Source organism: Neptunicella marina, assembly GCF_014270035.1.
In the GTDB taxonomy this organism is placed as follows: Bacteria; Pseudomonadota; Gammaproteobacteria; order Enterobacterales; family Alteromonadaceae; genus Neptunicella; species Neptunicella marina.
The window spans coordinates 1-115,343 of sequence record NZ_JACNEP010000005.1 but is presented as its reverse complement, the minus strand read 5'-3'; the positions used below and the strand labels follow the sequence as shown (position 1 = coordinate 115,343).

95 protein-coding genes and 1 riboswitch (1 of these 96 running past the window's edge) are annotated in these 115,343 nt (G+C 43.1%); of the genes, 45 read left to right on the top strand and 50 right to left on the bottom strand.

Annotated elements, in window-relative coordinates:
* The 5 genes from prsT to H8B19_RS07820 all read right to left on the bottom strand — a co-directional run.
* Window positions 1–1,972: the 5' portion of an XrtA/PEP-CTERM system TPR-repeat protein PrsT gene (prsT, locus tag H8B19_RS07840; protein WP_186506255.1), read on the bottom strand. Its footprint begins 764 nt before the window's first position; 1,972 of the gene's 2,736 nt are visible here — the first part of the coding sequence; the start codon lies at window positions 1,970–1,972; the stop codon falls past the left edge of the window.
* Window positions 1,973–2,010: 38 nt separating this feature from the next.
* The gene (locus H8B19_RS07835; protein WP_277816391.1) at window positions 2,011–3,423 is read right to left on the bottom strand and encodes a mannose-1-phosphate guanylyltransferase/mannose-6-phosphate isomerase; all 1,413 of its coding nucleotides are present in this window, start codon (window positions 3,421–3,423) and stop codon (window positions 2,011–2,013) included.
* Window positions 3,424–4,668, bottom strand: coding sequence for a UDP-N-acetyl-D-mannosamine dehydrogenase (wecC, locus tag H8B19_RS07830; RefSeq protein ID WP_186506254.1), 1,245 nt, complete (start codon window positions 4,666–4,668; stop codon window positions 3,424–3,426). It lies immediately after the preceding gene.
* A 65-nt stretch (window positions 4,669–4,733) separates the two neighbouring features.
* On the bottom strand, window positions 4,734–5,861 hold the full coding sequence (gene wecB, locus H8B19_RS07825; protein WP_186506253.1) for a non-hydrolyzing UDP-N-acetylglucosamine 2-epimerase: 1,128 nt from the start codon (window positions 5,859–5,861) through the stop codon (window positions 4,734–4,736).
* Window positions 5,862–5,885: 24 nt separating this feature from the next.
* The gene (locus H8B19_RS07820; protein WP_186506252.1) at window positions 5,886–6,131 is read right to left on the bottom strand and encodes an acyl carrier protein; all 246 of its coding nucleotides are present in this window, start codon (window positions 6,129–6,131) and stop codon (window positions 5,886–5,888) included.
* A gap of 140 nt (window positions 6,132–6,271) precedes the next feature.
* Here H8B19_RS07820 and H8B19_RS07815 point away from each other — a divergent pair, with 140 nt between their 5' ends.
* A complete protein-coding gene (locus H8B19_RS07815) occupies window positions 6,272–7,846 on the top strand; it encodes an acyl-CoA ligase (AMP-forming), exosortase A system-associated (RefSeq protein ID WP_186506251.1) in 1,575 nt (524 codons plus the stop codon).
* 20 nt (window positions 7,847–7,866) lie between these two features.
* Window positions 7,867–9,102: a pyridoxal-dependent decarboxylase, exosortase A system-associated gene (locus H8B19_RS07810; RefSeq protein WP_186506250.1), complete on the top strand. Its 1,236-nt coding sequence runs from the start codon at window positions 7,867–7,869 to the stop codon at window positions 9,100–9,102.
* Here H8B19_RS07810 and H8B19_RS07805 read toward each other — a convergent pair.
* Genes H8B19_RS07805 through H8B19_RS07795 form a run of 3 tightly spaced genes read right to left on the bottom strand, consistent with a single transcriptional unit; the run spans window position 9,094 to window position 11,567 of the window.
* The gene (locus tag H8B19_RS07805; RefSeq protein ID WP_186506249.1) at window positions 9,094–10,062 is read right to left on the bottom strand and encodes a hypothetical protein; all 969 of its coding nucleotides are present in this window, start codon (window positions 10,060–10,062) and stop codon (window positions 9,094–9,096) included. The two genes, H8B19_RS07810 and H8B19_RS07805, sit on opposite strands and share 9 nt — an antisense overlap.
* 4 nt (window positions 10,063–10,066) lie before the next feature.
* Window positions 10,067–10,900: a hydrolase 1, exosortase A system-associated gene (locus H8B19_RS07800; RefSeq protein WP_186506248.1), complete on the bottom strand. Its 834-nt coding sequence runs from the start codon at window positions 10,898–10,900 to the stop codon at window positions 10,067–10,069.
* Window positions 10,890–11,567 carry an alpha/beta hydrolase family protein gene (locus H8B19_RS07795; RefSeq protein ID WP_186506247.1) on the bottom strand — a complete coding sequence of 226 codons (678 nt, stop codon included), beginning with the start codon at window positions 11,565–11,567 and terminating at the stop codon, window positions 10,890–10,892. Before H8B19_RS07795 ends, H8B19_RS07800 begins: the two co-directional genes overlap by 11 nt.
* Window positions 11,568–11,820: 253 nt before the next feature.
* Here H8B19_RS07795 and H8B19_RS07790 point away from each other — a divergent pair, with 253 nt between their 5' ends.
* Both H8B19_RS07790 and H8B19_RS07785 read left to right on the top strand, forming a co-directional pair.
* Entirely contained in the window at window positions 11,821–12,948 is a 1,128-nt protein-coding gene (locus H8B19_RS07790) for a DegT/DnrJ/EryC1/StrS family aminotransferase (RefSeq protein ID WP_186506246.1), read from the top strand.
* Between the two features lie 2 nt (window positions 12,949–12,950).
* Complete coding sequence (locus tag H8B19_RS07785; RefSeq protein WP_186506245.1) at window positions 12,951–13,970, top strand: GNAT family N-acetyltransferase; 1,020 nt, start codon at window positions 12,951–12,953, stop codon at window positions 13,968–13,970.
* A 6-nt stretch (window positions 13,971–13,976) separates the two neighbouring features.
* Here H8B19_RS07785 and H8B19_RS07780 read toward each other — a convergent pair whose 3' ends face one another.
* Genes H8B19_RS07780 through H8B19_RS07765 form a run of 4 tightly spaced genes read right to left on the bottom strand, consistent with a single transcriptional unit; the run spans window position 13,977 to window position 18,509 of the window.
* Window positions 13,977–15,110: an acyltransferase family protein gene (locus H8B19_RS07780; RefSeq protein WP_186506244.1), complete on the bottom strand. Its 1,134-nt coding sequence runs from the start codon at window positions 15,108–15,110 to the stop codon at window positions 13,977–13,979.
* A complete protein-coding gene (locus tag H8B19_RS07775; protein WP_186506243.1) occupies window positions 15,100–15,825 on the bottom strand; it encodes a GDSL-type esterase/lipase family protein in 726 nt (241 codons plus the stop codon). The genes H8B19_RS07780 and H8B19_RS07775 overlap by 11 nt, the downstream gene beginning before the upstream one ends.
* A 3-nt stretch (window positions 15,826–15,828) precedes the next feature.
* Window positions 15,829–16,773 (bottom strand): polysaccharide deacetylase family protein, encoded by a 945-nt coding sequence (locus H8B19_RS07770; protein ID WP_186506242.1) that lies wholly within the window; start codon window positions 16,771–16,773, stop codon window positions 15,829–15,831.
* A 2-nt stretch (window positions 16,774–16,775) separates the two neighbouring features.
* Window positions 16,776–18,509 (bottom strand): asparagine synthetase B family protein, encoded by a 1,734-nt coding sequence (locus H8B19_RS07765; protein ID WP_186506410.1) that lies wholly within the window; start codon window positions 18,507–18,509, stop codon window positions 16,776–16,778.
* Window positions 18,510–18,730: 221 nt separating this feature from the next.
* Here H8B19_RS07765 and H8B19_RS07760 point away from each other — a divergent pair, with 221 nt between their 5' ends.
* Window positions 18,731–19,342 (top strand): tetratricopeptide repeat protein, encoded by a 612-nt coding sequence (locus tag H8B19_RS07760; RefSeq protein WP_186506241.1) that lies wholly within the window; start codon window positions 18,731–18,733, stop codon window positions 19,340–19,342.
* A gap of 5 nt (window positions 19,343–19,347) precedes the next feature.
* Here the strand turns inward: H8B19_RS07760 and H8B19_RS07755 are convergent, their stop codons facing one another.
* From H8B19_RS07755 to H8B19_RS07745, 3 genes are read right to left on the bottom strand one after another with little or no spacing between them, the layout of a single operon-like run.
* Window positions 19,348–20,349 carry a glycosyltransferase family 2 protein gene (locus tag H8B19_RS07755; protein WP_186506240.1) on the bottom strand — a complete coding sequence of 334 codons (1,002 nt, stop codon included), beginning with the start codon at window positions 20,347–20,349 and terminating at the stop codon, window positions 19,348–19,350.
* A gap of 8 nt (window positions 20,350–20,357) precedes the next feature.
* A complete protein-coding gene (locus tag H8B19_RS07750) occupies window positions 20,358–21,824 on the bottom strand; it encodes a lipopolysaccharide biosynthesis protein (RefSeq protein ID WP_186506239.1) in 1,467 nt (488 codons plus the stop codon).
* A gap of 17 nt (window positions 21,825–21,841) precedes the next feature.
* Window positions 21,842–23,035 carry a glycosyltransferase family 4 protein gene (locus H8B19_RS07745; RefSeq protein ID WP_186506238.1) on the bottom strand — a complete coding sequence of 398 codons (1,194 nt, stop codon included), beginning with the start codon at window positions 23,033–23,035 and terminating at the stop codon, window positions 21,842–21,844.
* Window positions 23,036–23,226: 191 nt separating this feature from the next.
* Here H8B19_RS07745 and H8B19_RS07740 point away from each other — a divergent pair, with 191 nt between their 5' ends.
* Window positions 23,227–24,384 (top strand): glycosyltransferase family protein, encoded by a 1,158-nt coding sequence (locus tag H8B19_RS07740; RefSeq protein WP_186506237.1) that lies wholly within the window; start codon window positions 23,227–23,229, stop codon window positions 24,382–24,384.
* Here the strand turns inward: H8B19_RS07740 and H8B19_RS07735 are convergent.
* The 10 genes from H8B19_RS07735 to H8B19_RS07690 all read right to left on the bottom strand — a co-directional run bounded on the left by H8B19_RS07735 (window position 24,376) and on the right by H8B19_RS07690 (window position 37,181).
* Window positions 24,376–25,728: a putative O-glycosylation ligase, exosortase A system-associated gene (locus H8B19_RS07735; protein WP_186506236.1), complete on the bottom strand. Its 1,353-nt coding sequence runs from the start codon at window positions 25,726–25,728 to the stop codon at window positions 24,376–24,378. The two genes, H8B19_RS07740 and H8B19_RS07735, sit on opposite strands and share 9 nt — an antisense overlap.
* Before the next feature lie 79 nt (window positions 25,729–25,807).
* Window positions 25,808–26,998, bottom strand: coding sequence for a glycosyltransferase family 4 protein (locus tag H8B19_RS07730; RefSeq protein ID WP_186506235.1), 1,191 nt, complete (start codon window positions 26,996–26,998; stop codon window positions 25,808–25,810).
* Window positions 26,995–28,212 carry a TIGR04063 family PEP-CTERM/XrtA system glycosyltransferase gene (locus H8B19_RS07725; protein ID WP_186506234.1) on the bottom strand — a complete coding sequence of 406 codons (1,218 nt, stop codon included), beginning with the start codon at window positions 28,210–28,212 and terminating at the stop codon, window positions 26,995–26,997. Before H8B19_RS07725 ends, H8B19_RS07730 begins: the two co-directional genes overlap by 4 nt.
* The gene (locus H8B19_RS07720; RefSeq protein ID WP_186506233.1) at window positions 28,209–30,107 is read right to left on the bottom strand and encodes an XrtA/PEP-CTERM system amidotransferase; all 1,899 of its coding nucleotides are present in this window, start codon (window positions 30,105–30,107) and stop codon (window positions 28,209–28,211) included. The genes H8B19_RS07725 and H8B19_RS07720 overlap by 4 nt, the downstream gene beginning before the upstream one ends.
* A gap of 13 nt (window positions 30,108–30,120) precedes the next feature.
* Complete coding sequence (locus H8B19_RS07715; protein WP_186506232.1) at window positions 30,121–31,254, bottom strand: TIGR03088 family PEP-CTERM/XrtA system glycosyltransferase; 1,134 nt, start codon at window positions 31,252–31,254, stop codon at window positions 30,121–30,123.
* On the bottom strand, window positions 31,247–32,689 hold the full coding sequence (xrtA, locus tag H8B19_RS07710) for an exosortase A (RefSeq protein ID WP_186506231.1): 1,443 nt from the start codon (window positions 32,687–32,689) through the stop codon (window positions 31,247–31,249). The genes H8B19_RS07715 and xrtA overlap by 8 nt, the downstream gene beginning before the upstream one ends.
* The gene (locus H8B19_RS07705; protein WP_186506230.1) at window positions 32,680–33,885 is read right to left on the bottom strand and encodes a TIGR03087 family PEP-CTERM/XrtA system glycosyltransferase; all 1,206 of its coding nucleotides are present in this window, start codon (window positions 33,883–33,885) and stop codon (window positions 32,680–32,682) included. Before H8B19_RS07705 ends, xrtA begins: the two co-directional genes overlap by 10 nt.
* A 3-nt stretch (window positions 33,886–33,888) precedes the next feature.
* Window positions 33,889–34,929 carry a FemAB family XrtA/PEP-CTERM system-associated protein gene (locus H8B19_RS07700; RefSeq protein ID WP_338401511.1) on the bottom strand — a complete coding sequence of 347 codons (1,041 nt, stop codon included), beginning with the start codon at window positions 34,927–34,929 and terminating at the stop codon, window positions 33,889–33,891.
* The gene (locus H8B19_RS07695; RefSeq protein ID WP_186506229.1) at window positions 34,929–35,771 is read right to left on the bottom strand and encodes an XrtA system polysaccharide deacetylase; all 843 of its coding nucleotides are present in this window, start codon (window positions 35,769–35,771) and stop codon (window positions 34,929–34,931) included. Before H8B19_RS07695 ends, H8B19_RS07700 begins: the two co-directional genes overlap by 1 nt.
* A complete protein-coding gene (locus H8B19_RS07690; protein ID WP_186506228.1) occupies window positions 35,772–37,181 on the bottom strand; it encodes a TIGR03013 family XrtA/PEP-CTERM system glycosyltransferase in 1,410 nt (469 codons plus the stop codon).
* Window positions 37,182–37,359: 178 nt separating this feature from the next.
* Here H8B19_RS07690 and H8B19_RS07685 point away from each other — a divergent pair, with 178 nt between their 5' ends.
* The 4 genes from H8B19_RS07685 to H8B19_RS07670 all read left to right on the top strand — a co-directional run bounded on the left by H8B19_RS07685 (window position 37,360) and on the right by H8B19_RS07670 (window position 42,171).
* Window positions 37,360–37,989, top strand: a complete 630-nt coding sequence (locus H8B19_RS07685) for an XrtA/PEP-CTERM system exopolysaccharide export protein (protein WP_422121150.1) — start codon at window positions 37,360–37,362, stop codon at window positions 37,987–37,989.
* 72 nt (window positions 37,990–38,061) lie between these two features.
* Window positions 38,062–39,672, top strand: coding sequence for an XrtA system polysaccharide chain length determinant (locus tag H8B19_RS07680; protein WP_186506227.1), 1,611 nt, complete (start codon window positions 38,062–38,064; stop codon window positions 39,670–39,672).
* Window positions 39,669–40,574: an XrtA-associated tyrosine autokinase gene (locus H8B19_RS07675; RefSeq protein WP_186506226.1), complete on the top strand. Its 906-nt coding sequence runs from the start codon at window positions 39,669–39,671 to the stop codon at window positions 40,572–40,574. The genes H8B19_RS07680 and H8B19_RS07675 overlap by 4 nt, the downstream gene beginning before the upstream one ends.
* Window positions 40,540–42,171 (top strand): TIGR03016 family PEP-CTERM system-associated outer membrane protein, encoded by a 1,632-nt coding sequence (locus H8B19_RS07670; protein ID WP_186506225.1) that lies wholly within the window; start codon window positions 40,540–40,542, stop codon window positions 42,169–42,171. Before H8B19_RS07675 ends, H8B19_RS07670 begins: the two co-directional genes overlap by 35 nt.
* A 249-nt stretch (window positions 42,172–42,420) precedes the next feature.
* Here the strand turns inward: H8B19_RS07670 and H8B19_RS07665 are convergent, their stop codons facing one another.
* Window positions 42,421–43,434, bottom strand: a complete 1,014-nt coding sequence (locus H8B19_RS07665; RefSeq protein WP_186506224.1) for an XrtA/PEP-CTERM system-associated ATPase — start codon at window positions 43,432–43,434, stop codon at window positions 42,421–42,423.
* Between the two features lie 95 nt (window positions 43,435–43,529).
* Window positions 43,530–43,886 (bottom strand): hypothetical protein, encoded by a 357-nt coding sequence (locus tag H8B19_RS07660; RefSeq protein WP_186506223.1) that lies wholly within the window; start codon window positions 43,884–43,886, stop codon window positions 43,530–43,532.
* Between the two features lie 178 nt (window positions 43,887–44,064).
* On the opposite strand from H8B19_RS07660, the gene ccoG reads away from it, so the two are divergent.
* The 4 genes from ccoG (at window position 44,065) to H8B19_RS07640 (ending at window position 49,454) form a co-directional block, all read left to right on the top strand.
* Complete coding sequence (gene ccoG, locus H8B19_RS07655; RefSeq protein WP_186506222.1) at window positions 44,065–45,504, top strand: cytochrome c oxidase accessory protein CcoG; 1,440 nt, start codon at window positions 44,065–44,067, stop codon at window positions 45,502–45,504.
* Between the two features lie 9 nt (window positions 45,505–45,513).
* On the top strand, window positions 45,514–46,503 hold the full coding sequence (locus tag H8B19_RS07650; RefSeq protein ID WP_186506221.1) for a serine/threonine protein kinase: 990 nt from the start codon (window positions 45,514–45,516) through the stop codon (window positions 46,501–46,503).
* 39 nt (window positions 46,504–46,542) lie between these two features.
* Window positions 46,543–46,743, top strand: a riboswitch (cobalamin riboswitch).
* A gap of 69 nt (window positions 46,744–46,812) precedes the next feature.
* Entirely contained in the window at window positions 46,813–48,726 is a 1,914-nt protein-coding gene (locus H8B19_RS07645; RefSeq protein WP_186506220.1) for a TonB-dependent receptor plug domain-containing protein, read from the top strand.
* A 104-nt stretch (window positions 48,727–48,830) separates the two neighbouring features.
* Complete coding sequence (locus H8B19_RS07640; RefSeq protein ID WP_186506219.1) at window positions 48,831–49,454, top strand: thiol:disulfide interchange protein DsbA/DsbL; 624 nt, start codon at window positions 48,831–48,833, stop codon at window positions 49,452–49,454.
* Window positions 49,455–49,540: 86 nt separating this feature from the next.
* Here the strand turns inward: H8B19_RS07640 and fre are convergent, their stop codons facing one another.
* Both fre and ubiD read right to left on the bottom strand, forming a co-directional pair.
* Window positions 49,541–50,239 carry an NAD(P)H-flavin reductase gene (gene fre, locus H8B19_RS07635; RefSeq protein WP_186506218.1) on the bottom strand — a complete coding sequence of 233 codons (699 nt, stop codon included), beginning with the start codon at window positions 50,237–50,239 and terminating at the stop codon, window positions 49,541–49,543.
* On the bottom strand, window positions 50,240–51,727 hold the full coding sequence (gene ubiD / locus H8B19_RS07630; protein ID WP_186506217.1) for a 4-hydroxy-3-polyprenylbenzoate decarboxylase: 1,488 nt from the start codon (window positions 51,725–51,727) through the stop codon (window positions 50,240–50,242). It abuts the gene before it with no gap.
* A 192-nt stretch (window positions 51,728–51,919) separates the two neighbouring features.
* Here ubiD and H8B19_RS07625 point away from each other — a divergent pair, with 192 nt between their 5' ends.
* From H8B19_RS07625 to H8B19_RS07615, 3 genes are all read left to right on the top strand, one after another.
* A complete protein-coding gene (locus H8B19_RS07625) occupies window positions 51,920–52,156 on the top strand; it encodes a TIGR02647 family protein (protein ID WP_186506216.1) in 237 nt (78 codons plus the stop codon).
* Entirely contained in the window at window positions 52,153–52,494 is a 342-nt protein-coding gene (locus H8B19_RS07620) for a DUF2750 domain-containing protein (protein WP_186506215.1), read from the top strand. The genes H8B19_RS07625 and H8B19_RS07620 overlap by 4 nt, the downstream gene beginning before the upstream one ends.
* 184 nt (window positions 52,495–52,678) lie before the next feature.
* Window positions 52,679–52,999: a PadR family transcriptional regulator gene (locus H8B19_RS07615; protein ID WP_186506214.1), complete on the top strand. Its 321-nt coding sequence runs from the start codon at window positions 52,679–52,681 to the stop codon at window positions 52,997–52,999.
* A 128-nt stretch (window positions 53,000–53,127) separates the two neighbouring features.
* On the opposite strand, the gene H8B19_RS07610 is transcribed toward H8B19_RS07615, so the two are convergent.
* Both H8B19_RS07610 and H8B19_RS07605 read right to left on the bottom strand, forming a co-directional pair.
* Window positions 53,128–54,702 carry a SulP family inorganic anion transporter gene (locus tag H8B19_RS07610; protein ID WP_186506213.1) on the bottom strand — a complete coding sequence of 525 codons (1,575 nt, stop codon included), beginning with the start codon at window positions 54,700–54,702 and terminating at the stop codon, window positions 53,128–53,130.
* A 142-nt stretch (window positions 54,703–54,844) separates the two neighbouring features.
* Window positions 54,845–55,462, bottom strand: coding sequence for a BamJ family beta-barrel-assembly machinery protein (locus H8B19_RS07605; protein ID WP_186506212.1), 618 nt, complete (start codon window positions 55,460–55,462; stop codon window positions 54,845–54,847).
* A 184-nt stretch (window positions 55,463–55,646) separates the two neighbouring features.
* Here H8B19_RS07605 and ppc point away from each other — a divergent pair, with 184 nt between their 5' ends.
* Window positions 55,647–58,265, top strand: a complete 2,619-nt coding sequence (gene ppc / locus H8B19_RS07600) for a phosphoenolpyruvate carboxylase (protein WP_186506211.1) — start codon at window positions 55,647–55,649, stop codon at window positions 58,263–58,265.
* Window positions 58,266–58,342: 77 nt separating this feature from the next.
* Here the strand turns inward: ppc and pepQ are convergent, their stop codons facing one another.
* Both pepQ and H8B19_RS07590 read right to left on the bottom strand, forming a co-directional pair.
* Window positions 58,343–59,659, bottom strand: coding sequence for a Xaa-Pro dipeptidase (gene pepQ, locus H8B19_RS07595; protein WP_186506210.1), 1,317 nt, complete (start codon window positions 59,657–59,659; stop codon window positions 58,343–58,345).
* Window positions 59,660–59,721: 62 nt separating this feature from the next.
* A complete protein-coding gene (locus tag H8B19_RS07590) occupies window positions 59,722–61,644 on the bottom strand; it encodes a lytic transglycosylase domain-containing protein (protein WP_186506209.1) in 1,923 nt (640 codons plus the stop codon).
* A gap of 249 nt (window positions 61,645–61,893) precedes the next feature.
* On the opposite strand from H8B19_RS07590, the gene fadB reads away from it, so the two are divergent.
* Window positions 61,894–64,038, top strand: coding sequence for a fatty acid oxidation complex subunit alpha FadB (fadB, locus tag H8B19_RS07585; RefSeq protein ID WP_186506208.1), 2,145 nt, complete (start codon window positions 61,894–61,896; stop codon window positions 64,036–64,038).
* 24 nt (window positions 64,039–64,062) lie between these two features.
* The gene (fadA, locus tag H8B19_RS07580; protein WP_186506407.1) at window positions 64,063–65,223 is read left to right on the top strand and encodes an acetyl-CoA C-acyltransferase FadA; all 1,161 of its coding nucleotides are present in this window, start codon (window positions 64,063–64,065) and stop codon (window positions 65,221–65,223) included.
* Window positions 65,224–65,312: 89 nt separating this feature from the next.
* On the opposite strand, the gene H8B19_RS07575 is transcribed toward fadA, so the two are convergent.
* On the bottom strand, window positions 65,313–65,729 hold the full coding sequence (locus tag H8B19_RS07575) for a hypothetical protein (RefSeq protein WP_186506207.1): 417 nt from the start codon (window positions 65,727–65,729) through the stop codon (window positions 65,313–65,315).
* A 314-nt stretch (window positions 65,730–66,043) separates the two neighbouring features.
* A complete protein-coding gene (locus tag H8B19_RS07570) occupies window positions 66,044–67,870 on the bottom strand; it encodes a DUF885 domain-containing protein (protein ID WP_338401510.1) in 1,827 nt (608 codons plus the stop codon).
* A 119-nt stretch (window positions 67,871–67,989) separates the two neighbouring features.
* Between H8B19_RS07570 and H8B19_RS07565 the strand changes: the two genes are divergently transcribed.
* Window positions 67,990–68,595, top strand: a complete 606-nt coding sequence (locus tag H8B19_RS07565) for a thioredoxin family protein (protein ID WP_186506206.1) — start codon at window positions 67,990–67,992, stop codon at window positions 68,593–68,595.
* 277 nt (window positions 68,596–68,872) lie between these two features.
* Here the strand turns inward: H8B19_RS07565 and yrfG are convergent, their stop codons facing one another.
* The gene (gene yrfG, locus H8B19_RS07560; protein ID WP_186506205.1) at window positions 68,873–69,550 is read right to left on the bottom strand and encodes a GMP/IMP nucleotidase; all 678 of its coding nucleotides are present in this window, start codon (window positions 69,548–69,550) and stop codon (window positions 68,873–68,875) included.
* A gap of 61 nt (window positions 69,551–69,611) precedes the next feature.
* Here yrfG and nudE point away from each other — a divergent pair, with 61 nt between their 5' ends.
* The 9 genes from nudE (at window position 69,612) to H8B19_RS07515 (ending at window position 81,308) form a co-directional block, all read left to right on the top strand.
* Window positions 69,612–70,175 carry an ADP compounds hydrolase NudE gene (gene nudE / locus H8B19_RS07555; RefSeq protein WP_186506204.1) on the top strand — a complete coding sequence of 188 codons (564 nt, stop codon included), beginning with the start codon at window positions 69,612–69,614 and terminating at the stop codon, window positions 70,173–70,175.
* Window positions 70,175–70,999 carry a 3'(2'),5'-bisphosphate nucleotidase CysQ gene (cysQ, locus tag H8B19_RS07550; RefSeq protein ID WP_186506203.1) on the top strand — a complete coding sequence of 275 codons (825 nt, stop codon included), beginning with the start codon at window positions 70,175–70,177 and terminating at the stop codon, window positions 70,997–70,999. Before nudE ends, cysQ begins: the two co-directional genes overlap by 1 nt.
* A 6-nt stretch (window positions 71,000–71,005) precedes the next feature.
* Window positions 71,006–71,572, top strand: a complete 567-nt coding sequence (locus tag H8B19_RS07545) for a YceI family protein (RefSeq protein WP_186506202.1) — start codon at window positions 71,006–71,008, stop codon at window positions 71,570–71,572.
* Between the two features lie 150 nt (window positions 71,573–71,722).
* The gene (locus H8B19_RS07540; protein ID WP_186506201.1) at window positions 71,723–73,090 is read left to right on the top strand and encodes a sigma-54-dependent transcriptional regulator; all 1,368 of its coding nucleotides are present in this window, start codon (window positions 71,723–71,725) and stop codon (window positions 73,088–73,090) included.
* Window positions 73,068–74,339, top strand: a complete 1,272-nt coding sequence (locus H8B19_RS07535; protein WP_186506200.1) for a sensor histidine kinase — start codon at window positions 73,068–73,070, stop codon at window positions 74,337–74,339. Before H8B19_RS07540 ends, H8B19_RS07535 begins: the two co-directional genes overlap by 23 nt.
* 165 nt (window positions 74,340–74,504) lie before the next feature.
* The gene (locus H8B19_RS07530) at window positions 74,505–75,758 is read left to right on the top strand and encodes an HlyD family secretion protein (RefSeq protein WP_186506199.1); all 1,254 of its coding nucleotides are present in this window, start codon (window positions 74,505–74,507) and stop codon (window positions 75,756–75,758) included.
* A 15-nt stretch (window positions 75,759–75,773) separates the two neighbouring features.
* Entirely contained in the window at window positions 75,774–76,481 is a 708-nt protein-coding gene (locus tag H8B19_RS07525) for an ABC transporter ATP-binding protein (protein ID WP_186506198.1), read from the top strand.
* A 4-nt stretch (window positions 76,482–76,485) separates the two neighbouring features.
* Window positions 76,486–78,873 carry an ABC transporter permease gene (locus H8B19_RS07520; protein WP_186506197.1) on the top strand — a complete coding sequence of 796 codons (2,388 nt, stop codon included), beginning with the start codon at window positions 76,486–76,488 and terminating at the stop codon, window positions 78,871–78,873.
* A 2-nt stretch (window positions 78,874–78,875) separates the two neighbouring features.
* Window positions 78,876–81,308 carry an ABC transporter permease gene (locus H8B19_RS07515; RefSeq protein WP_186506196.1) on the top strand — a complete coding sequence of 811 codons (2,433 nt, stop codon included), beginning with the start codon at window positions 78,876–78,878 and terminating at the stop codon, window positions 81,306–81,308.
* Between the two features lie 107 nt (window positions 81,309–81,415).
* Here the strand turns inward: H8B19_RS07515 and H8B19_RS07510 are convergent, their stop codons facing one another.
* Window positions 81,416–82,327: a DMT family transporter gene (locus tag H8B19_RS07510; protein WP_186506195.1), complete on the bottom strand. Its 912-nt coding sequence runs from the start codon at window positions 82,325–82,327 to the stop codon at window positions 81,416–81,418.
* Between the two features lie 93 nt (window positions 82,328–82,420).
* Here H8B19_RS07510 and H8B19_RS07505 point away from each other — a divergent pair, with 93 nt between their 5' ends.
* Window positions 82,421–82,912 carry a hypothetical protein gene (locus tag H8B19_RS07505; RefSeq protein WP_186506194.1) on the top strand — a complete coding sequence of 164 codons (492 nt, stop codon included), beginning with the start codon at window positions 82,421–82,423 and terminating at the stop codon, window positions 82,910–82,912.
* 57 nt (window positions 82,913–82,969) lie between these two features.
* Here H8B19_RS07505 and H8B19_RS07500 read toward each other — a convergent pair whose 3' ends face one another.
* The 6 genes from H8B19_RS07500 to H8B19_RS07475 form a co-directional block, all read right to left on the bottom strand.
* Window positions 82,970–84,301: a sugar MFS transporter gene (locus H8B19_RS07500; protein WP_186506193.1), complete on the bottom strand. Its 1,332-nt coding sequence runs from the start codon at window positions 84,299–84,301 to the stop codon at window positions 82,970–82,972.
* A 34-nt stretch (window positions 84,302–84,335) separates the two neighbouring features.
* A complete protein-coding gene (gene nagA / locus H8B19_RS07495) occupies window positions 84,336–85,472 on the bottom strand; it encodes an N-acetylglucosamine-6-phosphate deacetylase (protein WP_186506192.1) in 1,137 nt (378 codons plus the stop codon).
* Between the two features lie 8 nt (window positions 85,473–85,480).
* Window positions 85,481–86,479, bottom strand: coding sequence for a glucosamine-6-phosphate deaminase NagB-II (gene nagB-II, locus H8B19_RS07490; RefSeq protein ID WP_186506191.1), 999 nt, complete (start codon window positions 86,477–86,479; stop codon window positions 85,481–85,483).
* Window positions 86,480–86,499: 20 nt separating this feature from the next.
* Window positions 86,500–87,378: an N-acetylglucosamine kinase gene (nagK, locus tag H8B19_RS07485; RefSeq protein WP_186506190.1), complete on the bottom strand. Its 879-nt coding sequence runs from the start codon at window positions 87,376–87,378 to the stop codon at window positions 86,500–86,502.
* 128 nt (window positions 87,379–87,506) lie between these two features.
* Window positions 87,507–90,044, bottom strand: a complete 2,538-nt coding sequence (locus tag H8B19_RS07480; protein ID WP_186506189.1) for a family 20 glycosylhydrolase — start codon at window positions 90,042–90,044, stop codon at window positions 87,507–87,509.
* A 221-nt stretch (window positions 90,045–90,265) separates the two neighbouring features.
* Window positions 90,266–91,168 carry an SMP-30/gluconolactonase/LRE family protein gene (locus H8B19_RS07475; protein WP_186506188.1) on the bottom strand — a complete coding sequence of 301 codons (903 nt, stop codon included), beginning with the start codon at window positions 91,166–91,168 and terminating at the stop codon, window positions 90,266–90,268.
* A gap of 218 nt (window positions 91,169–91,386) precedes the next feature.
* Between H8B19_RS07475 and H8B19_RS07470 the strand changes: the two genes are divergently transcribed.
* Window positions 91,387–92,892, top strand: a complete 1,506-nt coding sequence (locus H8B19_RS07470) for a tryptophan halogenase family protein (protein WP_186506187.1) — start codon at window positions 91,387–91,389, stop codon at window positions 92,890–92,892.
* Window positions 92,893–92,912: 20 nt separating this feature from the next.
* Here the strand turns inward: H8B19_RS07470 and H8B19_RS07465 are convergent, their stop codons facing one another.
* From H8B19_RS07465 to H8B19_RS07455, 3 genes are all read right to left on the bottom strand, one after another.
* Window positions 92,913–94,430 carry a tryptophan halogenase family protein gene (locus H8B19_RS07465; protein ID WP_186506186.1) on the bottom strand — a complete coding sequence of 506 codons (1,518 nt, stop codon included), beginning with the start codon at window positions 94,428–94,430 and terminating at the stop codon, window positions 92,913–92,915.
* On the bottom strand, window positions 94,430–95,965 hold the full coding sequence (locus tag H8B19_RS07460) for a tryptophan halogenase family protein (RefSeq protein WP_186506185.1): 1,536 nt from the start codon (window positions 95,963–95,965) through the stop codon (window positions 94,430–94,432). The genes H8B19_RS07465 and H8B19_RS07460 overlap by 1 nt, the downstream gene beginning before the upstream one ends.
* A gap of 181 nt (window positions 95,966–96,146) precedes the next feature.
* Complete coding sequence (locus H8B19_RS07455) at window positions 96,147–99,206, bottom strand: TonB-dependent receptor (protein ID WP_338401509.1); 3,060 nt, start codon at window positions 99,204–99,206, stop codon at window positions 96,147–96,149.
* Between the two features lie 263 nt (window positions 99,207–99,469).
* Between H8B19_RS07455 and H8B19_RS07450 the strand changes: the two genes are divergently transcribed.
* The gene (locus H8B19_RS07450; protein WP_186506184.1) at window positions 99,470–100,507 is read left to right on the top strand and encodes a LacI family DNA-binding transcriptional regulator; all 1,038 of its coding nucleotides are present in this window, start codon (window positions 99,470–99,472) and stop codon (window positions 100,505–100,507) included.
* Between the two features lie 4 nt (window positions 100,508–100,511).
* On the opposite strand, the gene H8B19_RS07445 is transcribed toward H8B19_RS07450, so the two are convergent.
* The 3 genes from H8B19_RS07445 to H8B19_RS07435 all read right to left on the bottom strand — a co-directional run bounded on the left by H8B19_RS07445 (window position 100,512) and on the right by H8B19_RS07435 (window position 103,777).
* The gene (locus H8B19_RS07445; RefSeq protein WP_194362669.1) at window positions 100,512–102,389 is read right to left on the bottom strand and encodes a protein-disulfide reductase DsbD; all 1,878 of its coding nucleotides are present in this window, start codon (window positions 102,387–102,389) and stop codon (window positions 100,512–100,514) included.
* 27 nt (window positions 102,390–102,416) lie between these two features.
* Window positions 102,417–102,737 (bottom strand): divalent cation tolerance protein CutA, encoded by a 321-nt coding sequence (cutA, locus tag H8B19_RS07440; protein ID WP_186506183.1) that lies wholly within the window; start codon window positions 102,735–102,737, stop codon window positions 102,417–102,419.
* 134 nt (window positions 102,738–102,871) lie between these two features.
* Window positions 102,872–103,777: a TlpA family protein disulfide reductase gene (locus H8B19_RS07435; protein ID WP_186506182.1), complete on the bottom strand. Its 906-nt coding sequence runs from the start codon at window positions 103,775–103,777 to the stop codon at window positions 102,872–102,874.
* An 81-nt stretch (window positions 103,778–103,858) separates the two neighbouring features.
* On the opposite strand from H8B19_RS07435, the gene pdxR reads away from it, so the two are divergent.
* The 3 genes from pdxR (at window position 103,859) to H8B19_RS07420 (ending at window position 108,164) form a co-directional block, all read left to right on the top strand.
* Window positions 103,859–105,292, top strand: coding sequence for a MocR-like pyridoxine biosynthesis transcription factor PdxR (gene pdxR, locus H8B19_RS07430; RefSeq protein ID WP_186506181.1), 1,434 nt, complete (start codon window positions 103,859–103,861; stop codon window positions 105,290–105,292).
* A gap of 71 nt (window positions 105,293–105,363) precedes the next feature.
* Window positions 105,364–105,861: an FxsA family protein gene (locus tag H8B19_RS07425; protein ID WP_186506403.1), complete on the top strand. Its 498-nt coding sequence runs from the start codon at window positions 105,364–105,366 to the stop codon at window positions 105,859–105,861.
* A gap of 206 nt (window positions 105,862–106,067) precedes the next feature.
* Complete coding sequence (locus tag H8B19_RS07420; RefSeq protein ID WP_186506180.1) at window positions 106,068–108,164, top strand: TonB-dependent siderophore receptor; 2,097 nt, start codon at window positions 106,068–106,070, stop codon at window positions 108,162–108,164.
* A gap of 62 nt (window positions 108,165–108,226) precedes the next feature.
* On the opposite strand, the gene H8B19_RS07415 is transcribed toward H8B19_RS07420, so the two are convergent.
* Window positions 108,227–109,234, bottom strand: a complete 1,008-nt coding sequence (locus H8B19_RS07415; RefSeq protein WP_186506179.1) for a hypothetical protein — start codon at window positions 109,232–109,234, stop codon at window positions 108,227–108,229.
* Between the two features lie 70 nt (window positions 109,235–109,304).
* Between H8B19_RS07415 and ppiC the strand changes: the two genes are divergently transcribed.
* The 9 genes from ppiC (at window position 109,305) to H8B19_RS07370 (ending at window position 115,203) form a co-directional block, all read left to right on the top strand.
* On the top strand, window positions 109,305–109,580 hold the full coding sequence (ppiC, locus tag H8B19_RS07410) for a peptidylprolyl isomerase PpiC (protein ID WP_186506178.1): 276 nt from the start codon (window positions 109,305–109,307) through the stop codon (window positions 109,578–109,580).
* 85 nt (window positions 109,581–109,665) lie between these two features.
* Window positions 109,666–110,241 carry a DUF502 domain-containing protein gene (locus H8B19_RS07405; protein ID WP_186506177.1) on the top strand — a complete coding sequence of 192 codons (576 nt, stop codon included), beginning with the start codon at window positions 109,666–109,668 and terminating at the stop codon, window positions 110,239–110,241.
* Between the two features lie 248 nt (window positions 110,242–110,489).
* Window positions 110,490–110,780, top strand: coding sequence for a co-chaperone GroES (locus tag H8B19_RS07400; RefSeq protein ID WP_186506176.1), 291 nt, complete (start codon window positions 110,490–110,492; stop codon window positions 110,778–110,780).
* Between the two features lie 37 nt (window positions 110,781–110,817).
* Window positions 110,818–112,464: a chaperonin GroEL gene (gene groL, locus H8B19_RS07395; protein ID WP_186506175.1), complete on the top strand. Its 1,647-nt coding sequence runs from the start codon at window positions 110,818–110,820 to the stop codon at window positions 112,462–112,464.
* Between the two features lie 385 nt (window positions 112,465–112,849).
* Window positions 112,850–113,155, top strand: a complete 306-nt coding sequence (locus tag H8B19_RS07390) for a hypothetical protein (RefSeq protein WP_186506174.1) — start codon at window positions 112,850–112,852, stop codon at window positions 113,153–113,155.
* A 94-nt stretch (window positions 113,156–113,249) separates the two neighbouring features.
* Complete coding sequence (locus H8B19_RS07385; protein WP_186506173.1) at window positions 113,250–114,032, top strand: hypothetical protein; 783 nt, start codon at window positions 113,250–113,252, stop codon at window positions 114,030–114,032.
* A 118-nt stretch (window positions 114,033–114,150) separates the two neighbouring features.
* Window positions 114,151–114,360, top strand: coding sequence for a hypothetical protein (locus H8B19_RS07380; RefSeq protein WP_186506172.1), 210 nt, complete (start codon window positions 114,151–114,153; stop codon window positions 114,358–114,360).
* A 116-nt stretch (window positions 114,361–114,476) separates the two neighbouring features.
* The gene (locus H8B19_RS07375; protein WP_186506171.1) at window positions 114,477–114,758 is read left to right on the top strand and encodes a hypothetical protein; all 282 of its coding nucleotides are present in this window, start codon (window positions 114,477–114,479) and stop codon (window positions 114,756–114,758) included.
* Window positions 114,759–114,915: 157 nt separating this feature from the next.
* Window positions 114,916–115,203 carry a VOC family protein gene (locus tag H8B19_RS07370; RefSeq protein WP_241737533.1) on the top strand — a complete coding sequence of 96 codons (288 nt, stop codon included), beginning with the start codon at window positions 114,916–114,918 and terminating at the stop codon, window positions 115,201–115,203.
* Window positions 115,204–115,343: the final 140 nt, after the last annotated feature.

Genomic DNA, 115,343 nt, shown 5'->3' with positions numbered 1-115,343 from the left:
ATTTTTTTAGAGCCTTTTCTGTCAGCTCTAACGCTTGTTGTGTATTACCTTGTAGTTCTAGTACGCCAATTCCTCTCAACCATCCGCGTGAGTCATTTGGAAATTTATCCCGTAATCTATTATAAGCCGCTGATGCCTTAACTAGATCTTTCGCTTGTAAATTTGAGTCACCAAGGATAATGAGTCCTAGACTGTTTAGTTCCGTTATCGGTTCAAGGATAGATATGGCTTCTTGCGGTTTGCTTGAACTTCTGTAATAGAGGGCCAATGCAACCTTAGGGCTAAGTAGGTCTGGTTCTTCTGTTATTTTTTGTTCAAGTATCGGTTTAATTTCTTTTAGCTTATGAGACTGTTCAAATAATTGTAGTAGTAATACATAGGCACGCATCTCATCAGGTGAGATAGTTATAATATCCCTACCTACTTCGATCGCACGATCAAGTTCGTTTAGTTGCTGGTAGGCCCTCAAAAGTAAAAAGTAGGCCCCTACATGTGTAGGTTCAATTTCTAGAGCTTGTTTAAATGCCTCTGCTGCTTTTTGTGGTTGGTTTAACTCCTGATAAATAACCCCTTTTAGGGTTAAGCCATCTGCGGGGGATTTTTGCTGCCAATCGTTTGCAACTTTGAATGCCTCTGCATTTTTACCTTGCTTTAGATAAGCCCGAGCTAATACCATCCAGGCTTGCTTTAATTCATCATCCTGCTGAATAGCTTTCTCAACCGTTGTTATCGCTGATGCATCATCGGTTGCGAGTTTAAGCATTCCCTCTTTGAGTAGATTTGCTGCATTGGAAGAATCGGCCTGGTTTGCTTTTTCAAAAAACGTTTTTGCTTCGTCAACGTCACCTTTTAGGGCCAGCTTTATACCTGTTGAGGAAAAAAGGTCGGCGTCAATTTTACTCAGTCCTTCCAGTTGACTGAGTGTATTTTGTGCTTCTTCTGTGTAACCAAGCAAAAGCTGCGTTTGGGCCAATAGGCGATAGACTAGATTATCTTTACTCATGCCTTGAGCAGCCTGAGTTAGATATTTATATGCTAGCTCCAACTTTTTCTCTTTTAAGGCACTACTGCCTGCAATCAGTTGCGCCATTTTAGAGTTCAGACCATTTTGAACTGCTTTTTCTGCATGTGGTAATGCTTTTGCGTAATCCTGTTGTTCAAAATAAATCCGAGCCTTGAGTAAATTGGCATAAGGATTTTCTTTATTAAGTGTAAGCAGACGATCAATTACGCTGGATGCAGCGTTATAGTCTTTATCTCTGATTTGCGCATCCGCCAGCTGAAAAGATACTTGGTGCCAGCTGGGATAGATTTTTAAGGCTTTCTGATAATATTGACTGGCTTCACTAAACTTTTGTTGTTGTGAAGCAATTAAACCTTTTACATAATTTTTTTGAGCCAATTCATAGTTATTTTCTTCAAGTGAATGGCTCAGTTGCTCAGCTGATTCTAATTCGTTGTTAGTTAACGCCTGATATATCTTCCCTAATATTTGGTCATCACCAATTAGATCCTGAGGAAATGAATAGTCTGTGGAAGGTAAAGGCGAACGTAGATTAGAAATATAGCTATAGAAACTTACTCGACTTTGAGCCTGTTCATCGCTTAATTGAATACTTTGAGCAAGTGAAACTGCTCTTTCATAATCAGCTAAATAATATTGTGTTTTAACTAGGAAGGGCAGTACGTCGTCTGCGGTTGCGTTCAAATCTAATGCTTTATTGAGTTCTTTATCTGCTGCAGTGAAATTGCTTTGTTCTAAGTATATTTGCCCAAGTTTCAATCGCATCTCACTATTAGACGGATTGGCGCTAATCGCATTTTTTAGTTCGATTATTGCTGACTTAAAGTCTCCTTGTTGTTGAAACTGTTGCGCACTCTCTAAATATTGTTCTGCTGATTTCTGTCCACAGCCTGTTAGACTAATTATCGCTGCTGCAACTAAGGTGATGGTTAATTTTTTTGTAGTCATTATGTTCCCTTCTCTGACTGATATTTAATGATAGTGATTTAATCATTAAATCTGATTATGTCTTGGTCCCCAAAGAGCTGTCCAGATTGTACTTCAATTACCTCAAGTGGGAGCTGACCAGGGTTTTCCAGTGAATGTTTCACACCTATTGGTATATATGTAGATTGGTTTTCAGTAAGTAGTTCTTCTACGTCATTTTTGACTACTCGAGCGGTACCCGATACAACAATCCAGTGTTCAGCTCGGTGGTGATGCATTTGTGTTGTCATCTTTTTCCCGGGCTTTAAAGTAATACGTTTTACCTGAAAACGAGTTCCTTCATCGATGGAGTCATAACTACCCCATGGACGATAAATTTTCCTGTGATTAATACTTTCTGGTCGGTTAGCTTTGTTTAATTCAGCGACAATTTTTTTTATATCCTGGACTTTATCTTTATTGGCGATAAGTAGTGCATCATCTGTATCAACAATAATAAAGTTCTCCAAACCAAGAGTAGCAATTAATCTGTTTTTGCCATTTATGTAACAGTCATAAGTTTGTTCACTTATGATGTCACCACGCAGGTAATTGTTATTTTTATCTTTGGGGAGCAGTTCCCACAAGGCACTCCAGGAGCCAACATCACACCAGCCAGCATCTAAAGGTACGGTCACTCCCAAATTTGTTTTTTCCATAACCGCGTAATCAATCGATTCGCTGGGACAGGCACAAAATGCATCATGATCAAGTCGAGTAAAATCCAGATCATTTTGATTATTCTGGCTGGCTTCAAGGCAGGCTTGATAAATATCTGGTCTGTACTTCTCTAGTTCAGCCAAATAAAGTGAGGCTTTAAACATAAACATACCGCTATTCCACAAATAATCACCGCTGGATACGTATTGTTGTGCGGTGACTAAGTCCGGCTTTTCAACAAATTGTTCAATATTAAAGGCGTTGATACCTGTTGATATCCCTTTTTTAATGTATCCATAACCTGTTTCCGGTGAACTTGGGACTATGCCGAATGTAACCAGTTTATTTTGATTCGCGAGTTTGAAGCCATTTTCAATGCATTGATGAAAAGCGATGTTATTTTCAATAAAGTGATCTGAGGCCATTATCAGCAGCGTCGCATCCTGGCCTTTTTCCAGCGCCATAAATGCTGCGATGGCAACAGCTGGGGCTGTATTCCGCCCCTCTGGTTCGAGCACAATTGACTGAGGGTGATAATCTATTTCGCGGAGCTGTTCAGCCACTAAAAAACGGTGTTGCTCGTTAGTAATTGCTATTGCTGGTGAACAATTGCTTGGTAATCTCTGAACTGTCGATTGTAATAAACTTAAGTCCGCCTCAACTAAATTCAGAAATTGTTTGGGATAATGTTCACGAGACTGCGGCCACATTCTTGTACCGCTGCCACCACACATTATTACCGGCATGATCATTAGTTCTGTTTCCATCATCATTTAAAAACGGCTGAATACACCACGAGTGTCAACCACAACTTTGGTGTTGATGTCGTTGCTACTAAGCGCTTTAAATGGTTTATGATCAACCAGAATAACCAGAACATTGGCTTGTTCCAAGGCTTGCTGCAAATTTACCAGTTCAACATCTGCATCTGTTAACTTTTGTGGGAGAGTTTTGATATTAGGCTCCACGGCAAGAATTTTTCCAACATTGGAGCATGAGAGCTTCTGAGTGATGTCAAGCGCGGGGCTTTCCCGTAAATCGTCTATATCGGCTTTAAAGGCTAAGCCAAGGCAAGCAATCACTGGATGTTTAAACTGGTCTGCTGCTTGTTTTACCTGTTCAAGTACGTATTCGGGTTTCCCATCATTAATTTCGCGGGCAGAGCGGATCATACGTGCTTCTTCAGGTGCTGAATCCACAATAAACCAGGGATCTACCGCGATACAATGACCACCTACACCTGGCCCCGGACTTAGAATATTTACGCGGGGGTGACGATTAGCAAGTGCAATTAATTCCCATACATTTACTTTTAGCTTATCGCAGATAATAGACAGCTCGTTTGCAAAGGCGATATTAACATCTCTAAAAGAGTTTTCAGTTAGTTTGGCCATTTCAGCAGTGCGGCTATTTGTGGTGATACATTCTCCACGTACAAAGGTTTTATATAATTCAGTTGCTTTAGCGCTGCATTTGGCTGTCATACCACCAATAATTCGGTCATTAGACACTAACTCTTCAAGCACTCGTCCGGGTAACACCCGCTCAGGACAATGTGCTATTTGAATATCAGCATCTTCGCCTGCTGTTTGAGGGAAGGTTAAATCCGGACGAAGTTCCTCAAGCCAACTGGCGAGTTGCTCTGTCGCACCCACTGGTGACGTGGACTCAAGAATTACCAGATTGCCTTTTTCTAAAACGGGCGCAATTGCTTTAGCTGAACTGTGGATATAACTTAAATCGGGCTTCTTGCCTTCTTTAAATGGTGTCGGTACTGCGATTAAGAATGCCTGAGCAGCTTCGGGAGTGAGTGTAGCGCGTAATTTGCCGAGAGTGACCGCCGCCTGAACAACCATATCCAGATCCGGTTCAACTATATGTACTTTACCCTGATTGATAGTATTAACAGCATTTTCAGAGACATCAACGCCTACAACTTCAATACCACGAGATGCAATCACCGCTGCCGTAGGCAGGCCAATGTAACCTAAGCCAATAACTGAAACTTTTTCAAACACCTTCGAATCTCCATGTATCGTTTTTATATCTGGTTGGATAAAACTAATTGTCGGAAAAGACCGCGTTAGTTTTTACCACTTATTATTTCGCAAATTCTTTCACAGGCTTTGCCATCTCCATATGGATTATGAGCAAAACTCATGACTTCATATTGAGACTTATCATCCAGCAAATGACTTGCTTCCTGAAGAATTTTATTTGTGTCCGTGCCCACAAGTTTTACTGTTCCCGCTTTTACTGCCTCAGGTCTTTCAGTGGTATCCCGCATAACTAGTACTGGTTTACCTAATGATGGTGCCTCTTCCTGTACTCCGCCCGAATCAGTCAGAATTAAATAAGAGCGAGTCATAAGATACACAAATGGCAGGTAATCCTGAGGCGGAATCAGGTGAACATTGTTGGACTTTCCTAAAATCCGATCAACGGGTTCCTGAACATTGGGGTTTAAGTGAACTGGGTAAATAACCTGGACATCATCGCGATCAGCCAGTTCTTTTATCGCAGAGCAAATGCGCTCAAAGCCACCACCAAAACTTTCACGTCGGTGCCCGGTGACCAGTATCATTTTCTTATTAAGATCTAAAAAAGGAAATTTATCAGACAATGATTTTTCTAATTCGTTGTCCTGATTAATTTTCTCTTCAACTTTAAGCAGTGCGTCAATGACGGTATTACCGGTGACAAAAATTGTATCTTCAGCAATATTCTCAACCAGCAAATTTTGTTTAGCTTGCTCTGTAGGCGCAAAATGGAGCTGTGTAATACGGCCGGTAAGACTGCGATTGGCTTCTTCCGGCCAAGGGCTTAACAGATTTCCTGTTCTCAGACCTGCTTCAACATGACCAACTGCAATTTTTTGATAAAAGGCCGCTAATGAAGCAGCAAATGTGGTGGTAGTGTCTCCATGTACTAACACTAAATCGGGATTGGATTGAGTGAGCACATCCCGTAAACCTAGTAATACCTTAGTGGTAATGTCATATAAGTCCTGTCCGGGTTTCATTAAGTTCAAGTCATAATCTGGGGTGAGCTCGAACAAGGACAATACCTGATCCAACATTTCCCTATGTTGTGCCGTTACACATACTTCAACATTTAGCTCTTTTTGTTGTTTGAGAACTAACGCCAAAGGCGCCATTTTTATTGCTTCAGGGCGTGTTCCAAAAACTAATAAAACTTTTTTAAATGTCACATAATATCCTTATCGAGTTGTGCATTATTCGACGTGTTGTTTAACGAACTCAACCAATGAACCAAAATCTTCAAATACATCGGCACTGATTTCATCATCATCAATTTCAACGCCAAATGTTTCTTCTATGGTTGTAATAACATTTACGATAGCCATTGAGTCAAATTCGGCAATAGCACCCAGTAGCGGGGTATCATCATCAAATTCCGTTTCATCAGATATCTGTATAACATTTATTAAAATATCTTTTACGTGTGCTGCTACATTCATTTACCAACTACCTGTATTATTTGATTTTCATAACGTGAGCCATAGACAGCAGGTTTAATAGCCTGCAATATGTTTATTGTTCCATTAAATAGCGCCTTAGGGAACAGGAAGTAATAACTTAAAGAGGGAATGAGGGTTCGATGATCAGGTTTTTCCACCATCTGTTAACAAACAATAGCAATATCAAGCCACAAAAAAAGGCCATCTCTTTTAAAAAGCAGCAATTCAGTTATGAAGAGACGATTCAGCAGGTAGAGAATCTGGCTGGTAGTTTGAGCTCTTTAGGTGTGAATGCGGCTGAACGGGTCGCCGTGTTTTTGCCTAAAACACCACAAAACGTTGTAAGTTTGTTTGCTGTAAGTCGAAGTGGTGGTGCATTTGTACCTGTAAACTCGGTGCTTAAACCCATGCAGGTTCAGCATATTTTGACAGATTGCGATGTTAAAATACTGATTACCAGTTCAGATAGATTAACTGCACTATTACCCGTGCTGGCGAACTGCCCGGCCCTGAAGCATATTATTCTTACCGATAAACTCCCAAAAGCCGTTCCTGCAGACATTATCTGCCATGTCTGGAACGAACTCCCGACTGGTAAAGCCGCAACTGAGCCCTCTACGGACAAAGATATGGCAGCCATTCTTTATACTTCCGGCAGCACGGGCAAACCAAAGGGGGTGGTGTTGTCACATCGCAATTTAATCTGCGGTGCCGAGAGTGTTGCTGAATATTTAGAAAATGATGATCAAGATGTCATCTTAGCACTTCTTCCTCTTAGTTTTGATTATGGATTAAGCCAGATTACAACTGCATTTTTGGTCGGAGCGGAAGTGGTCCTGATGGATTATTTCCTGGCCGGTGATGTTGTCAAAGCTATTGATAATCATAAGGTGACTGGGTTAGCTGCTGTGCCGCCATTGTGGCAACAATTGATGAAAGCGACATGGCCTGATACTGCAACAGCTAGTTTGCGTTATTTCACTAATTCCGGTGGCGCCATGCCAATTCCAACGCTTGCACAAATTAGACAAACCTTTCCTAACGCTAAGCCATATTTGATGTATGGATTAACAGAAGCCTTCCGCAGTACCTATTTGCCACCAGAATTGGTTGATGAACGTATTGGTTCTATGGGTAAAGCCATTCCTAATGCGCAAATTATGGTGGTTCGAGAAGATGGCCGTGAATGTGATCCAGATGAACCCGGTGAGCTGGTTCACCGTGGTCCACATGTGAGCTTGGGTTATTGGAATGCGCCGGAAAAAACCGCTGAGCGCTTTAAGCCTGCCCCATCTCAGGATCAGGGGCTTGTACTCACTGAAATGGCAGTGTGGTCGGGTGATACCGTGAAAAAAGATAAAGACGGATTTTTGTATTTTGTTGGCCGTAAAGACGAAATGATCAAAACATCGGGGTATCGTGTGAGTCCGATGGAAATAGAAGAAGCCTGTTATCAATCAAGTGATTTTATTGCCGAAGCAATTGCCACTGGTGTTAAAGATGGTGAATTGGGTCAGGCAATTGTGGTGTTCCTTGTGATTAAAGAAGGCTGTGAAATAGAACAGCAAACACTTATCGCCAGCATAAAAAAAGCCTTACCCAATTTTATGCACCCCAAATACATCGAATTTCACACATCACTTCCACGTAATCCAAATGGCAAGGTTGATCGCGCAATGTTGTCGCAACAGGCTACTCTGCAGTATGCAAGTTAAGGGATAGGACATAGATAATCATGACAAAGCCACAAGTTGTTCACGAAAACATGGATCAGTTCGCCACGCAAAACGGTCAATTACTGATTGGGGGAAAAAACCTTGATTCAATTGCCGCTATGACGGGAAAAGACGTATTTTATGCCTATGATGCTGCCATTGTACAACAGCAAGTCGATTTATTTAGGCAACATATTCCTTCCGCTATCCAGTTACATTATGCGGTAAAAGCCAATCCTTACGTTCCGCTAGTGCATCGTATGGTCGATTGGGTTGATGGGTTTGATGTGGCATCACAAAAAGAAATGTTGGTTGCATTGCAAAGTGGTATGCATGCAAAAGACATTAGTTTTGCTGGTCCATCCAAGCAACTGGCTGAAATTCGGGCTGCAATTACTGCCGGTGTAACTTTACATATTGAGTCCGAATTAGAGCTAAGCAGAGCGATTGAGCAAGGTGTGCAACTGGGCATAAAACCTATTGTGGCTTTTCGTGTTAATCCCGCATTTGAACTCAAAGCCTCAGGCATGAAAATGGGTGGCGGCCCCAAGCAATTTGGTATTGATGAAGAGCGTTTATTTGAAATTTTGCCTGACCTTGATTACGGTCAGTTTCATTTCAGAGGCTTTCATATTTTCTGGGGATCACAAAACTTAAAACAGGACGCCATCATCGAAGCCCACGCTAATACCTTTGAATTGGCACAAAAACTTATCAATGTTACTCCCGTTCCTACATTAACAGTTAATTTGGGTGGCGGTTTTGGTATCCCCTATTTCCCGGGAGAAAGGCGGCTGGATATCTCGCCAATTGGACAACATTTATCGGAATTGTTAGGCCAATATCCGGCCCTGGCGGAAATCGAGTTAGTGATTGAATTGGGGCGGTTTTTGGTGGGCGAAGCCGGGATTTACGCCAGTAAAATAACCGACATCAAACAGTCACGAGGACATACCTATTTGATGACCAATGGTGGTTTGCACCACCACCTCTCTAATTCAGGCAACTTTGGTCAGGTGATTCGTAAAAACTACCCTGTTGCGATTGCCAATAAAATGGACCATGAGCCTTCTGAGCACAAGGTGACGGCAGTTGGGCCACTGTGCACGCCACTAGATACACTAGCCGACAAAATGGGCTTACCTGAAGCTGAAATTGGCGATTGGCTGGTGGTATTTCAATCAGGCGCTTACGGACCAACTGCAAGTCCGCAGGACTTTCTGGGTCATCCACATGTAAGTGAGATCTTACTTTAGTGATGGCAAGGCTGGATAGGGAGGCAGGTTGGCTGCTTCTCTGTCATTAAAATAAAAGTTTTCGCTGATTTGACTGGCATTTACTTTACCTACAAAAATATTCTGTTCGATGATGGTTGGTACATCATTGGCGGCTATGTGCAAAGGAACACTTCCATGTTCTCTGTCGAGTAAAAAGATATTTCCTATCAGACTAATTTTGTTTTTTGTCGCAGATAATCCTTCAAGACCAAATCCAATAACATCACTATTAGATGTGGCATTACTTTGTTGAAGAACTGAATCCTTTATCTCCAGCACGCCACCATTGGAAACATCTATTAGTCTGCTGTCTTTACCCGTCAGATTGGCAATTGTGCTGTTTAAAATGGTTGTAGTCTGTGCACGTGATTTAATTTCGTGCCCCTCATCTTTTGAGCTTAAAAACTGACTATTGTTAATTAATAATTCACCACCACCGACATATATTCCATGTGCTTGGCCAGCTTTACCCAGACGCTCAAATTTGCTGTTATTGATACTGACAAAACCAGGCGCCTGTCCGGTTAATAGTCCTTGTTCTGCATCGTGGAAATAAACATTGTTCAATTCCAGATTTTTGCCATCAAGTCTGACACAGGCGCCATTTTTGCTTGCTACGCTGATACCAAAACATTCAATATTATTGATACTGGTATTATTGCCAACTATGACTAACGCGCCTTTGCCCCACGATGTTTTGTTAGCTATTGCAGTTTTATTGGGTTCACCAGTAATTAAAACATTATTCGCTTTTAAAACACCTGTCTGCTCGAATAAACCTTCACTTAGCCTGATTACACTAAAGTCTTTTGCTGATTTCATGGCAGCAGCAAGGTCTTTTACTTTTTTACCATTCAGATAAACATCTTGAGCCATACACCAGGTTGGTATTACTAAAGTAATACCGATCATGTATAACAAGTGACGAAAACCTACCATTGAGTTAATTTTCCCGTGTTAAAGATTGAACAAATTTAACAGTATTAGACTCAATCATCTTTTTCCATTCCGAGGTCGAAAAGGTATGATCGGCCTCGTTAATACGGAAAACTTGAGCTTTTGTTTTTAGCCATTTTTTCCATTGTTTATTGGCTTGCGCGGCCTGTTCAAATTCTTTTGCAGTTAAATCATTACCACTTAACGTAATGGCTATTTTACCATCAAATGCTCGTGCGCCTTCCAACATAAGTTGCTGATAACCTGTTTTGTCTGAGTGTTGAGACGCTACCGAGCTTTTAGCGAACTGACCCGCCTCAGAAACACTGTTTTTTAAGTTAACATGTCCTCGTAGTAACTTTTTCCAGAATTCCGGATTAAAAAGGCGCTGTAAATAATAATATCTAAGCATTGCTTTGCCCTTTGCGGCAGAATTCTCTAACCAGGGATTTAATAAATATAAACCAACAACCCGTTTATCTTTGTGCGCATACATCAAAGCAGCGGAAGCTGCATCACATAGCCCCCAAATAATTACATTGGTGATGTTTGACGCGTTAAAAAAGGAGTTTATAGCGGCATGAATATCATCATCCAGATTATCAAAGGTTTGTTTATCGCCTTCACTATCCCCCATACCTCTTACATCAAAACGAATAGAGGGGATACCTTGATGTGCTAGAGCCCGGGACAATTGTACAAACTGCCGATGACTTCCTATTCGATATTGTGGGCCTCCAACCACTATTACAACACCCGTTTTACCATCAGCATCGTGTAATATGCCAAGGCTGTTTTTCCCTGCTATTTCAAATGTAAACGGTGTTTCATTAAATGACATGTTTCAGAATTTCCTGATGCACAGAATTGAGTCGGGGCTCATCAAATATCTCGGGGGTTTGCCAGAATGCTGAGCTTGCCAGAGGATAAACATGGCAATGAGACCAAGTCGATGCAAGTTTTGATAATACTGGCGTGAGTGATTTTGAGCCCAATTCCAGCCAATGTAATTCACTCAGGGGAGCGGAGGTTTGATCAAAATCCAGTGATTCAATACTTTCAAGCAATGGGGCAGTAATCGGATAACCTGCAATTTCAATAGTGTTGCCTGCTTTAATCAGTTGTCGCCAGTCTGTTTTTTCGCCCCCTGCCAGAGTATGGCTGGTGTGCTTTAACCTCATCATCTGATTTACAAAAGCTGAGCCTTTGATTATTGGTTTCCATACAAGTTGTAACTTTATCGGCAGGGCATCGTGTAAGGCTTTTTGCATACTCAATTGCAATAACGCACCAAAGCGCACACCAAGAAGGATGATATGCTGAACTCCTTGCTGTACAAGCCAATTACCAGTCGCAATAATATTTTCCACACATATATCACAGTCTGTTTGGTCAATGTTTCCTTCGCTGTCGCCAGTTCCTGCATAATCAAATACACAACTCGCAATATTTAATTGTGAATATATACGTTGTAACTGCTTGGAAATTACCGCACGGGAAAGATTCATCTCCTCCATTATAGGGGGGATACAAAGAATGACAGTGTCAGTCAGACTCCCATATTGAGTGACAAAAATATGATGTTTAGCTGACGTAATAAAACGTCCCGTTATCGGTACGGAGTTATTTGTTTCGGCCATTTGTACTGCAATAATCCTTTATTTTGAGTGCACAGGTGCAAGTGCTGCTATTTACCGGTGTTACTTGCTCAACTATGTTGGTAGCATAGAGTACAACATACTAATAAAAACCTATTGATACATGGAAGTATATTTTCCCCCGGTTATTGCTAACGCAACTGATTTTCCCGCAGTAACAATAAAAGCATCACCAAAAGTGGATTTTAGGATGCTACGTTTTTTTCGGAAAAATCACTACTCAGAATTTATCCGTCTTACCAAAAATGGTCGAGGTGCATTGGGTATAGTGGGTCAGCAACTAAAATATAATGATCGTAAAAATGTCATTTTGATCCCTGCGTACCACTGCCCAGCGCTAGTTGAACCGTTTATTTGGTTAAATTACGAAATAAGGTTTTATCCATTAAATCCTGATTTGAGTGTTGATATAGAGCAGTTTAATGCGCTGGCACAAGATGATGTTACACACTGTATCGTTGTTCGTTTTTTTGGCTTTTCACAGAATATAGAAGCGCTTAAAAGTAGCGCAAAAACACACAACCTCTTAGTCATCGAAGACTGTGCACATGCCTTATTCGACATTTTACTTCCACAATCTGAGACCCCTGCGGATTCTGATGCGCAGATAGCCAGTATCAACAAACTGTTGCCCAGTATTGATGGTGGAGTGATTCATTTTCCTAAGGTGAGGTTGCCTAAATTACCTTGTTATTCCCTGGGGGAAGAATGTAAAGGGTTAATGCATAGTATTGGTTTGATGCCCTTTATCAATAAAATCAGACAGCTTTTCAGAAGAAAAACATCAGAACCTGCAGAGCTATTCGCCACTCATGTAAAGGCAAATAAGTTAAAATATTTTTCTCCTGACGACATGACCTCCGGTGGATACCGTCATACTCAATGGTTATTAGATTATTGTGATATCAATAGGATTAAAGTTAAAAGAAGTGAAAACTTTAACTATCTGGTTGGACAATTGAAAAACTCAACCATTGGTCACCCATTGTTTGAGCAATTATCTGACAACACCCCTTATGTTGTTCCTTTTTTGCTAAATGACAAAAAATATTTTACAGCATTGAGAAAACAGGGAATTCAGGTGCTGCGTTGGGAGGAAGTCGCTAAATCTGATTGTCGTATTAGTCAGGACTACAGAGAGCGACTTGTACAACTACCTTGCCACCAAAGTTTACGTCAAAATGATCTCGATGAAATCGTTTTGCAAATTCGAGCGTTGGAGACACACTAACTATGAAATGGAACATTCTCCCCATTGATTCTTTCTCTGACTATCAACCCGCCTGGGATGAGCTTAATAAAGCTGCCCACGATGTTGCTGTTTTAAATAGTCACTTTATTAAAAGCCTGATTGAGCATTTTGCTTCAGAGCAAGTCGTATTGGCTGTTGGTTATCGTCAATCCCGCATTGAATATATGTTACTTATGCACAAGGTCAGCTGGGCGCGTTGGGCTACTTTTATGCCATCTCAAGCACCAATTTGTTTGATGGTTCATGGGAAAAATACGTTAAACGACGAGGTAATGAGTAGTTTATGTAAGGCATTACCAGGTCATGTCATGCAAGTGGATTTATTGCAAATTGACACTCGCCAGACTCATTTGCCAGAAAGCGGGCGATGTATCGTATCGGATTATATTGTTACGGGAACCAGACCCGTTCCTGACAACTTCGATGAATATTTTAAATCGTTAGGTAAAAATTTACGTCAAAACTATAACAAAGTGATAAATCGGGCTGAAAAGGCCGGCCAGAAGCTTGAATGCAAGCATGTTTCGGCATTAGATGATGTTATTGAAGGTGTAAAAAAATACGGTGAAATAGAAGCGAAAAGCTGGAAGGCTGATTTAGGAACGGCAATTGAACCTGATAATGATCAGGGACGTTTTTACACGAATATGATGGCCCGATTAGCCGAAAAAAATCAGGCGTGCGTTTGGTATTACACAATTGATGACAACATCGTTGCCTGTGATCTTTGTATTATTCAGCATCATGAATTAATCATCCTTAAAACCACGTTTGACAATGACTACGCCAAGTCATCTCCTGCATTACAAATGAAAGTCGATATGTTGCGCTACTATAGTGAAAATCCGGAATTCGGGATTAAAAATATCGAATTCTTTGGAAAGGCAATGGAATGGCACAAAAGACTGGATTCAATATTACGGCCCATTGTGCACGCAACCTGGTACAACAATATTCTTTATCAGAAGTTGGTTGCTGTGGTTAAGTCTATAAAAAAATAGCAAGGATCATTTTGCTAATTTTTTACTCAGTTTGCGTCCTATTCCAATACTGGGTACTTCAACAAATTTATATGAAAAAATGGCAACCCAGTAAGTGCCAATAATTCCGAGAAAGGCGGTCAGTAACGTTCTGAGTAGTGCATCATGTATCTGAAAGTGCACAGATAGTATTACGGCTAACCCAATCAGAAGATTGTGGTAAAGATAGGTGCTATAGGATATTTCTCCGTATTTGAGCAAAAAGCGTTTGATGGCACTGTGTAATTTGAAAGGAGAAAACAAACAAATAAAGACGCTGGCCATACCAATTAATCCATACCAGTTCCAATGATTTGAAATAAAAGGAATATCGGGTAGCTCAATGATGTGATTAGTAATTAAAGACGCAAGCGTGAACAGCGCAATCAGGCTTAACAAGCCTATAGTTGGAGAAATCCGTATTGATGTTCTTTCATACATATAGCCAATTAATACCCCGCCCCCAAAGGTAAAAGCCAGACTAAATACTGCATTTGTCGCTGTTGTTGTTATATTCAAATAAGGCACAAAGTAGAGCAGACCACAAAAAATGACCACTGCTAAGCTGCCTGATTTATTTAGAAAAACAATCATGAGAGGGAATAGCAGGTAGAACTGAAATTCCACCGGTAGACTCCAGTAGGCATTGTTAAACAAACCGGCAGGCCCGGTTAAATTAAAGCTGAGAAATACGTAATTAATTAAATCAATTAAACTGAAATCGGCCAGAAATTGCCGTTCTATCCAGAATCCATGAGGATCTGTATAGGCGTGTTGGAACCAGCTGCGAAATGCAATGTAGCAAATCAGCGAAACAACAAAGGCGGGCCAAATACGGAAGAAACGCTTAGTGTAAAAGCTAAAAACAGGACTGTTCTCTGTCTTTCGGGTATTACTGATGTACAAAGTACAACCGCTCAATACAAAAAATAATATAACGCCAAAACTGCCTAGATTAAGCGCTTTCAATATTATGTAGTGAGCCGTCTCATCCTGTTCAACATAAGAGACAGATATTGAATTAAGTATATGGGAAATTATCACAACAAAAGCTGCTATTCCTCGTAGCCAGGTGAGCTGTTCAATATGGCTTGAAGCTGGGATAGTATTTTTAACGTCCATTGTTAATATCACTGATTTGTTGTTGAAGTGTTGATATCCAGATTTGATTGCCTGCCTGATTCAAATGTGTGCCATCAGGCAAATAAAGATCATTAATCTTGTCTGCATTATTCTCGAGCGCTTTATTTAAATCAAAAAAATATACGTTTTGATAGATATTACAAAGCGATGATAACTCTTGATTAATATGCTCGATTCTTGACTGATAAGCCTTTTTATCTGACACCTTGTGCGGCATTAAAATGCTAGTTATAACAACTGGTACATGAGAAGGCAGTACGGAAACAAGTTGTGTATAGCCGTTTAACATTGATATATCCGTTTGTAACGGTAAATCATTGAGGCCAATGTGAATAACGATTGTGTCAGCCTTATCAAGATTCGAGTAAGTCGGTATTCGTCTGATTAAACCCGATAAGGTATCCAGACCGATGCCAAAATTGACACTGTTATTAACAACGGCACTAACACTCAGTCCTTCAATCAAGCTGTCACCAATAAAAACAGTGCTGTGTGAAGGTAAGTTTTTACTCACTCTTTGATGAAATACGATTCTGTTGTGGTACCAAGGTGTATCAGGATAAAGTGGGTTTTCCTTAAACCAACCGGAAATGGCAATCTGGACTGATTGAGACTGGCTCAGTAATAGTATCAGTAACAAATGCACGCCAAAAAAATACGAGTAAGTCAGGCGTTTTTTTAAGTTACTGTTCACGAATCATTTGCCCAGAATTTTCAGAATTAAACGCAAGTGAAATTTAAAAGGGGTTTTATCCCAAGGGGTAAAACGTCTGAGTTGATGCGGGTCGGTTGTTGGAGTTGAAACCCCCCATTCTGTAGACACAGCGTACTCAAATCCTGCGTTTTTTGCCAGGGCAACTGCTGCATCATCATAATCCGTTGAGCGTTTACCGTTTGGATAAGCAAATCCAATAATCTGCTTACCTAGCAAGCTCTCCAACGCCTTTTTACTTTGCGTAATTTGACTCTTTTGTGTGCCTTCATCTTCAACCGCCAGAATCGGATGATCAACTGTATGCGCACCTATATCCACCCCGAGTTTTGAGAGGTTGTAAATCTGCTCAGGAGACATCATTTTTCTGGGTAATTCTTCAGCATTGTTGTCTTTGTATAACTGGTCAATTGTTGTAATACGCTGTGAGTAAGGTAAATACTTTATATGAGGAATCAACTGATAGGCGAGTTGTGCCCGACTGACAGAATCGTCAACAGCTTGTGGGGGCAGGTCAATTGCTGATAAGTTGAATTCGGTAATATTCTGTTGACCAATCAAGTCAATTAATCTGTCATTCCACATATTTCGACCATCGCTAAAGCCTGTCGCTATGTAAACTGTTGCGGGGATTTTATAACGTTGCAGGATAGGTTGGGCGACTGTCAGGTTATTGATATATCCATCATCAAACGTTACACAGACCGAGTTCGCAGGCAGTCTTTTTTGTTTTAACAATTTAACTGCTTCGGGTAACGATATCGGATTGAAATTCCGGGCAATTAGCTTCATTTGCCAGTCAAATTCGCTGGTATCCGGCTCGGGCATTCGCATAGGATCTTTTTGATCAACAACCTGATGGTAAATTAAAATCGTCAATTTGTTGCGGCTGGTTAGTTTACCCAGCTGTTTTAGTAGCCAATGCAACATCGTTATTCATTACCCTGTAGCCAAAGTTCTAGAATAACCATTATCCAGATTAACTCTCCATAATAGCCGGAATGAATATTTTGATGCGCTTTTAATGCCTCATCTATAAAGGATGCTTTGACAATATTACGTGTTTTAAACTGATTTAAGGTTGTTAAGGTTAGTTCTTTCAGTGTTTTATCTTCCTTCATCCAAACACCAAAAGGCAGGCCAAAACCATGTTTACTTTTGCTTAGGGTTGCGTCAGCCAAAAACCCTTTGCAGGCTTTTTTGTAGAAATCGCGCAACTTGTTGCCGGGAAGCTTGATATCTGCGGGTATACGACAGCTAAAATCAATTAGTGATTTACTTAAAAAAGGAAAATCCACGTCAACATCAGCCAGCTCGCACATTTTAGTTACTTTAACTAAATCATTATCTGCTAAGGTAAACTTCCAATCCAGATACAGCATCTGATCAACCGGGTGATGACTCGTACATTGGCTGAATCTTTCGCGCTTTTGCTGTAGTGGCTGTTCTTGATCAACCTGGGCTAAAAACGCCGCTGGGAACATATTTTCTGCCCCCAGTTGCTGAATAAAATTATAGTTTTCCAATCTGTCTGGCAAAGATACATCAGCTTGTTTGATGTAGCTGGCTACTTTTTTCACTACAGGAATTTTTTCTGCCACTGAATTAACAAAAGCGGTGCGTGGCAATATTTTTTGCCAGTCTGGAGCTTGATGAAAATGTTCAAAAATTTTCTGTTTTGCATAACGTTCATTGCCTGCGAACAACTCATCACCGCCGTCACCTGCAAGCAAATGGTTAACGCCATGTTGTTTGGCAAACTTTGCACAAAAATATGCAGCCATGGCAGAAGAGTTACCAAATGGTTCATCAAAATACTGGGCAACGTCAATAAATTCGGCGGATGCCATCTCTGGCGTCAGATACAGCGTTTTATGGTCAGTCTGGAAATGCTCAGCGGTAATATTGGCATAAGCGGTTTCGTCATATTCAGCGACTTTAAAACCAATAGAAAAGGTTTTTGCATTATCCTGAATTTTGGATAGTAGTCCGGATACCGTTGAGCTATCAAGACCGCCGCTTAAAAAGGCGCCACTGTCAGGTTTGGTCTGTTGTTCTACAATATGCTGTAGATTTTCCAGACACTGTTTTTCAGCAGCCTGATTATTTTCCAGACTTGTTGCGAATTCAGGGCTATAAAAATTCTCTGTATCGATCACACCGTTACTATCAATCGATAACGCATTACCCGGCGACAGTTTGAAACATTCCTCGTAAATAGTGTTGGGGGCAGGAATACAATGGCAATAGAAATAATTAAAGATAGCCTGCTTAGATAGGGTGCATTGAACAGCATCTTGCTGCTTAATTAATTTTAACGAATCGCTAATATAAAAGGTGTTGTGTTGAACAGTGTAAAAACAGCTTTGAATACCCATAACGTCATTAACCAGCAACGCTGTTTGCTTTGCATGGTCAATAATGAGCAGCCAGAACTTACCATCCAGATTGTTATACAGATCGGCAACCCGTTGCTGAAATCGAGTCAGCAATTCTTCTGCAAAACAATCTTTTCCATTTAATTTGGGACTACCACCACAGACTATTGTTACTTGATCACCAGTACTGTAAGTAAAGGGCTGGTGAGTCACTATCCGGCACTTGAGAGTTGGAGATACAACTAATTCAATATTGTTTAATTTGGTTACAGAGGAAGTTGAATTCATTTTGCTCACTAAACACATCCATGATTAGCGCTATTGTTGCGAAATCAAACAGTACTAGCAATGATTAAATGAAAAGCCTGCATCGCTATTTTTATGCAGGTGTAATATATTGCTGGATTCAGGGATGTCGAAATAGAGTTAGCACTATGTATTTTAGATTGTTTTCTTTGTACCTCATATTTTGTGTTTTTTCTCCCGCTATCATGGCTCAGCAGGCAGGTGTGTGTCGCAAAATTAGCTACGGTGCAAACCAGTATGGTCCAATTGATTATTTTGATTCAGCCAATTACGCGTTAGGTGCAGGGGGAAGGGAAAAAGAAAATAATGTCACCATAGTGACTAATTATCACTTTACCCCGGACATTAAAAACCTCATCAAAGGAAGAACCAGTCACCATCTTTCTAAAGATTTAGATTATACCCTGCGTGCCATTCCCAATAATGTTGTTGCATTGGATACAGCCTCACGCTTCCAGAAAAAAAGACAAGATTCGGTAACATACGCAAAAGATCAAAAACCATTACCCTATTTTGTTGATTGCTATTTTAAACGGGCGATCGATATTTTTGGCCCCAAACAACCACAACTATGGATGGTCTGGGCAATTCATAAACATAGAAACGGACTGTACCAGGATGCATTAAAGTACTATCAGTTAGCTGTAACCAACGGTTTAAAAAGCGCCGAGCTGGATTACAACATGGGACTAACTTATTTTAAATTAGGAAGCTATGAAGAGGCGCGTGTCAAAGCAAAATCTGCTTACCAGCAAGGTTACCAGTTGCCAGGGTTGAAGATTTTGCTTGAAGATGCAGGGTACCCAATCGAATAAAAGACTTATTTGCCCGTTAAACTTTGGAACACGACTTTAAATGGGGTAAACAGCAGATAGAAAATACTGCTGGGAGTCATTTTCAGAATATCGATAAAATAACCGCGGTTGATGGGTTTTCTTCTCAGTATCCTGTGCAGAATATCCCGGGCGAAAGCTTCCTGCAGACTACCAATTTTCCTGCGATTCTTTTTATGTAACTCTTTGCTTATGGAATAAAACTTTTCCGTTGAAACCCAAACAAACAATTCATTACGAATACGTCTTAGGGAATGTTCGGTACCCCAGCCTGACCCCTGATAAATATTGATGCCTTCTCCATTTTCACATCCAACATCGGTTGAAAATGCGTACTGGGCACCCAACTCTCCCATGTCCATCCAAAAGAAAAAATCCTGACCATTAAAAAACTCTTCTCTAAAGCGAAGATTTGCATATTTTTTAAAGTCATATACCACAGTTGAGGTCTGTATAACGCCACCTCCATCACTCAAAATATGTTCAATTGGTGTCATTCCCAATTCGTAAACATTGTCGAGATTAGGGACTTTTACATGCTCAGAAGGTGTTAGTGTTTTAATTCTTTCAAAATTGGTCGAATCGGGGAAATTATATGACCACCAATCTGAAAAATAGGCATCGTAACCCTGCTGCAGCGTTCTAACCGCATTTTCTAAGTGGTGAGGTTTCCACGAGTCATCGGAATCGATAAAAGCGACAAAGTCGGTTCCTTCTGGCACTGAGTCTAGCGCTTTGTTTCTTGCCGCTCCGGCACCACCATTAGGCTGTTTGATCAGTGTTATTTTATCTGTCGGAAATTCATCTGTGCTTTCCAGTTCGCTGGCGGCAGATCGCGGTGAACTGTCATCCACAATTACTACATGAATATTGTCGGCGTATGTTTGGGCAAATACCGAACGCAGGCAAGTTACCAGCAGTCCTTCCTTCTTTTGAAAATAAGGGATAACGACGGCGATCAAAAGTTGGTCTGCTGAGCTGTTATTCATAATGTCCTTCAATTAGTTGATCCATGTCTGGATTTTTTCCATTTTGCTGATTGTATTACAGCTTTAATATCCTGTGACAGAGGATGTTTAGTTAAGTTAATCATAATAAGCCAGGCGATACTAAATACTATGCATTTTAAACCGAAAAATATAACAGGATTAAACTCGAGCCCACTACTAAAAAAATTAATAGCCGCTACTAAAGTAAAAGGGATAAGAGTTATATAAAAACTTGGCATAAATGACTTTACTAAATTATCAAAGCTTAGATTTATAATTTTACTCAAATGATAGTTATATAGTAATAAAGCTATGGACCATGTCACAGCCCAAGTAGCTGCAATCCAATAAATATTAAAAAATGATGCAATCACAATTCCAATAACATGTATTGGTGCAATAGTTAAAGTAATAATCAAACGTTGTTTTATATGGCCTGTTGCAACCAATATATTGGGTGCAAGAGTCGAAATGCTGCATATCAATTGACAAGCAGCTAAAATAGAAGCAATTGGTCCAGCCGCTATCCATTGCTCACCAAATAAAATAAAAATGATATTTTTTGCTTCCAAAGTAACAAAGGCGAAAAATGGCCATGCTAAAACTGTAAAATAGGATATTGCCTTACAGTAATCGTTTAGTAATTGATTGGGTGATTGATGAAACGATTTGGCGAAAGAGGGAGCTAAAACTCTGATTACAGCTGAAGTGATGTTTGTCCAAAACATATTCACTAATCCAAGTGCGCGGCTAAATAATCCTAATTGATGGAATCCAAATTGGTAACTAATAATTAATTCGTGAACATTGTTCATTGCCACTTCTATCGTTCTGGATAAGCTGAATGTGGCTCCAAACTTCCATACTAAATGAATGTTTTTAAAGTTTGGGAATAAAAAAAACTCCTTTGATCTAAAGACTGTAACCATAATTGTCTGCACAACTATGCTTGCCAAGGAGGCCCAGGCTAAACTTAAATAAGAGAAATCTAAAAGCGCCAATGTAACTGATGTAATTGCATAAATAAGGGTTGTAAGCAGTTGCACAATGAAAATGTTTTTGAATTGCATATTACGATTGAGCAAAGCATAACTTGGAGAAGCGAATGGAAGAACGATAAAAGTCAAAGCTTGAATTGATATGATTTCTGAAACTCCGGGTTGATTGTAAAATGAGGCTATATTTTCCTTTAGAGTGTAAATTAACAAGGCTATTGGCCAAGCCATTAAAAATGTTAGTGCATAAGCTCCAGTTACCTTATCTTTAGTTAATTCTTTTTCACGAATTAAGTACTCACTTACTCCAAAATCTCGAAATATCGTTAACATAGCCGTTAATGCAGCGCACAAGGAAAAAATTCCGATTTCTTCGGGCGATAACAATCTAGCTAATACCATTGAGCTTATTAAGGATATTATTTGATTAATGTAACGCTCTGAGAATGACCAAATTAGAGACTTTTTTATAGAATTCATACCATTACAGTCTCATCTTAATACTGAAACAATTTTCGTCTAATTTTTCGTATCAGTGCTTGTGACCGTGAGTACACTTTTTCTCTAGTTGAAAAGGTGTAACCCAGTGCTTTTGCTTGTATATCGTGTTTTACGTCGATTCGTTCAATTCTATTAATAATTGTCAGTAGCTTAGTTGCATTTGACTCCCAATTAAAATTTTGATGAGCGTTCTCAATCGAAAAGTCAGAAAATTCTTGTATTTTATGAAAGTTGGTAACCATAAATTGCATTGCATTTTTAAGGTCAGTAATACTGCAAATACTCTCAGGCCAATAATAGCCATCAGGTCTTGCAACATATTTTTCAACATCAACAAGTAGTCCATTTCTTTTATGAGAAACAAATTCATTCATAGGTGCGCAGTTAGTAGTTATAACCGGTAAGCCCATTGCTAAAGATTCACATATTGTTAGTCCAATTCCATCTAATTTGGATGGATAAACATATATGTTTCCTAAATAATATAATCCTGGTGGAGGTACTGATTTTTCGATAAAGGAAATATTAGGATTTGATTTGACTAAGTGTTCAATTTCTGAGTAATAACTTAACGGCACTTGAGAATGTATAATAAGTTCAGCTTTATCTTCTAGTTGATTAAAAGCTTTCACTAATAAATCTGTTCCTTTTCTATACCTTATTCCCCCCATACCTGCAGAATGGAAAAACTTAGGAGTCTTAAAGTTGTCTACTCTATGTGGATTCTGGAATTTCTCTATATCTGTTCCCCAAGGAATATATATAGCTCCAGGATGCCAATTGAAAACACTGAAGTGCCTTTTTGTGTTGCAGATTAGTCCATCATATAAACTAAAGAACGGCACTGTCTCTTGAGTGTAATAATCTATGTAGGCTACTGTTTTTATGTTGAGTTTTTTTGCGTCAACAATAATTTCCCAATCCTTTTGCTCATTAAATATAACCAAGTCTATGTTATTTTCAATTATCCACTTTTTGAATTCATTCCAGTTAACTCGAGTCTCGCTTTCTTTATAAATTTTCCCCCAAAGAACCGGATATGTTTGCCAGTGAGCCGATGTTTTATCGTATTTTTCTCCTCCTCTGGCGAAAATAAAAATACTATTTTCTTTTGATAAAATGTCAGCATATTGTTTAGATACAAATGCGGCACCGCGATCAAACCATGTAGTGACAATACCTATATTCAAGATCAACTCCCTTTAAATTTTTCATGCATGTATCGAAATCATTACCTTGACTAGTTAACAGTTTATATTCAGTCTTAGTTTTAAATTGAAATAACTTTATTGTATCTTTTGCTGTGTCTTTTGTAAGTAGAAATACTCATGTCTTATTGATCTCATTTCATTTTCCGCCTATATCCGCCAGTAGTGGCTACTTGCGGATTTTAAAGTTTGCTAAATATTTACCCGATTATCAGGTTCGTCCTGTGGTGCTGACAATTAACCCCGATGCGTATGAGCATGTTGATGCGGCAAATGAGGCATTGATTAAGCAGCTTCAGCAGGATATTCCCATCGTACGGACAAAAGGGTGGGATGCACGTAAGTTGTTGTCTTACAAAGGTAAGTATTTTTCTGCCTGCGCGATACCCGATCCCTGGGCGAGTTGGATACCGGGTACGATCATTAAGGCGGTACGGCTTGTTAAACGTTACTCGATACAATGTATTTGGGCAACTTACCCCATTGTGTCGTCGTTGGTGGTTGGTTATATGGCTTCCAGAATCACGCATAAACCATTGCTGGTTGATTTACGTGATCCCGTCTGGGAAGAGGAAACCTGGGATAATTCATTAAAACTTAAAATCGTGCGCTGGATTGAAAAGAAAGTGTTGTCGCATGCTGCGACCATCATCTTCACATCACCCGGCACCATTGAAAAATATCAGCGGCGGTATCCGGAAAATCTGCACCATAAGTTCCATTTAATTGAAAATGGTTTTGATGAAGATGATTTTAGTGATCTGCCTGTATTGGAGAAAGACAAGCGTAAGGTGTTCCTGCATAGCGGATTATTACCTGTATACGAGCGCAATCCGCAGTATTTTTTTGAGGCTTTATCACAACTTAAGCAACAGGGTTTGATTAGTGCTGATGATGTTTTGTTTCGATTCAGGGCAACGGGCAGTGACCAACAATATCAACAGCAAATTTTAAGGCTGAACCTTGAGGATCTGGTTGAAATTGTTGAACGCAAAGATTACCGCTACGCACTGGCGGAAATGCAAAGCGCAGATGTGCTGATGATTTTTCAGCACCGTACCTGTGACTGGCAGATCCCCGCCAAGTTATTTGAGTATTTTCGTGTGGCTAAACCGATTTTGTTACTGGCCGGAAAAAGCAGTGATACGGCCTCGATAACTCAGCAGTCGGGTCGTATCTTTGCGCGTGCAGAAATTGATGATGTCGAACAAATAAAACAAGCAATACTGGCTATGCTGAAAGAGCAGCCATTATCCATACAAAATGATTTATCTCGTTATTCACGTCGGGAAGGGGCCAAAAAACTCGCCAAATTGTTTAACTCAATCTGATGAGGGTTTGGTTATTTGTCGTCCGTCCGGAGTGGTTTCCTGAGTACTGGTTTGTGTGTTGGCAAATAAACTGGCGCGGTTAACCTGGACCACTACAATGATAGCCAGAATTGCCCACACCAGGTCAAAATAAGCCCGGCTAACATTGGCTCCATTGATACAAAAGCCAATAATCGACAAGCTTAACGCGCTGCTTAGATGTACACCCCACAGGTGCCCGTTCTGCTTGGCTAATTTTAGTGTGGCTTTGTTAATACTCAGTGCCCGGTAAAAAATTAACAAAAATATACCTAGTCCAATAAAACCGTGATCCCCTAAAACCTGCATGTAGATATTATGTGCCGCCAGGGAGTGCTGCGTATCTGGTATTGGAGGCGTATCAATTGGCGGAAAGTCGGGAGTGGCGGGAGCATAATAACTCCATATAGACGGGTCTATTACTGCTCTGAACCCACCACCGGTAAATGGGTGATCTAATGCGATCATGGTCGAAATTTTCCACGCCCAGAGCCGCCCTATAAAAGAACTGTCCTGAGTTGCCGCCGTTTCCACTGTAGACTGACGGGCTTTCCAATCGGAAGGGGCTAGTGCGTAAAATACCGGAATTAAACACATTGCCAGAAGCGCGATTTTAAATTTGCTTTTTGACTTCCACCAAAATGCTGCACCTATGATCAATAACCCAACAAATCCTGCGCGGGAGTATGTGCCGACAACGGCAATTATGTTGAGTATTAACAGGCCCCAGAGCCCTTTTTTCAAATTGGCATGTTTACAGGTTTGGGCAAGGTAAATAATTAACGGAATACACATGTTAATGGCAACAACAAGGTCGTTCCTGTCCTGAATTTGCCCTGCAACTCCCACGATGCGGTAACTGCCACCAGAAACCAGAAACTTAAATGCCCCCGATGCTGCAAAACTGGAAATGGATAATACAATGGCCCAGATAAAGGTATCGATATGCAGGCGTTTTTGAATCGTTAACAATACAAACAAAAATAACATTAACACTTTAACGAACTCGAACCAGTGGCCCCATACCTGACTCGGATAAATCGTAATGTTGTTGTAGGACGATATCAGCGTCCAGAAACCAAATAAAAAGGTTAACAGGCCCAGTGAGCCGCCTTTAAGACTTTTGTTTTTCTGCGAGAAGATATACGCCAGTACTGTGACCAATACTATGGTCAGGTTCATCCTGAATTGGGTCGAAAAACCAAATGCCCAGTCAGTTGGGGCGGTAAGTGCAATCCAAACCCACGCGCATACCCCGATATATGGCCGCTTGAACGCATAATATATCGAGAAAAAAAGCATAAAGACTAAAGCCAGGTCGCGCATTAGTCTTGTTCCTTATTTACGGCGTAGCGAAACAAATAACACAGACAAATAATATCTGCTGCAAGATAAAGACTATCGATCATGGTTGCTGAGCCCCAATATTAATTGCCTGTTTATAGGTTTGGTAAAGGCAATGGCTGGTTTCATCCCAGCTAAATTGTTCTGCATATTCCCGCACGCCCTCCCGACTGGGATAGCTTTTCTGAAGTGTTGCTACTGCAGTTGCAATACTACTGGCAGTTCTTTTTTGTATTAACAACCCAGCCTTGTCTGACGCAACAACTTCCGGCGTACCCCAGATTGCGGTTGCGATTACCGGTGTTCCGCACGCCATGGCCTCAAGCAACACATTTGCCCATCCCTCACGGCTGGAAGCTAATACGAGTGCATCTGCGGCCCCGTAATATTCTACGAGCTCATCCTGGGTTAATAAGCCTAAAAAACGCACTCTGTCCTGTAAATTTAGTTCTTTCACTTGTTGTTTAAGCGATGCTTCCAGTGGGCCGTGTCCGGCAATTAGTAGTTCTGCCTCTGGAATGTTGCACATTGCATCGATAATTAAATGATGGCCTTTTAACTCAATAAGATTACCAACAGATAGCAGCGTGAACCGACTAAGTTGCAATTGTTGTCGCAGTAACTGCCTGTTTTCAGGCGGACTAAATTTAATCAGGTTTACACCATTGCGTGCTACCACAGGTGTGACTTGCTGATTAACCAGTATTGCCATTTCATCTGCTAAGGCCTTACAAACGGCTAAGGCGACTGTGCAGTGCTTAATTGCCCATTTAATCATCCGATTTGGAATAGAGTAGTTGGGTAACAAATGTATATCACTGCCTCGGGCAGTGACTGTTACCGGGCGTTTTAATTTTTTTGCCAGCCAGGTTGCGGCCACGCCATCCGGATAAAAATAGTGACAATCAATGAGATCAAAATTAAATACATTTCGTTGTAGTTTTTTCAGAAATGGCAACAGGCACAACGCCATTAAAACAGGAGCGATATTCATACCAATTTTGGGAATGGTTAAATATCTTGGGTGGTAAACATCAATACCGTTTCGGGTTTCCTTTTGTGGAACCCTTGCCATGGCAGCATATCCACCCATACCTTTATGAGTAAAAGGAAACCAGGGGACAGGGGCCACAACGGTAATATCCAATTGAGGAAAATGCTGTTTTAACTGATTTATCCGGTGTTCGATAAATATACCGTGACGCGGTTGCTCACTATTTGGATACAAAGACGTTAATACAAGAATTTTCATTCCGATTTGCCGCTTTTACTCAATCGCGTATAAATTGCCCGATAGTTGGCAACTGAGTTTTGCCAGTTGCGTATTTGTTCAACAAAGTGGCGGCCATTAGTGATGACTTGTGGCCAATGCTGTGACTGGCATAGGATGTCGGCGGCTTTATCTGCTAAAGCATCGACATTATCTGCTTTAAACAACCAGCCGGTTTTTCCATCCTCGATTAATTCTTTGTGACCACCTACGTCAGAAGCCAGTACCAATTTACCCTGGGCCATGGCTTCCAGCGGTTTTAAAGGCGTCACCAGTTCGGTCAGGCGCATGGATTTGCGTGGATAAACCAGTAAATCCACCAGACTGTAATAGTCACCAACCTGTTCGTGCGGAATACGGCCGGGCATAATGACATCGTCCTGCAAACCCAAAGCGTTTATTTGTTGTTGCAGTTTTTGCTGCTGCACACCGCCGCCAACCAGTAAAAGGACAGCATTGGGGATTTTTTGTTTTAGTTTAGGCAGGGCGGCAACTAATAAATCGAGCCCCTCATAACCATAAAATGAGCCCAAAAATCCCAGAACGGTTTTGTTCTCGATCCCTAATTGCTGTGCGAGTTGCTTGTTTTTGTGTTCGATTAAATTGAACTGCTCAATATTTACCGCATTGGGGATAACTGTGATTTTGGATTCTGCTACCCCACGTCCCACCAGATCTGCGCGCAAGCCCTCACATATGGTGGTGACATGATTTGCATGTTTAATCACGTAATTTTCCAAAGCGCGTGTCAGCCTGTAACGTAAATCACCTTCTTTACAGGTGCCGTGATCAACCGCTGCATCTTCCCAAAAGGCCCTAATTTCGTAGACCACCGGTAAGTTACGGGCTCTGGCGGCTTTAAGCGCGGCTAACCCATTTAAAGCCGGTGAATGGGCATGAATAATGTCTGGTTTCTCTGCATTAATGGCATCAATGATGCGCTTAGCTAAAGGCTCAACCAGTGCTAGTTGATTAAGGCCCGGAATTTTGGCAAGCAATCCTGTGGCTGGCGCCGAGCGATAAAAGGCTAAGCCGTCTACTTGGTCAATTGATTCACTGGTATTGCCCTGTTTCGGGCTCGTGACCTGAATGGTTTGCCAACCGCGGGCATGTTGTTGTTTTAAAATGGAGCGGGTTCGAAAGGTGTATCCGCTATGTAATGGGATGCTGTGATCTAAAACATGCAGGATTTTCATGCTGCCGCCCTGGATTGACGTAAAAAGGCTTCAAACATCATTAATGTCCACAAAGGTGCACTGTTGTCACGCAAGCCTTTCACATGATCATTGATTAAGCGGTTAAGCTGCTTTTGGTCAAAATAACCTGATTCAAGCATTTGTTTAGACAACAAACCATCATATAAGCGTTGTTTCAGTGGACCGCGGAACCAGTCTGCAAGCGGTACAGCAAACCCCATTTTTTTGCGGTATAGCACATCATGTGGCAGGTGTGGCTCCAGCGCTTTTTTAAAGGAAAATTTGCCGATGCCTTTGTGCAGATTATGGTTGGAAGGCGTATTAAATGCCCATTCAATAAATTTATGATCCAGCAGGGGAACCCGTACTTCCAGCGAATGTGCCATAGATGCGCGATCCACTTTGGTCAGAATGTCACCCACCAGATAGGTTTTCATATCGATGTACTGGGCAATTTTTAACGGGTCGAGATGTTTTACTTTGTCACCGTAACGACGGAAAACTTCCAGACTGTTGTATCCGTTCAGGTTGTTGTAGTAATCATCAGAAAATAATTTTTTACGTTCATCGGCACGTAACAGACTCATTGAGTTGTGGTAGCCCTGTACTGTATCCATTGCCATTGACTGGAAGGTTGTTTTGGCGCGCATAAAACGTGGCGCCCAGTCCATTTTGGGATACAAAGCACCTAGTGGGCCAAATAATGGTTTGCGCAAAGCGAGCGGCAGCATATTGCGAAATCTTTCCTCCTGCATATGCAAACCGTAGCGACGGTAACCTGCAAACAGTTCGTCACCCCCATCACCGCTTAGCGCAACGGTGACGTGTTTACGCGCCAGTTCGCATACCCGGTAAGTTGGCATCGCAGAGCTGTCTGCGTATGGTTCGTCGTATAAAAATGCCAGTTTATCAATCAGATCAAAGTCGTCCTGCCCAACGGTTTCGACCCGATGATTAGTGTGGTAACGCTCGGCAACCATTTGTGCAAATTCAGTTTCATTGAAGGCCTTAACATCAAAACCAATCGCACAGGTATTGACCGGATCTGATTGCAGTTGTGACATCAACGCCACCACGCCGCTGGAATCAACCCCACCAGATAAAAAAGCGCCTAGTGGCACATCTGCAACCATGCGAATATCGACGGCTTCTTTAAACCGTTCAATCAGTTGTGCCTGTACTTCAGATTCGTCCATGGCCGGACTGTGCACAGGTATATCCCAGTATTCTTCAGTTTGAGGAATGGCTTTCATGCCACGTTTGATTAACACACGGTGGCCGGGCGGAAGTTTAAAACTGTTCTGATAAACCGTGTGCGGTTCTGGTACGTAACCAAAGGTGAAGTAGTCTTCGACCGTGGTATTGCGCATGGTGCGATCAAATAAAGGGTGTTGTGTCAGCACTTTCAGTTCTGAACCGAATAGTAATTCACCATTAGGTAACAAAGAATAGAAAAACGGTTTAATACCTAAACGGTCACGGGCAATAAATAGACTTTGTTGTTTTTTGTCCCAGATTGCGAAGGCAAACATGCCGCGAAGATGATGTACACAATCCTCACCCCATTCCAACCAGGCGTTGAGAATGGTTTCTGTATCGCCATCGGTATTAAATTTATAGCCTTTGGCGCTAAGCTCCTCGTGCAGCGCTTTAAAGTTATATATTTCACCATTGAACACGATAACTGCCTGACCACAGGCACTTTGCATGGGCTGAGGACTGCCTTCAAGATCGATAATGGATAAACGACGGTGTGCCAGTGCAACACCTGCGTCAAAATAATAGTCTCCAGCATCGGGACCGCGGTGATATTGCACATCATTCATTTGCTGAATAATATTTTTATCCAGTTGTCCTGAATCTGTTAAATGAAAAATACCAGCGATACCGCACATGTTCCTTATCCTCTTATCCTGCTGTCTGATAGACGTTATGGTATTTGTTAACCATCACATCAATACTGAAGTGTTGTTGGCAGTGTAACCTGACTGCTTTTTTATCTGTTTCGATTTTATGTGTATCGATAATATATTGTGCCATCGCGGCAGTCATTTGTTTGGGTGAATCTGATGCCACCAAATGTGTATTGTGGAAGCTGGGAGCAATAAGATCAGGATTTCCACCAACGCGGGTTGCAATAACCGGCACACCACAAGCCATAGCTTCCAGGATGGTATTGGAAATTCCCTCCGCCAGCGAAGGCAATACAAATACATCCAGTGTTGGCATGATGTGGTCTATATCCTGACGATTACCCGCCAGCCATACCTGTTTTTCAAGATCAACCTTTTGTATCATCTCCTGCAGGCGGGGTTTAAGCATGCCGTCACCGACAATAATTAATCCCAGATTGTTTTTTTCATGCGGAAATTGATTGCACAAATCAATAAATGCCTGCATCAACAATGTTTGGTTTTTTACTGCGGCGAGTCTGCCTACAGTGCCAAATATTAATTGTGGGCGCTGCGGGAACGGGCAGTCTTCAACAAGTGATTTTTCATTTTCCGGTTGGAATTTGTTGGTGTCCACGCCATTGCAAATATGGTGGATACGTTTGACTGGTACTCCAATAATATCGCGCAGATAGCTGATTGATTCGGTGGATAAACCAATAAACTGATGCACTAAACCTTTAAGTAAGCGTCTGATTTTTTGATTTTTAACATTGGTGCCGCCTAAGTCGGTGGTATCCCAGCCGTGCTCACCATGAATTCTCAGCGGAACTCTGTTTAACCAGCCAACTAATTGGTATTCCATGCTATTCAGATTGCGGGTGTGCAAACAATCTGGTCTCAGTTTCCGTAACAATTTAAACAGCCTGACAAAACAATGCAGATCCCAGCCTGGCGCTTTTTTAAGATCGAAAATTTGTACATTGTCATTTTGGATACGTTTAGCAAATTCTGCATCGAATCCATTTAGTGTGATGATACTGTGTTGATATTGTTCCTGAGGCAATCGGTTTACCAGATTTACCAGTCCATTTTCCAGACCACCGGTCGATAGGCGATAGATAATGTGAGCGACATGCTTTTTAGTCATCACTAAGTACCTTGCTTAGATCCTGACTAAAAAACGCATCAGCCTGTTGTTTAAATAATTTGTCGTCGTTGCTATGGCGCGTTAGCTGGTGAGATAAGGCAACAAAATATCCTTGCTGAGGAAGGCCAAGAATGGCCTGAGCGGCTTGTACAAGTTTAATTTCAATACTGGATGGGCTTTGCCTCCAGGCCGTTACGTAACTATAGGCGACCAGTCGCTTGTCTCCATTGGTATTATTTATTTCCAGTAGTTGATAATCGTTGGTTTTACGCGATGAAATAAGTGACCAGTTTTTAAAGTCGTAAGGGTAATGCGTACTATTGATCAGTTCTGCGTTTTCAAGACTATGTTGATAATAAGCGATATAAATATCATTGTTATTTATGCGCCCTTCTAACTGTTGTGAGGCGTTATTGAATATAGGTTTCCAGGACCAGTTATTGTTAGCTGGGGTGATATCGCCCAACTCAGTTAAATTAACCTCTGCAGGTAATGTTGGGTTTTGTGCCGACTGAATATAGGCAATACCTGAACAATACAATACTAATGTTGCCAATAAAGGTTTTAGAAGTATTGGGACTGCAATCTTGTTATCAGTTAGTTGGTCATGTTCTTCATTATTTTTTTCCGGTAACGGGTCTCGCCAGATATTACCGATGGCAAACATCACAAATAACACAACACCAAACCAAAGCCAGCCATAGATTAGGTGATCCACTCCGGTGGCATATTTCATATCAGACAAATGCGCAATTAATACGATGCCATAAGCTCTTATACCGTTGGCAACAATCGGTAAAACCAGTGAGAAGATGATAAAAATGAGGCGTTTTTTCCAGCCGTTATAAGTGATGTAGGCAAACAGGGTACCCAAACAAAATGAGGCAATAAGGTAACGAATGCCGGAACAGGCAACCGCAACCTCAAACAAACCAGAAGGCACAGCAATATAAAGACCTTCACGATATACTGGTATATTACTTAGTTGTAAAAAGAACACAGTGAAATCAGCGGTAATATTTTGCAGTTGGGGTATTAAAAACTCACCAGCCGGTACGCTAAATAGCCAGAAAACAAGTGGGAACAAAATAACTCTGGTTGCTTTATTTCCGAGTATTGACCAGTAAATTAACGGCAGAAGTGCAAATGCGGCCACTTGTTCTGCTACCAGAATCTGGGCTAAACGTCCGGCAATCCATAACAGCAACATGCAAGCGATAGGAATCAGTGCGAAATAATTTGCCTGGGTTGGGACTTGTTTGAATCTTATCCACCTTAAATGAATTAAATAAATGCAAATAGGGGCAATTAAAAATCCATGAGTGAAGGTTTCGGAACGTTCCCAGATCAGGATGGTTGACCATACAGACGAGAAAAACAGTGCAAACCATGCAATAAATATCGCCACCATTAAGTGAAATCTACTTAATTGCATATGGTGTCCTCACCTAATAATTTTTGTTGCAGTCCGGCTAAGGTTGCATCCCATTGTAAGTTTTCAGTTATCCATAAACGGCTGCAGCTTGCGTCTGCCGGTGCGTCGAGCTGCTCTAATACTATTTGAGCAAATTGTTCTGGTTTATCCGCGATAAAAATGGCCTGATTTCTGGCATCAATACCTTCAATCGCCAACGATGTGCAAATAACTGGTTTAGCCAATGACATGGCTTCCAGCACTTTATTTTGAATACCCCGGGCGATTTGTAACGGTGCCACATTAATTTTCGCGGCCAGCACGTAGGGGCGAACATCTTTTACTCTGCCGGTGACCACTATGCCGGGTATTGCGGCCAAAGCTTTGACTTTTTCGCTTGGGTTACCACCGACAATAAAAAAACGCGTATCAGGGCGTTGAGCGACTATTTGTGCCCATACATGTTGAACAAACCATAAAACGGCATCGACGTTAGCCCAGTAATCCATGGCGCCGGTAAAACAAATGTCGACTTTATCTTTTAGTGGAACAATATCACTGGCGGTAGGAGAGAAATATTCTGTATCCACACCATTATAACAGTGGCCGATTTTATGGCTTAACTTGGATGGCATAAGTTGCCTGAATAACCCGGCTTCTTGCGGAGACACAAACAATGACCAGGCAGAGCGTTCACATAATGTTTGCTCTTCTTGTTGCAACTTTTGATGCTCGCGCTGATAAATCCAGCGTTTTATCAGGTTGCCTTGCTGGGCATACTGGCGCCATTTATCTGAATCCACATCAACAAAATCAGTAACCACGTTTAATTGTGGATGAGGGTAAATGAATTGCCCCATGGTGGATGAAAACACTAAGGCATGCTTGATTTTGTGTTGTTGAATCAGTTTATCGACCTGTGCTTGCATAATGCGTGAGCGGTAATAAGGAATTGATAATGCCTTGCCTGTTATTAAACCCGTTGCCGATTTAACTAACGCTAGTTTTTTGTTGAGGTTTTCCACATACAAGCTGGCGCATTGCTGCTCGAGAACAGAAATGTACTGCTGATCCTGTGCATCATCGATAAAACAAACACAATGCACATCGAAATGTTTATTCAGCTCACACAAAATATTGTACGAACGAATTTTATCGCCTTTGTTAGGTGGATATGGAATTCGGTGTACCAAATAAAGCAACGACGGTTTGTTCATGTTTTACCCCAGATAACGGGATAAAAACGGCCCGATAAATCGGCTAACTGAGATAGGCAGTTTTTTCCATAAACGAATAAAAAGTTGGTACTTAGGGTTGTTAGGGCTGAGATTAGGTAACTCAGTCGCTTTCACCAAATAATACTGATAGTGCAAAGAAACCGGCTCCATGCCCCAGTGTTTTTTGTATTGGTAAGCGCCTGAATCGATTTTACTGCGCCCAAAATCAAAACGTTGCGTATCCCTGTTTTGACGTGCATGGCACATCAACTGGTAATACATTAAATCGTTACTTTTTAGCTCTCTGGCTTCGGGTAAACCACCGCCATAATAAGGCAGTACGTCACCTTTATAATAAAAACTAAGTACCGATGATACGGACTTGCCCTGATGCGTTACGGTCAGAATTTCACATTGCTCGCCAAATACTTTTTTTAAGGTGGCGAAGTAGTGTTTAGGAAAAACCGGGGTGCCAAGGTTACGAACACTTTCGGAATAAATGTTGTAGCACTCGTCAACGTCACCACTAACAGTATATTCGAGGTTGTTTTTAAGTGACTGGCGGATAACTGCACGTTGTTTCTTTTTAATGCCGGCCAGAATACTTTCGTCATCGTCGCCTAACATATAAGAAAAGGTCGCATGGGCGCATTTTTCTGACAGTTGATTTTGACGTTCAAAGGGGTAACGCAATTCCAGATAATCCACTTCGAGCTTTTCAGCTAAATCAATAGCGGCTTGTTCAAGTGCTGTCATGACCTGGGGATCGTCGCTGGCGACACCACCGTAAACACAAAACGGCGTGGAGATAAGTGCCTTACCAAATAACTTGCTCGATTGATGTGCTAATGGCAACACACCCAAAATTTGATTGTCAGACTCGGCATACAGGAAATGGCATGAGTGACCATATGCGTCTTCAATAACGGTTTTCCACCCGCTTAAATGGAAAAAGCTACCAAGACTGCATTGTTCAACAAACGCGTCCCATTTTTGTTTAGTGGTCTCGTCCTGACCCAGCGTTTTGATTTCAACGGCTGTCACTAGCTTACTCCGTACACATCCTTCATGGTTGACCAGTTGAAGTCGATTAACAATTGTTCCAGTTTGCCAAACGTCTTGTTCAAATTAATGTAGTGCCTGAAATTAGATTTCCACGAGGCACCTTGTACTCTGGGCTGATCTGGATCGATTTCCCAGGGGTGGAAATAAAAGGAATAGGGCTGCTGTTCTGCATCCAGATATTGTTTGATAAGCGTGCGTGATAGCCAGTAAGGATATAAACGGAAATAACCGCCGCCACCAATCGCCATTTGCTTGCCCATTAACTTAAGTGTTGGGATCGGGATTTCAGTAATATTTTCCGGACGACGATAAGCAAAACGAGGCCAGTCAGGTGTGCCATATAAATCGTGTTTTACCGGATAGGTACTGGAACTGTAATCAAATCCAAGTTCGACTAAGGTTTCAAACGCCCACTCATTGCTATATCCAATTGAAAAGCTAGGCGCCCGGTAGCCTTGCACGGCGTTACCTAACAATTGTTCTAAATGATCTTTTGAGCGGGAAACATCCTGTTTAAACACCTCGGGTGTTTGTTCAGTCGCTCTGCGATGTGCATAACCATGGCTGGCAACTTCGTGGCCACGTTGCTGAATCTCTTTGACTAATTGCGGAAAACGTTCTGCGACCCAGCCAAGCACAAAAAATGTCGCTTTAACCTGGTATTTGTCGAACAAATCCATCAAACGGTAGGTATTGTCTGCCACTCTGGGTTGATATTGCGCCCAGTCATCAGGAGAAATCACATTATCAAAAGCAGATACCTGGAAAAAATCCTCAACATCCACAGTCATCGCATTGATGGTTGGAGATAACTTTTTCATTTAGCGTCCTTTGCCAAATAACACCACTTCTACGGTACGAATTAGGATCAATAAATCCAGCATTAAACTTTGATGTTTCACGTAATACAGATCGAATTTGAGCTTTTCCATTGAATCTTCAACGCTGGCACCATAGGGGTAATTTAACTGGGCCCAGCCTGCTAACCCGGGGCGTACGTTATGGCGCTGATTGTAATAAGGAATTTCTCTGATTAACTGCTCTACAAATTCAGGGCGCTCCGGGCGCGGACCAATAAAGCCCATTTCACCACGCAATACATTCATTAATTGTGGTAGCTCATCTATGCGATATTTACGAATAACATTACCCACCTTGGTGGTGCGATTGTCATTTTTCGATGCCCATTTGGCGCCGTCTTTTTCTGCGTCTGTTCCCATACTGCGGAATTTGACTATACGGAAGATACTACCATTTAAGCCTATGCGATCCTGGCGATACAGTATGGGTGCGCCAATGCCATCTTCTATCCAGATGGCGATAATGGTGCCAAGCATCAGTGGCCAGGTAAATAACAGTATAAAAAATGCCAGGAACGCGTTTATACCGTAATTAAGTGCATCTCTTAAATAGTTATGGGTATGAAAACCATTGGAGTATATAACCCAGCTTGGGTAAATCATATTCACTGCAATCTGGCCTGATTCTCGCTCCATAAAATCGAGGATATCGACAATTTCAATGCCGCGAACGCGGCAATCAAACAGAATATCGATCGGCAAGGTGCCACGACGTTGATCACAGGCAATGACAATTTCTTCGATGTCATGTTCAGTTAAATAATCACGAAACGCTTCATCGATGGGCACTTCGACAATAGTTTCATTTTTAATGCCGTTTTCACGGTCATCACCTGGCATCGGGATAAAACCAAATAGTTCAAAGCCTAATCGATCAACATCACGACGCATACGTTGCTCGATTATGGCTGCGCGTTCACCTGCTCCAATGACAATGATCTTGTTTTTACCCAGACCCAGTGCGCCCATTTTATTGGAAAAATAGCGGAAAATGGCCAAAGCTAAAATTGTCAGACCTGAAGCAACCGGAAGGTAATAAGTATGCATACTGATATTTTGCAAAAGCGTGCTGGTCAGCAGCTCCATAACAAAATAACCTAATGCAACGCTGACAAATATGCGTCTTAAAATACCGCGGAAGGACTCTCTGAGTTTGGCTTCGTATAAACCAACAGATAACGCGGACAGTTGAATAAATATAACCAATAAAGCAATGTTAATTGCCAGAACATCATTTTTCGGGGCTATGGCATCGTTAGCGAACTGCATTACCATCCAATTGGCAATATGTGCTATATAAGCGATGATAACCGCTTCTAAAATAACAAGTATATTGGAGCGTCTTACCTGCTTTCCTTTTCCTGGTCCCATTAAGGCTCTCGCAATTTCTTTATATTATTGTGAATTTAAAAATCTAATAACGTCATCAAACCAGAAATAATTTATCGGTACTGATTTGGACAACGCTGTATTATAAGTTGCTAATCTTATTGAATCTGTTACAACTAAGCTAATTTTATTTTGAAAAATATGGATGTGGAAACTGTACATGATGAAAATAAAAATAACACCGGTTGCTGTTATGTTTTTATTACTGGCGCAGCTTGCAGGATGCAGTACTAATCAATTACCTCCTGCTACTACACGCGCATCACTTACAACGTCTGTTGATAACTACAATTATTTGATTGGTCCAGGTGACAACTTAAATATATTTGTATGGCAAAATCCTGAAGTCTCAGGCTCTTTTGTTGTGCGTCCGGACGGTAAAATTACGACATCATTAGTTGAAGATATTTCTGTCACTGGGAAAACACCGACACAGCTTGCGCGTGATGTTGAAAAAGCATTGTCGAAGTATATTCGCGATCCTATAGTGACAATTAGTGTTAACCGATTTAATGGTCCTTTCAGTGAACAGGTGCGAGTCATTGGTGAGGCAACTAATCCCAAAGCTGTTAATTATGCAGAAGATATGACGCTGCTTGACCTGATGATTCAGGTTGGTGGTCTGACGCAATATGCCGATGGTGATGATGCCAAATTGATACGAGTCGTAAACGGAGAACAAAAGGAATATCCTGTTTATCTTGAATCGCTGATTAAAGACGGTGATATCAAAGAGAATGTCGATATTCTTCCTGGAGATATTTTAATTATTCCTGAAGCCTGGTTTTAATTTGGTGGCATTTTTATCAGGGATGTTTTTAAAATAATGGAAATTAGCAGCAGGCTTTAGCAGTAAATAATTATGATGGGAATTCAGCAGGCGCTCGATCAGGCATTAACCTTCTTAAAAGGAATTTGGATAAAGAAGCGTTATATTATTATTTCGTCCTGGTTAATATGCCCTATCGGGTGGGGGTTGGTATCAACCATGCCCGATCAGTACGAGTCTTCAGCCAAGGTCTTTGTTGATACAAATAGTCTTTTGCGCCCTCTGTTACGTGGTCTTGCTGTCTATAACAATCCCGAACAGCAGGTCAATCTTGTCGCGCGTACCTTGTTAAGTCGTCCAAACCTTGAAAAAATAGCACGGGAAGCTGATCTGGATATTCAGGCCAAAACACAGGAAGATTTGGATGAAGTGATTGACGAGCTGAAAAAAAATATCAGTTTAAGCAGTACGCGTGAAGATAATATTTATACCATCAGTTATCCTTCTGCTTCACCGGAGCTTTCGCAAAAAATCGTTCAAATCACGTTAAATGAGTTTGTGGAAACCTCGTTAGGATCGAATCGTAAAAGTAGTGATTCCGCAGAGGAATTCTTAAATCGTCAGATTAAAGAGTACGAACAGCGATTGTTAGAGGCTGAGCAACGATTAGCTGAGTTTAAGCGTAATCGTATGGATAAGGCGCCTGGGGATACAGGTGATTATTATTCTAAACTGCAGAGCCAAAAAGGAGCCCTGCAAGAAGCCCAACTTCGTTTAAAAGAACTTAACTCGCAATTAGTCTCTGCCAGAGCACAGTTGGCTGGCGAAGAGCCTGTTTTTGGTCTGGCTACTCCTTCCCCTGAGTTGGATACAAATCCAAATATCAGCACTCAGTATGATGGGCGTATCGCTTCTTTGGAACAGAGGCTCGATGATCTCCTGATTAAATACACTGATCAGCATCCGGATGTAGTGAAAATTCAGGGTTTAATTAAGAGTCTTAAAGCCGAGCGTAAAAAACAGTTGGACGCCATGAAAGATGTGGCTGACAAAACCGGTTCATATAGCCAGTTTGGCAATCTTAATCAGAACCCTGTGTATCAGGAGATGAAGATGAATGTTGCTAATCTGGAAAGCGAAATTGCTTCAATTGAAGTGAGGGTAAAGACCTATAAAGATAACGTTAAGTCTCTTGAAGAAAAGATAAATCTCATTCCGGTTATTGAAGCAGAATTTCAGGGACTTAACAGGGATTATGGCATTATTAAGTCTAAATATCTTGAGTTGCTAAGTCGCAAGGATTCTGCTGAATTATCTCGAAAAGCTGAAGCGACTTCTGACGATATTCAATTCCGGGTGATCGAACCGCCCAGATTGCCTACTAAACCTTCTGGACCTAAACGTATTATATTTTATGTTCTGGTTTTGTTTGTCGGTTTTGGTAGTGGATTAGGAATTGCCTTTATTGTTAGTCAGATAAATCCGGTTGTGTTTAGTCATTATCAGTTAACACAGCATTTTAAAATTCCAATTTTAGGTGCTGTTTCTCATGTAGAATTGGCCAAAATTGCCCGGGTAAATCGTCGCAGAGTAATTATATTTTCGCTGTCGACAACCGTCCTATTAGTTATGTTTGCAGGCATCATAGGGGTAGAACTGATTTATGGTAAGTTGCCATTGCATTTGCTGGAGAGATTCATATGAGTACAATCGAAAGAGCATTGCAAAGACAAAAAGCGGCACAAAATAAACAGGAAGAAACTAATAAAGAGCCTCAAACTGATGTTGATGTAACGCAAACTGAACATGCGTCTTCCAGTTCAACTTCAGAACCCTCCATACCGCAATCAGAAAACATTAATAGTAATTTAATGCTTAATCTGGAGCTGGATGAAAAGTATTTTGTTACTGCAAATTCTATAAAAAGTTTGATTGGCGAAGAGTTCAGAGCAATCAAACGCAAGGTATTAAATACAGCGTTTGGCCCGCTGTCCAAAACCCTGAATAACAGCAATATTATTATGGTTTCAAGCGCCAATCCCCATGAAGGAAAAACCTTCACTGCAGTGAATCTGGCACTAAGTATTGCACTAGAGCAGGACAAAACCGTATTGCTGGTTGACGCCGACGTATTACGTCCTAATGTAATGAGAACATTGGGTGTAAGTTATGAAAATGGCCTAATGGAATATTTGTTGGGTGAAGTCAGTGATATATCAGAAGTGATGTACCACACCAACATTGATAAGTTGCGTATTATTCCTGCAGGAAAGTCACATCACCTTTCAACCGAAATGCTTGCCAGTGAAAAAATGCTGGAAACGGTAAATGAGTTTGCCACACGATATTCTGATCGGGTTGTTATTTTTGACTCACCACCTTTGCTTGGGATTAATGAGACCGCCATTATGACTAATCTGGCAGGACAGGCTGTTGTGGTTATTGAGGAAGGTAAAACTAAGTTAGCTGATTTAACCAATGCTATAGAGCAGCTGAACCCTGAGATGGCTAAAGGCTTTGTTGTCAATAAGTCGTCTAAAGGTAATTTTGGTCATGGATATGGTTATAACTATGGATATGGGTATTACGGTGCCGAAAGGGATTAAGTCACGAACTTCGTTTGAGGTAAAGGCGCTATCAGCAACCATAACATGTTTGTTTGCGAATACTGCTATTGCTGATTGGAATTTAGTACCTGAACTTGAAACCAAAGTTAGTGTATATAACAAACAATATGTTTTCAGAGATTCTGTAGATAATGAAGTATTATCGATTGTCCCAAAATTGTCCGGAACCTTTGATGGAGTTAATCACGACTTCGGGTTTACCCTTCAACATACCAATATCGTTTCTAATGATACTAACTTGGCAAAAAACAGGAACTTCGATAGTTACCGTTTAAATTCTCAAAATTCTTATTTTGCCAAATCCTTAAATTTAAAGCTGAGTGCCACGCGGGACTTTCAGGCGCAAAATCGCGCGGATAGTTTATCTTTTGAGTTATTTGACAATTCTGAATCATTTGCAAAACGTGATCTCAGTTCTGCACAGTTGGGATTTAGATTACCTAACCCTCGATATATTAGATTTGAATCCTCTGTATTGGCGTCAAAATCGCGCACTACACAGTTAGAAGGAGAGTCTCTATATAACGGATATAATAGTGACACCTTGGGTGGAAGCATTGTACTTGCAAGTGGAAAAAAGATTCACGCCGTCAACTGGCTCTTAAGCGCAAATCGTAATAAGACTGATCGCGAAAACTATCAGGACTTTGACTCGACCGTACTAAATGGCAAAGTGTCCTTTCCATTTTTTAGTCGGACTTTGAGACTTGTTGTAGTGGGCCAACAGGAAGACAATAAAATTGGTAGTGCTGATAACCAGTTTTTCAATAATTATGATCAATCGAGTTACGGTGGGGGACTCGAGTGGTTTTTATCGGATAAAAGATATTTCACTGTTACGTATAACCGAAGTGAAAAAACACTTAATGACCAGAAACAAGACTTTATTGGTATTGATTCTAAATGGGCGTTTAGCGAAAGAAATAATCTTGCAGCATCTTATAATAAGCGTTTTTATGGTGATGCTTACAGTTTTTCATTTGAGCATGTTGGAAGGATGCTCAATATTAATGCCGTATACAATGAGGATATAACCTCAGAGTCTCGAATGAATCTAAATACGACCTCAACGGTATTAGTGTGTCCCCAAGGTGTAACGGATATCGGAAATTGCTTTCAACCAACTCCAGGATATGAGCTTCAGCCAGGTGAACAGGGTTTTAATCTAAATCAGTATGTTCCTGATCTTGTTGAGGAAGTTTATTTGCGTAAAAACGCTAATATTGCTTTGAGCTGGAAAAACAGAAAGTTAACTGTGGGGCTAAACCTAAATAAAGGTTCAATTGATTATCTTGAAACTAACAGGAAGCAAGATAATCAAATGGCTACAGCTACCGCAAGTTGGGAAATGAACCGAAATACTAAACTGAATATCAGTTCAAATTATGCTGAATATCAGTTCGAAACTCAGGATGAACCTGATATCACTCAAACCGTGAGTTTGGGATTAAGTAGGAAGCTTGGGCGAAATATTTCAACGCGTTGGGAATTACGTTACCTCGACCGTGAATCACCGATTGAAAATCGCAGTTTTATTGATAAGCGACTGACTGCGAGTTTAATAATTAAATATTGATCTGACTGGCAATAATGATCAGCACTACAGATAAGCCGATATAAAAAATTTCTTTTCGATACTTGCCTTTGTAATAAGCCTGTCTTCGCGAAAACTCACGCGATGGATGCTTGTGAGAAAAGTGACTTGCCTTATGGTTATTTGAGTGCATAAGAAAATGACCTTTTTAACGTTCAAGCTCTTTAGTTAGTTTAAGTAATAGCAGAATAGTTCGAAAAATGAACAGTTATTCTGCAACAATTTGTACACCTACTCTTCGTCAGATTTTAATCGAATATAGGTTTTGTATTTTTTCTTCAGTAGCTTATCTATATATCGGGTGAGTTTAATCTTCTGATTTATAGTGTTGTCCAGTGTATCGACCAACTCCAGCAGCATCGATTTATAATAATCTACATTCTTTATATCGGGCGCTGCGTTTGCTTCCTGAAGCGGAATATCTTTTTGTACAAACATTTCATCGGACACTTCTTTAGATACAGCTTCTATATCATCCACATCTAAAAATGTAAGTTCTTCTAAAAAACCATACAATAATGAACGGTCTACAAAGGTATTAATTTTTCTGGGGACTCCGCCAGTAAACTCAAAAATGGCTTTATGAGCTTGCTCGCTAAATAAGCTATTACCATTCCAGCCAGCGTGATGCATACGAAACTCAATATAGTTTTTGCATTCTTCTTCACTTAAAGCACTGAGATGACAGGAGGCAACGATCCTTTGACGAAACTGCTCCATATTGGGGGCGCGAATAATGTCCTGCAGTTCGCTTTGCCCAAGAAGAAAACTCTGTAACAGAGGTTTGCCGTTAATTTGGAAGTTGGACAACATGCGCAGCTCTTCAATGGTTTCGAGCGGCAAATTTTGCGCTTCGTCTACCAGCAATAGTGCGCGTTTTCCCTGTTCCTGCAATTGAATTAAATACCGTTCAAGTGCTTCAAGGGTTTCAGTTTTGGTTTTGCCCCCGATTTCCAGAGAAAATTTAGACGCAACCATGCGTACCAGTTCATCCGGGGATAATTTGGGCGTGACAATTTGAGCCGAGACAATATTCTGATGATTTATCTGACTTAATAAGCTATTGGCAATGGTGGTCTTGCCGGTACCTATTTCACCGGTTATAACAATAAAACCTTCAGATTGTGACAAACCATACTCAAGGTATGACAATGCACGTTTATGCAACTTACTGGCAAAAAAGAATTCAGGATCCGGAGTTAATTGAAAAGGTTTATTATTCAATCCATAAAATTGTTCATACATGACTTACTGTCGCTACCTTTAACAAAATAATGTTTACGGGAAAGTTGTTGATAGCTTACGCGAATTAGGCGACAGATTACACAGCTTTAAACGGGTTACAGACGAGATTTTAGCTGTTCAATTTGGCTGCAGAAATGTTTGAGACTGTCGCCATAAATAAACGGATTCTTATCTTTCTTTACACAATAAAGATCGTGAAAACGTAATACCTGATCAGGGCTGTAAGTGACTTTGTTAAAGTAATCTAATTGTGCCTCAGAAAACTGCTGAGTAAAGCCGCTCATGTTACCTCTAAGTTGTTCCAGAGTTTGACGGTGATGAACCTGAGATATTTCTGTCATCCAGTCTGACAAGGTTTTATGCACATCCGTAAGCATGTATTGTACAAACGCTGAGCGAAGTATCAGATACAGGATGGCTATCTCAATAATCAGAATAAAGGCTTTTTTCATTACAAACTAACTCCAAACACATGCCTCAAGCATAACTGAAATGCCCGTGTAGTGCAGGTTTTACGCTTATGTGTAAATATACCTATGAATTTGTTGATTTAAGGCAAAGCGGTTGTTAGTAGAAAAAGGTATACTGCTACTATCAAAATGTCGTTGGCCAGTGGATTGTTGATAAATTATGAATGATCAGATTCCCGTAAAAGATATTACCCCCGTAAAAATCCATCAGCCTGAATCCAGTAAACACAATAATCAGTACACCCCGCGTAGTCATATTTATGTGCGTGCAGTAAAAGGGGCACTGGACACCTTTCGTCGCACTTTTGGATTCTTTTTCCTCGGTATGTTTGCGTTATTGCCCTGGTTGCAATTTAACGGTCAGCAAGCAATTTTGTTCGATCTGGCCGAGCAGCGCTTCACTATTTTTAACCTGACGTTATGGCCGCAGGATTTAACGTTATTGGCTTGGATCTTCATTGTTGCGGCTTATGCGCTGTTTTTTGTCACTACCTTTGCCGGGCGGGTATGGTGTGGATTTATGTGCCCACAAACCACCTGGACCTTTATTTTCATTTGGTTTGAAGAGGTCTTTGAAGGTAACCGCAATAAACGTATAAAACTTGATGAACGCAAAATGGACTTTGATAAGTTCTGGCGAAAAAGTGCAAAACACCTGAGCTGGGTAATTGTTTCATTGCTAACTGCGTTAACTTTTGTAGGCTACTTTGCACCTATTCGTGAGTTATTCGTCGATTTCTTCACCCTGCAAACCGGCTTCTGGATTACCGTCTGGACCTTGTTCTTTGCTTTGTGTACTTACGGCAACGCCGGCTGGCTGCGCGAAATTATGTGTACTCACATATGTCCTTATGCGCGTTTTCAGTCGGTGATGTTTGATAAAGATACGTTAACCGTTACCTATGATGCTGCCCGTGGTGAAAGTCGAGGTCCACGTTCGCGTAAAATGGATAAAGAAACACGTGAGCAGAAAAACATTGGCGATTGCGTCGATTGTAATTTGTGTGTGCAGGTTTGTCCGACCGGTATCGATATTCGTAACGGCTTGCAATATGAGTGTATTGATTGCGGTAAGTGTATTGATGCCTGTAACGATACCATGGACAAAATGAAATATGAGCGAGGCCTGATTCGTTTTACCTCAGAAAGTGAATTAGCCGGTGGTAAAAGTCATATTTTGCGTCCCAAGTTGGTGGGGTATGCAGTCGTTCTGTTGGTTATGGTGGCATTGTTATGTTTAGAGTTATTCACCCGTGTGCCTCTGGCGGTGGATATTATCCGTGACCGTAACAGTCTGTATCGCGAAACTAACGATGGATTAATTGAAAACGTCTACACCCTTAAAATTCTCAACAAGTCGCAGTTTGAGCAGCAATATCAGATTTCTGTGAGTGGATTGACTGACCCAAGAATCACAGGCGAGCAAACCATCAGCGTGAAAGGTGGAGAGGTATTTACCTTGCCAATAAGTGTGGCGGTTGATCCCTATTCAATTAAAGAAACGGTGACCAATATTACCTTTGACGTGCAGGCGATAAACGCAGGTGAGCAGGATGTAGTACAACACGAATCATCTAAATTCCTGTACCCGGATTTATAAGAGAGATGTGTGGCTGAATTTAATTTTGCGGCGCTGTCGCCAGATGTCATTTTAGATGCCATTGAGTCCGTTGGGATTGAGGTTGCATCCGGTTTGCTGCCACTTAATAGCTATGAAAACCGGGTTTATCAGTTTATAGCCAGCGATAATAAACGTTATGTTGTTAAGTTTTATCGTCCTCAGCGCTGGACAAAACAGCAATTAATTGAAGAGCATGAATTCGCGCATGAGCTGGCAAACCACGATATTCCGGTTGTTGCACCGCTGAATTTTTCTGCTGGCAGCCTATTAGAATACCAGTCATATTATTTTGCTCTTTATCCATCAGTCGGAGGGCGCCAGTTTGAAGTTGACAATCTTGAGCAACTTGAATGGATGGGACGTTTTATTGGTCGTATTCATCAGGTAGCTCAAGGCAAGGATTTTGAATTTCGCCCTAAAATAACGCTCGATGCTTATTTAAATGAGCCTGGAGACGTACTGCGTAATAGTCAGATCATTCCAGTTAACCTGCATGAAGCTTTTTTCACTATTGTTGATATGGTGATCAATCAGGTCAGAGAGCAGTTTTCTGAGCATCACTGTATTCGGCTGCACGGTGATTGTCATCCCGGAAATATTTTGTGGCGCGATGGGCCAAGCTTTGTTGATTTGGACGATTGTCGAATGGGGCCTGCAATACAAGATTTATGGATGATGCTGTCTGGCGATCGTCAGGAGCAGTTGTTGCAGCTGGACACATTAGTTGAAGCTTATAGTGAATATTGTGACTTTGATCATTCTCAATTGACTTTGATTGAACCTTTGCGTGCTATGCGCATGATTCATTATATGGGCTGGCTGGCGAACCGCTGGCATGACCCTGCTTTTCCTGCAGCATTCCCATGGTTTGCTACTCAGCAGTATTGGGAGCAACAAATTCTGGCGTTAAAAGAGCAATTTGCCGCATTGCAAGAGCCTCCGTTAACGCTTATGTCTCAGATCAATGGAAATTGCTGATACCAGCAAAGTTGATTGAATTAATATTACGTTGAATTATAATTTCCACGATTTTAAGGTGCTCTGGATATATCGGAGTTAAACGGGAAGTTCTGTAACAGTCAGACGCTGCCCCCGCAACGGTCAAATAAGTCATCGACAGATAAGGTTTATTGATAACCACTGTGCATTGCATGGGAAGGTAATAAACCTGCGTAAGCGCTTATCAGCCCGGATACCGGCCTTAAAATGCAGTCCTAGTTTAAGAATACATTTTCTTGAATGTAAATTCACATGCTCGGGTGGAGCATTTACAGGGTCATACATATTATGTCTAGTGTATCTAAATGGTCAGTGCTGGCACTGGCTGTCGGTTTTTCTATTCCGGTTATTGCAGACGAAGCCATTGAAAAAATTAGTGTTTTAGGTTCGAGAATACCTATTCCTACTTCGAAAGTGGCAGGTTCTGTCAGCGTTATTACCCAGGATCAGATTGAACAATCCGGGGCCTTTAGTATTGTTGATCTATTGCGCGGCCAAAATAGTCTGGCGTTTAGCCAGTCTGGTGGTAAAGGCGCGGTTGCTGAACTAAGGCTGCGTGGAAGTGAAACTAATCACGTCTTAGTGCTGGTTGATGGTGTGGCCATTAATGATATTGGCCAGGGGGAGTTAGTCGACTTTTCTCAATTGAACCTGTCTGACATCGAAAAAATTGAAATTTTACGTGGTTCACAAAGTGCGCTTTGGGGAAGTGGTGCTGTGGGTGGTGTTATTGCCATTACGACTCAAAAAGGCAGTGGCGATACCAAAGCTAAAATAAGTGCTATGGCCGGTAATCACAAAAGTAAAAAAGTGCAGGCTAAAGTCAGTGGTGCGGCGTCTGACGTGAATTATGCTTTTTCAGCCAGTTTATTTGATACCAATGGTACCAACATTTCGCAACAAGGTGACGAAGATGATGGCTATCAGAGTGTTCAACTATCCAGCTCACTAGGCTGGCAGGTTGCGAAGAACCAGCGTATTGATTTTAGCATTCAGCATCAGGATGCAACGACCGAATTTGACGGTACAGATTTTAACACTGGCCTGCCTGCCGATGCGGACAATTACACAGATATATTGCGTCAAACAGGCCAATTGAGCTGGAGTGGTGATTTTGACCAATGGCAATATAAAGCGGGTGTGCAATTTAATCGCAATGAAAATGATACCTTCGCTAACCAGCAACCTAATGGTGCTAACCACAGCGATAAACGTAAATTCTACCTGCAATCGACGTTGCAATATGCTGAATTGAGCCATGTCACTGTTGCATTAGAGCAAAGTACTGAAAATTTTGTGCAATATGGCGCAGTGACTGATTACGGTGACCCAAATCGCGATTTATCTAACACAGTAAAATCGCTGGTGTTTAATTTGCAACACTCAATAAGTAAACAGTTCTCTCTTACCGCGAGTGCACGTTATGACAATAACGATACTTATGACAATGCAACGAGCTATAACGCTGGTTTAGTATATACGCCATCAAATGACTACCGCTTATTTGTTAACGCAGGTAAAGCGGTTAAAAACCCCTCTTTTGTAGAGCGTTTTGGTTACTACGCCACTTCATCTTTTCCTTTTGTGGGAAATCCGGATTTGTCACCTGAAGAGTCGGTAAGTATAGAAATGGGTGGTGATATTTATCTGGCGAATAACTGGTTGTGGGGCTGGTCAGCCTATTCTGCAGAGCTGGAAGATGAAATTAATGGTTATTATTATGATGCGGTTAATTTTGTTACTACAGCAGTTAATAAGGACGGTAAGAGTAAACGCAAAGGTGCAGAAACCAGCCTTCAGGGTCAGATTGGTTTAGTGAATGTTGCGCTTAATTACAGTTATCTTGACGCTGATGAGCCTGATGCTGCAGGTGATGGATATATTGAGGAATTACGTCGACCCAGTCACACTGCGGGCTTAACGCTAAGTACACCTTTTGCCAGTGATGCCGGTAACTTATTCCTGCATGCATCTTACCAAGGTACAAGAACGGATGTTTTTTATCCGCCTTATCCAGAGCCACAAACAACAGTGAAACTATCTGCATATACGCTGGTCAATATTGGAGCTCAGTACAAGCTAACCCCTTCGCTGCAATTAAATGCAAGACTGGAAAACCTTTTTGATCATGATTATCAGGATGTTTACGGTTACGCAGGTGCAGGTCGTGGGGTGTATTTAGGTGCAAGTTACTCGCTTTAATTTGTTCTACTTATCATAGCTTGTAACATTCGGGAGTCGTTTTTTGGTTACGGGCTATGGTATTCTGCGGCCCTGTCTTTAGGTTTGTATAGAAGTTGATAAATATGAAGAAGTTATTAGGTGCTCTATTACTTGCAGTTTTAATTCCGCTTCAGGTAAACGCTCAGGAACTTTGGAAAGAAGGTGAGCAGTATGAAGTTATTGCTGACAAAGCCACTGATAAACCCGAAGTGTTGGAATTTTTCTCGTTTTGGTGTCCACATTGTTACCGTTTTGAATCTATCGTGGATGTGATTAAACAGAAACTGCCGCAAAACGTTAAATTCAACAAAGTGCATGTTAACTTCATGGGATTTACCACGCCTGAAATACAGAACTTTGCCACTAAAGCGATGATGGCCGGTCGTGTCTTGAAGCAGCAAGATGTACTGAATAAAGCCATTTTCAACTACATTCATGTACAGCGTGCGCACATCACTTCTATTAATGATCTAAAAAATATTGCTGTGGTTAACGGTATTGATGGCGATGCTTTTGATAAACAAATCAAGGGTTTTGGTGTTAATAGTCTGGCATTGAAAAACAACAAAATTATTGATGAATATCGCGCTCACGTAAACAGTGTGCCTACTTTTATCGTAAACGGTAAATACAAAGCACATTTTACCCGTGATATGAGTAGTGACGATATGGTTGATTTGATTGTTTGGTTAAGCCAGCAGAAATAAATCAAAGCAGTTACGTTACAAAAAAGCCCGTTAATTAACGGGCTTTTTTATTGCTTAGTCTCTTTGCTGGAAAAGGTTATACCGATTTAAATAAACTCAAAGGCATCACCAAACAGATGTTCTTTAACTAAGCCTTTTTCAGAAAAGTCTTCTCTGGCTTTACCTGCCATTTCGAAGCGTCCGGCCACGTAAACCTGATAGGGCTCCAGACTAGTGAAGTCTTGCATAATGGCTTCATGAACAAGACCTGATTTACCGGACCAATTTTCACTTGGTGTTTCGATGACTGGCACGAAATTGAATCTGCTATGTTTTGCAGCTAACGCCTGTAATTCTGCCAGATGGTACATATCTTCTTCTGTACGGGTTCCCCAATACAAAAACAATGGTTGTTTTCCTGGGGTAGCTAACATGGCGTTAAGTAATGAGCTGGTATAAGAATAACCTGTTCCACCTGCCAGCAATATAATGGGCTTATCTGAGTCCTGACGCCAAAAAGCGTTGCCATGCGGGCCGTCGATTATGCATTTATCCTGAGCTTCTAAGTGTTTGAGAACCTCCCAGGCATAAGGATTTTGTTCGGTTGCACCAATATGCAATTCAATAAAATCACTGTCCTGTGGACCATTGGCTATTGAAAATGGACGGCGGTCTGTTTCACTCATGGCAACACGAATATATTGTCCTGCCTTAAACGAAACCGGTTTTTCCGGTGTTAAGATAATGCGCTGTACAAACGGAGTCAGTGCTTCAATTTTACTAACTTTACAAACGATATCAGTCATTTAATTTTTACTTTTATTAAGAGTTTCAATTTCTAATTCAGGCCAAAGTGCGTCAATTTTATCTTTCACTGATTGGCTCATTTCTATACTGCGTCCCCATTCGCGGTCTGTTTCACCCGGCCATTTATTGGTGGCATCCATACCCATTTTGGAGCCTAAGCCAGATACTGGTGAGGCAAAATCGAGATAATCTATCGGGGTATTTTCCACTAAGGTGGTATCGCGCGCTGGATCCATGCGAGTGGTTATCGCCCAGATAACATCATTCCAGTCACGGGCATTCACATCGTCATCACACACAATCACAAATTTGGTGTACATAAATTGACGCAGGAAAGACCAAACTCCCATCATCACGCGTTTGGCATGACCCGGATATTGTTTCTTCATCGTAACCACCGCCATACGATAGCTACAACCCTCAGGTGGCAAGTAAAAATCGACAATCTCAGGGAATTGACGCTGCAGAATTGGCACAAAAACTTCGTTAAGTGCGACACCCAAAACGGCGGGTTCATCCGGTGGACGGCCGGTGTACGTACTGTGATAAATCGGATCTTTACGATGAGTTATGTGGGTTACCGTAAACACCGGAAAGGTTTCTACTTCGTTGTAGTAACCTGTGTGATCACCATAAGGGCCTTCCGGTGCTGTTTCGGTTGGATCTATATAACCCTCCAAAACAAACTCGGCCGAAGCGGGTACTTGCAAATCGTTGCTAATACACTTCACCACTTCGGTTTTATCACCACGTAATAACCCGGCAAAAGCATATTCTGAAAGGGTATCAGGAACAGGCGTAACGGCACCTAAAATCGTTGCTGGATCTGCGCCTAACGCCACAGCAACCGGGAATTTTTCACCGGGATTGGCATCACACCATTCTTTAAAGTCCAGCGCACCACCACGGTGAGACAACCAGCGCATTATGAGTTTGTTGGGGCCTAATAATTGCTGACGGTAAATACCTAAGTTCTGACGACTCTTATTAGGTCCCTTAGTAACAGTTAAACCCCAGGTTATTAACGGTGCAACATCACCTGGCCAACAGGTTTGAATCGGCAGGTTAGTTAAATCTACTTGCTCTTCATTAAGTATCACTTGCTGACAAGGTGCTTTTTTCACCTCTTTAGCCGGCATATTTAATACTTGTTTAAAGATGGGCATTTTATCCCATGCATCTTTTAACCCTTTGGGCGGTTCGGGTTCTTTTAAATAAGCCAGCAGTTTGCCTACCTCGCGTAAAGCTTCAACCGATTCCTGTCCCATGCCCATTGCTACACGTTCAGGTGTGCCAAATAAGTTGGCCAGTACAGGAATGTTTGAGCCTTTGGGGTGTTCAAATAATAACGCCGGCCCACCCATTTTTAACGTGCGATCGGCAATTTCTGTCATTTCCAGAACGGGATCAACTTGTTGGTGAATACGTTTGAGTAAACCTTTGGCTTCGAGTTGATCGATAAAATCTCGTAAATCTTTATATTTCATATAGTTAATATGGCAGCTGAGCTCAAATTCTGGTTTAGCAAAATAAAACGGTTGCTCAACTTTACACGCCTGTGTAGCGTAGAAGCCAACGATTATTTTGAGTACTGAATAACCGTTAGTATACAGATACGTCGCCTTAGTTACGACAGTAACTTAGGTCGATCTCGTTTCAGTTTTCAGGAGCACCAAGCGATGTTTACACAACAAATGATGGACGACCTTAACTTACTGGTTAAATTCCCAACAGAATCCATGCTTCAGGGAATTAAAGTTCACCACGACGCTGACCAGAGCGTTATTTCTGCCTGTAACAGACTATATGCTAACGGTATAATCAGTCAGGAAGATGGTGGCTACCTGACCGATTTAGGTCAGGATCTTAGTCATCACGCTAATGTTTTAATGCAAGCTTTAAAGGGTAGCCAATGACAGCTGATGAAATTCAACGTGTATTAGCACTTAATGCACAACAACGGGCTGAGTATCATCACAAAATGGTAAAAGAGAGTCAGCAACTCTGGACCCTGGCGGATGATGATGGGGCCGTATTGCTGGTAGAAGATGATTTAGACTATGTACCTGTTTGGCCAGCTGAAGAGTTTGTTCAGGAGTGGATCAACGGAGACTGGGCAAATTGCAAAGCACATAAAATATCTTTGAGTGATTGGCAGAACAAATGGTTACCTGGTTTAGCTGATGATGAGCTGGATATTATTGTTTTTCCATTACCCCATGACGGTGGTATTACTGAAATTCCTCAAGCTTAAAATCAGGATGGTGTAAGCCATCCTGACTTCTTTTGATTTCCTCAATTAAAGCTATTCGATAAAAGTCTCATTACCTTTTATTGTTAGGTATTGCGCGTTTAGTATATAAATTACACATAAATTGACACTCTAATCTAACCTAATTAATCTAGGTATAATTACCTACTTTAAACAGGCATTCAGGATGATTACCAAAGAAATGACATCGGCGGTTAGTAACATTATGGTGTTGTCAGTTTTAAAATCTGGCATGTCATATGGCTATCAATTACTGCGCAAAATAAAACAGGATTCCAACGAATTATTCGACTGGACGGAAGGTATGCTTTATCCGGTTTTACATCGTCTTGAAAAACAAAAATACATCGAATCAATCTGGGGGACATCAGAAGCGGGTCGGCGCAGAAAGTACTATCAAATCACTTCTAGCGGGCAAGATTATTTAGCTGAATTACTCGATGGATGGTACAGCATTTCGGAAGTTTTAATTGGATTGGAAGACTAAGTTGGTAAGTGTTTACATTTATATTTTAAATCTAAAAATAGTAAAAGTGTGTGTTTACTAACTCTAATTTAAAGTATAAAAAAGCCAGATAATTATCTGGCTTTTCCGTCTACTTAGCTGTTAAAAGTCTACACAGCGTTATCAAACTGGTCGGTAGCAATTCGATATCTTGGGTCTTCGTTAACATTAATTTCAACAAATTTTTCTGCTTTACGAAGTAATCCACGGCACTCACTGCTGATGTGTCTGATATGTAATTTTTTACCCGCTTCTTCATATTTGTCGGCTAAGCCATCCAGCGCATCAACACCACTGGAATCCCAGATACGCGAATCTTTAAAATCGATGACCACATCTTCCGGATCTTGTTCCGGGTTAAACAAATCTTTGAAGTGTAAAACCGAACCAAAGAACAGTGGACCATCTAACTCATATACCTTCCAGCCATCTTTATCCATGTGGGTTTTTGCTGCAATGTGAGTAGCGTGTTTCCAGGCGAATACTAAAGCGGAAACGATAACACCAACGACTACGGCAATCGCCAAGTCAGCAGCTACTGTTACTGCAGTTACAAGAAATAATACAAAGGCGTCTTCTTTATTAATACCACGCACTATTCTGAAAGAGGCCCACTCAAAGGTACCAATCACCACCACAAACATTACACCCACTAATGCTGCAAGTGGGATCATCTCAATTAACGGCGCCGCGAATAAAATAAACCCAAGTAATACAATCGCCGCAGTAATACCTGACAAACGACCACGACCACCAGAGTTAATATTAATCATGCTCTGGCCAATCATGGCACAACCACCCATACCACCAAAGAAACCATTTACGCTATTGGCCACGCCCTGACCTATACATTCTTTATTACCCGAACCACGAGTGTTAGTCATATCATCTATAAGTGACAAGGTAAGTAAGGACTCAATCAGACCCACTAAGCATAAAATCACTGCAGTAGGTAACACAATGTAAAGAGTCTCCAATGTCATCGGTACCATTGGGATAGAAAATGTGGGTAATTCACCCGCTAGCGTCGCGCTGGCTTTTTGATCCACCGGAAGCATATCTTTCACAAAATCGATAACAGTGCGCGCTTCTAAGTCCATACCATGGACTATTAGGGTTACAGAAACAATAGCAACAAGAGAGGCTGGCACTGCGGTGGTAATTTTAGGCAGAATATAAATAATCGCCATGGTTAGAGCAACCAAACCTAACATGAGGTATAACATCTCACCCTGCATCCAAACGTGCTGACCTAAGTTATCAATCAGTTTGAATTGTCCAAGTTGCGCCAGAAAAATCACGATAGCCAGACCATTGACAAAGCCTAACATTACTGGGTATGGCACCAGACGAATGAATTTACCGAGTCGGAATACGCCGGCTAAAATCTGCAATATGCCGCACAGCACAACCGCAGCAAATAAATATTGGATACCATGTTGAGCAACTAAAGCGACCATAACCACGGCAGTTGCACCTGTTGCCCCAGAGATCATACCGGGACGACCACCAATAGCTGAGGTAATCAAACCCATCATAAATGCTGCGTACAAACCGACCATAGGTTCAACACCAGCAACAAAGGCAAAGGCAACAGCTTCGGGGACCAGGGCAAGTGCCACGGTAATGCCCGACAACACGTCATTTTTAACGTTGCCGTCTTTTTGCGTAATTAAATTGAACATCGCGACTCCCAAAATTGCGATAGTGAATGGTTTAAGCGTGATAAACCGGCAATTTTAGCAGTTTTCTTACGGTGGGTCTTTTAACAGTTTGTTAATTTGTGGGGAAATGGCAGAAGAATAATCCTTCTGCCAATTAAATGAGTTATTTAACTTCCAGTAACTCGATATCAAATACCAAGGTGCTGAAAGGTGCAATGGCAGCGCCAGCACCTTGTGAACCATAGGCCAGATCATGTGGGATGTATAAACGCCACTTAGATCCAACGGGCATCATTTGTAACGCTTCGGTCCAGCCTTTGATTACACCACCGACAGGGAACTCCGCAGGTTGGCCACGCTCGTATGAGCTGTCAAATACCGTACCGTCGATTAATGTACCGTGGTAGTGAGTTTTAACCGTTGACGCCGCGGTTGGTTTTTCGCCGCTGCCTTCGGTAACAACCTCAAATTGTAAACCTGATTCGGTAACCGTCACCTCACTACGTTTGGCATTTTCTTCCAGGAAAGCAGCGCCGGCAGCGGCCAATTCTTTGGCTTGTTCTTCTTTTGCTGCTTGCATACGCTGGTGAATTTGCTCAAAAGCTGCACGTAAATCTTCATTGCTTACAGCGCTGGGTTCACGATTAAACGCGGCAGCAATGCCTTCTTGTACTGCACTAATATCCAGACCGTCGAAAGGGTTAGAGGCAAGTTGTTCACCCATTTGCAGGCCAATACCATAGCTGGCTTGCTGCTCAATGCTTGTATATTTATCTGACATAAAAATCCTGAAAGTTATAAAAAAGTACAAAATACTTTGTCTTTAAACAGGCCACGCATGCTAGCATAACTGCATAAAAAATAATTATAAAAAGCCCTGCGATTTCTTTTTCTTCAGATTTCAGACCATGGAACACCGGTGTGAAACTGAGTTAATTCTATTAATCAAAAACAAAGAGGGTGATATGAGTGAACAGACACACCTTTTGCAAGACACGGTACGTGATTTAGGCAGAGTTCTGGGGCAAACCATTCAGGCACAGTTAGGTGAAGGATGGCTGGAGCGTATTGAACAAGTGCGCAAAAAAGGCCGGAAAGCCTTTGAAGGTGATAGCCAGTGTGCCGATGAACTACAAACCCTGTTTTCCGAATTAAATGATGATGACCTGTTAACCCTGGGCAGAGCGTTTTGCCAGTTTCTTAATTTGGCCAATATCGCCGAACAGGAATACAACAGCAGTAAAGACGATGTTCATCCCATCACTCAATTATTCAACAAGCTTGATTCGATTGAGCATACTGACGCCGATTTAGCGAATGCTTTAGACGAACTGGAAATTGAACTGGTTCTGACGGCTCACCCAACCGAAGTAAGTAGAAGAACACTTATTCATAAATACACTGAATTAGCTCAGTGCCTAGATCAATTGCACAATACACGCTTGAACGATGATGAGCGTGAAGTGATCGAATACCGTATTGCCGATTTAGTTGCTCAGGCATGGCATACCGATGAAATTCGTTCAGAACGTCCTACGCCGGTAGATGAAGCCAGCTGGGGTTTTTCGGTAATTGAAAACTCGCTTTGGCAAGCTGTGCCTGAATTCATCCGTGAACTCGATCGTAAGTTAAATAAAAAGTACGGCATGAATATTCCGATTGATGCCGCACCTGTGCGCATCAGTTCCTGGATGGGCGGTGACCGTGATGGTAATCCATTTGTGACGGCTAGTGTGACTCAGCGAGTCCTGCTTTTAGCCCGTCGCCGTGCTGCAACCTTGTTTTTTAACGATGTTGATCGTCTGCAATCCGAATTATCCATGGCTGAATGTAATAGCGAATTACGCGCTGAAGCCGGTGATGCTCTGGAACCATATCGTACTGTTTTACGCGATTTACGTGAAAAATTACGTAATACCTATAAAGGTATTAATGCAGTATTGAACGGCGAGGAAGCCGATCGTAAAGAATGGATTTCGTGTCAGCAGGAACTGCTGCACCCATTAATGCTTTGTTATCAGTCATTGCATGAATGTGGCATGGGTGTCATTGCCGATGGTGAATTGCTTGATTGTATTCGTCGTGTTCACTGTTTTGGCGCTCACTTGCTACGTCTGGATATCCGTCAGGATTCTGAACGACATGCAGATGCCATTGCCGAGTTGACCGATTATTTAGGCCTGGGTGATTACAACAGCTGGTCGGAAAAAGAAAAACAAACGTTCTTGCAACAAGAGCTGGCGTCTAAGCGACCGCTGATCCCGCAAGACTGGCAGCCGTCAGCGCCGGTTAAAGAAGTATTAGATACCTGTAAAGTGATTGCCTCAAATAATGCCGAGGGTTTTGGTATTTATATTATTTCCATGGCCAGCCTGCCTTCCGATGTGTATTCAGTGCAGCTGTTGTTAAAAGCTATGGGCGTGAACTGGTCGATGCCAGTAGCACCATTGTTTGAGACGCTGGATGATTTGAATAATGCCGCCGATGTGATGAATCAGCTGTTTTCAAATCAGGAATATCTGCAACACACTAACCAACGTCAGTATGTGATGATTGGTTACTCCGATTCAGCTAAAGATGCCGGTGCATTGGCCGCGGGCTGGGCGCAATATCAGTCGCAGGAAGCTCTGGTGGCACTGGCAGATCAATTTGATGTGGAGCTGACGTTATTCCACGGCCGCGGCGGCACTATCGGTCGTGGTGGATTACCCGCACAAGCTGCTATCTTGTCGCAGCCACCAGGTTCATTAAAAGGTGGATTCCGCGTAACAGAACAAGGTGAAACCATACGTTACAAGTTTGGTATGCCGGAAATCGCCAAAAAGAGTCTGTGTTTGTACGCTGGCGCCATTTTACAGGCGATTATTGATCCACCTCCTGCACCTAAAGCAGAATGGCGTGAATTAATGACCAGCATGGCGGCATCCGGTCGCGATAATTATCGTGCTGTGGTGCGTGATGATCCTGAATTTGTACGTTATTTCCGTGTGGCTACACCTGAACTGGAATTAGGTAAATTGCCTTTAGGCAGCCGGCCAGCCAAACGTAAACCTAATGGTGGTGTGGAAAGCTTGCGTGCTATTCCATGGATTTTCGCCTGGGCGCAAACCCGTTTGGTATTGCCGTCCTGGTTAGGCGTGATGAAAGCCATCCAAACTGCACTGGATAATGGCAAGCAGCCACTGATTGAAGAAATGATCCAGGCATGGCCGTTTTTCCATTCACGTTTGTCTATGCTGGACATGGTATTCCTTAAAGCTGATGTCAATATTAGCGGCGAATATGATAAACGTCTGGTGCCTGAGGAATTGCGTTATTTTGGTCAGCAACTGCGTGATGAATTGCAGCTAAGTATTGATTTAATCAATAAGCTGTTTAATCAGCAAAGCGTGATGCAACACGACCCGGCTGGTAAAGATTCGATGCAGTTACGCGCAGGTTATTTACAACCTCTGCATTATCTGCAAATAGAATTGCTGGACAGAGTGCGTAAACAACCCGAAGAGCAAATTAATCATACGCTTGAAAGGGCCATGATGATTACCATTGCCGGTATCGCGGTGGGTATGCGAAATACCGGATAAAGACTACAAAAAAAGCCACCGCAAGGTGGCTTTTTATGTTCTGACTAAAACAGTTTCAATACATAATCATTAATCAATTAGATGCCAAGATTACGGGTCATATTCTCATTACGATCCGCATGCACAATAACGTCATCTTCAATACGAATACCGCCAAATGGACGCAGAGCGTCAATACTATCCCAGTTAATATACTTGGAATCCGGCGTGGCTTTTAAATCGGCCAGTAAGCTATCAATAATATAAAAACCTGGCTCGATGGTTAAGACATGTCTGGCGTCAATTTTACGGGTGTTACGTAAAAACGGATGGGCATCCGGTGCTGGTTTAGGTGTTCCACGATCGTCATCAATCAAGCCACCCATATCATGCACTTGCAGACCCAGATGGTGTCCAACACCATGCGGGAAGAAAGTCGACGTAATGCCTTTTTCCAGAATATCCGCCGCGTGTAAATTGACTATGCCTGAGTATTGCAACAATTCAGCGATTTTTTGGTGCGTAGCTAAGTGAATATCCACATAGTCCACACCCGGTTTAATCATATCGATAAGGTCCAGGGTGATTTTATCCACCGCAGAAATTAAATCAGCGAATTGACCCTGCTGAGTGGTGTAGGTACGGGTAATATCCGCCGCGTAGCCATGGAAGTGCGCACCTGCATCAATTAAAAAGGTGCGGGATTGTGACGGAGCTTCTTTTTCCAGTGCGGTGTAGTGCAATATTGCACTGTTTTCGTTGAGTGCGACAATAGAGCCATAGGGTAACTCGTTATCACCCAGACGAGTGGCACAGCAGTATGCCAGATGAATATCAAACTCACTTAAACCCTGCTCGAAAGCTGACTTGGCCGCGATATGTCCGGCAGCAGCTATCTTATTGGCTTCGCGCATACAGGCCAGTTCATAGTCAGTTTTAAAGGTTCGGTGGTAATGCAGGTAATGCATCACTCTGTCAGGATTAACCAGCTCAAAACCCAACGCCTGTGCTACTTCCAGATATTCGCCAATATAAGCGTATTTGGCTTTGTCAAAAGGCAAATGTTTTTCTACTGCGCGCGCATTGGTTAATAAGGTGATATCAAAGTACTGCGTCCAGAAAGCGTTAGGTTCGGGTGGTACCTTATGCCAGAAATCTTTAGGGCGATAAAAAATCAGTTTAGGTTTATCAACACCATTTACAATCAACCAGCAATTAGGGTTATCAATGATCGGTACCCAGGCTTTAAACTGAGGATTTACACTAAAAGCATAATCCATGTCATCCAGAAACTTACGTTTGGCTTGTCCTGAGTGAATCACCAATCCGTCGATACCCTCACGTTCCAATGCTTCGCGGGTTCGTTTTTGCAGTTCCTGTAAATGCTGAGCATATAAATGCACATAGTCTGACATGTTGCATCCTCTTAATATTAATGTGATTTTTAACGGCGCTACCCTACCACAGGCGCTTACCGCTACAAAGTCGATTGGCGGGGGGAAATCTGCATTTTAGCGAGATCAGTAAATAAATTCCGATCATCACCGAGTAAACGCAGGTATATTTGTTTGTAAGCCATGACGGCTTTTACATAGTTGCGGGTTTCTTTATAAGGGATGGTTTCCACCCATACATCGGCGGGTATGCTTTGATCTTCCGGTAACCAGTCTTTCACGCGTCGCCATCCGGCGTTATAGGCAGCAGTTGCCAGCACCTGGTTATTACCCAGTTTATCCATCAGATAACGCATATACTGTGTGCCATAAGACACATTGGTATCAGGATCAAATAAGGTGGAAGAACTGATTTTCTTTTTCGCCAGATAACGCGCAGTGCCCGGCATTAACTGCATTAATCCACGCGCACCCACTGAGGAGTTTGCATCAGACATAAAGGAACTCTCGCGACGGGCAATGGCAAATGCCCAGGCCGGGTCAACATTGTGATCTTCCGCGGTGGTAACCATTTGATCCTTAAAGGCCAGTGGGAAGCGGCGTTTCACATCATCTAAATAACCTACGCGTGAGAAAGTAAATATCGCCTGATCATGCCAGCCCCAACTATCGGCAATCACGGCTGCCATCAAGTTTTGCTCGTGACTTAATGTTGATTGCAGATATATCCATTCACGTCTTGCATCAACGGTACGTTTTAGTGCCAGAAATTCACGTGCTCGCACTGCCGCGGTTTTATTGGCAACCTGTGATAACTGCTGTGCATCGTACATCAGCGGTGCATCTGATAGCGACGGTTTCGAGCGCAATTTACCACTGGCCAAAAAGCCGTAGTAGTGACGTTTGTTCGCCAGTTCAAAGAATTTTTGGTGTGCTTGCTCACTGGCATCCAGCTCTTCCAGTCCGCGACCTTGCCAGTAGTGGTAGCTGTAATCGCTGATCAGTTTTGTCGGTGCAGCATTGATAATATCCAGTACACGTTGCCAGTTTTTCTGGCGTAACAAATAGGCTAAATGCCAGCGCAGGATTTCTTCATTATTAAAATGTTTGTCGGCAAGCTCTAACCATTCACCGGCTTTTTCGTGATTGGCTAAGGCTAAGCTGATAGCAAACTTTTCGGTAATATGCTGTTTTTGTTCGTCACTAAACGCAAACTTATCAGCCAGTTTTTGCCAGCTTGCCAAAGCTAAATCTCTGTCGTGCCAGATCAGCCTGCCTAATCCGTAACTAAGAATTTCCGCCTCTTTTTTCGGGAAAGTTCCTGGAAACATAGAAGGGCGGCTAACATAACTGGGTGAACGACGCACCTTTAACCATAAATCTCCCAGATACTGCTCTTTTTTCGGCAGTAGCTTTTTAAGGTACGGCAGTAAGGTGTGATTACCACCATCACCCGCCAGTATCATACGCTGCCACACTGCCTCATGAGTTAAACGTCCGGCTTTACGCCACACCGCTAAAACCGGGTCGCAGGCTGAAGGCAACGATTGACCGGTTAACCATAAATCATCAATTTCATCGAGTATTTGTTTGGATTGCTTTTGATCTTCTAAGCGATATTTGAGCTCTGTGCAGCGCAGGGCGGTATCACCTAAATCCCGGTAAAAGTGCAAAAACAGCGCTTTTTGATTTTTGTTTTTTAAGTAGGTGAGCCATTTTTTGCGTAATGGTGCATCCAAAGGGGTGTCTTCATATTTATCCAAAAAACGTGCAATACGCTTTTGATTGGATAGATAGGGGTAATTTATCAGGGTTTTTTGTTCGACATAGGGAAGCAGGGGATAATCAGCCAGTTTCTTTACCAGCATTTTATATTCACTGCTGCCGGGAGACGCTGCGATTAATTCAGCCCGTTCAAACCATTCACGTTGTTGTGACAGTGTATCTGCATAACTTGCCTGTGAGAGAATCCATAAAGCTATGCATAAAACGACTCTAAAGCACATTTGATTCACCACGTTGCCCTGAAAATGATCTGTTGCCCCTGCCAAAATAGGATCTCAACCTTAATTGATTTGCATTGTATGTCAACACAACCTGAGTAAAGCTAAGCATTTGCTTGCTTAAATAGCGAGCATGTAAATGTAATTTAAAAATTCAAACACCTATTCCAAACAATTGTTTGAATTTTGTTGAAATTTACCTGTCTATCATCAAGAATTGAACATCCTACATAAATGTCCTCGGAGATAATAATGCTATACCAAGGCCAAAAACTATCTGCCACCCTACTTGAAGACGGTATTGCCGAAATACTGTTTGATGCAGATGGTTCGGTAAATAAGTTTGACCGTCAGACGGTCAGTGAAATGTCGCAGATGTGTGAACAATTATCTGCTAACAGTGAAATCAAAGGTGCGATTGTACGTTCCACCAAACCGGTATTTATTGTTGGTGCAGACATCACAGAATTTGGTGAATTATTTGCGCTACCGGATGATGAAATCGTTGCCTGGATAGCCAAAACCTCTCATGCATTTGACCAGGTTGAAGACTTGCCTTTCCCAACCGTTGTAGCGATTGATGGTTTTGCCTTAGGCGGCGGTTGTGAATTAACCCTTGCCTGTGATTTACGGGTTGCCGGGCCTAATGCACAAATTGGTTTGCCTGAAGTGAAATTAGGCTTAATGCCTGGCTTTGGTGGCACGGTTCGTTTACCACGTCTTATTGGTGCAGATAATGCCATGGAGTGGATGAGCCTTGGCAATAATCACGATGGACAAGCTGCCCTGGCGGTTGGTGCTGTTGATGCTGTGGTGTCATCGGAAAAACTAATCGATGCAGCACTTAGCATGGTTAAAGATGCTATTGCCGGTAAAATTAACTGGCAGGCACGCCGCGCTCAAAAGCAAGCGCCGCTTAAGCTAAATAAAAATGAATCTGCCATGTGTTTTGCGACTGCCAAAGCTATGGTCGCGGCCAAAGCCGGTAAACATTACCCCGCACCGCATTTAATGGTGGATACCATTGCACAGGCTTCGACCATGGATCGTGCCGGTGCACTGGCGTTGGAAAATAAAAACTTTGTTGTGTTAGCCAAAACCGATGCTGCCAAAGCGCAAATCGGTATTTTCATGGCAGATCAACTGGTTAAGAGCAAAGGTAAGAAACAGGCTAAAACCGCCTCTAAAGCAATTAATCAGGCTGCGGTGTTAGGTGCTGGCATCATGGGCGGTGGTATTGCTTATCAGTCTGCGGTGAAAGGCACGCCAACTGTGATGAAAGATATTAATCAGGCGGCACTCGATTTAGGGTTAAAAGAAGCATCTGGCATTCTGCAAAAAGGCATGGCACGCGGTAAAGTGTCGCCTGCCAAAATGGCGTCTACCTTAACCAGCATAGTGCCAACGCTGGAATACAGTGCCATTGAACAAGCCGCCATTGTGGTAGAAGCGGTTGTTGAAAATCCAAAAGTGAAACAATCGGTTCTGGCTGAAGTGGAACAGCATGTCGCTGACGATGCGATTATTTGTTCTAACACCTCAACGATCTCTATCGACTTACTGGCTGAAAGCCTGAAAAAACCACAGCGTTTCTGTGGTATGCATTTCTTTAATCCGGTGCATCGCATGCCGCTGGTGGAAATTATTCGTGGTGAAAAAACCTCGGATGATACCATTGCCGCTGTCGTAGCTTACAGTCTGAAAATGGGTAAAACCCCTATCGTGGTAAATGATTGCCCGGGCTTTTTAGTTAACCGTGTATTGTTCCCGTACTTTGCTGGCTTTAGCCAGTTAGTATTGGATGGGGCAGATTTCACTGCCGTCGATAAAGTGATGGAAAAACAATTTGGCTGGCCAATGGGCCCAGCCTATTTGCTGGATGTGGTTGGTTTGGATACAGCTGATCATGCTGCCGGTGTGATGGCGGATGGTTTCCCCGAGCGTATGCAGAAAATCGACAAAGATCCGGTGGCTTTGCTGTATCAGGCCAATCGTTTAGGTCAGAAAAATGGTGGTGGTTTCTACAACTACTCAACCGACAAACGTGGCCGCCCACAAAAAGATGCGGCACCAGAAGCCTATGCACTCATCGAAAACACTTCCGCAGATTTTGATGCAGAAACCATTATTGCCCGCCTGATGATCCCCATGGCAAACGAAGCTGTGCGCTGTCTGGAAGAAGGCATTGTTGCCAGTGCCGCGGAAGCCGATATGGCCTTGTTGTATGGTCTGGGATTCCCGCCATTCAGAGGCGGTATTTTCCGTTATATGGATACCTTAGGTTTGGCTAAGTTTGTTGAACTTGCCGACAGCTTTGCCCATTTAGGCTCGCTCTATCAGGTTACTGATGGATTGCGCGAAAAAGCCAAAAATGGCGAAACGTATCTGGGTCAATAATAGGGAGTAACGGAAATGAGTAATATGAAAGACGTAGTTGTAGTTGATTGTATTCGTACCCCTATGGGGCGATCTAAAGGTGGCGTTTTCCGTCACGTGCGTGCGGAAGATTTATCCGCTCACCTGATGAGCAGCTTATTAGCGCGTAACCCGTCGGTAAATCCAGCTGAAATTGAAGATATTATCTGGGGTTGTGTGCAGCAAACCCGGGAACAAGGGTTTAACGTTGCACGTAATGCTCAATTGCTAACTGACATTCCACGTTCAGTCGCTGCCGTAACGGTAAACCGCTTATGTGGTTCATCGATGCAAGCGCTGCATGATGCAGCGCGTGGCATTATGACCGGGCAGGGTGATATTTATATGATAGGTGGCGTGGAACATATGGGTCACGTGCCGATGGATTATAATCTGGATTTTCATCCGGGATTAGCAAAGTACACCGCCAAAGCCTCTGGTAGTATGGGCATGACGGCAGAGTTACTGGGTCGTCAAAATGGTATCACACGTGAAATGCAGGATGCGTTTGCGGCACGTTCTCACCAGCGTGCGCATCAGGCCACATTAGATGGACGCTGGAAAGAGATTGCACCGATTTTAGGGCATGATCAGGATGGCGTGTTGACTCTGGTTGAAGAAGATGAAGTGATTCGCCCCGATTGTACCGCGGAAAGTTTATCCGGATTACGTCCGGTGTTCGATCCGGTAAATGGAACGGTAACCGCAGGAACCGCCTCGGCCATTTCTGATGGTGCATCCGGTATGTTGCTGATGTCAGCCGAAAAAGCTAAAGCACTTGGTTTAACCCCGCGTGCTAAAATCCGTTCGATGGGGGTGGCTGGTTGTGATGCTGCCATTATGGGTTATGGTCCTGTTCCGGCTACCCAAAAAGCCTTGAAAATGGCAGGTCTGAGTATGGATGATATTGAGATTGCCGAGTTTAACGAAGCTTTCGCCGCTCAGGCATTATCCTGTATCAAAGTACTGGGTTGGATGGACAGTTACGATGAAAAAGTTAACTTAAATGGTGGCGCGATTGCATTAGGTCATCCGTTGGGATGCTCAGGTGCCCGTATTTCTACAACCTTGATCAATTTAATGGAATCTCAGGACAAAACTCTTGGTCTGGCGACTATGTGTATTGGGCTGGGGCAAGGGATTGCTACTATTTTTGAACGTGTTTAAACAAGTTCATCATACATAAAAAAACAGCGACAATTTGTCGCTGTTTTTTTATTGCTCCGGCGGAGGGAACGAGCCGCCTTTGCGATTAATTATTTTGCGTAGCTTTTCGCAAAACGAGAAATAGATTGACCGTTGCAGTAAATGTCACGGATTTTCCATTGCGCTAAACCTAAAGATGCAATACCACTTTTAGCTGCTTGTGCGCATAGCTGAGACTCAACATTGCTATCTGCTGCAACAATTTTTACTGCTGCAAAACGCGCTGGTTGCTGGGTTTTGGCACTGTATTTCTTGGCAAACTTAGCGATGCTTACACCATTACATAAAGTGCTGTGGTCGAAATTTGCAGAATGCTTTTTAGCCGCATCCAAACCTTGTTCTGCTGCAATAACACACATGTTGCTATATTCGCTGTTATCAGTTGCTATGAATGAATAGTTATTTTCAGTTGCCACGCTGTTTACAGAAACTAGCAGAGCGGATAGTGCGATTAGTGAAGTTTTCATATTGGCCTCTAAAACAAAATGACTGTGGGTGTTTGTTAAGTTGAGTGAATTATAGATCGACTGGTTTAAAAAACAACCAAAAACTGTAATTAAATTACATAAATTTGCTAATTTTGTTGGATTTAACCGCTTTTTAATAGTTTATTTACAATTAAATTGTAATTTAACTACAAAAATACATGATTTATTGATAATAAATTACAAAAGTGACATTTTTATATCAGAGGTATCCGGGGATTTTTTGAGGGCGCAGGTATCAAGTTGATTGGTGGAGCATAAAAAGCCGCCGTTTGGCGGCTTTTTCACGGGATAAATCAGGCTGGTTTTTTAGTGGTGATCCATTTATCGATCTGGGCTTCCAGTACATTTAATGGCAATGCGCCATTTTTTAGTACCTGATCATGATATTCACGGATATCAAATTGATCACCCAGTGCCTGTTTGGCTTTTTTGCGCAGCTCCAGAATTTTCAGCATACCAATTTTGTAGGCGGTAGCCTGGCCTGGCATAACGATATGGCGTTCTACCATTTTTACAGCGTCGCCTTCAGGGTTGGGTGTATTCTGCACGTAATAATCAAGACCCTGTTCACGAGTCCAGTGTTTGTAATGAATGCCGGTATCAACCACTAAACGGCAGGCGCGCCATAGCTCCATCGCTAAACGACCAAAGTCATCATAGGGATCATCGTATAAGCCCATTTCTTTAGGGGTAAATTCACTATATAAGCCCCAGCCCTCTATATAGGCACTGTAATGACCAAATTTACGGAATTTGGGAATACCGGTTAGTTCCTGTGCAATGGCAATTTGCATATGGTGCCCGGGAATACCTTCGTGATAAGCCAGTGCTTTCATCTGATAGGTTGGCATTTCCGCCATATTGTATAAGTTCGCATAATAAGTACCCGGGCGAGAACCATCCGGCGCTGGTTGGTTATAAAAGGCCTTACCAGCTGATTTTTCGCGGAAAGGTTCAACGCGTTTCACAATCATGTCGGCTTTGGGCTTGGTGATAAATAATTCGTCCAGTCGACTTTTGATCACATCAACCAGTTCTTTGGCCTGAGTTAAATATTGTTCGCGACCCGCATCGGTGTTAGGCAGGTAAAATTGCTCATCTTCACGCATATAGGTGAAAAAGTCCTGCAGGCTGCCATCAAATCCAACCTGTTGCATAATGCCGCGCATTTCATCATGGATGCGGGCAACTTCATCCAGACCAATCTGGTGAACCTGTTCAGGCGTTAAGTCGGTTGAGGTGTAATATTTAATGCGGTTTGCGTAAAAGGCGTCACCGTTAGGGAATTTCCACACACCATCGTCAGTGGTGGCTTGTTGCTTTAACCCGGTCAAATAAGCAATTAACTTGTTGTAACCTGGCACAAGGTGCTGTTCGATCGCTTGCTTGGCGTCGTGAATTAACTGCTGTTTTTTGTCATCTTCAACATCATCCAGTGCTTCTACCTTACGCACAAAATCATCAATGATGGTGCTGTCACTACTAATGTTTTGTGCATCGCGGATCACATGATCAAAAACAAATTTGGGGGGGACTATGCCCATATCCTGGCGCGTTTTTAAATTACTGATCAATTGATCGAGCAAGGCTTCGACTTTAACTAAGCGTGCGGTGTAGGCCATGGCATCTGATTCACCATGAATGGGGTGAACGTTGATCAAAAAGGATGGTATGTTGGATTGCAGCCCAAACATTTGATTGACCGGATAATTATGGAAGCGCCAGCTGAAATCGGCGATTTCACGGGTGAGCTGCTCCTGCATCAGGTCGTAACTTAACCTGGTTTGTTCATTCAGCGCAGCGTAATTAATGTCGCTTTTTAATGCCGCGAGCTCTTTTTGCTTGATGTCCCGGCCTTGCTGGGCGAATTCATCAGTGATGTCATCCCACTTATCATTATTTTTTTGAATGCCCATGTAGGCCTGATATTCAGGTGAACGCTCGATGTTTTCATCAAAAATACGGTCAAAAAAGGCGTTGGCTTTGGCACTTTCTGCGGCAATCTGTTCTGGTGTGTACTGGACTTTTTGTGCGCTGGTTTCTGGCTTTTGCTGAGCGGGCGAACAACTAAACAGCGCAATACTGGCTGCAGCAAGCAGCGTAAGTTTGATCGTTTTCACGTAGGGTTTCCTTGTTGTTTGTTATTTTTTGCGATTTTTTTACATACTAAACCATCTTGGCAGAGGTGGCAGCATCAGTGATAGCATAAGTCGTATATTCGATTAGTGAGGAAAAAATTATGGCAATGACAGCGTCTACTATGCTGCAACTCGGCACTAAAGCACCGGAATTTAGTTTAGTTTCAACCGAAGGTACAAGGGTGAGTTTGCAACAATTTGTCGGTGCTAAGGGGTTAGTCGTCGCTTTTATCTGTAACCATTGCCCTTATGTTATTCATATTGCCGATAAATTTGCTGAGGTGGCCAAACAGTACCAACAACAAGGTATCGCATTTGTGGCAATTAATAGTAACGATATCGAGCAGTATCCGGCAGATAACATGCAAAATATGCAGTTAGAAAAACAACAGCGTGGTTACAGCTTTGATTATTTGCTGGATGATACTCAGCAAGTGGCACATGCTTATTCTGCTGCTTGTACGCCAGATTTATATCTGTTTGATGAGAACCAACAGCTGGTCTATCGCGGTCAGTTTGATGATTCGCGCCCGCACCGGATTTCTTCAGGTAATTATGATTCATCAAAAAACCAGGCTACAGGCGCGGATTTAATCGCCGCCATGGATGCGTTACTTAATGGTCAATCACAGCCAGAAATACAAAAGGCCTCCATGGGCTGCAACATTAAATGGAAACCGGGTAACGAACCTGCGTATTTCAGTTAGAGCGTGTTGATCTTTGCTGTATATTTTTGCAACGAGTTGCGCAGTATTTAAACCATGAAGCACGAATGTGGTGTAGTTGTTCTACATAAATGAGTGCTGAAGCCGTAGAAATGCTGCGCAAACGTTGCCCGAAGGGTTCGTCCTAAACACATTTTACTCATTGTTGCTTATTTTTGACTTAATCCATTAGGCCTGCAAATAAGCGTCGCGATTAAAAAGTGTTTAGTTAGAACAAAATTCATACCGCAAAGATCAAGACGCTCTTGTTAAAGGCGCGCTAGCGGTTAACCGGATTCGCCAGAATATCCTGCACCAAATAACGGTAATCCTGAATTGCAGTAAAATCGGTAATCTCTCGTACCGGTTGCTGGCTATCAGGATTACTGACTGCCAGCAAATGGCCAATACCAAATTGCTGTGCGGCTTTTAAAATCGGCAGGCTGTCATCCACAAACAGAGTGCGGTTAGCATCAAAGTTAAGCCGCTGTTGAACCTGTTGCCATAAAGACTGCGATTCTTTGCTAACACCAAATTCATGGGTGCTGATCATATGATTAATATGCTGATCGAGCTGAGTGCGCTCTACCTTTAAAGACAAACTATCCGGATGGGCATTGGTAAGCAAAACCACTTCGCGTCCTGATTCATGTAAAGCTTGTAAAAACGGAATAGTATCGTCGCGTAAGCTTATTAAATGCAGAATTTCTCGCTTAGCTGAGACGATGTCGAGCTTTAGCAATTGTTGCCAGTAATCCAGACAATACCAATCAAGCGTTCCGGCAACTTTCGCAAATTCGATGTCCAGTTCCGCACGTGCTTGTTGCAAACTTAGCTTGTTTAACTCGGCATATTTTTGCGGTATCACTTCCATCCAGAAATGGTTGTCAAAATGCAAATCGAGCAAGGTGCCATCCATATCAAGTAAAACGGTATCAATTTGGTTCCAACTGAGCATAGGCTTTTGAATTTAGAAAAGTTATAGTTAAGCGGCAAAGCCATTCTAACGTGTCAGGGTAATGAGTAAAACAAGCGGTAACAAAACACTTCCTATCATTCATCAGCGTGCTGAAGTTGCCCGTTCTAAAATTTTCCGTATCGAGAGTCTCGATCTCGAATTCACTAACGGTGCTACCCGCCAATATGAACGTATGGCCGGCAGCGGTCGTGGTGCCGTGATGATGGTGCCATTTGCCGATGACAATCATATTTTGCTGGTACGTGAATATGCGGCAGGTACCCATTCTTATGAACTCGGTTTTCCCAAAGGTTTGATAGACCCTGGTGAAACTCCCGAGCATGCAGCCAATCGGGAATTACAGGAAGAAGTCGGTTATGCCTCTGATAACCTGACCTTTTTACACAAGGTGCAAATGGCCCCCACTTTTTTTAATTCATCCATGCACATTTTTATCGCGCAGGATTTATTCCCTCAACAGCTCGAAGGCGATGAGCCTGAACCGCTGGAAGTTGTCAGCTGGCCGGTTGAACAACTAGACTTATTATTATCGCAACCTGATTTTACCGAAGCACGCAGCGTAGCAGCTCTATTACTTGTTGAGCGCTGGTTAAGGAGTAAATAATGCCAGACGAAGAACGAGAACGCCTTCTCGATATCGCCAAACAAGCCGCGTTGGAAGCCGGCAAAACCGTGTGGGACATTTACGACAGCGGTGAATACGAAAGTTACGAAAAAGCTGATGAATCGCCTGTCACCACTGCAGACTACAAAGCCCACGACATTATTAAAGCTTATTTATCCAAACATACCCCTGCCATCCCGATTATGTCGGAAGAGCAAACCAATGCCCCCTTAAGTGAACGCAAAAAGTGGCAACAATACTGGTTAATTGATCCTATTGATGGCACTCAGGAGTTCGTCGCACGCAGTGGCGACTTCGCCGTGAATATCGCTTTGATAGAAGACAATCAACCGGCAATTGGCGTAATTTACTGGCCAGCGGGTGATGCTTTGTATTACGCCAGTAAAAATGGTGGTGCATTTAAACAAAGCCCGGGAGAAACGGGGCCTATCCATGTGCGTAAATTTGATGATCCGTCAACTGATGTGGTGACCATTGCCATTAGTCGCCGACAGTCGCGTGAGCGGGTATTGTCACGTTTAACCGACAAACGGGTATTTAATACCTTGCCACTGGGTAGTTGTTCGTTAAAGGCGTGTTTTATTGCCGAAGGCAAAGCGGATATTTTTATGCGTTTAGGTGTCACAGGAGAGTGGGACACTGGCGCTGCGCAATGTATTGTCAGTGAAGCCGGTGGCAATATAGTGGCGGTGGACTTTAATCCGCTGACCTATAATCAACGCAATATTTTAACTAATCCCAATTTTATAGTGCTGGGTGACCAGCAGGTAAACTGGACCGATATCATTCAATATTACGAGTAAGGACTTATGAGATTATTAACATTATTTAGCGCGTTATGTGTGTGTTCCTCTGCGATGGCCGACTGGAATCTGGATCCGGCTCAATCCTCTTTGCATTTTCTTTCGACTAAAAAAGCGCAAATCACTGAAGTTCACCAGATTAAAACCTTATCGGGTAATTTATCTGATGATGGCATGGCGTTGATTCGTCTGGATCTGTCTTCGGTAGAAACCAATATCGATATTCGTAATCAGCGTATGCAGACGTTTTTGTTTATGATTGACGCCTTTCCTGAGGCTACCGTAACAGCCAATGTCAGACCTGACCTGTTAAAGCTGGCCGCCGGTGAAAGCAAACATGTTACGTTGGATGCCAAACTGGATTTGCATGGTGTAACCCAAAATCTGGACATTCAGGTAGTGGTTACCGGATTAAAAGAGGATGCGATTCAGGTAACTACCGAAACACCTGTGGTGATTAGCGCAGCGCAATATGGCTTAACCGATGGTGTGGCTAAATTACAGTCATTAGCGGGTTTAGACAGCATCACTTTAGCTGTGCCTGTAAGTTTCAGCGTAACTTTCACTAAATAAGCTACTTTATTTCAATTTAAGACGGTCACAATGCAAATTGTGGCCGTTTTTTTTATGTTTGAAAATTCAGCGAATTGATCAGAGTTTTTGATCTGCCCGCTAAATGCGATATAACTGCCTTCAGAATAATAAACACAGTTAATAAAAACTATGCATGCACAACTTGCTTCACCAGTGGTTTTGGTGATCGATGACAGGGAAGACATCCGCCAGTCTTTGCAGTTAATTCTTGAAGATGAAGGTTATCAGGTTAAAACCGTAGAGCACCCACTGGCGGCACAAACACTGGTGCGTCACGCTAAAGTGGATTTGATGTTGCTGGATATGAATTTTGCTTTGGATACCACCTCGGGTCAGGAAGGACTGGCGTTTTTAAACTGGTGTCAGCAAGAGCAAATTTCAGTGCCGGTTGTGGCCATGACGGCCTGGTCGAATACCGAATTAATCGTCAAAGTGATGCAATTAGGCGCCAGGGATTTTGTTGAAAAACCGTGGAATAACAAGCGTTTATTGCAGATTGTTAAACAGCAGTTGGCCTTAAGTGATTTATCTCATCAGAATCAAAAACTGGCACAGCAATTACAACCAACACCTTTAAGTCAGTATCAATGGCAATCGCCGGTGATGCAGCAGTTGTTAACTCAGCTGGACACGGTCGCCGCCACTGACGCTAATATTTTACTCACTGGCGAAAACGGCACAGGTAAAAGTGAATTCGCTCGTTATTTGCATCAGCGCTCAAGTCGTCGCGATGCGCCGTTAGTGCAAGTGAACATGGGCGCCATTAGCGAAAATCTGTTTGAAAGTGAAATGTTTGGTCATGTAAAAGGTGCCTTTACCGATGCCAAACAAGCACGTATTGGCCGGTTTGAACTGGCAGAAAAAGGCACCTTGTTTTTAGATGAGATCGCTAATATTCCATTAAGCCAGCAAGCGAAATTACTGCGGGTACTGGAATCGGGTGAATACGAAGTGCTGGGATCGAGTGTGACTCAGCAAGCGAATGTACGCATTATTAGTGCCACCAATAGCGATTTTTCTGAGCTGATTGCTAATCAGCAATTTCGCGAAGATTTGTATTATCGCTTAAACACCATGGAATTCCGCTTGCCGACACTTGCTGAGCGTGCGGCCGACATCGTACCGCTGGCCGGGTATTTTCTGGCTGAGTTTAGTCATAAATATCACCGTGATTCACAACAACTTTCACCCTCAGCCAATGCCGCGTTAATGCAATACAGCTGGCCGGGTAATATTCGTGAATTGCGGCATGTCATGGAGCGTGCGGTGTTGTTGTGCACCGGGCAGCAAATTGGCAGTGACTTGCTGCATCTTGGCAATGCCGCCAAAAGTAATGGGTTGCCAATGATGACGCTGGAGCAGGCTGAACGGCAGTTAATTAAAATGGCAATGCAACAAAGCGCCAATCAGGTGGCAAAAGCGGCGCATTTGCTCGGTATTACCAAATCATCTTTATATCGACGTCTGGAAAAGTATGAGCTTGCTAGCGGCGAATAGCCTCGAACACTACTGCCGTAACTGGCTGGGGTGTTTTTCGGCCATTATTGCGGTTCTGTCCGCTGCGCTTATCTGGCAAAACAGTCACATATTGTGGCTGGCCATTGCTGTTTTCTGTGCATTGTTTTTGTTGGGGTTATTGCTTAGTAGCAGGATAAGCCATCGAGTTTTGCAAGGCTATCTGCGTATTGGTTTACATCTGGATGCGATTAAAGAGCAGGATTATAACCAGCTGACCAAGGTCTCATTCAAAGCGGGAATTAATGCCGATATCGTGCAGCAGCTTAATCAGCTAAGCCAGCAATTACATCAACAAAAATCCCGTTATGACCAGCATATCTTTTTGATTTATCAGCTCATTTCACAGCTGCAAACTCCAATCTTAGTGTTTAATCAAAAACAACAACTGGTACATGCTAATGAGGCGTTTTATCAGTTGTATGGTCAGCACTGGCAAATTCAGCGATTTGCCACCGCCGAAGCGCTCGGTTTACAGCAATCACCCAACTGGCAATTTAGTGATGCCGACAAAAACCGTCACTGGCAAATTAGCTCCAGTGAATTTATTAACGACGGTAATGCCCATCAGTTGCTGATATTTATTGATATCCGTGCGGCGTTACGCGCAAACCAGATAAGTGCGTGGCGGCAGTTAATTAAAGTGATGTCACACGAAATCAGGAATTCGTTAGCGCCAGTGGCGTCAATGGCCGAGCGTTTAGCTGACAAAACGCAAGCCGAGCGTGATTTAGCGGCGCTAAATTTAATTCAAAACCGCTGTGAGCATTTGCAGCAGTTTGTATCGCGGTTTGCTGCTATGTCGGATGAGCTCAAAATTAACCCGCAATCCTTTGCCTTGATGCCAATGCTGCAGGATATCAAACTGGTGCAACCTGGTTTGAGTTTTGATTTCGACATTCAGCCAGAGCAGCTGTACGCAGATAAAATGCTGGTGGAGCAGTTGCTGATTAACCTGATAAAAAATGCCGCAGAAGCCGGTGCCAACAAGGTAATCATCAAAGCTGAGTTACAGGGCAAACAGCAAGTATTATCGCTAATGGATAACGGGCAGGGCATTGCAAACCCGGAAAACCTGTTTGTACCTTTGTATTCCACCAAACGTGACGGTCAGGGTATTGGCCTTAACTTATGTCGCCAAATTGCTGAAGCGCATGGGGGCACACTCACATTACAAAATCATTCACAACAAGGTGCTGTCGCCACCTTAACCCTGCCTGTCGCCGAATAAGATTGTCCGTTTTCGAAATTATTTAGTCCGATATCGGACTAAATCTCGCGTATTTTTCGGATGATTATATTTAACTATTTGATAAATAATGATTATTTAAATTGGCACGCAATTCGCTGTTGGTTATTCAGTTATCAATTTTACTGACTGGAAAACCACAGCCCGATGGACAAGGTTAAAACCAAAAAACAACTTAGCTGGTTAAACAAATACCGATTGCCGCTGATTTTATTAGCGGCAACATTGTTGGTGTTGTTATTAATTAATCAGGTTAAAGCCAGTTTTAACGCGGTGTCGGTCAATCGTCAGCACATTATTTTGGCCACTGTTCAGCACGGTGATCTGGATGTAACAGTTAACGGTTATGGTGTGCTTAAACCCAACAAAATGCAGCTGTTAACGGCACAAAGTGACGCTACAGTAAGTGAAATTGTGCGCAAACCCGGCGCGGTGGTAAGCGAAGATAGCATCATAGTGAAACTGCAAAACCCTGAGTTGGATCAGCAGGTTAATAATGCCCGCCAGCAACTGGCGCTTGAACAAGCCAACCTGCGCCAATTAGCGCTAACCCAGCAGCGCGAAAGGCTGGATGAAAATGCGCGCCTCGAAGACATTCGTGCACAACATCAATCAGCTGAATTAAAAAAACAGGCCGAAAACAAACTCCTGCAAGCTGGCATTATTTCCGCGCTGACCTATCAGCAAACCGATATTCAGGAGCAGCAACTCAAACAACGGCTGGCTATTTTACAGGCGCGTTTTGACCAGCTCAGTAAAGTGCATCAGGAAGCACTGAAAATTCAGCAGGAAAAAATCAAACAGCATCAGGGACAACTGGATATTCAGCTGGCACGCCAACAGGCGTTAACCGTGCGTGCCGGTTTTAACGGCGTATTGCAAAAATTGGATGTGGAAGTGGGGCAGCGCCTGAGTACCGGCGAGCAAATCGCCTTGATTGGCAGTGTGACCGATTTGGTCGCGCTAGTGAATGTGCCGCAAACCTCGATGAGTGATGTTGAGCTTGGTCAATCCGTTACCGTGAGTATTCGTGATGAGCAAATTAAGGGCACAGTGAGCCGCATTGATCCGATTGTTGAAAATAACAATGTGGAAGTGGAAGTGGCGTTACCTGAAAAGTTGCCAGTCAGTGCCAGACCGCAACAACAAGTGGATGCACTGATTAATACCGGCCATTTAACCCAAGTGAATTATCTGGCATTGCCGGCCAACACCAGAGCCAATCAAATTAAACAGCTTTATCGGTTGCTGGCTGATAGCAACGAAGCGCAAAAAGTAGAAATGAAATTTGGCCGTATCGCTGGCCGCTTTATTGAAGTGTTATCGCCTGCAGCAGTGGGTGAGCAGTATGTGATTTCGGATTTGAGCAACTATTCACAGTCTCAAATTCATATTGATTAATGTAAGGACAAACACATGACAAATTGGGTGATTGAATTACAACAACTTAGTAAGATTTTCGAAACTGAGGAGCTGGAAACTCACGCATTACAAAACATCAGTTTTAGTATTGCGCAAGGTGAATATGTATCCATATCCGGCCCGTCAGGTTGCGGAAAATCAACCTTGTTATCGATACTGGGCTTATTGGATGTGGCGTCATCCGGCAGTTATAAATTGCTGGGACAGGATGTGACTACATTAAATGCTAATCAGGCTGCGGAAGTGCGTAATCTTAAAATTGGCTTTATCTTTCAGTCATTTAACCTCATCGATGAATTAAGTGTGCTGGATAATGTGGCGCTGCCTTTAACGTATCAGGCTAAGCCACCTGCAATGGCAGAGATTATCAAACGTGCTAAAGGCTGTTTGGAAAAAGTGGGCTTGTCGCATCGTGCTAATCATAAACCGGCGCAACTTTCGGGTGGACAACAACAACGGGTGGCCATTGCGCGCGCACTGATTGCCGAACCAGCAATTTTACTGGTGGATGAGCCTACCGGTAATCTGGATTCTGCCAGTGGTGACAAAGTGATGCAGTTGCTGGATGAGCTTAACCAACAAGGCACCACCATTTGCATGGTAACGCACGATCCACGTTATGCCGATATGGCGCAGCGTAAAATTCAGCTGCTGGATGGGGAGTTACTTACCACACCTCAAGTGACCACCCTGGCAGGCTAACATCATGGATTTAGTGTTATACCGACTTTTTCAAACCTGGCAAAGCTTGCGCACTAAGCCGGGTCTGATATTTAGTGTGGTCGTCAGCATGGGGCTTACTCTGGGGGCTTTGTTGGCGGTGTCTGCACTGGCTTATGTAATATTTATTAAAACCTTGCCTTTTCCTGATGCTGAACGCCTGTATCTGGTTGAACATCAGCTAATCAATGAAAAACAGCAAATTGATGGCCGGGCGTTTACTTATCCCAATCTGGAATATCTGTACAAACAGCAACAGGTGTTTGATAAAAGCGCCAGTTTTTATGTGGATGCTGGCATCATCATGTCGTTGCCAAAACGACCTATGGCCGAAATAAGCTACGTGACACCAGAGTATTTTCAATTGCTCAATCCCGCAGTGGCGCTGGGGCGTTTAATCTCAGACAACGAAGGTGTCGATCAGTACAAACCCGTGGCAGTTATTAGTTATCGACTATGGCAACAACAATATGGCGGTTCTGAAGATGTGTTAAGTCAAAGCCTGAATATCAATGACCAGTCTTTCCAGATTATTGGGGTATTAGCAAAGTTGGCACCTGGCTTAGCCATTGCCGGTTACAACCAGCAAAGTGATGTATATGCTCCGTGGGATTTCAATACGGTTGACGCAAGGAGTCGCAAACGCTGGGGTAACGATGACGGTGGTTTGATGATGCTTGGACTGCTCAAAACATCAATCACGCCTGAGCAAGCCAACCAGCAGCTAACCCAGTTAATGAACAACAACTGGCAGCAACAAGTAAGCCATATCGACTTTTTTAAAGAATGGTCGGTGGCAGCGCAGTTACAGCCACTAAAAGACTATTTGCTGGGCGACAGCCAGCAAGCCGCGTTATTGCTGTTTTTGGGCAGCATTGGTTTGGCAATTATTGCACTGGCCAACTTAACCAATTTGCTGTTATCACGTACCGCCGAACGTCAGCATCCATTGGCGATCAGTGCGGCGTTAGGCGCTAGCATCAAGCATATTCGCACGAATGTTTTTACCGAAATTATGTTGTTGATGACCATGGCGATGACAGTCGCGCAGGGCGTTATGCTGTTATTAATTGCATTGATGCAGCAATATTTAACTGACTATTTACCCTACTTGCAGCAGTTACACATTAGTGGTTTGAGTTTATTGTTTTCTGCTTTGTTGTTGGTGGTGATAAGCGTGGTTCTCACCCTGATTTGTAGCCGCACCATTGATTATCAGGCATTAAATAATCAGTTACGTGGTAGCGGTAAAGGTACTGGCGTTGCGGTGAAAGCCTCAACTCGCCATTGGTTGATCAGCTCACAAATTGCAATTGCTTGTTTGTTACTGATGAGTAATTCATTGCTTACCACCCAGTCACTGAATTTGCTTAATCAACCCCTGGGTTATCAAACCGACAATATCAAGGCATTGGTGACTTCTGTGCCTGAGGGAGAAGGTGATTTAGCACTGCTCAAACAGCGTTTAGCGCAACATCCACAAGTGGAACGGCTGAGCCAATCTATGCGGCCTGATATTTTCCCAACACTGGCCCTGAGTAACCAAGCAGACAATGCGCGCTTTTCAGTATTAGCCAAACCGGTGGATGAAGCCTATTTCAGTTTATTGGAGCAGCCTTTATTGCAAGGCGCTATGTTTACTGCGCAGGATAACCAGCAGCGCAATAGTGTGATAGTGGTAAATCAGGCCTTTGCTGATCGCATCAAAACTTATGGCGAAGTGATAGGTTATACCTTTGATAATGGTGCGCGCATTGTGGGCATTGTTGCCAATACGGTAATCGCAGGTAGCACGGCTCAGGAACCGGCTTTTTATTATCCCGCTGGCCCCAGACGCAATATGTTTTTAATTAAATTTCACCAGGGAGCATCCTTAAGTCAGGCCGCTGTGCAAGCGATTATGACTGATGTGCAACCCCAACTTAGCGTGTTTAGCTATCAGTCACTGGATTATTACAATAATCAAGGCTGGAAAACCGCGATGATCACTGCCGTCAGTAGCGTGGGTATTAGTCTGTTAACTGCGTTGTTAACCGGTGTCGGGATTTATGGTGTTTTAAGTTACATCTGTCGTATGCGTCGCACTGAATTGGGTACACGATTGGCTATTGGCGCTAAACCACTGCGTTTGGTGCAATTAATGATGGCGACCACTCGTCGCGATTTTTTACTCGGTGCCTCCTGTGCTGTTATGGCACTGGTTATTTTGATGTGGATGTTCGATGGATATCAAAATATTCAACTGGTTTCTGAATTACTGCCAATCATTGCGTTAAGTTTGTTATTTGTTGGTGGCTTATTGGTTATCGCGGCGTATCTGCCACTACGGATTTGGCTAAAACAGCCAATCGCCCATTTGCTTAAGGGAGAATAAGCATGTTGTCAGGTAAAGAGTTTTTCCAAATGCGCATGGCATGGCTGGGATTAAAGCGCTATCCGGGATTGATCTTGAGTGTGGTCAGCACCTTAGGTGTAACCCTCGGTGCCTTATTGTGCGTATTAACACTTGGTTATTTGCTGTTATTGCAACCCCTGCCTTATCCTGAACAAGATAGCTTATATAAAATTGAGCACCAGTTCGTTAATAATAAAAACACCGGAGATATGCGCTACTTCACTTACCCAGGTGCCGTTAGTGTGTATCAACAGCCGACACTGTTTGATAGTAAAGCCTTGCTGTCTTATGGCGAGAATATACTGGCTTCTATTGCCAGTGAACCGCGGGTAAATACCACTTTTGTCACCCCGGAATGGTTCAGTTTGACTGCTATGTCAATGTATCTTGGTCGTGGATTCTCGGTAGAAGAAGGGCTGGAACATTATCAGCCAGTGGCGGTGATTAGTTATCATCTGTGGCAGCAACAGTTTGCCGGGCGTCAGGATATTTTGGGGCAATCTGTCGAGATCAATGATATTCAGTTCAAGATTATTGGTGTCAATAATCAGGACTATGTTGAGCCGCAATTGTACCAAAAAGGGCGCGATACCGATATTTGGTTACCCTTTGATTACAATGGTTATGATAACTTTAAGCAACGCTGGGGTAATTTTATTCGCTCACTGGTACTGGTCGGTAAACTCAAACCCGGGGTGACTTACCAGCAGGCCGGACAACAGTTAACGGCACAACTGAATCCCATGTGGCAGTCACAGGTAGCCGGTATATCGGTTTTTAATGGCTGGAGTATTGACCTTCATCTGCAATCTTTACAACAAGTGCTGCTTGGCAACAGTAAACGCAATGTGTACTTACTGTTGGCGGCGGTAATGGGGTTGGTACTGATCGCCTGTGGCAACATTATTAATCTGTTTATGTCTTTTAGCGCCAGTCAGCAGCATAACTTAGTGATTCAAACAGCGCTGGGCGCCAATAAAAAGCACTTATTTGGCTATTTTCTCGGTCAGTCGATATTGATTATGCTGATGGTAATGGCATTGGCATTGTTGGTCAGCTGGCTAGGCTTTATGGTAATGCAAACTTATTTTGCCGGATTATTACCCAGGGTATCCGAGTTGCATCTGAGTTGGATGACCTTGTGCTGTACCCTTATCTTACTGTGTCTGTTTAGCTATCTATTTGCCTGGGCGAGTTATCGTAGTATCAGGATTAATGCACTGGCGACACAGCTTCATGGTGGCGGTAAAGGCGTGGCGAGTCAGGTTTCTCCGCGTACCCGTAAGGCGCTCATTATTAGCCAGATTAGTCTGACATCAGTGCTGATCTTTGCAAATTTAACGTTGCTGTATACCGCAGTGGCACAAATTAACCGGCCGGATGATTTGCATATACAAAATGTTGAAGCGTTGAGTATCAGTGCTGTTCATCAGACCGATGTTGAGATGCAGCAAGATAATCAGGATGTGGCGCAAATTCGGCAGCAGTTACTGGCATTACCGCAGGTCGAGCAGGTTAGCCAGTCACATTCTCCATTGAAAAAATTTAGTGTGTGGTCAATTAACAAAGTCGGCGATACGCAAATTTTTACTCCCCATTCCGCGTTGATAGATGAAAACTATTTGCCGATGTTTGCTCAGCAATTGGTTGCCGGGCGCAACTTCACTCGTAAGGATGTGCAGCAACAAGCACTGGCAGTGATAATTAATCAAACCCTGGCCAGACAGTTGCTACCCGATGGAGATGTACTGGGTACCCAGATCACCTTTGGTGGGCCACGGACAATGCGTATTATTGGTGTGGTTAAAGGGATGCAGATGCCGGGAGAGGAGCATATACCGCCCCGTATTTATGCGCCATCTTATGCAAATTTTAATCAGTTGATGTTGCGTTTGAAGCCAGGACAATTTTTGAGTCAGGAGCAATTGAGTCAGGCAATTAAGCAAGCAAGTAGTCGTTATGCTCTGTTTGAATTTACTCCCTTGTCTGCTCAGCGTAAAAGTTTGTTGCTTGGCACCTATACCACGGCTATCACGACAGCGGTAGTGATAGTGCTTGGTTTAATACTGGCCGCGATTGGCCTTTATGGGGTGCTAAGCTCCAGTACCGCATCACGGCGCTTTGAGATAGGGACTCGTATGGCTCTGGGGGCTAAAAACAAAGCGATCGTGTCTTTGATTATTCGCGAAAACAGTGCGGCTATAATCAGTGGATTGTTATTGGCCGGTGCAGTGATAGTCAGTTTATTGCTGATGTTTTACCCACAACTGGAGCCTTATATGGGAATGCACTTGTGGGGGCTGTACAGCTTAAACATTCTGTTAATGCTGTCGTTGGCGATGTTTGCCTGCTACTGGCCGTTGCGCAGGTTTTTACAGCAAGCCATCGTATTAAGTCTGAAAAATAGTGAATAGGATTTTGACTTAGACCTCTTTGTTAAAACATAAGGGGCTGCAACCCGGCGTCGCGATCTAATGGTTTTGAATTTTAACGAAATTCATACACCAAAGATCAACACGCCCTAGCGACTTTTAATCATGATATACACCGCCAGAATCACCAGCGATAATCCGGCGAAGTGATAAGGTGTAAAAGCTTCACCCAAAATAATCACCGCTAAAATCGACGTGATAACCGGGCCAGTGGTTCCCACAACACTGGTCTGTTCTGGCCCTAAACGGCTAATCGCTTCTGCCACTAGAAATGATGGGATCACGGTGGCAAATATCGCAATGGTGGCAGTCAGAAGTAGCGCCTCGTTGCCAACATTGAGTGCAGCGAAGTCATGTGTCAGCGCAAAGTGAATAAATATCACCATACTGGCTGAAATCATCGCGATGCAGGTAAACATTAAGCTGCCAACGCGACCAATCAGTTTTTTACTAAACAGAGTATAAAACGCAAAACTGACCGCGCCAATAAACACCAAAAATGTACCCAACGCGACTTCGTCTCCAAGAGTAATGATGTCGTGTCCAAAGATTAAAAAAATACCTAAATAGGATAAACCCAGTACCCAGCCAATATTGCGTGGCATGGGGGTTTTCAGGAACCAGCGCGAGAACAGCACCACTAAGGTGGGGAAACAAAACAACACGACTCTTTCAAGCTGTGCGCTGATGTATTGCAACGCCATCAAATCCAGATAGCTGGCAATGTAATATCCAAGAATACCGAGCAATAATATGACTGGTGCATTGGCAATGTATTCACGCTGTTTCGGTTGATGTTTAAACCACAACACACAACCCACAATAAAATACAGTGGGGCTGCAAATAACATCCTGAGCGCAATAAGTTGGCTACTGTCTACCCCCAGTTGATACACCTGTTTTATCAATATTGGTTTGGTGGAAAACATAAAGGTGCCGCATAGTGCCAGCAATAGACCGGAAACATAGGGGGATTGGAGGCGTTGTAGAAAGTTGTACATTTTTATACGAATTTTCCGGAGCAGTTAGGTTTAAAATTGCACCACCTTGTTACGTTGTGGTGGCAAGGATTGCAAAATTTGCAGGAGCAATGCATGAAAACTCGTATTTTACCCTTTTTCGTGGCTTTACCGGTTATATTTTTGAGCAATAATTTAGCGGCTCAGGAGTATGATTTTTCTGTAGGAAGTGGTTATCCCTTTTTCTTTAATGCAGAGGCTTCAATGCCGGTGCAAGAGCATAAAGGACGAGCCTGGTTAAGTTATCGCGCATCACTCGACCATGGTGCAGCGGTTGGTTACGAGTATGCCCTGGACCACCAAAATCAACATGCTGTTGGTGTTATTGGTGGGGCGCTGGGTATGAAAATGAAAGACTGTCATGGTGATGACAATACCTTTGGCTGCGCGCTTACCGCTGTTTTTTCAGATTCAGCCATTAATGGTTTAGGTGTGACTTATAGTTTTAGTCCCTATGGCTTAAACAATGATGGTTTTAAATTAAGACTGGAAGCGGGACGCGGTAAAATTTCCAATCGTGATGGTTACTACAATGGTGCTAACTTAGTTTTATCCTACCAGTTTTAAACGTAAAAAAACGGCTATCTCAGATAGCCGTTTTTTAGTTGTTACAGATAGTCTGGTTTACCAGTTTTTAATTTTGTGACCTTTAGCCGCATAAAACAGGATAAACAGGTAACAAGGGATCATCATCAGATACGCATGCTGACCACCAAAAGTATCGGCTAAAACACCGTAAAGAATCGGCAATATTGCACCACCTGCAATACCCATAATCAATAAAGCAGAACCTTTAGGTGTGAGTTTGCCTAAACCATCCAAAGCCAGAGGCCAGACCGCAGGCCATACAACCGCATTAGCAAATCCGAACATAGCCACAAAGGTCACAATATCAGGCAGGGTTTGCATACCTGACCAACCCCATAACACTTCTGAAACAAGGGTTGATGCCGGATCTGAAATGACAATGAGTAATGAAATAATGACGCCCAGAGCGGATGACCATAACAAGGCAGATTGTTGTGACAATACACGCGGAATTAATACCAAACCCAGTGCATAACCAACCAGCATAAAGCCCATGGTATAGGAGGTTAAGGTAGTGGCGTTGGCCACACCCAATTTGGAGCCAAACAAACCTATAGTGTCACCGGCAATTACCTCTACACCTACGTAAACAAAAATGGTGATGGCACCCAATACCAGATGCGGGAATTGGAATACTGAGTTTTTGCTGTTGTCAGAACCACCTTCTGCGGCAAGTTCTGCATTTTCATCTTCCAGCTCTAACTCTGGCAGACTGGATTTTTTAATGAATAATGCGGCCAGGATCCAGACAATCGCACCACATAAATACGGAAGAACCAGCCCATCCGCCAGTGCTTTGATTTGTTCGATGCGTTCTGCGTCAGGCAGTGCGTTAACCGATTCAATGGTGACATCTTTAAATTCACCCACAACCAGTGCAGCAAAGAACAGTGGTGCCAGTACACCAGCACCTTTGTTTAATAAACCCATTACAAAAATACGTACGGCCGCTGTTTCTTGTGGACCAATTTTGACGATGTAAGGGTTGGCAGCGGTTTGCAGCAAGGTTAACGATGTACCTACCACAAATTGTGCTAACAGGAATAAGGCAAATGCATGGGTTTCGGCGGCTGGGATAAATAGTAAAAAGCCGGCTGCTACCATTAACAAGCCAATGGAAATAGCATTTTTATAACCGGCTCGCTCTAAAATCCACGCCATTGGCATGGCCATTACGGTGTAGGCAATGTAAAACGAACTGGCGATAAACAGCGCCTGTGTCTGGGAGAGATCACATACAATCTGCAAAAACGGGATTAACGCGCCGTTTAACCAGGTGATAAATCCAAAGATAAAAAATAACAGACCAATTAGTGCTATTGGCACCAGATTGGACTGTGATTTTGCATTTAGCGCAGTAGCTTGCATAACCCATTCCTTATTTGTTGTTATTGTGTGGCCTTTAATTATGTTTAAAGACAGACTGTCCGCCAATCCAGGTAGACATTACCTGTAAGTTGTCGTCCAGCAAAATAAAATCAGCTTTAAAACCTTGAGCCAGTTTGCCCTGACTGTCCTGCAATCCAAGATAAGTGGCCGGGATAATCGATGCCATATTCAGACACTGCTCAAGTGGTAAATTCAAATCCTTGTGGCAGTTACGTACGGCTGTTGCCATATCTAATGCCGAGCCCGCTAAGGTACCATTTGGCAAAGTGAGTTTATCGCCATCACGAATAATTTCGGTATCTAAATAAGGCAGTGATTGAATATCGGAACCCACATGTGCCATGGCATCGGTTACCAGCATAATGTGCTGCCAGCCTTTGGCTTTGATAGCGAGTTGACTACTGATGGGGTGTAAATGATGATGATCGACAATTAAACCGCAGTAGCTGTTATCGTCATTTAATGCCACGCCTACCATGCCGGGTTCACGGCTGGTTAATGGCGACATCGCATTGTAAAGGTGAGTAAATCCACTGGCGCCAGCTTCAAGCGCGCTTAATACGATATCTGATGTGGCATTAGAGTGACCAAGACAAACCTTAACACCGTTGGCGACCAGCTCTTTAATGATATCGGCAGGCACGTTTTCGGGTGCTACAGTTACTATCACTTTGCCCAAATCCTGACGGCAGTATTGCGCTAGTTCTTTGTCACTGACCGGGCGTATAAAATCACTGCTATGAATACCGCGCTTGGGCGTGCTGAGGTGAGGTCCTTCAAAATGCACACCAGCAATACCCGCCATCTTTTGCGCAATCGCCTGAGCCATGGCATCGGCGGCCGCTTCAATAACCGGTAATTCATCTGTGATAAGGGTAGGCATCATGGCCGTGGTGCCATAAGTGGCATGGCCTTGTACCATTTTTTGCAAGGCTTCAGTGGTTGGTGACTGATTAAACAATACGCCACCACCACCATTTACCTGCGCATCTACATAACCGGCGGTAACCAGACCATCCAGTTTAGTGGCCTGGCTGCTATCAACACTGCTACCTAGCTGGTCAATTTTCCCGTGAGCCACGCTAAAAGCGATATTGTCGTGGAATTGACTGCCGTCAAATAGCTGCTTGGCAATAAAAGTCTGGCTCATGGTTTTCCCTAAATGGTTTGTGTGACTTTTTTCAGACCTGCCGGGCTATCCGGGTCAAGGCCCATGCCCACTGCAATCTGTTCAATATCCAGATAAAAACGCTGTAATATCAACAGTGGTGATAAGCGCGGGTGAATGGCTATATTACTTTGATCAAGCTTGCAAACCCTGGCACCACGACGGGTCACTTCGTCAATTTGTTCCTGATGAGATGTCAGCGATTCGTCTTTAACGCTAATATCCACGATAGCCAGTTTCTTTTCAACCAAGGTCACCGGACCATGTAAGAATTCGGCGCTACTGAAAGCCTCGGCATGCACACTACACACTTCTTTGAGTTTTAACGCAATTTCGCGAGAGATGGCGTAGCCAAAACCACGCCCTAACACCACACAGTGATTAAGCGGCGCGACAAAATCAGCATTTAATTGCATCGGCGCTGTGGCTGCTTTTTCCATAGCGGATGGTAAATCGTTTAGGGCTGTCAACAGCTCATCGTCTTGTTGCCAGCACGCGACCATCTGTAACAGCGCGCTTAAGGTTGCCAGATAACTTTTGGTGGCAGCAACGGCTTTTTCTTCATTTGCACCTATTGGTAAAACAAAATCAGCCATTTCCGCTAGTGGTGACGCCTGATCGTTAACCAGGGCTACGGTAAAGGCACCTGAATCTTTAGCGGCTTTGGTTTGCGCCAGAATATCCGGGCTACGACCAGATTGTGAAATACAAATTACCAGTGCACTTTTCAAATTCAGAGTTTGTTTATATACACTGTTAACTGACGGTGCCGCTGCACAAACCGGAATATTGGCCTCTACTTCAATGAGATATTTGGCAAATACCCCTGCATGGTCAGATGAACCCCGGCCCACCATATAAACAAACGCCGGATTAAACGCCCGGATCTTTTCGCCGAGATCGCGACATAAAGGTAAGTTCTTAACAAGTTGGGTAGCGATGATCGAAGGCGCTTCGGCGGCCTCTTTGGCCATAATGCTGGTTGCCATGTTGTTTATTCTCTCACAAATTAGACTAAAGACCTGGCGAGTAAAATCGCGCCAATTTCGGGCGGATGAATTGTTGGGCTGATACGTTGTGTCACCTCATCATCCATCCACTTTTGTATATGTTGTGCCACGCCACCAATCATTGAAAAGCGTGGCGGTTTATTTGCCAGTAAACGTCTGGCCATACGATTTAAATAATCCGCTCCATCCCTGACAATACTTAATGCCAGTGGATCCTGCTGGTTAGCCATTTCCACTACAACCGGAGATAGTTTGGCAAAAAAAGCCGGGCTTTTTCCGGTTATTTGTTCAACCAGTGTATGTGCGCAGTCCACTTGTAAATGCTGCATCACTTTTTCTACCAGTGGTGTGGAAATACCGATGTCATCAAGCGCTTCAAGGGTTTTACTCACTGCGGTCAGACCTAACCAGGCACCACTGCCTTTATCACCCACGCCAAAACCATGGCCGCCCATTTCAAAGTATTCACCCTGAATCACAGAAACACCAGATGAGCCGGTACCGGCAATGATCACGGCACCGTCACCCCCGTCATGGGCACCTAAACAGGCGATATGCAAATCGGTTGCGACATACATTTGTGCAAACGGATGTTGCCAGTTTTGTACTAACTGTCGGTAGGCCGGGATATTAACCCCAGCCAATCCAATGCCGGCATAGATATGAGCGAGTGACGCATCGTTCAGACCTGCTTCGGCTAATGCCTGTTGTGTCGCATCTAAAATAGATGTTGTTGTTTGTTCAATACCACGTAACGGATTGGCCGGACCGGATAACCCCTCGCCAAGCAACTCACCTTGTGCGTTTTCCAGTCGGGCTTTGCATTTACTGCCACCGCCATCGATACCGAGAAATAGTTGTTGTGACAAACTCACCATTTAACTCCTGAGTGCCGGAGTGCATTGGAGTGCAACACACGCTTCCAGCGTAACATATTTGTTAGTGTAAAATGTTATGACAGCGTTGTCATTTCATTTTTTATTCTAATATATAAAATATATATGGATTATTTTATTCTTATGTATCGGCTATGGTAATCCGTGCCTGCGAGGGTACTGCGAAATAACAGAGACGGTTGATAGTCAATGGGTTGCTCGTATGTCATCCATTCACTGCTATCAGCTGATTTATATTCAATGGACAAGCCAGGGTAATAACTGTTGGCGTGTAGTTTTCCATCGATGTTTTTAACGCCCGGTGTAGGCATGCGGAACAATATGTCGTCTTGTGCCAGTGCAGGCATAACATACTGAACCATGGTGTGGCTAAAGCCACTCCAATCCTTTAATTCATCTGCTTTGCGGTCAGAATCAAAAAATTTACTGTCTTGTGAATAGGTCTGCCCGGCGCGGTAAGGTAGTGCCCAGTCTGCTGTATGCCATGCGCGTTCCGCAAAAGCGATCAAGCGCGGGAACAACATATATTCCACTGTGCTGTCAGCTCGGATTGTCTCACTCCAGAATTGCGCCTGAATACCGGTAAAGTGCACGCCTTCATTTTTTGGTGTTTTGTCGGCAGCCGTATAGGGATTACCCATATTATCCGGCCAGATTTCAGCATGTGCTGGCAGGTTTTCAGGCATAAACTCGAATAACTCGAAGCTGTCGGTAGAGCGTGAACCCCAGTAATAACCCGGCTCCTGAGGATCTTTTTGATAAGGGAAATCGAAATACAGCATGTCAGGCAGAGATAAAATGGTATCCCAACCACGGTTTGCCATTTCCTGTGCGCCATTATGGCCTTGCCAGAATAAAGTATCCCACACATTAGATTGTGTATTGGCCGGCAGTTTTGCTGCATCTACGTGGCTTAAACCGTCGCTCCATGCTCCGGCAATCAGACCTTTGCTTTCAACCAGTCTGGCTACTTTGGCGACAAAATAAGGTGTAAGTTGTTTTGTTGAATCTAACTCATCGGTGTCTGCAATCAGCTTTTTACAGGCTGGAGAATCATTCCACGCGCCGGCGGTTTCATCGGCACCAATATGGTAACGGCGCAACGGAACACCGGCTTTTTGGTGCAGTTTGGTTACTTCATCAATGATTTTTTCAATAAATTTGTAAGTGGAATCCACACAAGGATTCAGTGTGTTGTCATTATAGTGCTGAATCGAACTGTACTGGCTCTTGTCATCTAAGTCAGATAACAAAAATTCTGTGGCTTTTTCACTTTGTTCAGATTGAATGTATTTGTTGTAACGTACTTGCATGGCCTTTACTGCGGCGCGGGAATGCCCTGGCATATCGATAGCAGGGATCACTTCAATCTGACGAGCGGCAGCGTATTTAAGGATATCAATATAATCCTGTGTCGTCAGGTAGCCGTTTACCGGACTATCTTTATCCGGGCCAGCGCCTAATTGTGGTGATAAACAACTTTGCTCGCTTAAATCAAAACAGCGATAGGCACCCACATCGGTCAGCTCGGGTAAACCGGGAATTTCCAGACGCCAGCCTTCATCATCAGCCATGTGCAGATGCAGTTTATTAATTTTATATGCACCTAATTGTTTAATGACCTTTAGAATCAACGCTTTGCTATGAAAATTACGTGAAATATCCATGTGTAACCCACGAAAATCGTAGCGGGGTACATCGGTTACTTCACCTAAAGGTAAGGCATTACCTGACTGTTCAATCACCTGGCCTAAAGTTACTAACGCATAAAACACGCCAGCGTCATGATTGGCTGTAATGTTGATGCTTTGTGGGGTGACATCAATTTTGTACCCCTGATCACCCAAACTTGTTTGCTTTGATTGAGTAACATTAACTTTAATGCCTTGGTCAGATAAGGCGATTTGTTTGTCTTGCAATAGCTCTACCGCCGCTTCAAAACGTTGTGCAGTATCGGCATCCAGAGATAAACCCTGCGCGGTATTCAGGTGTTCGGGCTGCCAGCTGGCTTGCTGTAATTTGGGAATTACACGAATGGATTGCCGGGTCGCACTGCCCATTTGCGCATTGATTTGTGCATGGCGGTCATATAACCAGTCGGCGGTAGCCAGTGGCGTGTTATCTTTTGCCCCACGTTCTGTTTGAGCGGGTGTTTCAAAGGCAGTGATAAAAGGCATATGTGGAATTTGGCGGTCTTCGGTTTTTACTTCCTGAGTGGCTGCGATAACTCTTGGTGCTAAATCCCCCGCCACTAAAATATAATTGGGAGTGAAGTCCGATTCTGCCGTGCGCCAGCCATTGCCTTTAAACGGAATGGTATAGGTTTGTCCGGCTTTATAATGTGAAAGCTTAGGTACTATGGTGTGTAAATCACCGTTAATGCGGGTGATATCAAATTCATTACTTCCATCCCATGCGATTGGCGAGGTATTGCTGAAATAAATTTTCCAGTCGTCTGAGTTGATGTCCTGTGGAAAGGTAAGAGTCAGCTCAGCCAGATAACACTGGTTATTGTCTTTGGATGGACAGTTTTCAACGTTTACATTGCTTTTAACGGTGAGCGATACATCCATATCTTTGGCCAGAGTATTAACCTGGGTCTGATCCAGTTTGTCACTGGATGACTGATTGGGGCTACATCCAGCCATCAGTCCACTCATACATAGCGTTAAAAGCAATAATGGTTTCATCGTTGATCTCTCTTTTTGTTTTTATGTTTCAATGACACTGATATCAACTTATTGATAAAGGTCGCTGTTATTGTGTAGTGGGCGCGCATTCCCCTGATTTATTTTTGCACAATGACAGCGTTGTCATTCATGTTAACAATTGTTGCTCTAAATGCAACATTATTATGGTCTAACCCATTTTATTCATTTGAGTGCAGCAGGTTATAGCTGCGGCCTGCAAATTGACTGCGAAAGGTATTCACAACCTGAGTTTGCTGCAGTGTAACAAAAACCTGTTTGCCATCTTTGCCGCCAAACGCCACATTGGTAGGGTGTTGGCCGGTTAGTTTAATTTGTTCGATTAACTCACCCTTTGGGGATAAGACTACAACTAATCCTGCTCCGTAGCGCGCAATATATAAATTGCCGATTTCATCGGTACGCATGCCATCCATGCCGTGATCATCAAATTTATAAAACAGGCGCTTATTGGCCAGTGTATTGTCTGGTTGAATATCGTAAACCCACACATTGCGTTGCACGCTTTCATTCACATAAAGGCGTTTATTATCCGGGCTTACTTCCACACCGTTGGTGGTTCCCATGCTTTTTTCCAGCAAGGTGGTTTTACCATCCGGGGCTACCATCCAAAGCTGGCCGCTGTTTTCTTTCCAGTTTGGATCGCTGGCATAAATCACACCGTTATCGGTAATGGCGATATCGTTAGGTTGATTCATCGCCTCATTGTGCGCATGCACACGGATACTTTTATCTTTGGGGTCGATTTTTAGCACATTATGGCCGCTGTAATCTGCCACATACATAAAACCAGATTTATCAAAACGGATGCCGTTGCCGGTACTTCCTTCCGGTAACGTCAGATATAAGCTGGCGTTGCCATTGATATCTATCTGGCCAATTGTGCCCTGTTGTTGGTAGTTCACTGCAAATAACTGACCTGATGCGTCAACCGCAGGCCCTTCTATACCTTTAGTAAACTGGCCCGCTTCACCAAACAGCTTAGCCTGTTGCTCTGGTATTGCGGCATTAACGCCCTGAGTGGAGAGGATCAAACCGGCTAAGAATAAGGTGGTTTTGTTCATGTTTCTTTTTTGCCTTTGTTTTAAATATTCTCATTGAGCTTTTATTAAAAAATACACAATGACAGCGTTGTCATTACTCTATGCAAGAGTATAATGATTTGCAACAAATTGTTGAAAAACACAGCAAAAAGTTTGTTAAGGTGGAGCCGCAAACATGGCGTTAACGGTCTGTTATTTCCGCTATTATCTTAACTAACTAATTGAATAATAAATTTTTTATGCAAAAGCCGATTAACAAAATTGTAATAGTAGGCGGTGGTACGGCAGGCTGGATGAGTGCAGCGCGTCTTGCCCGGTTTATGCAATCTCAGCAACAAACAGACATCTTCCTGATTGAATCAGCGGATATTGGCACCGTTGGTGTTGGCGAGGCCACTATTCCCAACATTGTGGAGTTTAATCGCCAGTTAGGTTTAGATGAAGTTGAGCTGATTAAAGCCACACAGGCCACCTTTAAACTGGGCGTACAGTTTGAGAACTGGCGCGCAGCAGATACGCAGTTTTTCCATCCCTTTAGTGATTATGGCATGCCCATTGAAGGCGTGGATTTTCATCAGTATGTGCATGTGGCCCAGCAGCAAGGTGTTGATGTAAAACTCAGTGAATTTAGTTTTCCTCTGGCGTTAGCCGCGCAAAATCGCTTTGCGCAACCCCATCCTAATCCTCCTTCACCGCTGGCTGATTATTCTTATGCCTATCATTTTGATGCCAGTCTTTATGCCAGTTATTTGCGTGATTTTGCCTGTGGTTTAGGGGTAAAACGTATTGAGGCGACCATTGAGCAGGTTAACTGTGATACTAACAGTGGTTTTATCAAATCGGTGACATTGCAGGGTGGCCAGCAAATCGACGGTGAGTTATTTATTGATTGCAGCGGATTTCGTAGCCTGCTTTTGCAAAAATCACTGGGGGTTGAATACGAAGACTGGAGCCAGTGGTTATTATGTGATGCCGCGTTTGCTATGCAAACTGAGCGAACAGGTGAGTTATTACCTTATACCCGCACCATTGCCGAATCGGCAGGCTGGCAATGGCGGATTCCGTTGCAACACCGTATGGGCAATGGTCATATTTTTAGTCGTCAGTTTATGCCCGATGAACAGGCACGACAGTTATTAATCGATAGTGTTGATGGCAATGCGTTGCATGAGCCAAGACTGATCCAGTTTAAACCCGGGCGTACCAAACAAATCTGGCATAAAAACTGTTTCGCGGTGGGACTGGCAAGCGGTTTTTTAGAGCCGTTGGAAAGTACCAGTATTTCGCTTATTCAAACTGCACTGAGTAAATTACTCACCTTCTTCCCGGATAGCGGATTTAATCAGGCAGATATTGACGAGGTGAACCGTTTGCACGGACTGGAACTTGAACATATTCGTGATTTTCTGATCCTGCATTACAAACTCAATCAGCGTGATGACAGTGAATTCTGGCGTTACTGTCGTGATATGGTTGTGCCGGATAGTCTGCAACATAAAATCGATTTATATCGTAGTCGGGGTTATGTGCAACAATTCCAGCAGGATTCTTTTGAACCTGCCAGTTGGTTAAGCATGTATCACGGATTTGGTTTGCAGGCGCAACGTGTTGATCCAAGAGCTTCAGCGGTGCCACTGCATCTTATTGAGCAGAAATTACAGCAAATGCGCCAGTCAATTCAAAACGCTGCCAGTCAGGCGATGTTGCATCAGGACTTTATTGCCAAACATTGTTCATCAAAATAAGGTTCAGCAAAATACACCTATCACCCGGGGTTAGGCGCTGCGCAGTACTGGCGGATAAATTCCATATGCGCAGGTTGTTTGCTTACCGCTTGTTTAATTGCATTGGCACCAGCTGCCAGCGATTGTTGCAGTTTTTGGCTGTTTAACGCATCCAGCGTCGGATTATAGCGCTGCGGGAAAACCTGCATGCCAGTGAAAATGGCATACCAGCTGGAGGACTGAAACAGTGCCTCATCCTGATGCACTAAATTCCCGGCCTGTTTAAATAATTCGATTTTGTATTGCAATGAGTCGGGAATTGGCATGTTGGCGCAGTGTTGCCAAAACGCAGTGTCACTGCGTTTAGTGGTGCAATAGTGCAGGATCAGAAAATCGCGGATTTCCAGATAATCCAGTTCCACTTTGCGGTTAAATTCCTGCTGTAAAAACTGGTTATCCGATAAAGACGGAAAATAACGTACAAACAAGGCCAGTGTTTTACTGACCAAATGAATAGCGGTAGACTCCAGCGGCTCCAGAAACCCTTGCGCCAGTCCCAGAGCCAAACAGTTTTTAAACCAGCATTGTTTACGCATGCCAGTGGTAAACGGGATGATACGGGGTGTTGAAATGACCTCACCTTCAACTGCATTTAGTAATGTGTCGGTAGCGGTTTGGTCGTCGCAAAACTGGTCGCAAAATACATAGCCGTTGCCGGTGCGATGTTGCAACGGAATTTGCCAGGTCCAGCCACTTTCACGTGCTGTGGCAATGGTATAGGGCAGGGCATCATGCACGTTCTGGCTTTGTACTGTCACCGCGCGGTTACAGGGCAAATAGGCAGACCAGTCGTGATAACCGGCGTTAAGCGTTTGTTCGATTAAGAGTCCACGAAAACCAGAACAATCAATAAAAAACTGGGCGCTTAGTTGTTGTCCGTCGATTAAGGACACCGATGCGATATCACCATTTTGATGTTGATGTACCTGACTCACCGTGCCTTCAATACGCTGCACCCCACGGGCAATGGCAAAATCACGTAAATAGTTAGCGACTAATCCTGAATCTAAATGCAGTGCGTATTGTGCACTGGCTAAAGGGGTATTGGCGGCATTAAAAGGTTCAAAAAAACGTTGTTGTGTGCACAGTTCAGCTTCGACCGAGTGCGCCATGAGTGGCGTATTATCACCCTCTGCGCGACACTTTAACCACACCTGATAAAACTCATGGCCATCAATGCGGCGGCCTAATGCGCCAAAGGGGTGAAAATAGTCACTGCCTTTTTGCAGCCAGTCTCTAAACTGAATTCCCCACTTGAAGGTCGCCTGGGTTTTGCGGATAAAGTCCGCTTCGTCGATACCTAAAGCGCGGATCGCGTCTAACAGGGGAGGGATTGTCGCTTCACCCACGCCAATGGTGCCTATGTCGTTAGATTCAACCAGGGTTATTTGGCAATCCGCATTCTGTAAAATATTACTTAGGGTTGCGACGGCTAACCAGCCGGCGGTGCCACCGCCAACAATTAGAAATTGCTGAATGTTATTCGATTGCTGTGTCATTAATGTTCCTGCTTAGGCTGATAATCGCAGAAGCGTTGCAAAAAAGCGCTATGCGGTGGAACGGACGACACAGCCCGCTGAATTTTCTGATGCATCTCACCCAGGGTCTTATGTAAAAAGCCGGTGTCTAATTTATCTACACCTGCATTGTATTTTTGTGGCCAGAATTGCATGCCGTTATAAATAGCCAGCCAGCTGTCGGCACCAAAAATTTCCCAGGGTAAACGTGGAATGTCACCCTGTGATTTAAACTGCTGCATTTTACCGGACAGACTATCGGGAATGTCCATCTCACGGCAATAGCGCCACATCTCACCTTCGCGTTGATTAAGTTTGTAATGCAAAATAATAAAATCGCGTACGCGCTCGTATTCCGTGGCCGTGACCTGATTAAATCGTTCGACTTTGCTGTCATCGAAAAACGCATTTTGTGGCTGATCAAACGTTAGCAATAATTTCTCAATGGCGGTTTCGATCAGTGCAATACTGGTACTTTCCAGCGGTTCCAGAAAGCCGGATGACAATCCAATTGCCACACAATTTTTGACCCAGGCCTGATCACGTCTGCCCGGGGTAAAACTGAAATGTCGCGGCTGGTGTAAGGTTTTTTCCGGGATATGTTTAAGCAGGGTTTCGGTTGCAATGTCGGTATCTGTGTACTGGCTGCTATATACATGGCCGTTACCACAGCGTTGTTGCAAGGGTATACGCCATTGCCAGCCTGCCGTCTGAGCTTTGGCAATGGTGCGTGGAATGGGTTCTTCAGTTAATTCGCTTTGCACTGCAACGGCTTTATCGCATAACAACCATTGTTGCCAGCTCTGATAACCTACTTTAAGTGCGTCGCCCAATAACAGTGAACGAAAACCGGAGCAGTCGATAAACAAATCCGCTGTTAATGGCTGCTGGTTATCCAGTTGCAGGGAGTCGATATTGCCAGATTGCTGATTCAGGCAAACCTGTTCGATTTTGGCATCTATCCATTCAACCCCGTGTTGCTGAGCGGTTTTTTGCATAAGTTCGGCAAATAAACCCGCATCAAAATGCAGCGCCCAGTCAAATATCATCCAGGGTTCTGCTGGCTTGGGCGAGGGCATACAAAATTTGTCGTGTTCGGCCAGCATTACACCCAGTGAATATTCAGATAAGGGGGTGGTATCACCTGTCTGACGTTGTTTTAACCAATAGTGATGGAAAGGAATGTTATTACCCGGTTGACCAAATAAACCAAAAGGATGCACAAAATGACTACCCGGTTGATGCCAGTCCTGAAATTCAATACCCAGTTTGCAGGTTGCCTGAGTGGCTTTGATCACATCAATATCGGATAGACCCAAACGGGCATAAAAACGCCTGAGGGTTGGAATAGTTGCTTCACCCACACCAATGGTGCCGATCTGGCTTGATTCGACCAGCGTGATTTTCACCTTTTGATCTTTAGAAAAATGATGTGCCAGCGTTGCGGCTGTCATCCAGCCTGCGGTGCCACCGCCAGCAATTACTATGGTTTTTACGGGATGTTTGATATGAGCCATGGTGTTGTTTTTATTAATTAGCTTTTTGTTCACACTTAGCAGATAACAGCAAAGTACCTGTGTCGTCACTCAATTACAACGGCTTAACTGTTGCTGTTTCAGCTAAAAAAAACGCCACAGTCCTTGTGGCGATTTTTCAGGGAGTTAAGCCAAAAAGACTTAACGAGACAACAAAGGTTACTTAGAAGGTTACGCGTGTACCAACAGTCCAGCGTGCTTCATACTCGTTTTGGAAGGCTTTCTGGTCTTTAAATTCCAGATAAGTTTGTTGAATTTCTTCCGTAATGTTCGAGCCATTGATATAGAAACTGATGTTATCGTTCAGGTTGTAGTTCACGCTGATATCAAGTTGTGAATAATCATCCTGATACAGTGACTGACCACCTACCGCATCAACAGTACCCGTGGTAATTAAACGTGGGCTACGAGAGTTCCACGCGATACGAGCAGAAAACTCATCCTGTTCATACCAAACCACTAAGTTGTATGTGTCTTTTGACATACCAACAAATGGCAGGTCATCACCAAATACATCTTTGTTCTGTTGTGAGCTGTCGGTGTATGTGTAGTTGGCATCAATACCCATATTGTTCAGGAATGCGGTATCCATAAAGTCACTAAAGGCGACTTTTGCACCAACTTCGTAGCCTTTAACGCTACCACCTTCGCCCTGAACCTGAGTAGTGAATGGCCATGGACCACGGCGGATACCATCTGTATCCGGTTCGTCGATCATGACAACACCGCTGGTTGCAAAGCTCTCAATATCAATTTTGTAGGTTGCCAGATAAGCCATGGATGCTTCACCGGTATACCATTCAGCTGATACTGATACGTTCTCTGAACGCCATGGGTTCAGGCCCGGGTTACCCGTTAAGGTACCGTTTACAACACGTAAACAGTCACACTCACCATTGATTGTACGACCTACGGTTTTACCACCACCCCAGCTTGCCAGATTCAGTGCCTGCATATTTTTAGAATATGCTGCACGTAAAATCACATCCTGAGTGGCGTTATACGCCAGGTTCACAGACGGCAGGTAATCGGTGTAACTACGTTCGGTAACCACATCACCTGTATCCGGACCTAAACCACTGTGTGGTAAGCTGGCGCCAACCAGATTTTGTTTAACGTACAGGTCGGTTTCGATAACTTTCATGCCGATGTTACCGCTTAATTCACCTACCTCGAAGTTAACCTGGGCAAAATAGTTCAGCTCTTCCAGTGATACATCATAAGTGGCACCACCGTTTTCGGTACGTTGTACATTACCGAAAGTATCCAGATGCCATTGACGTGGATCCCGGAAGTTTTCCGGATCAATTGACCACACGCCAGGAATACCTTTAACACTGCCAAAATCGGTCTGCCATGACACAGTTGTATGTTCATCTAAACGTGTAGGAGGTAAAAGGGTATAAGGCACCCAGCTACCAGCAGTTAAGTCACCTACATCTTCAGTCAGGTATTCACCCGCACCATCAACGCCTTCACAGGTGTCAGTTGTGTAATACTGATCCACCGCTTTCCATTGAGCGATATCACAGCCGTTACCAAACTCTGAGGTGTAAGAGAACTGGTCATGATCTACCATACGTTCTAAAGAACGCACACCAAAATCAATACTGGTAACAATGCTGTCGCCATCTAAACGGTAGTTCCATTTAGTGCTGAATGTATTGATCTCACCTCTGTCATCGGTATTGCCTTCAGAGGAAAACGCACCGATGTGGTAAGAATCCAGATCAGCCATATAATCAGCAACACTACGCTGGCCTTTACCGCCATTAACCATCTGGTCAAAACCGCTAAATACCGGATGTGCGCCGGATGCATCGTAAGTTAACAGGAAGTCACTGTCCTGAATGCCGCCTGGTGCAAATTGTGCGTAACAGCCGCCCTGATCACCCACAATATCCTCACCGTGAGTACAGTATTCAGGCTGAGCAAACTGGCCCGGACCGGTTACTAAAGTACCCTGATCGATACTTAACATATCGCCTTCACCGTAACCGTGACGCATGGTTGCCGTTGCGCGGGCGCGAGTCATACGTACCTGACCCGTTAATGCACCACCATTGTCATAATCCAGTTGCAGGTTGAAATTATGTGAGGTTTCCTCGTTAATATTCACCTGAGTGAATGACTGCATACGCCATGGTGTTAATACAAAGGCGTTTACACCACCCCATGCTTCGCCATTTACATCGGTGAAGCTGTCACCAGTCCAGCCATTTTCAGTTGGCCATGCATATTCGTTAAAGGTGTACCAACGGTTGTTTTGAGAAAAACCACGACGGTTGTTGAAACGATCCTGATTGGTGTAGAAGTAATCTGCGGTAAGTAAGAAGCCCTCACCTAAATCAGCCTGTGCTGAAATTTGCACGGCATTACGTTTACGCTCTTCTTCTTTATTGAAAGCAGCAAAACCCTGGGGCACCACGTGACGGATTTCTTCACCACGTGAATTAGGTCCCCATGTGAAGTTGTTATTAGCTGCACCGATGCCGCCGTTTTCAGACGTATCGAAATAACCATTGTAATCGGTTGCCAGATTTACATCGGTGCTTACTGCACCGAATAAAATACCTAATTTTCCTGAGTTGTAGCTAATCAGGCCATGGACGGTGGGGTCCGTTTCCTGACTGATTGAACCGCGTGTTACTTCGGCACCGCCAGACAAGGTTAAACCTTCATCTAAATCGAAAGGACGACGGGTTTTTAAATCAATGGCACCTGAAATACCGGCAGCGGTGTATTTGGCCTCGGCCGATTTATATACGTCTACACCGGAAAATAATTGTGAAGGCAAGTCACCGAAATCTGCACCCGATGAATCGATGGTGGTCGCGCTTAGAAACACTTCACCATTCATGGTGGTATCAACCTGAGGCAGACCACGAATTTGTACCGGGCCACCTTCACCGGCGGTACGTTCAATTTGCACACCGGAAATACGTTGTAAAGAATCGGCAATCGTAACATCCGGTAATTTACCGATGTCTTCTGCGGCGATGCCATCTAATTGAGAAGCGGCAAAACGCTTGGCGTTAATACTGGCCTGCGTACTGCCACGAATACCACTGATTTGAATGACTTCAACTTCGTTTTCTGCCGCAGTTGCTTCCTGTGCATTGGCAAATGCAGGCAAAAACGCTGCGGTACCGGCGGTTCCTAAACACAGGGCATATTTAATACCTTGTGAGATCTTACTAAGTCTTTTGTGGGTCACGTTCACTGTTGTATCCTCATTTTTATTATAAATGACAGCGCTGTCATTTGGCTTTTTTTAAAATGACAACGGGCTACCTGTTAATGTGAAAAACACATGACAGCGTTGTCATTATTGGTTAAATTTACAACAGCGATTTTTAGAACGCAATGGATAATTACAATTATCTTACAATTTGCTTCAACATAGGTTACAGATTGCGGATAATAACTGCTCGCTAAAGCAGAGCAAGTAACGCCCCTAAACGGATCATTCAACCGGGAAACTAAATGAAATCAACAATAAAAGATGTGGCCGAACTGGCCGGCGTATCAATAAAAACGGTTTCACGCGTCATTAATCAGGAAGGGTCGGTTCGTGCCGATACGCTCAAAAAAGTCTCGGAAGCTATAGCAACACTTAATTATCAGCCTAATCATGCCGCACGTAATCTGGCCGGAACCCGCTCATATGCGTTAGGTTATGTTTATGATAACCCTAACGCTTATTATGTGATTGATATGCAAAACGGTATTTTAAGTGAATGCCGGGAAAAAGGTTATGAACTGATTATTCACCCCTGTAATGCCGCCAGTCCGAATATTGTTGATGAAATCCGCATGATGGTGATTCGTTCACAATTAGCGGGTTTAATTATTTCCCCGCCACTGTCGGAAATGCCTGAAGTGCTGGATGCACTGGAGCAGATGGATGTCAATTTTGTGCGTGTGGTATCGGGTGCCAATGAAGAAGGCGAAACTTCACCTTGTGTATTTATACACGACCATGCAGCGGCACTGGAAATTACCGAACATTTGATCAGTCTGGATCACCGAAAAATTGCCTTTATCAGTGGTGATAAAGGGCACAGATCAACAGATGAACGTAAAAACGGTTATTTGGAAGCGCTGGAAAAACATGGCATTACACCCAACCCCGATTATATATTCGAAGGTCAGTACTCGTTTAAAACCGGGGTGGAAGGTGCACAATATTTATTAAATCTGCCAGAGCCACCCACTGCTATTTTTTCCTGTAACGATGAAATTGCGGCTGGTGCATTATTTGCTGCACGTTTAATGGGGGTGTCAGTGCCAGAGAAACTGTCGATTGCCGGATTTGAGGATAGCCCGTTTTCGCGTCAGACCTGGCCAAAATTGACCACGGCGGCACAACCCATTAGTGTGATTGCGCGTAAAGCTTCGTCTTCGTTAATTTCGCATATTATTGCGCAACGCAGTGGTAAAGGTGGCAGCAGTAAGATCGCTCACCAACACTTCCAGCCACATCTGGTGGTCCGCGAGTCAACAGAGCGACTCGCGGAATAAGAGATTATTTGAGGTGATGATTTAAGTGCGCGCTAAAGGCTGCGGGTTTCATAAAGCCAGTAATGCGCGCCTGGGTTAACTCTTTACCCTGGCTGTCGAACAATAAAATTGTCGGTAAACCTAAAATCGCAAAATGTTCCTGAAAGCCCAAATTAGTGGGCGTATTATCGGTTAAGTCGATTTGCATGACCACGGTATTACGCAGTGCTTTACGTACTTCAATATCCGGGAAGGTGTATTTCTCGAATTCCTTACAGGCAACACACCAGTCGGCATACAAATCGATCATCACTGATTTGCCCTGCGCATTAGCTTCTGCCAGTTTTTGCTCAAAATCTTCGAGGTTTTTAACCCTGACAAATGCCAGCTCCGGGGCTTCTTCACCTGAAACCGCAGAGTGCACAGGCTGACTGCTGCCAAACAGGGTTTGGTAACCATACATAGCGCTGCCAAACAGACCGATAAAAATCACTACAGTTCTGACAAATTTTAACGGGCTACTGGCACTGGCATTGTTGTGCATGCTCCAGTAACTAAATAATGCCAAACCGAGTAATGACCAGGCGAGGGTGGTAAACAGGTTGTCGAACATACGTTCAACAAACAGTAATGCCACAGCCAGCATCATAAAACCAAAGGTGGCTTTAACAATATTCATCCAGTTGCCCGCTTTAGGCAGTAACTTACCACTGGTTAACGCAAACAAAATCAGTGGAATACCCATGCCAAGACTCAGCATATAAAGCGCCGCAAAACCTAAGGTTAAATCACCACTTTGCGCGACAAACAATAAAATACCGGTAAGCGGGGCGGTGGTACAAGGCGAAGCAACCAGACCAGAAATGGCACCCATCACAAATACCCCAGCCAAACTACCTGCGGTTTGTTTGTTGCTAAAGGCGTTCAGTTTTTCCTGCCATTTGCTTGGCAGTTGCAATTCCCATGCGCCAAACATCACTAACGCCAGTAACACAAATATGGCGATTAAAACCCATAAAATAGCCGGGTGTTGCAATGCTGCCTGAAACTGCACACCTGCGGATGCGACCACTAATCCCAGTAAAGAGTAGGTCAGCGCCATACCCTGCACATATACAAAGCTTAAGGTGAAGGTTTTAGCCAGCCCGCTGTTTTTGTTCTGACCTAATACCAACGCCGATAAAATAGGGTACATAGGGAAAACACAAGGAGTGAACGCCAGTAAAATACCCAGTCCAACAAACAGTAACAGGGTTAAGGCTAAATTGTCTTTCGAGGTAAGCTGCTCGGCTAAATCAAATTGTTGAGATTGCTGTTGTGGTGCTGCTTGCGCGGTTGTGGTTTGTTCAGTGTCAGGCTGTTCAGTGTTCTTATCTTGTGTGGCTGAGCTGTGCTGTTTGTTTTTAGCAATGTCAGCTAACGACATCTGCTTTTTGTCTTTACCAGATGTAATGCCTTCATTAAAACGCACCGCCGTTAAATATATAACTTTGGTGGTGGGGGGGTAACATAAACCCGCCTCAGCACAGCCCTGATAACGAATTTTAACCACGGCATCTTTTACTGCATTAATTACTTCAAAGCTGATGGGCAAATTGCCACGAAATACTTCCGATTTGCCAAAAAATTCGTCTTCGTGATCATCACCTTTTGGATAGCTTGGTTCACTTAGTTCCGCATCTTTGATCACATATTTAAATTGCTTTTTATACAGGTAATACCCTTCAGCAATATCAAAACTGAGTACCAGCTTTTGACCATTTTGTTTGAAATCAAAAGCGAAAGCCTGATCAACCGGTAAAAACTGTGGCTCATCGGATAATAAGGAATCGATTGGGCTGGATACCTGCGACCAGGCAGGTTGTGTTAATAACACCGCAAACAAAAATAAAACTCTTAACAAGGTCTTTATCCTTATATTCTCATTTAGTTAATCAAGGCTGGCATTCAGCCATTGCTGGTAGTCAACGCTTAGTGAATCTATGGGGAGTATCACCCATTCCGGTACATCATAAGGATGCAGGCTTAACACTAACTTAAACAGGTCATCTGATTTATCCCGTCGGGATTTAATCAGCATCTGACATTCTTTTTCCTGTTCAATCTGACCTTGCCACAGGTAAATAGATTCCACACCATCAATAATATTGATACAGGCAGCCAGCTTTTGTTGCAGCGCCTGATGGGCGATGGCTCTGGCCACCTCTTTGGTGGGGCATGTGCATAAAATTAAACAAAACTCACTGCTCACAGACCTGCTCCGTGCAAAAAATATTTCGTGATTTTTACCATTATTAGCGTGCTAAAGGCCAGTTAAGCCTGTTTGAACCTGTGACAAAAAAGCACAAGCTACCGCGCTTTGGCAGTGACTTGTGCTTCTAATAATTAATAGTCAGCTAACAGATCAGTAAGTTGTTGTAAGGATTCGACCTTGTTGGTGCGAAGTACTTCTTCACCATTTTTAATCACAATCAGGGTAGGTAATTGACTGATTGAAAAGCTAAAGAACAAATCGCCAGAGTGATCTAGTGCCACCGGATAATGCAGTGAAAATTTGTCACTGAATTGTTTGACGTCTTCGGCACCTGTCCATAAGTGATTTACAATGGCTTGCAAAGGTGCCTGATTATGCTGCTGATGCCATTGCTCTAACACATTAGTGGCTTTAGCACAGGCTTTTGCCATTTGCGGGCGCGTGTCGGCCAAATACCAATCGCACCAGGTCGCGGTGAAAAACAGGATATGGGTTTGGCCATCATCAAACGACAGGGTGGCTTCTTTTCCAGCACTGTCGGTCAGGCTAATGGCGGGTAAATCACCTGCTTTATGTGCAGCAAGTAACGCCAGTTTGCGGTCCAACTCTTCATCGGCATCGTTGCCGGTGTGCACTATGGTAGCGTTAGCATTAAGTAATACATGGTAAGGCGTGCCATTCATATGGAATAAGTTAGCCAGATATTTATTGGTGTCCCTGGTTTGCGGCATGGTCAAATGATGTTTGTTGATCACTGCTGCAACCGCCTCAGGTGTTTCGTTAATATCGATATTGATCGAAACAAACTGAATATCTTTGCCAAACTTTTGGTAAGCATGTGAATAATGTGGCATCTGTTGCATACACGGCTTACACCAGGTGGCCCAGAATTTAAGGTAAAGAGGTTTACCCTTGCTCAGTTGCTTGAGTGAGACCTGTTTACCTGCAATTTGGAGCTTAATTTGCTCCAAATCCATGTTTTTGGCCACCAGTTGCCACGAGCAAAACATCAACAGTAATAGAACATATTTTTTCATGTGCTGATCCTAATTTAATTATGATGCTGTTAGTTTGTGCGATAAATTGGTTTTGTAGAAGAGCCGATTCTGAGCAATTTAATGGAACCAATTTTTGAGCTGGCGTTTTCGCCTGAACAACTTCAACGTGGTCAAATTCAGCAGCAGCTGCAACGTGTATTAACCGATGCCATCATCCAGGGCAGACTTAAATCCGGTGAGAAAATGCCGGCTTCCAGAGTGCTTGCCAGCCAGCTTAGTATAGCGCGTAATAGTGTTGTTGCCTGTTACGATGCACTGGTTAGTCAGGGCTATTTAGTCAGTAAAACCGGAGCGGGTACCTTTGTTGCCAATATTGCGCAACGCCAGACCAACAATTCAGGGCTACAACCTCAGGATAAAAGACTGCGGCGTTACTGGCAGCAAGCCAGTTTATTTTCAGCCAGTGATGACCATGCCTATCAATATGATTTTGCGGTTGGTCAGCCGGATATTAGTGAGTTCCCATTTCATTACTGGCAACGCTGTTTACGCAAAGCATCGGGGTTGCAGGCTCATCAACAACTGGCGAAAGATGACGCTCAAGGCATATTGTCTTTGCGTCAGGCGATTGCACACTTTGTTTCTCAATCCCGTGCTGTTGCTTGTGGCGCACAACAAATTGTGATCACCCAGGGGGCACAGCAAGCGTTTGATCTTATCAGTCGTTTGTTAGTTGAGCCGGGAAAAACGGTGGTTGGGCTGGAATCGCCCGGATACCCAATGGTACGTATGGCATTTAAGGCAGCCGGTGCGCTTATTCGTGATATCGCCGTGGATTACGAGGGCATCTGTGTCAGCGATATTCCACAGGATGTCGATATCATTTACGTGACACCGTCACATCAGTTTCCCACTGGTGTGGCAATGTCAGCTCATCGCAGGCAATTGCTGTTAAATTGGGCACATCAGGGCAATAAAGTGATTATCGAAGATGATTATGACAGTGAGTTTCGCCTGACCGGACGACCAATCGACGCCCTGAAATCGCACGATCACAGCGATAATGTGTTTTACGTGGGAACCTTTGCCAAGTGCATGTTGCCAGACTTAAGACTGGGATTTGTTGTTGTACCCGACTGGGCGCGCTGCGCAATGGTAAAAGCACGCCAGCACAGCGACTGGCATAGCAGTTGTGTGACTCAACATGCACTTGCGCAATTTATTGGTGAAGGTTTTTTACTTAAGCATCTGCGTCGTATGCGTCGGGTTTATCGCGAACGTTATCAGGCAATAATCGACTGTATACGGCAGTATTCCAATCAGCAATGGCAGGTGATTCCGATTATTGCAGGTGTGCATGTAGCTATACGTTTATCGGGTGTTCAGGCAAAAACTGATATCATTGGCATCGCCAAAGCACACAATATAAAGGTGCATACCAGCCAGCAATTTAGCCCGGGTGCATCAGCTGAAAATTTACTGGTGTTGGGGTTTGGGCATATAAAGGTTGAAGATATTAAACCTGCTATCCAAACCCTGACACATATTTTGTAACCTTTTACTGAATTGGGTTTATGCGTTTAAACCGCATATCAACCTTTCAGTATCTGAATCAGGACATTATTTTGGGCAAACTGTTTTTATTATTTGCGATTATGCCAATCATTGAAATTAGCTTACTGGTCAATGTAGGTGAGCAAATTGGTGGCTGGAACACTGTCGCCATCGTGATCTTAACCGCTATTCTGGGCTCTTATCTGGTGCGCCAGCAAGGACTCGCCACCTTGTTTCAGGCGCAAACTAAAATGCGTAGTGGACAGTTACCCGGACAGGAAATGGCAGAAGGTTTGTTGTTAGTCATTGCCGGTGTTTTACTGGTTACTCCGGGGTTTATTACTGACGCATTTGGATTGTTGTTATGTTTGCCGGTAACACGTCCTGCTATTGCTAAAGCTTTATTAAGCCGCATGCAAATTCGGGCGGTTTACTCAGCTCAGCAGGGGTTTAATCAGCAAACAACGCAGGAATTTTATTCGCAGCAATCTTCAGAACAGGGTGATGTAATTGAAGGCGAATATGTGGATAAAAGCGATACCCGCCATAACCTTAACAAGCCAGACTAGCCCTGCCGTATGGGGCTGGTTTACCTCGCGCCAGATTGCATTTTCATCCGTTAGATCAAAAATACCGTTTGTATCTGTCGCTATATAAATAACCTCTGTTGCTTATAAAATTACTAATCTTTATATAAATGATAACAATTATCATTTAAAAAGCATTTTGTTAGCGTTATACTGCCGCCAGCTTAAAAACACTAACTGAGGAATCCATGAAACTATCTCACTTATTCGCCTTGTCACCGTTGGTGGTTGCACTGACCGCGACCGCGCAACAGGATGCAGGTAAGGACACCAAAGAAGCTAAGGATGCGCAAATTGAACAAATCCGTATCGTAGGTGTGCGTCAGCAACGTGCCAGTGCGGGGGCGACCGGTTTAACCATGGAAATTGCGGATACTCCGCAGTCTATTTCTGTATTAACCGATGAGCAAATTCAGGCGTTTGGTGCATTTAATATTAATGATGCATTGCGTTTAGCCACAGGTGTGAATGTTGAAGAGTGGGAAACAAACCGTACTAATTATACGGCGCGTGGTTTCGAAATTAAAAATACCCAGATTGATGGTGTTGGTTTACCTAACGACTGGGGGATCGTAACTGGTGCGGTAGAAGCTTTTGGTTATGAAAAAATTGAAGTTATCCGTGGCGCGAACGGCCTGTTAACTGGTGTCGGTAATGCGTCCGGTACTATTAACTATGTACGTAAACGTCCAACCAATGAAAACGGTGGTGAAGTTGGTGTAAGTGTTGGATCTTATGGTTTTAAACGTGCACAAGCCGATTATTCTGCGTTGATTACTGAAGACGGTAGCTGGGCGGCACGTTTTGTTGCCACCAAAGAAGACAAGGGCTCTTATTTACACGGTCTGGAGAATGATCGTACGTTTCTTTATGGCGTAGTAGATGGTCAGTTAAGCGACAACCTGACTATAACTGCCGGGTATTCTTTTCAGGACGCCAATACCGACGGTAACCTGTGGGGAGCCCTGATTTATAACTACACCGATGGTACGCAGGCCGAGTGGGATGTTCACGATACCACCACGCAAAACTGGACCATGTGGGACACTGAAAAAACCAATGCCTTTGTGGAACTGAACTACGCCATTTCACTGGATTGGGATTTAACCGTAAGTTATAACCGCCGTGATTTTGAAGAGCAGGATAAACTGTTCTATGCCTCAGGCGCGATTGATAAAGAAACCAATCTGGGTCTTTCTGGCTGGCCAGCTCGTTATGATTCTGACGTTAACTCAAATTTATATGAAGCGCGTTTGCACGGTACTTTTGAGTTATTTGGTATGCAGCATGAAGCGAACTTTGGTTTTAGCACCGCAGATAGCAGCGATATCATGTGGCAGCATCCGATTGATTTTTCTAACACACCCGCTTTCGGTCCAACACCCGCATTTCCCTATGATCTAGATGCGATTCCAGAGCCGGACTGGGGAGCGCCAGTTGTTTATTCCGATATGGAACAAAAGCTAAAACGCTATTTTGGTTCAACCCGTATCAACTTGACCAGCGACTTTTTTGTGGTTGCCGGGTTTAATGCTATCGATTTTGAACGTAATGGTGTGAACAGTGGTGCGGTAATCGATAACGATGAAAGCGAAACCAGCCCTTATATTGGTGCGACATACTCGTTAAACGACGATGTAAATGTATACGCCAGTTATTCTGATGTTTATCAGCCGCAGGAACAATATGATGAACAAGGTCAGTTCCTGGCACCAACCAAAGGTAAAAACTTTGAGGCGGGTTTAAAAGCACAGTGGCTGGATAACACTATTTTGACCACATTAGCCTATTTTACTGCCGAGCAGGACAACCTGGCAGCTTACGCTGGCACTAATCCTGATACCGGCCAGTACTTCTACAATGGCGTGAGTGTTGAGTCCGATGGTTTTGAAATTGAAGTAACAGGTAAACTAACAGAATCGTTACAGCTGGTTGCGTCTTACACCTCTTTGGATGTCGAAGATGAAGCGGGTAACGATACCAATAAATGGGCACCGCGTGATGTTGTCAGTTTCCAGTTTGCTTACAACTTGCCTGCGGTTCCTGAGCTAACTTTGGGTCTGGGCGGTCGTTGGCAGTCTGAAATCGAAAATACCGATTACAACGTTAAACAAGGCAGTTACCTGCTGGCCAACATGTACGCCAACTGGGATGTGAATCAACAATTATCGTTACGTTTAAACGTTAACAATATTACCGATGAAAAGTACATCAACAGTTTGCAAACGGTTGGTTATTACGGTGCACCACGTAATGCCACGGTAAGTATGAGCTATAAGTTTTAGTTAGAAAGTGTAAGTGTGAAGTAAAAGGGGAGCCAGGTGCTCCCCTTTTTGTTGACGGGAATTTATACGCCAAATGACAAGGGTTCTGGCAGTGGTGTTGGGCGTATTTTTACCAGTAATAACGGGCAGTAGCGGTTTATTAACAGGTCGATTTTTTGTCGATGTTTAAAGGTGGAAACACCTGCTGCAATTAATAAACATGCCTGAATGGCAATGACCAGCGCAATTGCCCAGATGTAATCTGAATACAAATCCCACACCAGATAGTTGAGGTAGGTGACTATGCCAATCGAGGCCCCCATAACAAACGAGGGATAACGCAAGTACACCGACACGATAAGCAAGGCAACACAGATCCAGACCAGATTGATATCGATAATATTGGCTTGTTTGTCGACAAACATCGACAGGCCATAGGTAATAGCGGCAGCGGCAATTTTATTCAACCAGAAGGTCATATTCATGGTTGTTTGCAGATTGGCAAACCAGGCAAGCGCGATAGTCAGCCAGCCGGTGATCAGCCAAAAGATTTTTGAGGTTAAATCCACGTCAAACCACAGGTAAAGTAATCCGATGGTCGCCCCATAAACCGGCACGATTAATAATGGGAAGCGGTAACTATGTAAACCCATACCCGCAGTGCAGATCAGTAACAGGCAAAACATTGAATACAATGAGTCACCCGTTATGCCCAACATTAATTCTGCGGTTAATGTTAACCAGATTGGCGTGAGTAAGACGACGGATGTTAACAACAACGCGCTTAGAAAGCGCATTTGGTGGTGATAAAAGTATCTGGAGGCAGTATAAAATCCGGCTACATAGATCGCATACAGAAATACCAGACCGTCATTATTAAACTCATCTTCAACCCACACAGCCATAATAATACAGGCGAACAACAGCAAGGCGGCGCCGAGAAACCATACTGTGTGACTTAAATCGAATTTGCCTTTTATATGGGGAGACTGTTCAGGCAGTTGTAAAAATTGCACTAGAGGTGAATATTGGGCTTGTTCTATAATGCCTTCATCGACTGCCTGTTGCAGTCGGGTTGTGAGGTTTTCCATTTTTCATTCCCTGTTTTTGAAATAACCTTAGTCTATTTTTTAACCACATTAGCGTGAGAGTGCAAATTAAATGAAAGCCTGTGCCTGCCATATTCTGGTAAAAACCAAAGAACAAGCTGACAAACTAAAAAAACAGCTGGAGAAAGGTGCCAGTTTCCACGATTTAGCCAAGAAACATTCCTTATGTCCCTCAGGTAAAAAAGGCGGAGATTTAGGTGAGTTTCGTCCGGGGCAGATGGTCAAAGCGTTTGATAATGTGGTATTCAAAAAGCCGGTACTGCAGGTGCATGGTCCGGTAAAAACACAATTTGGTTTTCATCTGATCAAAACCTTATATCGCAATTAATTGCCGCTCCCGAGCTTTTGTCGAAACGCAAAATGGGGTAGCGTGCCAACTCTGTACAACCCTATTCAGGTGTTAACACATTATTATGAATAAACTGGCTGGACTCATTTTAAAAGGTTTGGTGGCGGTATTGCCGCTGGCACTGACGTTGTATTTTTTATACTGGCTGGTCTCCAGCCTCGAATTATTACTTGAGCCGGTTATACCACCGCAGTTTTATATGCCGGGCCTGGGGTTGCTCACTGCGTTGCTTCTGCTGATTTTAGTTGGGTTGGTGGTTAACTTTTATGGGATTCGCTGGTTAATCAGTATTGGTAATACTCTGCTAACCAAAATTCCACTGATAAAATCTTTGTATGGAGCGATTCAGGATATTCTGACCGTCTTTAACTTAAGCCGCGAAAATAAGATGCAAAGCGTGGTATCGGTGGATATGGGCAACGATATTGCCCTTATCGGTTTTATTACTGGTGAGCTCACCGGACAAAAACTCTACCCCGGAGAGGAACGGGTTGGCGTTTATATTCCGCTCAGTTATCAGATTGGGGGTTACACCATTTATGTGCATCGCGATAAATTGACCCCACTTAACATTAGCGTGGAAGAGGCGATGCGCCTGACCTTAACCGGTGGTGTGCAAGCGGCAAAACCCAAAGCATAACCTGTTGAAATTCATTGAATAACGCGGCAATTTGTCGCGTTATTTTTATCCCTGTTTCCCCCGCTTGTTAATAACCCTGTTTTTTTTGCAAAAATTTTGTATAAAGCCCTTGAGATCGCATCCTTCACCCCCATCTGCTGTTTCAGACTAAATTTTTACTCCCCGGTAATACCCTGGGGATAACCAAAATTCCCGCACTGCGGGGTGACTAACAAACTTAAATATTGGAATTTTCAGGAGATTTGAAAATGGCAATTCGTCCTTTGCATGATCGCGTAATTATTAAGCGCAAAGAGCAAGAAACTAAATCCGCTGGTGGAATTGTATTAACTGGTTCTGCTGCCGAAAAATCAACTCGCGGTGAAGTAATTGCTGTTGGTAATGGTCGTGTGCTGGATAACGGCGACGTGAAGCCGTTAGAAGTAAAAGTAGGTGACATCGTAATTTTCAGCGATGGCTACGGCGTTAAAACAGAAAAGCTGGACGGCGAAGAAGTGCTGATCCTGAGCGAAAGCGACATTCTGGCAATCGTAGAATAAACCTGACAAGTCAAAGAATTTAAAGAGGAATATTATCATGGCAGCTAAAGAAGTACGTTTTGGTGATGACGCCCGCACAAAAATGCTAAAAGGCGTTAACGTTCTTGCAAACGCAGTTAAAGTTACTTTAGGTCCTAAAGGCCGTAACGTTGTTTTAGACAAGTCTTTTGGCGCTCCTACCATCACTAAAGATGGTGTATCTGTAGCCAAAGAAATCGAATTGGAAGACAAGTTCGAGAACATGGGCGCGCAAATGGTTAAAGAAGTGGCGTCTAAAGCAAACGACGAAGCGGGTGACGGCACCACAACTGCAACTGTTTTAGCACAAGCTATCGTAACTGAAGGTTTGAAATCTGTTGCGGCAGGTATGAACCCAATGGATCTGAAACGCGGTATCGACAAAGCGGTACTGGCAGCAGTTGAAGAATTAAAAGCCTTGTCTGTTCCTTGTGAAGACAGCAAAGCCATTGCTCAGGTAGGTACTATCTCTGCAAACTCTGATTCAGAAGTAGGTCAAATCATTGCTGAAGCAATGGATAAAGTGGGTAAAGAAGGTGTAATCACCGTAGAAGAAGGTCAGGCGTTACAAAACGAACTGGACGTGGTTGAAGGTATGCAATTCGACCGTGGTTACCTGTCTCCTTACTTCATCAACAACCAGGAAAACGGTACAGTTGAACTGGATAACCCATTTATCCTGTTAGTAGACAAAAAAATCTCTAACATCCGTGAATTGTTACCAGTACTGGAAGGCGTAGCCAAAGCGAGCAAGCCTCTGTTAATTATTGCAGAAGACGTTGAAGGTGAAGCCTTAGCAACATTGGTTGTGAACAACATGCGCGGTATCGTTAAGACTGCTGCTGTTAAAGCGCCAGGTTTTGGTGACCGTCGTAAAGCCATGTTACAAGACATCGCAATCTTAACTGGCGGTACGGTGATTTCTGAAGAAATCGGTCTTGAGCTGGAAAAAGCACAGCTTGAAGATTTAGGTACAGCTAAACGTGTTGTTATCAACAAAGATAACACCACTGTTGTTGACGGTGCTGGTGATGAAGAAGCCATCCAGGGTCGTTGTGCACAAATCAAAGGTCAAATCGAAGAATCAACCTCTGATTACGACAAAGAAAAACTGCAAGAGCGTCTGGCTAAATTGTCTGGCGGTGTAGCAGTAATTAAAGTGGGTGCAGCCACTGAAGTTGAAATGAAAGAGAAAAAAGACCGCGTTGAAGATGCTCTGCATGCAACTCGCGCCGCGGTTGAAGAAGGTGTAGTAGCCGGTGGTGGTGTTGCACTGGTACGCGCTGCTTCTAAATTGCTTGAACTGACTGGTGAAAACGAAGACCAGACTCACGGTGTGAAACTGGCTCTGCGTGCAATGGAAGCGCCATTACGTCAAATCTCTATCAACTCAGGTGCAGAAGCATCAGTAGTGGTTAACGAAGTGAAAGCAGGTAGCGGTAACTACGGTTACAACGCAGGCAACGACACTTATGGCGATATGCTGGAAATGGGTATCCTGGATCCAACTAAAGTAACCCGTTCTGCACTGCAATTTGCTGCGTCAATCGCATCTCTGATGATCACCACTGAAGCGATGGTAGCTGAACTGCCTAAAGAAGATGCACCAGCTGCGCCAGATATGGGCGGTATGGGTGGTATGGGCGGAATGGGCGGCATGATGTAATTTCACTCGCTAAAATTGCCGCTGGCGGTGTTGCAGCTCGCTCACTTAGGTTTAACTAAGCTTCGCTCGCTGCGCCTACCCAGCAACAATTTTATCTGTGTGAAATATGCTTAGCTAATTCGCTTAGATATTCTGAAAAACCCGGCTGAGGCCGGGTTTTTTGTATTTGAAATTGTGATAAACATTTACAGAGACCAATACTAGGCTCGTTTTGAACAAGTCTTGTTTTCTCCGGATATAAAATCACACTTAGCCGCAAAGACGAGAACCTAAGGTATTGGTTTTATTAAAATAACGGGATAAGGTAACAAAAAATTTTGGAATAGCCGCTCCGGACTTATACGGAAATCGTGCTAATACACTGTTATAAATCAGGGAGAGAATTGTGAATGCATCGCAATTAAAAGCAATGCGAAGATTCAGAAAAGGATCGAGGTTTGTCGGTATTTGGTTTGTCCTAATTGGTGGATTTATGTTTTACCAGTTTCTAGGGATCTACCTAAATCCAGAGGCTACGATCCTATACAATGGCGTACCAACAAGTGACGAATCAATTAAATTAAACGCGCTAATATTTATAAGCTTATTCGTTGTCTTAGGTGTGTTTTTTACTTTAGCACCGAGTAAAATTTTAAATAAGCTGTTTGTTCTTAAATTGTCTTTTAAATCAGCTTTTGGTTTTAGAAAATGATTTATAACAAGTTAAACCATCGGAAAACTACTCGCTACGCTCGCGTTTTCCGCTGTTTAAAGCGTTATAAAACCTGTCGAGGTTTAGGATTCAAATGAACAATGAAAGTTTAAATATTTTCCTTCGTTTAGTGCAGGAAAAGCATGAGCAGTTAAAGTCTCAAGTTACAGCTCTGAGCAAAGTTTTTGTGCAAGAAAATATTGATTCTAAGAAAGTCCAAGCTGATAGATGCAACTCAGCGGCAGAGGACTTGGCAAGAGCATTATCCGTCAAAGATCAGCCTAATTGGCTAAAAGAAATTATTCGTTGGACGAAATGGTACTCGGCTAATTACAAAAGCAAAGATTCTACATTTACTGCATTTCAAAACATAATGCCTTTAATTACTCAATTAAATAGCCATCAATGGGCTTTTACTGAAAATTCGGGCGATGAAGATTTTGACTTTGATAAGCTTTATGAGAGGCACAAAAAAGACGGTAAATTGGAAGATTTATTCGATTCGCTAATCAATATTATTGCTCAAATGGTAGCTTTGGGAGAAATTGATAGCATTCGTGTTAAAACAGATTTGGAAAGATTGGTAGCATTACTTCAACAAAATAAAGAAGGTTCATACTTTTCTGTTATGGCAAGTTGGGAGTTTTTGAGAGGCTTTTTAAAGAACACTACATGGGCAACTATTGATTCAATTCCTGTACTAAAGCAATTGAAAAAAGGGTTTGAAGATACGGTGGATGAAATGGACATTGAACTTGAAAGAGTTCATGAATCCATCAAAAGCGAGATGAAAAGCAAATACGATACAGCTGTTCATTCACTTACCTACAAAAGCCAAGCCAAATTGGAAAATAAATCAGAAGAAAAGGTTTTATAACAAGGCAATTATGAATGGGACGCAAAACGCTTGCTTGCGCTCTTTCGTCGCTAATTTTGACCAAGCTTAATGCGCCCATATTGCGGCGTTATATTGCTAAATTATGAGTAGTGGAAATATGGAAAAGGAATTCTACGAAGGTAATAGAAGTAAAACTATGCCTTTTGTAATTAATGACACCGTAGAAATCACATTTGGCCCAGCCGAGGGGAAACTAGCGGTTGTTATTTCAATCGATCCAAATGAATTAAGCATGTCATATTTAGTTGAGCAGGGTGATGGCTCAGGGGACTTGGTCATTGAGGCCAAGCATTTAAAGTTAATTTAGCGCCATGCTAATCCTCAACATAACAAGGCATGGTTGTCGCCTTCGGCTGGGACTCGCCACTGTGTGGCTCGTCCCAACACTTGGCGTTAGGTATCAAGATGATCACTGGAGGATTTATGACAAAATTGGAATTTGCCACCAAATTAGAAAAATACGAGAAAAAGCAACGTAGATCCAAATGGGAATATTTTGTCATTGGACTCGTTTTTCTCATGTTTACGTTTATTCCAAGTTCAATCTTATATTTTGACGAAAATATGTTCGGTTTTACTTCAACAACTTTTGCCATCCTAGCTGGTCTCTGTTTATCAAAAGCATGGGATATCAAAAGAGGAACAGAAGAACATGAGCTTTTAATTAATGCATTAGAATTACTTTCCACTAGTAATGATACCTAACAAGCCGTTTAACGAATGCGCCAGCAAACAACACTGGCTCGGACTCGCAAACTACGCTCGCCCGTTAACGAAGTGTTATAGCTCAAAAGTACGTACCGTGAGGTTCTCATAATGAAAGTAAAACGAATCGTTTCAAATGTAGCAGCGTCAAATCCAGATGATGCTAAACATTGAGCTTGAACTTGTTATGGATCATGGGTGGATTAAAACCTTCAGCTCCGGTGAAGAAATGACTACGCAAATTAGTGTTGCATCCGAAGGTGGTTCAGGAACTCCTGTACCAGACCTTTCTATAGAAGTAGATGACCTTGATACGGTTATAAATAGGCTTCAGGCCAAAAATATTAAAATTGAGTACGGCCCAGTATCGGAACCATGGGGCGTTCGTAGGTTTTATGTTCGCGACCCATTTGGCAAGCTAGTCAATGTTCTTCAACATGAATAGCTTCAACAGTTGCGCGATAACAAGCAAAGGCAATCGACGCAATAAGGCGCGCGGCTGCTTTGAGCGTTAAGTTGCAAGGAGGCATCCGTGAAGGATAAAGAAAAAATAGCAGTATTCATTGATGCAGATAACGCACCAGC

What these genes read in the sequence shown, in the direction of transcription:
- H8B19_RS07625 (WP_186506216.1), top strand. Translation starts at nt 51,920, where the DNA reads ATGTTTACACAACAAATGATGGACGACCTTAACTTACTGGTTAAATTC.
- H8B19_RS07790 (WP_186506246.1), top strand. Translation starts at nt 11,821, where the DNA reads ATGGAAGTATATTTTCCCCCGGTTATTGCTAACGCAACTGATTTTCCC.
- H8B19_RS07420 (WP_186506180.1), top strand. Translation starts at nt 106,068, where the DNA reads ATGAAACTATCTCACTTATTCGCCTTGTCACCGTTGGTGGTTGCACTG.
- H8B19_RS07545 (WP_186506202.1), top strand. Translation starts at nt 71,006, where the DNA reads ATGAGATTATTAACATTATTTAGCGCGTTATGTGTGTGTTCCTCTGCG.
- H8B19_RS07785 (WP_186506245.1), top strand. Translation starts at nt 12,951, where the DNA reads ATGAAATGGAACATTCTCCCCATTGATTCTTTCTCTGACTATCAACCC.
- H8B19_RS07815 (WP_186506251.1), top strand. Translation starts at nt 6,272, where the DNA reads ATGATCAGGTTTTTCCACCATCTGTTAACAAACAATAGCAATATCAAG.
- H8B19_RS07370 (WP_241737533.1), top strand. Translation starts at nt 114,916, where the DNA reads ATGATGCTAAACATTGAGCTTGAACTTGTTATGGATCATGGGTGGATT.
- H8B19_RS07505 (WP_186506194.1), top strand. Translation starts at nt 82,421, where the DNA reads ATGAAAACTCGTATTTTACCCTTTTTCGTGGCTTTACCGGTTATATTT.
- H8B19_RS07835 (WP_277816391.1), bottom strand. Translation starts at nt 3,423, where the DNA reads ATGATGATGGAAACAGAACTAATGATCATGCCGGTAATAATGTGTGGT.
- nagK (WP_186506190.1), bottom strand. Translation starts at nt 87,378, where the DNA reads ATGGTGAGTTTGTCACAACAACTATTTCTCGGTATCGATGGCGGTGGC.
- H8B19_RS07680 (WP_186506227.1), top strand. Translation starts at nt 38,062, where the DNA reads ATGATGGGAATTCAGCAGGCGCTCGATCAGGCATTAACCTTCTTAAAA.
- ppc (WP_186506211.1), top strand. Translation starts at nt 55,647, where the DNA reads ATGAGTGAACAGACACACCTTTTGCAAGACACGGTACGTGATTTAGGC.
- ubiD (WP_186506217.1), bottom strand. Translation starts at nt 51,727, where the DNA reads ATGAAATATAAAGATTTACGAGATTTTATCGATCAACTCGAAGCCAAA.
- H8B19_RS07620 (WP_186506215.1), top strand. Translation starts at nt 52,153, where the DNA reads ATGACAGCTGATGAAATTCAACGTGTATTAGCACTTAATGCACAACAA.
- H8B19_RS07385 (WP_186506173.1), top strand. Translation starts at nt 113,250, where the DNA reads ATGAACAATGAAAGTTTAAATATTTTCCTTCGTTTAGTGCAGGAAAAG.
- H8B19_RS07540 (WP_186506201.1), top strand. Translation starts at nt 71,723, where the DNA reads ATGCATGCACAACTTGCTTCACCAGTGGTTTTGGTGATCGATGACAGG.
- fre (WP_186506218.1), bottom strand. Translation starts at nt 50,239, where the DNA reads ATGACTGATATCGTTTGTAAAGTTAGTAAAATTGAAGCACTGACTCCG.
- H8B19_RS07795 (WP_186506247.1), bottom strand. Translation starts at nt 11,567, where the DNA reads ATGAATCTTTCCCGTGCGGTAATTTCCAAGCAGTTACAACGTATATAT.
- H8B19_RS07820 (WP_186506252.1), bottom strand. Translation starts at nt 6,131, where the DNA reads ATGAATGTAGCAGCACACGTAAAAGATATTTTAATAAATGTTATACAG.
- H8B19_RS07380 (WP_186506172.1), top strand. Translation starts at nt 114,151, where the DNA reads ATGGAAAAGGAATTCTACGAAGGTAATAGAAGTAAAACTATGCCTTTT.
- yrfG (WP_186506205.1), bottom strand. Translation starts at nt 69,550, where the DNA reads ATGCTCAGTTGGAACCAAATTGATACCGTTTTACTTGATATGGATGGC.
- cysQ (WP_186506203.1), top strand. Translation starts at nt 70,175, where the DNA reads ATGCCAGACGAAGAACGAGAACGCCTTCTCGATATCGCCAAACAAGCC.
- H8B19_RS07755 (WP_186506240.1), bottom strand. Translation starts at nt 20,349, where the DNA reads ATGAATAACAGCTCAGCAGACCAACTTTTGATCGCCGTCGTTATCCCT.
- fadA (WP_186506407.1), top strand. Translation starts at nt 64,063, where the DNA reads ATGAAAGACGTAGTTGTAGTTGATTGTATTCGTACCCCTATGGGGCGA.
- groL (WP_186506175.1), top strand. Translation starts at nt 110,818, where the DNA reads ATGGCAGCTAAAGAAGTACGTTTTGGTGATGACGCCCGCACAAAAATG.
- H8B19_RS07645 (WP_186506220.1), top strand. Translation starts at nt 46,813, where the DNA reads ATGTCTAGTGTATCTAAATGGTCAGTGCTGGCACTGGCTGTCGGTTTT.
- pepQ (WP_186506210.1), bottom strand. Translation starts at nt 59,659, where the DNA reads ATGTCAGACTATGTGCATTTATATGCTCAGCATTTACAGGAACTGCAA.
- ccoG (WP_186506222.1), top strand. Translation starts at nt 44,065, where the DNA reads ATGAATGATCAGATTCCCGTAAAAGATATTACCCCCGTAAAAATCCAT.
- H8B19_RS07725 (WP_186506234.1), bottom strand. Translation starts at nt 28,212, where the DNA reads ATGAAAATCCTGCATGTTTTAGATCACAGCATCCCATTACATAGCGGA.
- H8B19_RS07590 (WP_186506209.1), bottom strand. Translation starts at nt 61,644, where the DNA reads ATGTGCTTTAGAGTCGTTTTATGCATAGCTTTATGGATTCTCTCACAG.
- H8B19_RS07735 (WP_186506236.1), bottom strand. Translation starts at nt 25,728, where the DNA reads ATGCGCGACCTGGCTTTAGTCTTTATGCTTTTTTTCTCGATATATTAT.
- H8B19_RS07780 (WP_186506244.1), bottom strand. Translation starts at nt 15,110, where the DNA reads ATGGACGTTAAAAATACTATCCCAGCTTCAAGCCATATTGAACAGCTC.
- H8B19_RS07765 (WP_186506410.1), bottom strand. Translation starts at nt 18,509, where the DNA reads ATGAATTCAACTTCCTCTGTAACCAAATTAAACAATATTGAATTAGTT.
- ppiC (WP_186506178.1), top strand. Translation starts at nt 109,305, where the DNA reads ATGAAAGCCTGTGCCTGCCATATTCTGGTAAAAACCAAAGAACAAGCT.
- fadB (WP_186506208.1), top strand. Translation starts at nt 61,894, where the DNA reads ATGCTATACCAAGGCCAAAAACTATCTGCCACCCTACTTGAAGACGGT.
- H8B19_RS07405 (WP_186506177.1), top strand. Translation starts at nt 109,666, where the DNA reads ATGAATAAACTGGCTGGACTCATTTTAAAAGGTTTGGTGGCGGTATTG.
- nagB-II (WP_186506191.1), bottom strand. Translation starts at nt 86,479, where the DNA reads ATGGCAACCAGCATTATGGCCAAAGAGGCCGCCGAAGCGCCTTCGATC.
- H8B19_RS07720 (WP_186506233.1), bottom strand. Translation starts at nt 30,107, where the DNA reads ATGTGCGGTATCGCTGGTATTTTTCATTTAACAGATTCAGGACAACTG.
- H8B19_RS07615 (WP_186506214.1), top strand. Translation starts at nt 52,679, where the DNA reads ATGATTACCAAAGAAATGACATCGGCGGTTAGTAACATTATGGTGTTG.
- H8B19_RS07375 (WP_186506171.1), top strand. Translation starts at nt 114,477, where the DNA reads ATGACAAAATTGGAATTTGCCACCAAATTAGAAAAATACGAGAAAAAG.
- H8B19_RS07415 (WP_186506179.1), bottom strand. Translation starts at nt 109,234, where the DNA reads ATGGAAAACCTCACAACCCGACTGCAACAGGCAGTCGATGAAGGCATT.
- H8B19_RS07535 (WP_186506200.1), top strand. Translation starts at nt 73,068, where the DNA reads ATGAGCTTGCTAGCGGCGAATAGCCTCGAACACTACTGCCGTAACTGG.
- H8B19_RS07660 (WP_186506223.1), bottom strand. Translation starts at nt 43,886, where the DNA reads ATGAAAAAAGCCTTTATTCTGATTATTGAGATAGCCATCCTGTATCTG.
- H8B19_RS07640 (WP_186506219.1), top strand. Translation starts at nt 48,831, where the DNA reads ATGAAGAAGTTATTAGGTGCTCTATTACTTGCAGTTTTAATTCCGCTT.
- H8B19_RS07460 (WP_186506185.1), bottom strand. Translation starts at nt 95,965, where the DNA reads ATGGCTCATATCAAACATCCCGTAAAAACCATAGTAATTGCTGGCGGT.
- H8B19_RS07715 (WP_186506232.1), bottom strand. Translation starts at nt 31,254, where the DNA reads ATGACTAAAAAGCATGTCGCTCACATTATCTATCGCCTATCGACCGGT.
- H8B19_RS07690 (WP_186506228.1), bottom strand. Translation starts at nt 37,181, where the DNA reads ATGGGACCAGGAAAAGGAAAGCAGGTAAGACGCTCCAATATACTTGTT.
- H8B19_RS07480 (WP_186506189.1), bottom strand. Translation starts at nt 90,044, where the DNA reads ATGGCTGGATGTAGCCCCAATCAGTCATCCAGTGACAAACTGGATCAG.
- H8B19_RS07610 (WP_186506213.1), bottom strand. Translation starts at nt 54,702, where the DNA reads ATGTTCAATTTAATTACGCAAAAAGACGGCAACGTTAAAAATGACGTG.
- H8B19_RS07470 (WP_186506187.1), top strand. Translation starts at nt 91,387, where the DNA reads ATGCAAAAGCCGATTAACAAAATTGTAATAGTAGGCGGTGGTACGGCA.
- H8B19_RS07695 (WP_186506229.1), bottom strand. Translation starts at nt 35,771, where the DNA reads ATGAAAAAGTTATCTCCAACCATCAATGCGATGACTGTGGATGTTGAG.
- H8B19_RS07665 (WP_186506224.1), bottom strand. Translation starts at nt 43,434, where the DNA reads ATGTATGAACAATTTTATGGATTGAATAATAAACCTTTTCAATTAACT.
- H8B19_RS07450 (WP_186506184.1), top strand. Translation starts at nt 99,470, where the DNA reads ATGAAATCAACAATAAAAGATGTGGCCGAACTGGCCGGCGTATCAATA.
- H8B19_RS07515 (WP_186506196.1), top strand. Translation starts at nt 78,876, where the DNA reads ATGTTGTCAGGTAAAGAGTTTTTCCAAATGCGCATGGCATGGCTGGGA.
- H8B19_RS07575 (WP_186506207.1), bottom strand. Translation starts at nt 65,729, where the DNA reads ATGAAAACTTCACTAATCGCACTATCCGCTCTGCTAGTTTCTGTAAAC.
- H8B19_RS07565 (WP_186506206.1), top strand. Translation starts at nt 67,990, where the DNA reads ATGGCAATGACAGCGTCTACTATGCTGCAACTCGGCACTAAAGCACCG.
- H8B19_RS07500 (WP_186506193.1), bottom strand. Translation starts at nt 84,301, where the DNA reads ATGCAAGCTACTGCGCTAAATGCAAAATCACAGTCCAATCTGGTGCCA.
- nudE (WP_186506204.1), top strand. Translation starts at nt 69,612, where the DNA reads ATGAGTAAAACAAGCGGTAACAAAACACTTCCTATCATTCATCAGCGT.
- H8B19_RS07605 (WP_186506212.1), bottom strand. Translation starts at nt 55,462, where the DNA reads ATGTCAGATAAATATACAAGCATTGAGCAGCAAGCCAGCTATGGTATT.
- nagA (WP_186506192.1), bottom strand. Translation starts at nt 85,472, where the DNA reads ATGAGCCAGACTTTTATTGCCAAGCAGCTATTTGACGGCAGTCAATTC.
- H8B19_RS07520 (WP_186506197.1), top strand. Translation starts at nt 76,486, where the DNA reads ATGGATTTAGTGTTATACCGACTTTTTCAAACCTGGCAAAGCTTGCGC.
- H8B19_RS07670 (WP_186506225.1), top strand. Translation starts at nt 40,540, where the DNA reads ATGGATATGGGTATTACGGTGCCGAAAGGGATTAAGTCACGAACTTCG.
- H8B19_RS07675 (WP_186506226.1), top strand. Translation starts at nt 39,669, where the DNA reads ATGAGTACAATCGAAAGAGCATTGCAAAGACAAAAAGCGGCACAAAAT.
- H8B19_RS07465 (WP_186506186.1), bottom strand. Translation starts at nt 94,430, where the DNA reads ATGACACAGCAATCGAATAACATTCAGCAATTTCTAATTGTTGGCGGT.
- H8B19_RS07770 (WP_186506242.1), bottom strand. Translation starts at nt 16,773, where the DNA reads ATGTTGCATTGGCTACTAAAACAGCTGGGTAAACTAACCAGCCGCAAC.
- H8B19_RS07400 (WP_186506176.1), top strand. Translation starts at nt 110,490, where the DNA reads ATGGCAATTCGTCCTTTGCATGATCGCGTAATTATTAAGCGCAAAGAG.
- H8B19_RS07705 (WP_186506230.1), bottom strand. Translation starts at nt 33,885, where the DNA reads ATGAACAAACCGTCGTTGCTTTATTTGGTACACCGAATTCCATATCCA.
- H8B19_RS07530 (WP_186506199.1), top strand. Translation starts at nt 74,505, where the DNA reads ATGGACAAGGTTAAAACCAAAAAACAACTTAGCTGGTTAAACAAATAC.
- H8B19_RS07685 (WP_422121150.1), top strand. Translation starts at nt 37,360, where the DNA reads ATGATGAAAATAAAAATAACACCGGTTGCTGTTATGTTTTTATTACTG.
- H8B19_RS07475 (WP_186506188.1), bottom strand. Translation starts at nt 91,168, where the DNA reads ATGAACAAAACCACCTTATTCTTAGCCGGTTTGATCCTCTCCACTCAG.
- H8B19_RS07730 (WP_186506235.1), bottom strand. Translation starts at nt 26,998, where the DNA reads ATGAAAATTCTTGTATTAACGTCTTTGTATCCAAATAGTGAGCAACCG.
- H8B19_RS07510 (WP_186506195.1), bottom strand. Translation starts at nt 82,327, where the DNA reads ATGTACAACTTTCTACAACGCCTCCAATCCCCCTATGTTTCCGGTCTA.
- xrtA (WP_186506231.1), bottom strand. Translation starts at nt 32,689, where the DNA reads ATGCAATTAAGTAGATTTCACTTAATGGTGGCGATATTTATTGCATGG.
- pdxR (WP_186506181.1), top strand. Translation starts at nt 103,859, where the DNA reads ATGGAACCAATTTTTGAGCTGGCGTTTTCGCCTGAACAACTTCAACGT.
- H8B19_RS07805 (WP_186506249.1), bottom strand. Translation starts at nt 10,062, where the DNA reads ATGGTAGGTTTTCGTCACTTGTTATACATGATCGGTATTACTTTAGTA.
- H8B19_RS07810 (WP_186506250.1), top strand. Translation starts at nt 7,867, where the DNA reads ATGACAAAGCCACAAGTTGTTCACGAAAACATGGATCAGTTCGCCACG.
- H8B19_RS07800 (WP_186506248.1), bottom strand. Translation starts at nt 10,900, where the DNA reads ATGTCATTTAATGAAACACCGTTTACATTTGAAATAGCAGGGAAAAAC.
- H8B19_RS07750 (WP_186506239.1), bottom strand. Translation starts at nt 21,824, where the DNA reads ATGAATTCTATAAAAAAGTCTCTAATTTGGTCATTCTCAGAGCGTTAC.
- H8B19_RS07435 (WP_186506182.1), bottom strand. Translation starts at nt 103,777, where the DNA reads ATGAAAAAATATGTTCTATTACTGTTGATGTTTTGCTCGTGGCAACTG.
- H8B19_RS07525 (WP_186506198.1), top strand. Translation starts at nt 75,774, where the DNA reads ATGACAAATTGGGTGATTGAATTACAACAACTTAGTAAGATTTTCGAA.